Origin of the sequence: Bacillus sp. GB_SG_008, assembly GCF_052038115.1 — a bacterium.
GTDB classification, from domain to species: domain Bacteria; phylum Bacillota; class Bacilli; order Bacillales; family Bacillaceae_G; genus Bacillus_A; species Bacillus_A rhizoplanae.
The window spans coordinates 57,672-168,294 of sequence record NZ_JBPZSK010000008.1 but is presented as its reverse complement, the minus strand read 5'-3'; the positions used below and the strand labels follow the sequence as shown (position 1 = coordinate 168,294).

Sequence of the window (110,623 nt, the reverse complement as noted above, 5' to 3'; positions counted from 1 at the left end):
AAGGCTCGGTAGCTCAGTCGGTAGAGCAGAGGACTGAAAATCCTCGTGTCGGCGGTTCGATTCCGTCCCGAGCCACCATTTTAGATATAATGCCGGCTTAGCTCAATTGGTAGAGCAACTGACTTGTAATCAGTAGGTTGGGGGTTCAAGTCCTCTAGCCGGCACCATGTAAGTCGGAGGGGTAGCGAAGTGGCTAAACGCGGCGGACTGTAAATCCGCTCCTTCGGGTTCGGCAGTTCGAATCTGCCCCCCTCCACCATTTACATTTTATATAGGGGCATAGTTTAACGGTAGAACAGAGGTCTCCAAAACCTCCGGCGTGGGTTCGATTCCTACTGCCCCTGCCAACACAGCATGGCGGCTGTGGCGAAGTGGTTAACGCATCGGATTGTGGCTCCGACACTCGTGGGTTCGATTCCCATCAGTCGCCCCATTTTTAAATATTACTTTACAAATTAAATTAGTTATGATAATATACTAAATGTCGAGTTTGGATATTTAAAGTAATAAAAATGATAATAAATCATATAATGTATTAATAATTCGATGGGCTATAGCCAAGCGGTAAGGCAACGGACTTTGACTCCGTCATGCGCTGGTTCGAATCCAGCTAGCCCAGCCATTTTTGCGGAAGTAGTTCAGTGGTAGAATACAACCTTGCCAAGGTTGGGGTCGCGGGTTCGAATCCCGTCTTCCGCTCCAAATTTAATATGGCGGCATAGCCAAGTGGTAAGGCAGAGGTCTGCAAAACCTTTACCACCGGTTCGAATCCGGTTGCCGCCTCCATATTATGCCGATGTGGCGGAATTGGCAGACGCGCACGACTCAAAATCGTGTTCCGTAAGGAGTGTCGGTTCGACCCCGACCATCGGTACTGTTTAGACGAGGATAACTCGTTTTTTTTGTGTTTCTAGACGTATAATAGGCGTGGATAATTTGATTATATCAAGCGTTTTCTACCGCAGTAGAAAACGTTTTTTTTCTTTCATTTAAATTACAACTTTGTAAGGAAGTTGTAAGAGAAATCGATTGGATATTTTTAAAAAGCAAGGTATTCTTAAATTAAGAACAATGAATATTGGAAGGAACGGGGGGTGTCTGTTGTGAAAGAACGAACAGTACATCGTACTGCTTTTGATCATCATATTACTTTAACTCCGATAACAAAAATTTTTTATAGAGCTCTTATATTATTATTATTACTAGGCTGTGCATTATTATTTGCTGGAAATAAAATGATTGAAAACAAAGATATAAGTAAATTGAAAGTACCTGTTCATTTTGAGGTGCCAGAACAATTAGGTAATGCATTTATTGCAACTGAAGATAAGCGCTTCTATCATCATAATGGATTAGACTATATTGCAATTGTCAGAGCGACAGTAGAAAATATAAAGGCTGGTCATGTTGTACAAGGTGGTAGTACAATAACTCAGCAACTTGCAAAAAATGTTTTTTTAACAAATGAACGAACATTTTCTCGTAAATGGGATGAAGTTTTCTATACAAAAAAAATAGAACGAACATTTACGAAAGATGAGATTTTAAAATTGTACTTAAGCAATATTTATTATGGAGAAGGAGCATGGGGAGTTGAGGAAGCAGCCAAACTTTATTTCGGTAAAGAGGTAGATCAATTAACATTGAGTGAAAGTGCTATGCTTGCAGCTGTTGTGAAAGCTCCAACTTATTATTCACCAATACAACATTATGATAAAGCTGTAGAAAGACGTAATATTGTGCTAAAGCTTATGGAGCAAGAAGGGCATATTACTCATGCAGAATATGTACAAGCTACAAATGAAAAGCTTGTCATTCGTCAGGATATTCCTAAAAATCAACCAGTACAGCATGTAAAGGCGGTTAGTTAAGAGTAAGTTCAAAATGAACTTACTCTTTTTTGTCCCGCACTAACGGGCAGTAAGACTCCCACCTCAAGATTCTGAGAAAACAAAGAAGATAGGTGGGAGATAACTGCCCGTAAGAGCCCGATTGGTTCAACTAACCATCAGTGAGGGATAAAGAAAACCCCCACTGATGGAAGTTTCACTTTACGTGAATGAATTTAAGAAAAGTGAGACACAATATTGTCACATTTGTTTAATTTTGCTTATTTTATGAGCAACTTCAATGGACTGTTTATATGAGAATTGATATCATGAGTAATGTATATAAGCATCATACAAAGAATAAAAACATTAAAGAGGAATGTGTATGAAATCAAAAAATATTATAATTCTCGGTGTTATTTTTACTGCTGCGGTACTTATTGTAATTGGGACGATTGCATATAGCATTGTGAGTAATAAGACGGAAAAAGGAAAAGATACATTTTCATATGGTACACAACAATCGTTAGGAGAGAAAGATGCTCCAATTCATGTTGTTGAGTTTGGAGATTTTAAATGTCCAGCTTGTCGTACATGGGATGCAACGGTATTACCACGTTTAAAAGAAGATTATATTAACAAAGGGAAAATTCAGCTGCATTTTATTAATTTTCCATTCATTGGGAAAGATTCTGATTTAGGAGCAGCTGCTGGGGAAGCGATTTATAAGCAAGATCCAAAAGCTTTTTGGACATTTTATGATGAAATATATCAAAAGCAACAGAATGAACAAGAAGAGTGGATTACAGAGGATTTATTAGTAGATATAGTAAAGCAAAAGCTTCCTAGTATTGATATAACGAAGTTTAAAAAGGATTTAAATAGTAAGGAAATAAAAGATAAAGTACAGAAGGATCTTGACCTTGCTGAGAAATTAAAAGTACAAGGTGCACCATCCATATACGTAAATGGTAAGCTTGTTAATCCGGACTACGATAGTATTAAAGCTGCAATTGATAAAGAGTCGAAAAAGTGATGAGTGATTCATCACTTTTTCGACTTTTTTCGATAAAATTCTTGCAACACCTTATATTCCATGCTATACTTCTTAACATAAGTTAACAAAAAATTAATATTTTCTTTATATTTGCGGGTGTAGTTTAGTGGTAAAACAAGAGCCTTCCAAGCTCTGGTCGAGAGTTCGATTCTCTTCACCCGCTCCAGATATCATTCCAAATTTCTATAATAATTGTGATCAACGCAGTGTTTCGTTTCTCAGATAAACGAGGTATTGCGTTTTTTTATGTTTGGAATGCATGAATATGCGTGAAAATAGTAATGTGGAATTTCCTATGATATATGTTGTTATAATAAAGTGAAATGTTTATCAGTGAATATATTAAGAAATAGTGAATCGTTTGTAAATATAAATGAAACATAATTAATGAGGACATTAAAGTGTGAACAACAACCTCTATATGGATTGTATCCCGCTATTCGTGGGCAGTAAGACCCCACCTCAAGATTGAGAGAGCAGCGAGGAAGATAGGTGGGGATAACTGCCCGTAAAAGCCCCATTGGGTGGGCTTTCCATCAGTGGGGGATCAAAAAACCCCACTGATGGAAGTTTCACTTTATAAAAAGAAAGGTGGTAAAACTGTTACTGAAAAGAGGCGGAACCTCAATAAGCAGAATATGTTGTATGAATTTAATCAACCAACATATATATACCGATGGCTGGGCAAAAAATTAGGCCTATGGGGAACGATACAAACCAAGGTGACGAGATTGGGTTTGTAGAAGCTGGAAAACTCTAAATGGGTATGTTTGTACACATTTTCAGTAGCAGAGTAAGTGTGAACTTCGAACAATTAAAGCAAGATGTGATAGCTTATAGTAAAACAATTGGAATTGATAAAATAGGCTTTACAAGTGCTTCGCCATTTGAAGAGTTAAAGCAACGACTTATGCAGCAGCAACAATTGGGATATCAATCTGGATTTGAAGAATCGGATATAGAGAAAAGAACGAATCCGCAATTATTATTACCGGGTGCAAAATCAATTATTGCTATTGCATTGGCTTATCCTTCAAAACTAAAAAATGCACCGCTAAGCAAACGCGGTGAGCGACGAGGTATTTTTTGCCGTGCTTCTTGGGGACAAGATTATCATCTTGTTTTGCGTGATCGTTTAGAGAAACTGGAGGCATATTTAATCGATCGCTTACCAAATATAGAAGTTAAATCGATGGTAGATACAGGGGAATTAAGCGACCGTGCTGTTTCAGAGCGAGCAGGCATTGGGTGGAGCGGAAAGAATTGTTCTATTATTACACCGGAATTTGGTTCGTACGTTTATTTGGGCGAGATGATTACAAATATTCCTTTTCCACCAGATACTCCAATTGAAGATCAATGCGGGAGCTGTACGAAGTGTATTGATGTTTGTCCGACAGGAGCGCTTGTCCAAGGAGGACAATTAAATTCTCAAAAATGTATTGCGTTTTTAACGCAAACGAAAGGATTTCTTCCGGAAGAATATCGGGATAAGATTGGAAATCGCATTTACGGATGCGATACGTGTCAAACTGTTTGTCCAAAAAATAAAGGGATCGATTTTCATAATCATCCAGAAATGGAACCTGATCCTGAACTTGTAAAACCGCTATTAAAGCCTCTTCTGACCATTAGCAATCGTGAGTTTAAAGAAAAGTATGGGATTATGTCTGGATCGTGGCGCGGGAAAAAGCCGTTGCAGCGAAATGCAATCTTGGCACTGGCTCATTTTAAAGATGAAACGGCCATTCCGGATTTAATTGCTGTAATGAAAGAAGATCCTCGTCCTGTTATTCGCGGCACAGCAGCATGGGCACTAGGTAAAATTGGCGGAGAAGGTGTGCAAGAGGCGATTGAAAAAGCGAAAGAGCGAGAAAAAGATGAAGAAGTTCTTTATGAGATGAATCGCGGTCTTGAACTGTTAGCTGAGAAAAAATAGCAGATTATCCCTCGGTCCCTCATATTGTAATAAGGGGAGGGGAGACTCTATGTCTATAAAACAGCATCTTCAACAGTGTCTGCAAGGGCAATTGGATTATATAACAAATAAACGTATGAATGAAGCAGAAATTCCAGATGATATTGTAGACATGTTGCACCGTAAAAAGAAGCTCTTTACAAGGCGTAATGCGGAGATTGTAAAAAGCAATGCTAACGTATCTTTTCTTAGACAGTTAAAAGGTGTGAACTATGATGAAGTAGATTATCAAATTCATTTTCAGTATTTTATTCGTCATCATCATTTATTTTATGTAGAGGAAGAACAAATGGAGAGGCGTTTACGATTAGAAGATGGATGTATCAAGCAAGATATAGCAATTGGAACGCCGATAGATGAACAGAAAGTTGGAACGTTAGAACGTGAAGTAACAAAGGGAAAAGGACAATATATTCCATACAGTTATAATCGCTTAGAGGCAGTGAAATATGCAGAGCGGTGGTGGGATGATCGGAATCCAGCTTATCAGAATTTCCAAGATAATTGTACAAATTTTATTTCTCAATGTCTGCATGCTGGTGAAACACCAATGAGTGGATATCCGAATATTCGCAGTGGATGGTGGCAGCAAAATCGCCAATGGAGCTGGAGCTGGGCGGTAGCTCATTCTTTTCATTGGTACTTATCAAGTGATTCTCTAGGACTTCGAGCAAAGCAAGTTGAGAAGCCACAGGATCTAATGCTTGGAGATATCATTGTATATGATTTTGAAAATGATGGCAGATGGAATCATACGACAATTGTCGTGGCAAAAGATGCGAATGGTATGCCTCTTGTAAATGCACATTCTGCCAATAGTCGCAGACGTTATTGGGATTATGAAGATTCAAGTAAGTATACACCGCAAATGAAATATAAGTTTTTTCATATTCTTGATAATGACTAGAGATTTTTTATCCAAGTGGTATAATACGTAGTAGAAAAAGATTGAGGTGAACATTGTGGGAATACATGTTGTTTTATATCAACCAGAAATTCCAGCGAATACAGGTAATATTGCGCGTAGTTGTGCAGCAACAGGTGCAGAATTACACTTAATTAGACCGCTTGGATTTTCTACTGACGATAAAGCGTTAAAGCGTGCTGGATTAGATTATTGGGAGCACGTAAAAATTACGTATTATGACTCTATTGAGGAATTTTATGAGAAAAATGAAAATGGTGAGTTTTTCTACTTAACAAAGTATGGAGAGAAAGCACACACAACATTTGATTATAGCAATGTGGAGCAAGATTACTATTTCGTATTTGGAAGAGAAACAAATGGTCTTCCAGCAAATGTGATTGAACATAATTTTGATCATTGCTTACGCATTCCAATGACTGATAAAGTCCGTTCTTTAAACTTATCTAATACTGCAGCAATTTTAATTTATGAGGCATTGCGCCAGCAAAATTATCCAGGATTAGATGTAGAAATTGTTTATTAAAAACCGTCATATGACGGTTTTTTTTTGAAGAAAACTAATATTTTTTAATAAAGCTTGCATCTGTTTGAAAAAACGACAAATTTCATTAGGGTTGAATATCATTGCCGAAGGAGTAGAGGAGGAAGAACAAATTCAATTTTTGAAAGAAAAAAATGCGATCTTAGCCCAAGGTTATTATTTTATGACAGATAAAAAGTGATGAGCATCAAGCTCATCACTTTTTTTATTTTGTTCCTGGTTTATCATTGTATCCTGATGTGAAAATAGCAGTGAGAAATGTGAGCATAACACCTAAAATTAATAAAAGTTTCATGAGAATTTAGCCCCCCATTCATATTCATTCCCTATTACTTGTATTATATCGAATTTTCTTTCAATTTTGGTAATAAAATTTATAAAGTTTGTGTGCGATTTCATTTGGATTCGTACGAATGTTTAAGGACATCCTCGCATACTTTTATAATAATCCGCTTGAACAAGGAGATGGGGGAGGAGCTATAATGGATATTTTAAAGAAAATTGAACAGCACCGGGAAACAGAAGAACGTTTAAAGTGGGAAGGGACATTTGCTGATTATTTAGAACTTCTTAAAGAAAGACCATGGGTGGCACAAACAGCACATTCTCGTATTTATAATATGATTAAGGATGCTGGAATTGAAGAAGTAGACGGCCTGAGAAAATATAATTTCTTTAGTAATCAATTATTTGGATTAGAAGAAGCATTAGAGCGTCTTGTAGAAGAATATTTTCATCCATCTGCAAAACGTTTAGATGTAAGAAAACGGATTTTATTATTAATGGGACCAGTTAGTGGTGGGAAATCTACATTGGTTACGATGTTAAAGCGTGGATTAGAGGCATATTCACATACAGATCGCGGTTCAGTTTTTGCAATAAAAGGATGCCCAATGCACGAAGATCCGCTTCATCTTATTCCGCATCATTTACGTGATGATTTTTATGCAGAGTATGGCGTGCGAATTGAAGGGAATTTGTCACCATTAAACTTAATGCGCCTAGAAAAAGAGTATGGAGGCAGAATTGAAGATGTAATTGTGGAGCGTATTTTCTTCTCAGAAGATCGCAGAACAGGGATTGGAACATTTAGTCCATCTGATCCAAAATCACAAGATATTGCGGATTTAACAGGTAGTATTGATTTTTCTACTATTGCTGAATTTGGTTCAGAATCAGATCCACGTGCTTACCGCTTTGATGGAGAATTAAATAAAGCGAACCGTGGGATGATGGAATTTCAAGAGATGTTAAAATGTGACGAAAAGTTTCTATGGCATTTATTATCGTTAACGCAAGAAGGGAATTTTAAAGCAGGCCGATTTGCCCTGATCTCCGCAGATGAATTAATTGTTGCACATACGAACGAAACAGAATATCGTTCTTTTATTTCTAATAAGAAAAATGAAGCACTTCATTCGCGGATTATTGTAATGCCAATTCCATATAACTTACGGGTAAGTGAGGAAGAGCATATTTATGAGAAAATGATTCATGAAAGTGATGTTTCTAATGTTCATATTGCACCGCATACACTTCGCGTTGCAGCAATGTTTACAATCTTAACACGCTTAAAAGATCCGAAGCGGCCAGACATCGATTTAATTAAGAAAATGCGTTTATATGATGGTGAAATGGTAGAAGGGTACAATTCTATTGATGTAGAGGAACTGCAGCGCGAATATCAAGATGAAGGTATGAGTGGAATTGATCCGCGTTATGTTATCAATCGTATTTCTTCTACAATTATTCGTAAAGAAGTAGCATCAATTAATGCTTTAGATGTATTACGTTCTTTAAAGGATGGATTAGATCAACATCCATCTATTAGCAATGAAGATCGTGAGCGCTATATGAATTTCATTTCATTAGCACGTAAAGAGTATGATGAAATTGCGAAGAAAGAAGTACAAAAAGCATTTGTATATTCATATGAAGAATCTGCGAAGACACTTATGGATAATTATTTAGATAACGTAGAAGCATACTGCAATAAATCGAAACTACGCGATCCATTAACTGGAGAAGAAATGAGCCCGGATGAAAAACTTATGCGCTCTATTGAAGAACAAATTGGCATTTCTGAAAATGCGAAGAAAGCGTTCCGTGAAGAGATTTTAATTCGTATCTCTGCATATGCTCGCAAAGGTAAGCGGTTTGATTATAATTCGCATGAACGTCTTCGTGAAGCAATTCAGAAGAAATTATTTGCTGATTTGAAAGATGTTGTGAAGATTACGACTTCAACAAAAACACCGGATGAAAATCAGTTGAAGAAAATTAATGACGTTGTAGCACGATTAATTGATGAACATGGCTATAATTCCACATCTGCAAATGAATTATTGCGTTATGTAGGTAGCTTGTTAAATCGATAATAATCATAGTTGTAGAAAAAGAAAAGCTGTCTCTTGGAAAGGGGCAGTTTTTTTTATATTTTATTTTCGACTATAAGAGGTGCTTGTCCACTATGAGTAAATTTAAATGCAATCTTATGAATTTATTTGTCAATTATTTTCACAATGAGCATATGATAGAGTAACCAACCATTCATAAAGAAAAAGGTCAACACAATACAATATGTTGTGCAGCTGTAAAGTGTGCAACAATGCATTGTGTTTCTTTCTTAATTGCGAAAGTGTATCAGTTTTTTATTCATGTAAAAGTAAATTTCTCTTAGTAGGATTTTCATGTTTTAATCTGTGTTTAAGTGAAAGTATAAAAAATTAGGTAAGGAGGGAAAGGAATGGCAGAAGAAAATCAATATAATTATACGGTTTCACAGGAAAATTGGTCCCTCCATCGTAAAGGGCATGATGATCAACAACGTCATCAAGAAAAAGTGCAAGAGGCAATAAAAAATAATTTACCAGACCTTGTTACAGAAGAAAGTATTGTCATGTCCAATGGTAGGGATGTTGTAAAAATACCAATTCGTTCACTAGATGAATATAAAATTCGTTATAACTATGATAAAAATAAACATGTCGGTCAAGGAACAGGGGATAGTAAAGTCGGTGATGTTGTAGCGAGAGATGGATCGAGCGGCCAAAAGCAAAAAGGACCAGGAAAAGGGCAAGGAGCAGGAGACTCTGCAGGAGAAGATTATTACGAGGCGGAAGTATCGATTTTAGAGCTTGAGCAAGCATTTTTTAAAGAACTAGAGCTTCCTAATTTACAGCGTAAAGAACTGGATGAAAATCGTATTGAACACATTGAATTTAACGACATTCGTAAAACAGGACTTTGGGGAAACATTGATAAAAAACGGACAATGATATCTGCTTATAAACGAAATGCAATGAATGGCAATCCAGCTTTTCATCCAATTAAGCGAGAAGATTTAAAATTCCGTACGTGGAACGAAGTCTTGAAGCCAGAATCAAAAGCTGTTGTGTTAGCAATGATGGATACGAGCGGTTCGATGGGGCTTTGGGAAAAATATATGGCTCGTAGCTTTTTCTTCTGGATGGCCCGTTTTTTACGTACGAAATATGAAACAGTAGATATTGAATTTATCGCACACCATACAGAAGCAAAAGTTGTTACAGAAGAAGAATTTTTCTCAAAAGGTGAAAGCGGGGGAACAATTTGTTCATCGGCATACAGAAAAGCATTAGAACTGATTGAAACAAAATATTCTCCGGAACGCTATAACATATACCCGTTCCACTTCTCAGATGGAGATAATTTAACATCTGATAATGCCCGCTGTGTAAAACTTGTGCAAGAATTAATGAAAGTATCTAATATGTTTGGGTATGGAGAAGTGAATCAGTATAATCGTCATAGTACACTCATGTCAGCCTATAAAAATGTGAAAGATGAGAAGTTTCGCTATTATATTTTAAAACAAAAAGCTGACGTATTTCATGCGATGAAGAGCTTTTTCCGAGAAGAATCAAAAGAAAAGATGGCTTAAACCCCTAAGTGAAGGGGTTTTTGTTTTTAAGTGAAACCAAAAAGATTGAGTAGGAAAAACTACTCAATCTTTTTTATACGATCAAATAATAAACCATCTGTCGTACCATTTTCTCCTATTACAAAATCTTTCATATAATATGAAAGATAATCACCATACTTCGAATCTGTATTTAAAAGAAGTTCATCTACAAAATAACAACCAAGTGGTAAATTATCGAGTAAGAGGCTAGCAAGTGCCCCGTAAACGCCGCATGCCACTTGAAAATAAGTTGCGTTTGTTCCGTATTGTGTGTACACATGCTGGGTGGCAGTAGTGTTATACATATATACCTCTTTGTCTTTATACACAAGTAAGATACCGATTAAATCTTCACCGATGAGTTGTCCATTTTCTGGATTTAATACGTGATGATCCCAGCTCCATAGTTCATCAATATTATGTTGATTGTCATGAATTAATTGTGTCATATAATCATTGATACGATATAAAAAACCTACCTCCATGTCATATAATTTTCCGAGATTAATTACTTCTTCATGTCCCATTAAACAACCGAAAAACTGTTTATCTCCTAACGTTACTTTAAATTCTTGTTCATAAGCGGTGTTACATAAGAGAATGGGAGTTTGATGTTTCATGAAAAGAGGATAGTTTAAAATGCCTTCTTCTAAAAAACCTGCTGGAGACCATGTCGAGTATACTGTTTTTTCTTTAATAAGAGTTGGATCATGATAGAAGGTTGTATCGTGTTCGACGATGAAACAAGCGAGGGGGATTTCCGTAGGATTTTGCTTCATTAATTTAATTGCCATCCATTGGACGACACCGGGATTCATACCGGAACAAATAATGCCTGTCATTTTTGTGAAGGTAGGTTTATGTTCTTCAAAGAAATTTTGTCTTTCTAGTAAACTGAATCGCTTTATATGTTCATTCGCATCAATTACTGGTGATTGCAATGCTGTATTAATATAATGTACTCCAAATTCATTACAGCATGTCAACATTTCTACTGCATCTGCTAAGGAAGCATCAACAACCAGGGTTGTCCCCGTTTTTTGTAGATGGTTTCGAAATAATGCGTTATCGCTTAGATCGAACATATGAAATGTAAAACTCTCGTATAATGCAGGATACATTTCTTTAAAATAGGATTGCGGTTTTTGCTTTATATCAATTAAATGAATCGAACAGTTTTGCAATTGAGAGTATAAAGGATTATGACTATCTTTTACGGCATGATTTAATAAAGATAAAAATGCACGAGCAGCGCCGCCGCTGCTTCCAAGTATAGTAAGAATGAGTTGTTCTTTTTTCATGTTTTCCCTCCTATATGATTAAGATATTCTCTACACATAAGAAAGGCTTATTTGTTTGTCCATAAATGCATAAAAATCCGCTGTCTATTTATAATACAAATTTTTGCTCCATGTTTATCATTTCTAGCGATTCATCCCCCAACTCAAGCACGAAGCAGTAGGTGGGGGTAGTTCAATATTTCTGTTTTCTGGATAAAGCCCCATCGCCATCAAGCTAAATTTTAATTCCTCAAAATACGAAGATTGTATCTTTTTAAAGTTAACCATGGGTTATCAACCACACAGCCCTATTAAGTTAAGGTCAATTTTTCTCCAAAAAGAGTAGCGTTCTTTTCATTATTTAGATACCAAATTACCTTAGCTTGATAGGCATGGGGTACGGCCAACATTCGTTAAAATGTGCGTGCTACCCTTTGCTGATAATTAGAGATTATACAAATCTAGAAAATAAATTTATTAGTTTGAGTGTTTTTTATTAATAAAAACTATGTTATATACCGAAAACAATACAACTACATATTAAAATTAGAAATACAATTAATAAACTTTTAGGGAAATTTTCCATAGGACAAGACTCCTTATTTATAGGATACTTAAGAGATTTTATCATAAATTGAATTAGAGAATAATAATAATAAAAGACATTGTTTCCACAATGTTTTAAAGTTTAAAGTTTAAAGTAATATTTAATTCAATTTCAAATAAAATGTCCAACTTGTCAGAATTATGTGTTTTTTTTGTTCGTTTTTTTTTTTGAACTTTTTATTTACAGAGTTTTGAATGTATATTTTTGTTGTGCAAACACAATGTACAAGTTCAAAGGAGTGAAGTTTTGTTTTTCCTGCGATAAAGTCTATTGAATCAAAAATAGCCATGGGTGATACTAAACTTGCTACAGAAGCAGTATTTTGTTTGGATAATTCGAGTTGATTCGCTGTATTTTTTATAAAATATATATAATTTTTAAAATGTAACATTATAATTTATGATGTATTCATAATGAATACATCAATAAAATATAGATAGTATAGGGATAAAATTGAGTCATAAAGAAAACACCAATATATATAAAACTTTACTTTTTATGTAAAAAAATGTATCCTATAAATATATAATATAGCGATTTATTTTCAGGAGGAGGCTGTCACTATAGCTTTCTCCTGTTCTTTTTTGGAGTCTGTAGTATAAGGCTCTTTTTTCAAAGGTTTAAATGATTGAATATTAAGATATTTAAAGGGGAGGAGGAATACATATTAGGAAAAGAGCTGTGATATCAATATTTCAAAACTCAGCAAAAAGAGAAGAGGGTTAAATTAGATTCACTAATTAAAGTTTCACTTATGTTGAAAGGGGTGAAGCAGTATGTTATTTAATTTTCCAATTGAAACAATTTATTTATATGGACTGATTATAACTGCAGCTATTGCCATTCTTTATTTGCTTTTTGGAGATATTTTAGAATCTCTTTTTAGTATATCAAGCGGGGCTACTTCGCCTTTTACACTGTTATTTAGTTTTCTAGCTATGCTATGTGGATTTGGCTACATATTAGAATATATATTTCCTTGGAGTAGTATTTCTATTTTTGTTATTTCTTTTTTTCTTGCACTTGCTGGTGTTATTACAATGAAAATGCTTATTTTAGCACCAATTTCTAGGGCAGAGCAAAATACAATGCACCGTATGGAAGAGTTTATTGGGTGTAAGGGAGAAGTGATTATAACAATTCCGAAAGAAGGACTAGGTGAAGTTTTGCTAGTTTCTAAATTTGGCAGTAATGCAATGCCAGCTAAAACGATAGGGAAGAAAGATATTTTACAAGGATCTTATGTCATTGTTGAAGCTGTGCAAGACGGTATTCTACTTGTGCAAAATTTAGCGGTTTCTTTAAAGAAACCAAAATGATAAGGAGGATTTATTATGGTTCCATTAATTATTGGCGGTGTTTTATTAGCAATATTAGCTATCCTTATTTTAGTCTTTATTACAAAATATCGTACTGTCGGTCCAGATGAAGCCTTGATTGTAACGGGGAGCGGACTAGGCAGTGGGAAAAATGTTGTTACAACAGATGATGGTAAGAAGATTAAGATTATTCGCGGGGGAGGTACATTTGTTGTGCCAATTATGCAGCAAGCAGAACCTCTTAGCTTATTAAACTATAAGTTAGAAGTGGGAACACGTGATACATATACAAAACAAGGTGTTCCTGTAACAGTGAATGGTGTTTCTATTATTAAAGTGGGCTCTACAATTGAAGAAGTATCAACAGCAGCAGAGCAATATTTAGGAAAAGAAACAGAAGAATTGAAAATAGAAGCAAAGGAAGTGTTAGAAGGGCATTTACGCGCCATTTTATCTTCTATGACAGTTGAAGATGCTTATAGTAATAGAGAACAATTTGCACAAAAAGTACATGAAGTGGCTTCCACTGATTTGAAGAAGATGGGACTTCGCATTGTATCATTTACTATTAAGGAAATTAGTGATAAAAATGGATATTTAGATGCACTTGGACAGCCGCAAATTGCAACAGTAAAACGTGATGCAACAATTGCAAATGCAGAGAGAGAAAAAGAAGCACGGATTGAAAAGGCACGTGCTGAAAAAGAGGCAAAAGAGGCCGAGTACCAACGAGATGCACAAATTGCTGAAGCAGAGAAACATAAAGAATTAAAGGTGCAAGCATATAAAAGAGAGCAAGAACAAGCACGTGCTGATGCAGACCTTTCATATGAGCTACAACAGGCGAAAGCACAACAAGGTGTAACAGAAGAGCAAATGCGTGTAAAAATTATTGAGCGTGAAAAACAAATCGAATTAGAAGAAAAAGAAATTGCTCGTCGTGAAAAGCAATACGACGCAGAAGTGAAGAAAAAAGCAGACGCTGATCGTTATGCAGTTGAGCAGGCTGCTGAAGCAGAAAAAGTGAAACAAATAAAAAGAGCAGATGCTGAGCAGTATAAAATTGAAGCGGAAGCAAGAGCGCGCGCAGAAGAAGTGCGTGTTGAAGGTTTAGCAAAAGCAGAAGTACAAAAAGCCCAAGGTACAGCAGAAGCGGACGTTATTAAACTAAAAGGTCTTGCAGAAGCAGAAGCAAAACAAAAAATTGCTGAAGCATTTGAACTATACGGTCAAGCAGCGATTATGGATATGGTACTGAAAATGTTACCAAGTTATGCGAAAGAAATTGCAAGCCCGCTTAGTAATATCGACAAAATTACAGTTGTGGATACAGGCGGCGGTGGAAAAAACAGCGGTGCTGGTAAAGTAGCAGGCTATGCAACAGATTTAATGGCAACGATGCAAGAAACATTAAAAGCTTCTTCAGGGATTGATTTGAAAGAATTGCTGGAAAGTTTTGCTGGGAAAGGTGCAGTGCAGCAGACAACGAAGGAAAAGATGGTTGTGCAAGTAGTTGAAGAAAACAAAGATAATAATTAGTTAAAAATAAGAAAACTCTAGAAAAAATTCTAGAGTTTTCTTATTTTTAGTATATCTATAAAAAAGACTAGATATGATTGAATCAAGTGACATAGGGATTACATTGCTATAAGGTTGGTTATAGATTCATAGCTTGTATAGGAAATAGATCTCCTAGTACAATATATATAAGAGGAATGTGTTTCATATAATGTAAAATTAAATTTCTGTATATTCTTAAAATTCAAGTGTGATATCAGTTAGGGGATCTTGTTTTGAAACTGAAAAAACTAAAATTGCAGCCAAGAGTTGCATTATTTATAGGTATTCTTGTTTTGTTCGTTATCGTTCAAATGAGTATTTTATTTTATTATATATTATCTGATAGCATGGAAGATCAAATTGGGAAGAGAGCTTTACAGGTAGCTAAGACAGTGGCTTCTATACCAGAAATTCATAAGGCATTTCACACAAATCATCCATCTGAAGTGATTCAGCCGATTGCAGAACAAATTCGAGCTGAAACGGGCGCAGAATTTATTGTAGTCGGTAATAAGGAAGGGATTCGGTACGCGCATCCTGTGCCGGATAGAATTGGTGAAAAAATGGTTGGTGGAGATAACGAAGGTGTGCTAAAAGAGGGAAGGTCTTACGTATCAAAGGCGACTGGAACTTTAGGGCTTTCTGTACGTGGAAAAGTTCCAATTCGTGATGAAACGAATAAGGTTATAGGAGTTGTGTCCGTGGGATTTCTTGCGGAGGATATACATGAAGTAATAGAAAAACATAGTGTTCCAATCCTGTGGGTAGCTGTATGTGGACTTGTAGTAGGTATTGTTGGTTCTGTCTATTTGGCACGGGGTATTAAAAAATTAATGTTTGGATTAGAGCCGGAAGAGATTTCTTCTTTGTATGAGGAGCATAGTGCTGTAATTCAATCTGTACGTGAAGGGATTATAGTTATTGATAAACGAGGGTGTATTAGTTTAGTAAATCAGGCAGCCTGCGATATCCTTTCTCTAAGGCAAGAGGAGTCTGTTATTGGGAAGCCTATTTTGCAGATTGTGCCCAATTCTTCCATATTAGAAGTACTTCGGACTGGAGAGGAACAATTGGATCGACAAATGGATTTAAATGGGAAAGTAGTGATTGTAAATCGATTGCCTGTCAAAGTAGAAAATGAAGTAATCGGAGTCGTTTCTAGTTTCCGGCTAAAATCAGAGATTGATCAGTTAACCGAAGAACTCTCACAAGTAAAAACATATACAGAAGCACTTCGTGCGCAGACACATGAATATAAGAATTTTTTATATACATTATCAGGATTAATTCAACTAGAATCTTATGAGGAAGCGATAGAGCTTATTCATAAAGAAACAGCTCTTCAGCAGGATTTTGTGCAATTTATTATGACAAAATTACAAAATCCGTGGTTAGGAGGAATTGTAGTTGGTTTTTATAATCGTGCTAGAGAATTAAAAATTGATTTAATAATAGACCGAGAGAGTTGTTTGAAAGAATTGCCAGCTCATATAGATAGTAACCATGTTGTATCAATTCTCGGCAATTTAATTACGAATGCTTTCGAATCAGTAGAGAGAAAAGAAGAGAATAAGAAAATAGTAAACTTATTTATAACAGATATTGGAGATGAAATTATCATTGAGGTTGAAGATTCTGGATCCGGAATTGATGATAAGATTGTTGCACATATCTTTCATAAAGGTTTTTCTACGAAAGAAGGAGAAAAGCGTGGGTATGGATTGGCTAAAGTGAAAGAATTAGTAGATGAATTGCATGGTAACATTACGATTGAAAAAGGGGACTTAGGGGGAGCTTTATTTATTGTGGCGTTACCAAAGGAAAGAGGGGAATAGCATGTCTCAAACTATTGAGGTGTTAATTGTAGAGGACGATGTTCGCATTGCTGAAATTCATCGCCGTTTTACTGATAAAGTAGAAGGGTTTACTGTAGTGGGTACAGCAATAACAGGGGAGCAAGCAAAGGAATGGATCGAACTTGTAAAGCCGCAGCTTGTATTACTTGATGTTTATTTACCTGATATGAAAGGATCAGATTTAGTAACGTTCATTCGTCATAATGTGCCAGATACAGATGTTATTATGATTACTGCAGCATCTGAAGTTGAGGTTGTTCAGCGTGCACTCCGTGGTGGTGTATTTGATTATATTGTAAAACCGCTTATGTTTGAAAGATTCAAGGAAAGTTTAGAAAACTATCGAAATAAAGTGGAGAAATTAAAGCAATCTCAAAAATTATCACCAGAACAGATTGAAAGTTTATGGAACAGGAGAACGCAGGGGGTGGGTATTCATACAGAACATTCACCTAAGGGGATTGATCCTCTGACTCTAAAAAAAATTTTACAGTGTGTGCTAACAATGGAGTATAACGGAATAACTGCGGAAATGCTTGGTAAAGAATCAGGAGTCAGCCGTTCGACAGCAAGGCGATATCTAGAGTATTTAATTTCGCAGAAGAAAATTTATGCTGAATTGATTTATGGAAATGTGGGACGACCAGAAAGAAGATATTTTCCTATTTCTTCATAAATAAAGTAGAAGAGCAGCCTTCATACAAAGGGGATGCTCTTTTTTGTGGGAGGAGTAGCTCAGAGTAGATGAAAAAAGAAACTCCTTATGGGAAAGGAGTTTCTTGTATAGAATATAAGCGATTCTTGTTTCTATCGTATTAGACTAAAATATGATTATACGTGTTACAAATTATTGTGATGCAGGCTTTTTTATCCCGCATTAACGGACAGTAAGCCCCCCTCCGCTTCAAGATTCGCAGGAGATAAGTGGCGGGAGTTTTCATAAAGAAATTACCCCTGTAAGAATAGCAATGAATAACATAAAGAGTGTCGTTCCAACGGCCCATTTTAATGTGAATCGTTGATGATCTCCAAAATCAACTTTCGCCATTCCTACTAATAAATATGTAGATGCAACGAGTGGACTAAGCATATGAACAGGTTGTCCTAATAAGGAAGCTCTTCCCATTTCAGCAGCACTAACTCCGTAGCTTGCTGCAGCTTTCGTAAGAATAGGTAGCACACCGAAATAGTAAGCATCATTAGACATAAAGAACGTGAATGGCATACTTGTAATTGCTGTAATGATTGGCAGATGCGGGCCAAGAGAATCTGGAATAAGAGCAACTAAACTATGTGCCATCGCATCGACCATTTTCGTTCCTGATAAAATACCCGTGAAAATACCAGCTGCGAATACTAAGGAAACAACTGCTAATACATTTCCAGCATGAGAAGCAATCCGTTCTTTTTGTTGTTCAAGGTTCGGATAGTTAATCATGACAGCGATTGCAAAGGCAATCATAAATAAAACAGGAAGAGGTAAAACTTCCATAATTAAGCATGTCATAAGAGTCACAGTTAATAAGAAATTAATCCATAGTAATTTTGGACGTTTATAATTATATGCTTCTACAGTTGCTGCTTGTTCTGTGAGGGCAGCTTTCTCTGCTGTAGAAAATTGAATATCGACGATTCCTAATCGTTTCCGCTCCTTCTTTCCAAGCATGTAAGCGACAAAAATCACCCATAGTACCCCGCCAATTAATGCTGGAATAAGCGGGGTAAATAATTGAGAAGCATCAAGGCCAAGTGCACTCATTGCTCTCGCGGTAGGACCACCCCATGGAATAATATTTGTTACACCAGCGCCTAACATGACAACCCCAGCTAAAATAAGGGGATTCATACCAAGGCGTTTATAGAGCGGATACATAGCAGATACAGTAATCATATATGTTGTTGTTCCATCACCATCTAAAGAAACAAGTAATGTTAAAATAGCTGTTCCAACAACAATTTTTAATGGATCACCTTTTACAACTTTTAATATTCTCGAAATAGCGGGATCGAATAAACCGCTATCAATCATAATGCCAAAGTATAAAATAGCAAACATTAACATAATACCAGTAGGTGCTAAATTTTTAACCCCTGCTAGCATCATCGGACCTACATTAGCATAAAAACCGCTTATTAAAGCAAATAAAGTAGGTATAAGCATTAAGGCCACTAGTGCGGACATTCGCCTTGTCATAATTAAAAACATGAACACAAATACCATTGCAAATCCCAATATCGCTAACATGAAAACCCCTCCTTAATAAATTGATTACGCTTTCAATAAATGATTTAATTTTCAGATAATGGCGTTATTACGGTCATGATACGTGATAAAGGATACCTGGTAAATAATTAGAGAAATAAATCTATTAAAAGCATAATTTTTATATAGTTCATTTTGTTCACAGGTTTATCAGAAAATGGGCAAGAAACTCCCATCTTCAAAACGCGCAGGGCATAGCTCAGTTTAAGGTGGGGATGAAGCAACCCCGCTGATGGAAGTTTTACTTTACTATATTGGTATAGCTAACTAAAAAATGTAATACAATTCAAATCTTTTAAAATATAAAAGATCTGGAATAACAGTGATAGAATGGGTGAGGAAAATGAGATTTTGAATAGGAAAGTAAGGAGTAGAGCTTGTATGAAAGCAGTTATTGAAAGTGTCTATAGTCCATGTAATGGAGTAGTAGAAGAAGTGTTAATCAATGAAACGTCTCATATATATGAATGGGAAAAGTTACTTATTATTAGAAATAATAAAGGTGTATTAGAAGAAGCAGCGGTTGGGATTAGTGGAAATATAGTATCTGTAGATGTAGTAGTTGGACAGGAAGTAGATACGAATACGGTATTGTGTAAAGTAGAAGATGATTTTTTAATAACGGGATGCGAATAAATTTCATTTTATTAAAATATAAAAAAACAAAAACGAGTATGTGTGTAAGTAATACATGTACTCGTTTTTTGTAATGAAAAATGATATACCGAAGGGTTCTATTCATTGCTATCTATTAATATTTTTAATATGAATGAAAGATTATCCCGCTATTCCCACCTGAAGATTGAGAGAAACGAAGAAGATAGGTGGGGAATAACTGTTGGCATGCTCCCGATTGGTGAGAGCTTTCCATCAGTGGGGATGAAGAAGACCCCCACTGATGGAAGCTTCACTTTATTTTTTATTTATTTTTGTTATCATAATTGATAATATAATCATAAGATATAGAAAAGGAAGTAGGTTTTTATATATGAAAGAAAAAAAGATGGATATATTATTTCATCCAATTCGCTTTCAACTTATTCAAGAGTTTATTGGAGGAGAACGGTTAACAGCAAAGCAGCTTGCTAAAAAATTACCTCATATCCCACAAGCGACGTTATATCGCCATTTAGAAAAATTAACAACAGCACATATTTTACAAGTTGCTCAGGAAACACAAATACGAGGAACGGTTGAAAAATTATATGTGTTAAATATCAGTATGGCCAGCATTTCACAAAAGGATTTGCAAGATGTAACGAAAGAAGAACATATGCAATATTTCATGATGTTTGTTACACAGCTTACAGCAAATTTTAAGGATTACTTGCAGCAAGATCAGATTGATTTTGAGAAAGATGGAGTGGGGTATCGTCAAGCAAGTTTTTATATGAGTGATGAGGAGTTTCAAGAATTTGCACAGGAAATGAGTGGATTGTTTTTAAAAGCAATGGAGCGCAAGCCATCTCCAGAGCGAAAGCGAAGAACAATTTCAACAATTGTAATTCCTGAAAAAAATGGGAAGGGAGAATAAAAAAGATGGGAAAAGAATTGTTCGTGACAATTGAAAGTGCAGTTTCACTTCAAGGGACGTTAACAATTCCAGTATACGAAGCACAAACATACCCAGCTATTTTACTTATTGGCGGAACTGGAAAAGGAGATCGGGATGGAAATGTTCGCGGTTTAAAACTACATTTATATAAAGGTTTAGCAGATTATTTCACTTCATTAGGATTTGCAACACTACGTTACGATAAGCGCGGTACGCACAAAAGTGAAGGCGATTATTACAAAACAGGTGTTGCAGACTTAATTGATGATGGGGTTGCTTGCGTACGTTTTTTAAAGGAGCATCCGCAAATTGATCCAAAGCGAATCGTAATTGTAGGTCATAGTGAAGGAGCTTTACTCGCGCCAGCTATTTATGTAAGAGAATCAGTTGCTAACTTAATTTTACTTAGCGGCGGAGCTGAGCCTTCGAAAACATTACTTCCAAGACAAATGGAAACGGTAGTGAAAGAATTGGAAGTAACACCTGGATTTCGAGGATGGTTATATCGCTTTTTAAAACTTCCACAACGTATTAAGAAACAGAATGAAGCGGTGATGGGAAAAATACAACAATCATCAAAGCCTGTTATGCGAATAAAAGGGGCAAAGGTAAATGCAAAGTGGATACGTGAACAATTTCAATATAATGTCGTAGAGTATTTAGAGAAAGTAACATGTCCCGTTTTGGCGATTACTGGAGATCGAGATATACAAGTGCCGCCAGAACAGGCAAAGGATATTGCTGAATATGTAGCTGGTGAGGCAGAGTGGCATGTCATCCCGAACATGAATCATATTTTACGAGAAGTCGAGAAAAATCATACAATGCTAGGCCTAATGAAGGAATATAAGGGGCTTGTGGATAAGAATATTCAAGAAGAGTTATTGTATGTTATGAAGGATTGGTTAGCAAAATACAATCTTCCATAGGAGATGGGACTGTGCGAAGAAAAAACGTTTCATTTCTCGTGTTACTTGGACTATTGGTGGTAATGACAGCTTGTGGAAAACAGAATCAAACAGAGTTTATGATAGTGAAAAAGGAAGACGTAGATACAAAGAAAGAGAACTGGATGGATAAGCAGTTATTACTTTCAGCACAGCTCGGAGATACAGAAACAGTTGTAAAATTGATAAAAAGCGGAGCAAATTTGAATGTAAGAGGTACACAAGGGGAAACACCGGTTATGGCAGCAACGTATTATAACCATATTGATACTGTGAAAACATTATTAGCAGCCGGAGCAGATGTAAATATTCAAGATAATCACAAAGATAATCCGTTTTTATATGCTGCGGCAGAGGGGACTTTAGAAATTTTAAAGTTAACAATTGAAGCAGGTGCGGATCCAAAGATAATGAATCAATTTGGCGATACAGCATTAATTCCAGCAGCAGAGCGCGGCCATGTTGAAGTTGTAAAGGAACTTCTCGCTTATACAGATATCGATGTCAATCATATTAACAATCTTGGCTGGACTGCATTAATGGAAGCTGTTCTTTTAGGAAGTGGAGGTAAAGAATATCAGCAAATTGTACAGATGTTAATAGAACACAATGCTGATGTAAACATTCCCGATAAAGAAGGGGTTACTCCGCTTCAGCATGCTAAAGAAAGAGGATTTACAAAAATCCAGTCTATACTAGAAAAAGCGGGGGCTTATTGATGGAAACACCTTACACGTTTCATTGTGTGAGGTGTTTTTTTATTATTAAAAGCATTATTTTTTGGTTTGTATCCAAATACCACTTACCATTCTTTTGTATCCATTCTTTTTGTGTGTAGTTATTTTGGTTTTATGATTTATAAGATAGTTGTGCAGCTTGTAAAATTTTTTTATCCCACATTAATGGGCAGTAAGACCCATTACCTCAAGGTTTAGAGTGAATCGAGGAAGATATAGGTGGGGGATGAAAAAACCCCCACTAATGGAAGTTGCACTTTATTACAATCATAGCAAAAAATGCAGAAGAACTGTTCTGATTTTGGTTGTTTTATCTTAAAAAACATAGTGTTAGCAAGGACTTTTAACTGTAGCTATCTCTTGTACAAAATACGTGCAAGAAATAGAAAAGTTAATTATACTAGTGCTACATTTCATTTTTTATTAAAAGAGGGATTCAGATGAATATGAGTAAGAAAATTTTCACACTAATGTTAGCTTTCACTTTGTTTGCCGTACCAACATTTGCACAAGCAAAAACCTATAGTGGTAGTAAATCGTCAGTTTCATCTCATTCTAGTAGCGGAGGATTCAGCACGAAAGGATCGACTTCTGGCAGCTCTCGTTCTTCAGATGGGACATATCATTCTGGCTATAAATCTTCGTCATCAAATGTGCAATCGAAGAAACCAGCTTCTGTAGATCGTACACCACAGTCACAGCCAGCTCCTAAGAAATCTAGCTTTTGGGGTCATGCAGCATCATTTGGGGCAGGAGCTTTACTAGGTAGTATGCTACATCCATTTGGAAATCATGGAGTTGGTGGAGTAGGCGGAAGCTTCTTTTCTAGTGGTTTATTAATAGATATCCTCATTATTTTAGGAATTATTTGGATTATACGTCGTATTTTCGCAAGACGTTAAGAAGGAGGGACGACGATGAAGATTTACTTTATTGAACAAGATATAGTTGATGCGGTTTGTGTACACTCGGCCGCTATACATGCGTATCGTCCGGAGCAAATTGATGTTGATTTGCAGTTTCATCCGAATAGAGGGTTTGGCGCCAGTGCTCGTTTACCGTATCGAACTGTAGAGCTTGGTGAGCAGGAGTTAATTGATGCAATTGCATTTTATCTAAGGGAATATCACAACTTTATTCCAGAAAGTTTGCGTATTGACTTACAATTTCATGAGCAAACAGGGTTTGCAGCGGATGTCGAAGTAGCGTAGATAAGAAACCCTTCCTAAAGTTAAGTTACTTTAGGAAGGGGGATGAAAAATGCTTTTTTACGGAATAAAATAATATAAATGTGAAATCAACCTGATTATAGTATATGAAGTATGTTTTAAAGACTAGTGTCTAAATAGACGCTAGTCTTTTGTTTTAATAATATTTTTAGTTTGAAAATTGAGATATTAACAGAGCCTCTCTATAATATGAATTAACTTTTACAACTAGAAGGAAGGGAATAGATATGAGAAGGATGCTTGTGATAAGTGATATTCATGGTGAATTAGGGAAGTTTGAAAAGTTATTAGAAAAAGTAGAGTACAATCCAAAAAATGATCAATTAATTTTGTTAGGAGATTATGTAGACCGTGGTCCTAATGCTAAAGAGGTAATTGAAAAAGTAATGCAATTAAAAGAAGTTGGCGCGTTCGTCTTAAAAGGTAATCATGAAGATATGATGATAAAAGCCTTAACGACAGAGGAAGAAAAATTCTGGAATCATTGGGTAAAGAGAAACGGAGGAGATCAAACGTTACATAGCTATGGCTTTTCTGAAAGTGATATTGCTGTAAGTGAAGAGGAATTCATAAGACCGCAGTTACAGTCTGAGGTGCTAGAACAACATATAGAATTTATAAAAGAGCTAGACCACTATATTGAAACAGATGATTATATTTTTGCTCACGCGGGTGTACAACCAATGACACCTGTTTCTGAAACGGATGCGTATACATTAATGTGGATTAGAGATGAGTTTCATAATGGATATACTGGCGAGAAAGTGGTTGTATTTGGGCATACAGAAACAAAAGTCCTTCACGGGGATAACGAGAATTTTGGCGTGTATTTTGGTGAAAATCGTATCATTGGTATTGATGGAGGGGCTGTATACGGCGGCCAGCTGAACTGTTTAGAATTGCCAAGTCAAAAAGTATATTCTATAAAATAAGAAAGATTCCCTATACAAACGAGCTAATGTAGGGGAAAAGAGGAGATAAGGGATCAAAACAATGATGAACCCTTATCTCTTTTTATTTTTGTTAAGGGAATTTTAAGGAATAGATTCGATAATAAGTCTTACTTAATGAATAATGAAGCATAGGAAAGGAGAAAGGACTTTGAAAAAGTGGATTAGTATTTTAGGAGTTCTTATCATTGTACTCGGTGCAGGGGCTTGGTATGTATTTAGGGATAAATCGCAACCAGTGACGAATCAAGCAGTAAGTGTGGCAGTTCAAAAAGGGAAACTAGATGTGAAAGTAACAGGTTCTGGTTCTACCCAATCTATGACAAATGAAGATATTACAGCAGGCTCAAATAAAGTAGTTGAGTCAGTATTAGTTTCAGCAAACGATGTAGTGAAACAAGGTCAGGAGTTAATTACATTTACAGATGGAAGTGATTCAATTGTAGCACCAGCTGATGGAACGATTACATCTATATCAGTGCAAGCTGGAGATCGTGTAACGAGTGGGAAGGCTGTTGCTCATATTACAAACTACAGTGATTTAGAAACAGTTATTCAAGTTGATGAATTAGACATTCCAAAAGTGCAGGTTGGACAAAGTGTAACATTAAAAGTGAATTCATTCCCAGATACAACCTATACAGGAAAGGTAACAGATGTAGCGAAGGAAGGAACAGTTTCTAATGGTGTATCTTCCTTTAATGTAACGATTCATATTGATGATCCAAAAGATGTGAAAATTGGAATGACAACAGAAGCTAGTATTTTGACTGATAGTAAAGACAATGTTCTATATGTTCCGGTAGAAGCAGTTCATACAAAAGGAGAGCAAAAATTTGTTTTTGTTCAATCTTCAGCATCTTCTTCTAATGGAAAGGCAAATATGCAGCGAAAAGTTGTTAAAACGGGTATTCATAATGAAGATTCCGTAGAAATTACGGAAGGATTGCAAGAAGGAGAAAATATTCAATTGCCTATGGCTGCACAAGGAAATGGAACGAATAATTACAATAATAAACAAGGAGGCTTTATGATGACACCAGGCGGAGGCATGGGAGGAGGCTTTGGTGGCAGAGGGATGAATAGAAATAAAGCTGAAGGGAGAGGGTGAGAATGAAACCGATTATTGAGATTCAGAATATGACCAAATCATATGAGATGGGCGGAGAGATTGTACGTGCACTCGATGGTGTTTCTCTTACAATCTATGAAGGTGATTTTCTCTCTATTATTGGTCCTTCTGGATCAGGAAAATCTACGTTTATGAATATGGTTGGTTGTTTAGATCGTCCAGATGATGGACAGTATCTATTGGATGGAGAAGTAGTAGATAAACTGAATGATAATCAACTAGCCACGATTCGAAACGAAAAAATTGGTTTTATCTTTCAAAACTTTAATTTGCTAACGAAATTAACAGCAATTGAGAACGTTGAACTTCCGCTTTTATATCGGGGAATAAGTACAAAAGAAAGAACGAATACCGCGTATAGTTGTTTAGAAAAAGTTGGTTTGCAACAGAGAGCTCATCATTTACCTAGCCAATTGTCAGGTGGACAGCAGCAGCGCGTTGCAATTGCACGCGCTTTAGTTGGAAGCCCACCAATCTTATTAGCCGATGAGCCGACAGGAGCATTAGATAGCAAAACAAGTGAAGAAATTATTGGGGTAATGAAAGAGCTGCATGTGCAGGGACATACAATTATTTTAATTACGCACGATTTAGAAGTAGCAAAACAAGCAAACCGAATTGTTCGTATACAAGATGGACAATTGTTTGAAAGTAGAGGTGAGTACATTGGGGCTAATACAATCCATCAAAATGGCAATGCGCAGTATCAAAGGTAATAAACTACGAGCATTTTTAACGATGCTAGGCATTATTATTGGTGTTTCGTCTGTTATTGTACTCGTCTCAATTGGTCAAGGCTCAAGTCAAGCTGTAACAAATCAAATTAATAGTTTAGGTACGAATTTGTTAACGATAAATATGATGGGATCTGACGCGATAAAACTTACTGAACAAGATATTGCAAAGTTTCAAAAGATTGATGGGATAAAGGAAATGTCTCCCGTTGTTTCGGGACGAGTTACTGTAAAGAATGGGACGGTTTCAACACAAGTATCACTTACTGGCACAAATAGTTCTTATGAGCAAGTTCGCGATATGAAAATAAACGAAGGTCGTTTCTTATCAGATATGGATGTAGAATATAGACAAAAAGTCATTGTACTTGGTGCGAATACAGCACAAAATTTATTTGGATTTGAAAATCCAGTTGGAAAAGATGTACAAGTAAATGGTAGCTCTTTTAAAATAGTAGGTGTACTTGCCTCAAAAGGTGGTTCTATGGGGCAAAGCGGTGATGATGTTATTATTATGCCGTTGAGTACAGCACAGCGAATTGTAAAGAACACAAGTATACAGACAGTGTATGTACAAGTGAGCAGTGAGGAAAAACTAAATACTGTCATGGCACAAATTCAAAATAAATTAGCTGTAATGTTCCCGAATAAGCAAGATAACTACAGCGTATTTAATCAAAAAGATTTAGTAGATACGATGAGTTCGGTAACAGGTACAATGACGATGATGCTTGGAGGAATTGCTTGTATTTCCTTATTAGTCGGCGGAATCGGAATTATGAATATTATGCTTGTATCTGTTTCAGAACGAACGAAAGAAATTGGCATTCGTAAAGCAATTGGGGCGAAAAGAAGAGATATTTTACTACAATTTCTGATTGAAGCAGTAGTACTAAGTTCACTTGGAGGATTAATCGGAATGGGAATAGGGCTATTGGTTGCAAAGGTTATTTCCATGGCAGCAGGCATGACAATTGCTTATTCTCTCCCTGTTACATTGCTTGCATTTTTGTTCTCCTTATTAGTAGGAGTTGGATTTGGGGTATTTCCAGCCAATAAAGCATCGAAGTTGCACCCTATTCAAGCACTTCGCTATGAATAGAACATGTTATTGGCAGTAGTTTTGCCTAGAAATTGAAGCGATCGCATATTGCGGCCGCTTTCTTTTGCTAGTATAAAGTGAAACTTCGATCAGTGGAGGTCTTACCCATTAATGTGGGATAAAATGAAATTTCCATCAGCGATTTTTTCATTCCTACTGATGGAAAGCATCATCAATCAGAATTTTACGGACAGTTATCGTCCACCTATCTTCTTTGTTTTTTAGAATTATGAGGTGAAAGTCTTATTGTTCGTGAATAACGGAAGAAAAAATAAGAGGTGAAGAAGTGAGATGCGTTTATTAGTTGTAGAAGATCATCCTCTATTATTGGAGTCAATTACACAAATTTTACGAAATGAATTTGAAGTAGATACGGCAAAAAATGGTGAGGAAGGATTATTTCTAGCATTGCAAAATATTTATGATGCAATTCTTCTAGATGTGATGCTTCCAGAGATGGATGGATTTGAAGTAATTCAGCGGATTCGAAATGAAAACATTCAAACGCCTGTTTTATTCCTTACTGCAAAAGACTCTTTAGAAGATCGGGTAAAAGGGTTGGACTTTGGCGGAGATGATTATTTAGTGAAACCGTTTCAGGCGCCAGAACTTCAAGCGAGGATTCGCGCTTTATTAAGAAGGAGTGGAAGCTTAACGACTAATCAAACAATTCGGTACCGTGGTATTGAGCTGTTTGGAAAAGAGAAAGACATTCAAGTGGATGAGGTACCTATAAAATTAACTTTAAAGCAATATGAACTATTAGAATATCTGATTCAAAATAGTGGGAAGATTTTAATGCGTGAACAAATTTTTGATAGAGTATGGGGATTTAATTCTGATACAACAGTAGCCATTGTAGAGGTATATGTGCATCATTTGCGAAAGAAGCTCGATCCATTTGGCTATCATAAAGATATTCAAACTATACGTGGTATTGGATATATCTTAAAAGAACAATGAGACAACATAGCATGTTTCAAAAGACGCGCATTCAACTTACGATTTTGAATTCATTGGTATTTATTATATTAATTGGTATGTTAGGAAATGTTATTTATTCTTACACACATAAACGACTATATGAAGGAATAGATGATTCAATTGACAGATTCATTAAGAAACAAGAAAAAGAAGACAAGTCTATTCCGGGTCAGTTTGGTTTTAGCAAAGATGTGCATATTGGCGATTCGCGGATTATCGTTTTAAAATGGGATGCAAAGAATCAACTGGTAGATATGGAACCACGATTTATAGATCCAAACTTTTTTGAGAGAAATCAATCTAATTTATTTCCTAAAACATTTGGAGAACGGCAGGATATAGAAGTGGAAGGCGTAAACTTTCGGATGATTGCAGTTCAGGGAGATACAGATTTAGGGAAAGTCACGTTTCAAGTATTGCGGGACATAAACCCTGAAAAGGAAATGCTGCATACACTGCTACTTATTCTTGTAATTGGGTGCAGTATAGGAAGTATATGTGCGGTAGGGATTGGCTTTTTTTTAGCTGGTAGGGCGCTTGTACCAATTAAGAATGCTTGGCATAAACAGCAGCAGTTTGTTTCAGATGCTTCACATGAATTACGAACCCCTTTAGCAGTGATTCAATCTAAAACAGATGTATTGTTTCAATCACCTACCGCAACAATAGAAGATAAGGCGATGGATATTTCAACTATATCAAAGGAATGCCGACGCTTATCCAAACTAGTTGCAAACTTACTAACATTAGCACGTTCTGATTCAGATCAAATTGAAATGGACAAGAAAGCTTTTGCATTAGATAAATTGCTAAGCGAAATTGTAAATCCTTATTCGGAAATTGCTTTGTATGAAGAAAAAACAATTACGTTGGATGCCGTTCCTTCTATTTTATTTATGGGAGATAAAGAGCGTATTCATCAATTAATTGTAATTTTATTAGATAATGCGATGAAGTATACAAATGCAGGTGGAAATATTAAGGTATCTTGCTTTGAAACAACAAATGGGATTGTCATCCAAGTAAAAGATGATGGGATTGGCATCATTGAAGAAGATATCCCGAAAATTTTTGACCGTTTTTATCAAGGTGATAAATCAAGATCAGCATCAAATGGAGCAGGATTAGGTCTTTCTATTGCAAGCTGGATTGTTGAAAAGCATTCCGGAAAAATAAAAGTGCATAGCAAAATTGGAGAAGGTACTTGTTTTGAAATTGTATTTCCAAAGAATCAAAAGTACGAAATATTTCTAAGAAAGAAAAATAGGTAATTAAAAAGACGATCTTGTTTTATACAGGGTCGTCTTTTTTAAGGGAAAGTTAAGGAACCTTTTTCATAATAAATATAGACCTAATGACGAATTACAAATGATAAATGATGAAAAAGGAGAGTGGAAAATGAAAAGAATGAGAAAACTTCATTTTTGGATTGGGTTAATTGCTTCGGTATTTATTTTTATTCAATCTGCAACAGGGATATATATGTATTTTAATGAAAAAGGCCACGGTGGAGGAGCTGCTAATTTTAGAGAACGAGGATTTGGCAGAAATGGTGCTATAGGGAATGGACAAAATGGACAAGGAATGCAACCTGGGAATTCCGATTTTAATCAAAGAGGTGCAGCGACAAATGGACAATTTTTTCAAGATAAAAATAATGGGGGACTCAATTCTCTATCAAAATTAGTTAAGGAACTGCATACAGGAGTAATTGGATTAATCGGTGCGATTGTTATGCTTATTTTAACTGGAACTGGACTATGTATATCTTTTGTCATGTTGCGAGCGAAATGGAGAGTAAAGCGTCAAAAAGACATAACGGCTTAAGGAACAGTTATGATGAAGGGAGGAAGTGAAAGGTGATTAGAAAAAAGACGTTTGGTCTACTAGTTGTTGGAGTATTAAGTCTCAGTGTAATGGGTGGAGCTTCAGCTTGTACAAATAAGGAGATAGATAAAGGAATACAATCGTCTCAACCTAGTAGTGCACAAGTCAATGGTGAGACTATACATGCTGCATATACAGAAGATAAAGCGCAGAATTTAGGAATTGAAACACAAGGAAAAGAGCTACTTACACTTGAGAAGGAAATTCATGAAACGGAAGTAGAGAAAGAAGCAAATCAGCTGGGAATTTCTACAGAAGGAAAAGATGTTGGAACACTTTCTGAAGAAATATATGAAGCGAAGGTCAAAATAGAAGCAGAAAAACTTGGAATACCAGTAGAGGGAAAAGCAATTGTAGATTTAATAGCGGAAATTAATAAAATCAAAATAAAAAGTGAAGCAGAAAAATTAGGGGTTTCCACAAAAGATAAAGAGATTGGTGCGATAGCTGAAGAGCTTTATGGCACAAAAATAAAAAACGAAGCAAAGCAACTTGGTATTTCAGAAAAGGGAAAAAGTATGGAAGCGTTAGCGAAAGAAATATATGAAACGAAAATTCAAACAGAAGCGAAAAACCTTCATATTGATCTGTATGGAAAAGATATTTATCAAGTGCTACAAGAAATTAATGAACAAAAGGCTTTGCAAGTGGCAAAAGAACTTGGGATAGATGTGACGGATAAGGATACACAGAAGCTTACAGAGGAAATTGAAAAACAACAACCAGATCGAGTACAAGAACTTCATTTTTCACCTTGGGTACAAACAGATGCAGAGGCATTTTATTATTATTTAACAAGTGGTTGATGTTTTGAAAAGGGAAAAGAAATGGACAGAAAAAGGAGTTTAATATAGTATGCTGTTCTTTCATAATAAGGGGGAGATAAGGGATCAAAACAATGAAACCTTATCTCTTTTTATGTGATTGTATGGGGGATATTCATTATTTGTTGACCTCCAATGCAATATTTTTACCATTCACTAAAACTAGGACTACCGCTACTACAACTTCCATTATTTTTTTCATCTCTTATCTCTCCTTGTTTTTGGTTCCATTTCTTACTTTTAGTATAGTGAAAAGCTCATTTCGGAACTATTGAATTAGATGACATAAGGATTACAGTGTTGTAAGGAAAATACTATGGTTTATCACCTTCTTCTACATGTACAACAATCTGTCCATACAACTTTTCTCCAATGTATACATTTAATAGCCATAAGCCAGAAGAAGGGAGTAACATACTAGAGGGAATACTTGTGATATCTTTTGTAATCTCTTGCGGTGCTGTCCAAACATTGCCTGTTATCTCATCTTGAAAAAGGACAGGAACTGGTTTCGTTGAGCCTTGTTTTATTGCAATGACGGTTAGTTTTCCAGAGGGTATATTTGAGTGGAGAAAGAACCACATATATTTATTTGGTTGATTAGCAATCCAAGTAGCATCTACAATTGCAACCTTGTCTTGTATACCTTTTACAGATATTTTATCGTGCTGAAATGATGGACTTTCTTCCCAATTGACATCTTTAAGAATGCTAAGGTGAAAGAAAGAGGGAATGTTATTTTGTGGTTGTATCGTTTCAATTATTTTTGGGGAAGTAGATTTCTTTACTGTAGTCGTACAGCCAGTGATGAGACAGGAGAGAAGTAGCACGGTTCCAAGTTTTTTCATTTGGCCACGCTCCTATTCATATTTGTATTTTAATTGTATTGGACAAAAGAAAGAACAATTCCTGTAAAAGAAAAAGAGAGGCTACGCGGATAGCGTTTCCTCTTTTCTTACATGTGTTCTGTTGCTAGATTTTTCTGGCATTGTTAAAAAGACAACTGCGACAATAATGAAAATACCGCCTAATAGTTGATAGGCTCCAAATGATTCATTTAACCAGATGATTGAAACAATAGCTGCTACGAGCGGTTCAATACTTGATAAAATACTTGTTTCCGTTGCAGATAAATATTTTAGACTACCAATATAGAGCAGGAAAGAAAGTGTTCCGCTTATAATTACGAGAATAAGCATAGAAAATGTGCTCATTGTTAATGTATTTGCTACATAACGGAAATGAAATTCTTGATTATATAGAAATAAAGAAATTCCTCCAAGTAACATCCCCCAACCAACAATTACTGATGTCCCCCATTGTTTAATGAGAGAAGCGGGATGGAGTGTGTAAAAAGCAAAGCCGACTGCTGTTAAAATACCAAATAGTATTGCTTGTTTAGAAAGAACAATATTTTCAATTGAACCATTGGTAATAAGGAAATACGTGCCTGTCAGTGCAGCAGAAATTGCTATGACCTGCATAAAGGAAGGAAGTTTTTTATGCTGCATTGTAACATAAATAGTAATAAGAACTGGACCAAGAAATTGAAATAGTGTTGCAGTTACAGCATTACTTATATGCACTGTTTCAATAAATGCGTACTGAGCACCAAGCATGCCAACAACCGCAAAAATTAGTAGTTGAATCCAATGATGTGGATACTTCCAAATTCCAAATATATTTTGTTTTGTAAATAGTAGGGAGCATAAAATAAACATGCCTGCTAATAGTAGACGAATGACTAAAAAGTCACTAGATGATAGTTCAGTATGGTTAAATAGCCACTGAATCATAGGACCAGATAACCCCCATAATGTTGCTCCGCTAATAATCATCATTAGACCGATATGGCGAGGTGATTTCATGATGTATCCTCCTTTGTATGACTTGATTTCTTAAAACAGAAATGATAAGTATGATTATATATAACTTCTGATACCATAAAAAGTGTCAGTTTTCTATAAAATAAAGGGGTCAGTTTGTATGTTAGAATTAACACCGAAACTTGATATTCATAGTAAAGAACCACTATATGTACAACTATATAATTACATGAAAGAGGAAATGAAATCTGGAAATGTCCCGCCTTATACAAAATTACCATCGAAGCGAAAATTAGCTCAATATTTGCAAATTAGCCAAAATACAATTGAAGCCGCTTATGGTCAGCTTGTTGCAGAAGGTTACATAGAGGCGATTCCACGTAAAGGATATTTCGTATGTGAAATGGAACAAACTGTATTGCATGTAAAACAAAAGATGCAACATGTAAAAGAAATACCTTATTATGAACGAGACTACGTATTTGACTTTACGCATACAGGTGTTGATGCTCAGTCATTTCCATTTGCTCTATATCGCAAATTGGCAAATGAAGTGCTGCAGATTGAGAATGAAGAAGTACTACTACTTGGGCATCCGCAAGGTGAATTTGGATTGCGAAAAGAAATTGCAAAATATATGTACGAATCGCGCGGTGTCCATTGTTCACCAAGTCAAATTATTATTGGAGCAGGAACCCAATATTTAATAAGAATGCTATTTCAATTGTTAAAGGAAAGTACATTTGCGGTAGAAAATCCAGGATACCATCGAAGAATGGTTACGTATGAAAAAGGGATAGAGCATGTAGAACAGCTTCCTCTTGATGAAGATGGAATCATGCTTTCATGTTTAGAAGAAAGCGATGCAGATGTTGTGTTTGTTACACCATCCCATCAATTTCCATGCGGGATGATTATGCCAATTTCAAAGCGGATGCAGCTTTTACATTGGGCAGAAAAAGAGGAAGGACGTTATATTGTAGAAGATGATTACGATAGTGAATTTCGTTATTCTGGTAAACCCATTCCAGCTCTCCAAGGATTAGATACAAATGGGAAGGTTATTTATATGAGTACTTTTTCGAAAGCACTACTTCCATCGTTACGTATCAGTTATATGGTGCTCCCAAAAGCGCTAATTGAAGTATATCAACAAGACTATTTCTTTTATACGCAGACTGTATCGCGAATTGATCAAGAAATTGTGAAACGTTTTCTCGAGGGTGGACATTGGGAAAAGCATATTCATAAAATGAGAGTTGTGTATCGAAAGAAGAGAGATACACTGGTTTCAGCAATTTCAACATATTTTCCGAAATATGTTGAAATAATTGGACAAGATTCAGGGCTGCATATATTATTGCGCACAAATAATGGTATGGCAGAACGAGAGCTTATTGAACGAGCGGCAGCATATAGTATAAAGGTACATCCTGTTTCCATGTACTATGATGATGTGAAGGTTGATAATAAAACCGTCTTGCTTGGTTTTGCAATTTTATCTGAGGAAGAAATTGATAAAGCGGTTCAATTGCTGGCAAAAGCATGGTTTGATTGAAGGGATATTACAAGGAGCAAGCAATTTTACTTCATTAACATAGGTTATAAAGAAAAGGGACTTTTAAACAAGTCCCTTTTCTTTATTCGTTTTCTTCATGTAAAAACAATACCATGTGTTCTTCGTCCCAATATTGATCGTTATATTTTAACGAACGTTCTTGTACGCCAAATGTTTTAAAGCCTAATGATTCATAGAGTTTTTTCGCGCCTTCATTGCCAACGACAACATCAAGCATAAGTTGTTCTACTTCTAATTCTTTTGCTTTTTCAATTGCTGCCTGCATAAGTGCTTTACCAGCACCAAGGCCACGCGCTTTTGGAGAGACATAAACAGCACCGATTTTTGCTTTGTGCTCTTGCTTTAAAAATGATTTCGTTTCCAGAGTTGCAACACCGATTAATTCACCATCTTTAAAAGCACCAAGTGTGTAATTTTCATTTTGAGATAATATTTCTGCTTTATATTCAACAGGGTCTTCCTTGTTAATGATATCTTCATAAGAGGAACTGAACGCTTCTGGATTTTGCTTTAATCCTTCAACGCGAAGTGCTAAATAAATTTCTGCATCCTTTTTTGTCAATACACGAATTTCCAATCATATCACCTTCTAAATCTTTGGTAGTTGTACATATACATCTTATATTAAAGTAATAATAATTTCAAAAATATAGTATTTATGGTTAATGTTATTAGTTGAAAATTATTTACTAAAATAATAAAAATGTCTATTGAATTGGTAATTCTATCGTAAATATAGTTCCAATTCCAACTTCACTTGTTACATGTATAGAACCACCATGTAATTCTATGATCTCTTTTGCAACAGCTAAGCCAATACCTTTTCCACCAGTTGCTCGCGTTCGGGATTTATCGACCCGGTAGAAGCGTTCAAAAATATGTGGTAAGTCTTCACTTGGAATTCCCTCTCCTTCATCTTGCACTTGTACAAGAAAAGTATGCGCCTTTTTTAATACTCGTACTGTAATTTGAGAATCTTCGTGAGAATGTTGGTGTGCATTATGTAACAAATTCAGCATGACTTGCTCCATGCGGCGTTCGTCTATGCAGACATATAAATCTTCTGGGCAATATAAAGAGATGCCTATTTTCTTTTTTTGAAGAGATGGCTTTATTTTTTCAACCATACGCTCTACAAATGGTAGCAGTGAAACAGGTTGCTTTTTTATAGCAAATTGGTGTTGTTCAAGTTGTGCAAGTTCAAATAAATCTTGTACGAGTTCGGTAATATTTTCTGTTTCTTCTTCAATAATTTGTAAATATTCTTCCCGTTCTTCTTTAGATAAAGACGTTCTTTTTGCAACTTTTGTATATCCTTTTACATATGTGAGCGGGGTTAATAATTCATGTGCAACACTTGCGAGAAACTCATTTCGTTCCTTTTTCATATAGGTTAGCTCACTAGAAAGCTGTTCAATTGTTTTTGCTAAACTTCCTAATTCATCCTTACTCTTAATACCTAATGTAATCGGTTCATTTTGCTTCATCATTTTTTCGGTTGCTCGCTTCATTTTGATAAGTGGATTTGTAATAACTCTTGAAAATAAAAATACTAAAATTGTTGTGAGAGCTACTGTCAAAGCACCAACGGAAACGAACTGTTTTGTTAGGCGGAAAATCATTTCTTTTATAGAAGTAGTTTCTAAAAACATATGGACATAGCCAACCACTACCCCATATTTTGTAATAGGACTGACTGTTGAAATATATTTTGATTCTTTCCAGCGATCTTCTGTTACCATTCCGTCTCTAGGAATATACTCAATCTTTTGTTCAAGTTGTTTGTGCATGCCTTCTGTAATGGGATCGGAAGAAGATAAAATATTACCTTCTGCATTTGTTATGACGAGTTTCGTATGAGAAGGGGCGTTAGATTCCATCGCCGCGACATGTTCAACGGCTCGTTCGCTATAGCGTTTTTCAATAATGTCACGATACCAATTTCCTTTTGCCAATAAGGACGTAGTTTCTTCATTTACACGCATTTGCGCCAGTGTTGTATGAAAGGATACAAATAATACCGATTCAATGCAAAGAGATAATAATAAAAAGTATGTACCAAGTTTTATAGAAAGTTTATTCATTGTGATTCACAACCTTTTTTCTGTACTAACAGGCAGTAAGACTCCCGCCATAAATTTCTGAAGAAATAATGAAATTCAGTAGAAGAAAAACTGCCGGCATATGCCTGAGTGGTTCCAATAAAGGTTCTTCACTAGTGGAAGTTTCATTTTATCCCGCTATTCGCGGGCAGTAAGACCCCCACCTCAAGATTGAGAGAAAATCGAAGAAGCTAGGTGGGGGATAATTGCTGGCATGCGCTCGATTGGTTCAACTAACCATTAGTGGGGGATGAAGAGAACCCCCACTGATGGAGGTTTCACTTTATCCCGCTCTAACAGTCGGTAAGATGCTTAGCTACGAAGTAATAACAAACCGTCTGTAAGAACCCGATTGGTTCAACTAACCTTTTGGAGAAGAGCGCTCCAAAAGGAAGTTTCACTTTATCTTTACGATTAGTTACCTTTCCATTTGTAGCCGATTTTATAAACGGTTTCCAGGTAATCTTCGATAGGGAATCCTGCTTTTCGAAGCTTTTCGCGTATATTACGAATGTGAGAATCAACGGTACGATATTCAATATCTGTTTGAAATCCCCATATTTTTTCGATAAGTTCATCACGGCTATAAGCACGGTTTATATTTTGTAAAAAGAGTCCAAGTAATGAAAATTCAATTGGCGTAAGAGAGAGTTTTTCATCGTAGACAGTCACCGTATGTCGCGTTTTATCCCAGTCAATTCCGTTAAAGCTTATGAATCCTTCTTTCTTCGTACGACGCAATACAGCTTCAATACGAGCAATTAATACTTGCTCATCAAACGGTTTTGTAATATAGTCGTCAGCGCCTAAGGTGAGACCTTTTACCATGTCATAATTTTGATTACGTGCTGTTAGCATAATTATGGGTACGCTACTTATTTGCCGAATTTGAAAGCAAGTCTCCCAGCCGTCCATTTTTGGCATCATCACGTCTAATAAGATAAGATCAAACTCTTTTTGTTGAACGAGTTCAAGTGCTTCTTGTCCTGAAGTTGCCTTTATGCAAAAATGCCCGCGCGGACTTAAAAATAAATCTAATAAGCGCAGCATGCGTTCTTCATCATCTACTAATAATAGTTTTGCCATAATGATGTACACCTCAAGTTTCCAGTATTTATGTTTATCCCGATATTCGCGGGCAGTAAGACCCTACCTTAAGATTTAGAGAAAAGTGAAGAAGATAGGCGAAGCCAAATCCTCACTGCTAGAAGTTTCCCTTATATATTTTACATGAACTTTTACAAAAAACACTGTTCATATTATGAAGAAAAGGACAATTGCCATAAAAAATGCACTACTTTTGCAAATCTTTCTTTTATAATGAGAATGTAGCAGCACAAAAATACCCTATGTTGCGACATAACGTCATGTCATTTTGTTTTTCAAAATGACAAATTCCATTCTATTGTGTAAGTGAGATAGAGAACATTTTTCGTATTCACCTCGCATCGGATAAGGAAAATTTCTATCTCACCTTTTTTTTGTTAATAAAAAGGATTTAAATAGTGAATAAAAAGAACAATTCCTTGAAAAGTAGGAACACAATGCAGCTATAGTGTGCATTGCATTAATGATGATGACTATCGTTGTTTATGCTAGGAAGTTTTTTTGATTATTATAAAGTAAAATTTTTATCAATGAAGGGTTTCCTTACTGATAATGAACTGAGCCAATTGGGCTCTTATAGATGATTTCGTATTAAACACCCGCCTGTTAGAGCGGGATAAAAATAAGAAGCCTCGCACAATGTGTGCGGGGCTTTTTTTAGCGGTCTTTTATGTGTAAAAGAAGACTAAGCATTTAAAAATAAAACCATATGCTCTTCATCCCAATATTGTCCGTTATATTTTAAACCACGTTCTTGTACGCCGTATGTTTGGAAACCAAGTGATTCGTATAGTTTCTTTGCCGGTTCGTTTCCGACAACAACATCAAGCATGATTTGTTCTATATCTAATCTTGGTGCATTTTCAATGATTGTTTCAATTAATGCTCTTCCAGCACCAAGACCACGTGCCTTCGGAGAAACATACACAGAGCCAATTTTTGCTTTATGCTCTTGTTTAATAAAAGGTTTAATTTCAAGTGTGGCAATGCCAATTAATTCATCGCCTTTAAAAGCGCCTATTGTAAATTTTTCAGGATTATCTAATCGTTTTGCCATCGCAGCAACAGGATTTTCTTGTTTCATAACATCTTCATAAGAGGAACTAAATGCTTCTGGATTTTGAGTTAACCCTTCTACGCCAAGTTGTAAATATATACTTGCATCTTCTTTTGTTAAGACACGAATGTTCATACAAGCAACCTCCTAATGTAATGGTTTTATGTAATAAAATTATATATTAACTTTATTAACTATTCAACTGTTATATATGTTACATTTTTATAACTAAAAAGGTTTCTCATGTGAGAGGCCTTTTTAGCTTTTTATTGGAAGTTTCACTTTATCCCGCTCTAACGGGGAATAAAACTCCCACCTTAAGATCCTGAGAAGTCAAAGAAGAGGTGGGAGATAACTCCCCGTAAGAACCCGATTGGTTCAACTAACCTTTTGGAGAAGAGCGCTCCAAAAGGAAGTTTCACTTTATAAATCCTTCAATTCGTTCTGGATGTGTGTAAATATTGCAAGAATCACCACGAATAAAGCCAACGACAGTAATACCTAAATCATGGGCAAGTTCTAGAGCTAATTTTGTTGGGGCTGATTTTGATAGGACAATTTCACAGCCGATTTTTGCCACCTTGAGTAAAATTTCCGATGATATGCGGCCGCTAAAGGCAATTACTTTTCCATGTATTGAAATGTTATTACGTAAGCAATAACCGTAAATTTTATCTAAAGCGTTATGGCGTCCAATATCCATTCGTGAAATAATAATCTGTGTTGCATCACATAATGCAGTGTTATGTACACCGCCTGTTTCTTTAAAAGTAGTAGAGGATTGCTGTAGATCTTTCATTAAACGAAAGCAATCTTCTGGCTTGAGGGTAATATGAATATCGTGCATCGTTTTTGCTTTTGCAGCATCATTGACAAATACAAAGCCTTGTCTGCTTTTTCCGCAGCAAGATGTAACATAACGTTTGTTATAGCAAGTTTGATATAGTGGATTTGTTTGCGATGTTGTTACATGAGCAAATCCTTTTTCTTTTTGGATCCATAATTGTTCAATATGTTTATAGGAAGGAATAATACCTTCTGATATTAAGAAGCCAACAACCATATCTTCAATATGATCAGGTGTACAGACAATCGTTACATATTCTTCACCATTTAGTTTAATTGTAAGTGGATATTCTGTTACAATTTCGTCATCTTTTTGATGAAATGTACCATTTCGGTACTGAATCATTGGATATGTATCTTGAACAGACTCCATATAAAATTCCCCTTTATCGATTATTCTCCCATTTTTATCATAAAACAATAGAAAAAGAAAAGCATTCGTTTTGCATTTTTATTACATTCCTTGGTGATTATTTGTGTTCTACGATATAATAGAATAGTAGTAATATACATCAATTGTAAGCTTATTTTATACATCAAGAATCTAACTCTAAGAACTGTTTTCTGTTTTGAAAAAGAGCGTATAGCAACATTGTTTTGAAAACGCATTCAAAATGTGGTTAAAACGTGTTGTACGGTTGGTTGTAAGGAGAGGGGAAAGATGTCAGAACACACAATTCGTGTAACTGTTGATGGTACAGAGTATATTTCATCTGGTAAGAAAACGATACTTCAGTTATTAAACGAAAGAGAACTTGAACACCCGCAAATTTGTCACGTACCAGAAGTAGATCCGATTCAGACATGTGATACGTGTATTGTTGAAGTAAATGGGAAATTGATGCGTGCTTGTTCAACAAAACTTGAAGACGGTATGCATATTGAAAGAAAATCAAAGCGGGCGGTTGAGGCCCAAACAGAAGCGATGGATCGGTTACTGGAAAATCATTTATTGTACTGTACTGTTTGTGATAATAATAACGGAAATTGTAAGGTGCATAATACAGTGCATATGATGGGAATTGAAGAACAGAAATATCCATATGAACCAAAAGTGAGCGCTTCAGAAGTGGATATGTCTCATCCGTTTTATCGTTACGATCCAAATCAATGTATTGCATGCGGGCAATGTGTAGAAGTATGTCAAAACTTACAAGTAAACGAAACATTATCAATTGATTGGAATTTAGATCGTCCGCGTGTAATTTGGGATAATGGTGTATCGATTAATGATTCGTCTTGTGTAAGTTGTGGTCAATGTGTAACTGTTTGTCCATGTAATGCCTTAATGGAAAAGTCTATGCTTGGAGAAGCTGGCTTTATGACAGGGCTAAAACAAGATGTATTAAATCCAATGATTGATTTTGTTAAGGATGTAGAACCGGGTTATAGCAGTATTTTAGCTGTTTCGGAAGTTGAGGCGGCAATGCGTAAAACGAAAATAAATAAAACGAAAACCGTTTGTACGTTTTGTGGTGTAGGATGTTCATTTGAAGTATGGACGAAAGATCGTCAAATTTTAAAAGTACAGCCTGTATCAGATGCACCAGTAAACGGGATTTCAACGTGTGTAAAAGGAAAGTTTGGCTGGGATTTTGTAAATAGTGAAGAGCGTATTACAAAGCCGCTTATCCGTCAAGGAGACATGTTTGTTGAAGCAACCTGGGAAGAAGCGATGGAAGTTGTTGCAGCAAATATGAGTCATATTAAAAATCAATACGGCAGCGATGCTTTTGGTTTTATTTCTTCTTCTAAAGTAACAAATGAAGAGAACTATTTAATGCAAAAGCTTGCGCGCCAAGTATATGGAACAAATAACGTGGATAACTGTTCCCGTTACTGTCAATCACCAGCAACAGATGGTCTATTTAAAACTGTAGGCATGGGCGGTGACGCAGGGACAATTAAAGATATCGCAGAGGCTGGACTTGTTATTATTGTTGGGGCAAACCCAACAGAAGGTCATCCAGTTCTTGCAACGCGTGTGAAACGTGCACATAAACTACATGATCAAAAATTAATCGTGGCTGATTTACGTAAACATGAAATGGCAGAGCGTGCCGATTTATTTGTTCACCCGCGTCAAGGTACAGATTATGTTTGGCTTGCAGGTGTAACGAAATATATTATCGATCAAGATTGGCATGATAAAGCATTTTTGACCGAAAACGTAAAGAACTTTGATGAGTATAAAACGATGTTAGAGAAGTATACGCTTGATTATACAGAAAGTATAACGGGGATTTCTAAAGATACATTAAAAGAAATGGCAAAAATGATTCGTGATGCAGATGGAACGTGTGTACTTTGGGGCATGGGTGTTACCCAAAATACAGGTGGAAGTACAACATCTGCTGCTATCTCAAACTTGCTGCTTGTAACAGGTAACTACCGTCGTCCTGGTGCAGGAGCATACCCACTGCGTGGACATAATAACGTACAAGGTGCTTGTGATATGGCAACATTACCAAACTGGTTGCCTGGTTATCAAGCGATATCCGATGATGCACTGCGCGCGAAATTTGAAAGAGCATACGGCGTTTCTATTCCGAAAGAGCCAGGGTTAAATAATATTGCGATGCTGATTGCTGCAGAAGCAGGGGAATTACGTGGTATGTATGTCATGGGAGAAGAAATGGCATTAGTTGATTCTAACGCGAATCATGTGCAGCACATTTTAGAGAATCTTGATTTTCTTATTGTACAAGATATGTTCTTAACAAAAACAGCTCGTTTTGCAGATGTTATTTTACCGGCAGCACCAAGTTTAGAAAAAGAAGGAACATTTACGAATACAGAACGCCGCATTCAACGTTTATACGAAGTAATGCCGCCGCTTGGTGATTCGAAACCAGATTGGTGGATTCTTCAAAAGGTAGCTCGTACGCTAGGGGCAAATTGGAATTATGAACATCCAAGCGAAATTATGGATGAAATTGCATCGCTTGCTCCGTTATATTCACAGGCAACATATGACCGTTTAGAAGGATGGAATAGCTTGTGCTGGGGTAGCCATGATGGAAGTGATACACCATTATTATATGTAGATGGATTTAATTTTCCTGATAAAAAGGCACGTCTATCACTTAATGAATGGATACCGCCAGTCGAGGCGCCGGAAGAATATGATTTATTACTAAATAATGGCCGAATGCTCGAACATTTCCATGAGGGGAATATGACAAAAAAATCGGCAGGTATTTTATCGAAAATGTCAGAGGTATTTGTTGAGATTTCTCCAGAGCTAGCGATGGAGCGAAATGTGAAAGATGGTAGTCTCGTAGAACTTGCATCACCGTTTGGAAAAATAAAAGTGCCGGCGCTTATTACAGATCGTGTGACTGGAAATGAATTATATTTACCGATGCATGCAACAGTAAATGAAGAAGCAATTAATATTTTAACAGGAACGGCGACAGATCTTTATACATGTACACCGGCGTATAAACAAACGCGTGTGAAAATGCGTGTGCTGCGTGAAAAAGGAAATCGTCCGCTTCCAGCTTCCAACCCGCGAAATAAAAAACGTCATCCACAAAATGGTGTAGAAATAGAGAAGAAATGGCAACGAAAACAATATGTATCACTTGTGGATGAAAACTAGGGGGGAGCACTGTGGCAAAAGAAATTACGATGATTCAAAAAACGGTTTTAACAGAGGAACAAACAAAGCAACAACTATCTAAAGAGTTATTACAACAAGTAGAAGAGAATCAAGAGGCAATTGAAGAAACAATTCAATTGTTAGCGCAGCTTCAAAAAGCGGGATTGTTAGATGCTGCAGTGAGCTTGCTGGAAGCGAAAGAAGATGTTTCGAAAATTGCAATTGAACAACTAAACCGTGAACCAGTGAAGAATGCATTAAATAATATAATGGGTGCAGGAGAAGCGTTATCTTCAGTAGACCCAGAAGTGACCAAGCAAGTAACATCTAGTTTAGTTACAGGTTTACAATATGCAACAGATGAATTAAAAAAAGGAAAGAAAACAAGTGTAATGGATTTCTTTAAAGTATTACGAGATCCAGATATAAATCGAGCAATTACATTTGGATTTAACTTTTTGAAAGCATTTGGCCAAGGACTAGAAAAGAAGAAATGATGTGAAAAATAGGCTGCTAGCTAAATACTAGTAGCCTATTTTTTTGTATAAAGAGATCTGTACTAAATTGTTGTCAGTATAAATAGGATGGTAGAAGAGTACAACAAGGGAGGCTCGGAATGGAACGGTATCGTATCATTGGGAAAAGTGTTAAGCGAAAAGAAGGTGCTGATAAGGTAACGGGAAGAGCGAAGTATATTAATGATGAAATAGAGGTTGGTACGCTATATGCGAAACTTCTTACTAGTACATATGCGCATGCTTACATTAAGAGTATAGATATTCGTGAAGCGAAGAAAGTACAGGGCGTACATGCTGTGATAACAGGGGCAGATTATCCTATTCTTGTGGGTTCAAGTATCGTTGATCGCCCTCTGTTGGCCTTTGAGAAAGTAAGGTATTTTGGTGAACCTGTTGCGCTTGTTGTAGCGGATAATGAAGCGATTGCAAGAGAGGCAACGACACGAATCCGTGTGATATATGAAGAGCTTCCGGCTATTCGTTCGCCCTTGCAGGCCTATAACGAATCAAACATATTAGTCCATGAACATGTGGAACAATACAAATTAGAAGATAAAGTATACCCAAAACCAAATACAAATATTGCAAATCGGACGAAAATTCGTAAAGGGGATATTCAAAAAGGATTTGCTAACAGTGATGCGATTGTCGAGGAAACATTTTCTTTTCGGCAATCCGATCATGCAGCGATGGAAACACGGTGTGCTAGGGTAGAAATTAAGCCTAATGGAGACGTTATTGTTCATTCTACCTCACAGGCTCCTTTTGAAATCAAGAGGCTGTTAAGTAAAGCGTTTCAAATTGATGAAGGGAAAGTCATTGTATATGTACCGTTAGTCGGAGGCGCATATGGCGGAAAAACAGCGGTACAACTTGAATATTTAGCATATCTTGCTTCAAAAGCAGTAGGGGGAAGACGAGTTACTCTTCGAAATAGTAGGGAAGAAGATTTTATAACGTCTCCTGTTCATATCGGTTTACAAGCAAAAGTAAAACTTGGATGCACAAAAGATGGAAAGCTGCAAGGAGCCGAAATTTTGTATTTATTTGACGGCGGTGCTTATGCTGATCGGGCAGTAAAAATGAGTCAGGCGGCTGGACTGGACTGCACAGGCCCATATGCTATCGAGAATGTTTGGTGTGATTCTCTTGCTATGTATACAAATCATACATATGCAACGTCGTTTAGAGGTTTTGGACATTCGGAGTATACGTTTGTAATGGAACGAACGATTGATATACTTGCTCAGAAGTTAGGGATGTGTCCGCTTAAGTTTCGCCTGAAAAATGCGATTAGACCAGGAGATACAACACCGACACAAATACCTGTCACATCAAGTAATACGGGAGATATAACAGCGTGTTTACAAAAATTAAAATCGCTTATAAATTGGGAAGAGGGAAATAAAGTTGTTCTATCTAATGGCATGGTACGTACAAAAGGGATTAGCTGCTTCTGGAAAAATTCGACTACACCAAGTGATGCCGGAGCAGGTGCTGTGTTAACCTTTAACGGTGATGGTAGTGTAAATATCAATTGCGGTGCTGTTGAAATTGGGCAAGAAACAAAAACGGTGCTCACACAAATGGTTGCAGAGAAAATGAACATGAATGTTGATGATGTGCATATTATGATGGAAGTCAATACACAAGTTTCTCCAAAACATTGGAAAACAGCAGCAAGTCGAACGACACTCCTTGTTGGAAATGCGGTTGTAATGGCTGCAGAAGATGCAATGAGACAGTTGCGACAAACGGCTTCAAATTTACTTGGATACCCAGTGGAAGAATTAGAGATTGCAGGAAAACAAGTATATGTTAAAACGAATCCAAATATATATGTACCTTTTTCTAAAATTGTGTTTGGGTATGTAGATTCGAATGGAAATGTAAAAGGAACAGAAGTAGTAGGGAAAGGGAGTTACGTACTTGAGGGACTTACAGACATTGATTATGAGACAGGGAAAGGCAGACAAGGACCTGAATGGGGAGTAGGAGCGCAAGCAGTAGAAGTGGAGTTTAATCCTAAAGACTATACATATCGACTATTGAATGCTGTAACAGTTGCAGATGCGGGAACAGTTTTAAATAGAAAGGGAGCAGAGACGCAAATTATGGGAGCCATGAGTATGGGGCTAAGTTTTGCAACGCGAGAAACCTTTCACTATGATGCAAAAGAAAGGAACTTGAATCATCAGTTTCGTTCTTATAAAGTAATCCATTACGGACAACAGCCGAAGTATATAGTGGATTTTGTAGAGGTACCGCATGAGCAAGCTGCATTTGGTTCTAGAGGACTTGGGGAACATGGAATTATTGGCATGCCGGCAGCTTTAGCGAATAGTCTATCAATTGCGGCCGATATTTCACTGCGAAATTTACCGCTTATTCCGGAATTAATTTGGAAAGAAAAGCAAAAAAAGGAGAAGGGATTGTATGATACCATTTGATTTTGAGTATTATCGTCCGGATTCTATTCAAGAAGCTATTCGGTTATTTCAGCAGCTAGATAAAGAGGGAAAGAAGCCGCTCTACTATGGAGGCGGCACAGAAATTATTACGCTGGGGCGTTCGCAGCGGGTTCGAACAAAAGCTGTTATTGATATAAAAGATATTCCGGAATGTAATGTTTGTGAATGGAAGGATGACAAACTTTTCCTTGGTGCAACATTGACGATAACAAATGTTCAAGAAGCGCAGGTTTTTCCGCTCCTTGGTGAAACTGCTGGCCGAGCTGCAGATCGCACAGCAAGAAATAAAATTACGATTGGTGGAAATGTCGCGGGAAGGATTAGATATAAGGAGGCGGTTCTGCCTTTTTTACTAGCTGATAGTACATTTGTCATTGCAGGAACAGAGGGTATGAAATATGTACCTGCTCACCAAGCCTTTGTGGAAAAATTACAATTACAAAAGGGCGAGTTTCTTGTACAAATCATTACAGATCGGCGGTATGTGACAGCGCCGTATTATAGTGTGAAAAAACGTCAACTAGAAAAAATTGATTATCCACTTGTGACGGTTGCAGCGATAAAATATGGAGACGAAATTCGGATGGCATGCAGCGGCTTATGTGCTTTTCCGTTTCGTTCACTTATTATGGAAGCTGCTTTAAATAATAAGCATATTTCATTAGAGAAAAGGATTGAACGCGCTTTAACTTATATTCCTGCTCCTGTGTTAGATGATATAAGAGGCTCACGTGCTTATCGTACATTTGTATTTCAGTATGTACTTCATGATATGCTGATTAAGCTTGAAGGGGTGGAAGAATCATGAGGAATGTCCAGCTTATTTTGCATGTAAATGGAGAAAGGCGAGAAGCAGTTGCCAGAATGGCTGATACGTTACTATATGTATTACGTCATGAACTTGATTTAACAGGAGCGAAGCCTGGCTGTGAAAATGGTGATTGTGGAGCTTGCACAGTTCTTGTTGATGGGACACCCATTAAGTCTTGTATTATGTTAGCCGTTGAAGCTGTTGGAAAGCAAATTACAACGATTGAAGGATTACAAGGAGCACCTATCCAACAAGCCTTTGAAGAGAAATGGGCTTTCCAATGCGGGTACTGTACACCAGGATTTATTATGAATTGCCATGGACTTGTTACACAAAGGCCTGATGCAGATGATCGAACCATTGAAGAATGGTTAAGTTCTAATATTTGCCGATGCACGAGTTATCAAGAAATTGAAGAAGCTGTAAAGTCTGTCTTACAAAAGCAGCGAGGGGATTCATAATGGCTTCCACATATGATGTATTAGAAGCGTTATTATGTTGTGAGAAACGCTGTGCATTAGCGACGATTATTCATGTTGAAGGATCGGCATATAGAAAAGACGGAACGATGATGCTTTTCCGAGAAGATGGTACAAAAGTAGGAATGCTAAGTGCAGGTTGCATAGAAGAAGAACTTTCCTACTATGCTGCAGATGTTATGGAGCATAACACTTGGGCTATTCATACATTTAATACGAAAGCAGAAGATGATTTGTCTTGGGGAGTAGGATGTAATGGTATCATTCATGTATTAGTAGAACATATAGATGATAACTATAAAGCGATTTTACAAGATTTATATATTCGCCTTGCAAATGGTTCCTCCGCTTGGATGGTGAAAAACCTTTCCTTAGAGCAAACTGTACTTATATATAATAATGGTAATACGCGTGGTAATTGGGAAGGACCTATTCCATCGACGACTTACTTGAAAAATGGTTTACAAGATACACATTATAGTCAACATTTTATACCAAAGCCCCGCCTTTTTATTTTTGGCGCAGGAGAAGATGCAAAGCCACTCGTTCGTTTTGCGAAGGAAACGAGCTTCTTTGTAACAGTTTGCGATTGGCGGGAGGCCTTATGTAATACCAATCACTTTCCAAATGCTGATGCATGTGTGGTTGGCTTTCCAGTAGAAATGATACAAAAACTTTCATTACATCCAAGTGATTTTCTTGTAATTATGACGCATCACTTTGAAAAAGATCGACAATTACTATCTCTCTTATTAGAAAAAAATGTTCGTTATATAGGTGTTTTAGGACCACGTCATCGTACAGAGCGCTTATTAGAAGGTAAACCAATCCCTCATCAACTCCATTTTCCTGTTGGAATTTCAATTGGTGCACAAGGTCCAAGTGAAATTTCCATTAGTATCATGGCTGAAATCATCGGGCAGTTGCGGGGGAAGTGAGATGAAGATCATTGGTGTATACTTGGCGGCTGGAAATAGTAGACGAATGGGACCGGGAATACATAAACTTTCTCTTCCTTTACATAATGAACCACTAGGTAATGCAGCCCTCAAAACTGCTTTATCCTCAAATCTCTCCGATATTATTATTGTCACAAATGATGCGAATTGGGTTTCACAATCATTACGATATGAGAACGTGCACATTCTTTCTTGTTCCCACTCTAGTCAAGGACAATCATATTCACTTCGCTGCGGTGTTAAGAAAGCAATGCATATGAAAGCGGATGGAATTGTTGTCTTACTTGCTGATCAACCCTTTATTAAAACAGAGCTAATTAATGAATTAATAGATTGTTATAAACAAAATGAAACGGCCTATTATGTAGCAGCAAAGTATCGTGGAATTGCAAGACCGCCTGTTTTGTTTGCAAAGAAAACATTTCCTTTCTTGCAAACGTTAAAAGGTGACCAAGGAGCTCGTACTATTTTTCAAGAGTCATTTGTAAAGGGCATAACGATATCATATGAAGAAGCGGCCTTTTTTTATGATGTGAATAGTTGGAGTGATTATACGAAAATAATAAAGTGATGAATGTATTTGGTACAAGAAAATAAGCAAAAAATACTCAATGATAAAAAAGCCTTAGAAAAAAATTGAGCAACGAATCGAACAACGTTATATAACAAAAAAACTAGCCTAGTAATGGCTAGTTTTTTATTCATGCACTAGTTGGCATAAAATCTAATTATTGGAAGTCATTCTTCTTGGCACTTATTTTTCTTCCACATATATTTCTTAGATGTTCCCCAATACATTCATTCTTGAGAGGATGATAATATTAGCATATCCAAGTTTGGCAAATTTCTCATACCGGAGCCTTGAATTTCTTTCATTTTATTTGTATCAATAATATGGATTGTTCGATCAGAAAGTTTAATTATTCCATCCTTATTCCATTTTTGGATAATTTTATTTACGGTAATACGAGATGTGCCAATGTAACGGGCAAATGATGTTTGATTAATGGTAAACTTACCATTTTCGTTAACAAGCTTTAGTAAATAGTGTGCCATTTGTTGCTCAACAGGGCTATCAAGAAAAGCAATAATTTCTGCCAATAATCTGAATTTATAAATTAAGGAATTTGTAAATATGGTTGTTGCATTGGGGTGTTTTTTACATATTTTTGTTAATGCTTCATCAGAGAAATGATACAAAACTGAAGGGGATGTTGTGATTGCAGTAGTTAAATAGGATTCTTTATTAATTCCATTCTCCCCAAACAGCATACCTTCTGGAACATAGTTAACGGTACGCTCTTCTCCTTTATCGGATAGAATTGTAATTTTTATTTCTCCTTTGCTTAAGTAATAAAATCCTTTTCCGCCGCTTCCTTGGTGGTAAATAACTGTATTTTCTTTCATCTCCATAAATTTTCCATATTTTAAAAATGGACTCCATGCGTAGCGAAGATTTAACATTCGAACCCCTCTTCTGATAAATAATGTGTTTTTTCTTAAGGCTATGCTTACCTTAGGTAATACAACAGAAATTTTATATTTCAAATAATTCCCCTCTTTTTATCTCTACCGAAGTGGATAATTAGGGAATATACACTAAATGAATGTTAGAGGAAAAAGTTTGTACTATATGCGTTAAGCACAAGTGTCTATGAATTGATAACATAGTTTCTTAACAAATCTGGATTTGTAATTATAAATTTTCGCTTTTGAATGTCTATTATATTTTCTTTCTGCCATTGTTTTAATATTTTGTATACAGTTATTCGTGTTAAGCCTGTACACTTCACGAGATCTTGTTGTGTTAGAAGAACTTCGTAATTTTTAAATTCATAACAAATATTTAGAAGGATTGAGGCAATTTGTTTCTCTGCAGAATGCGTGTTTAAATGAATTTGCTCAGTAAGAATGCGCATTTTTTGGATTACCGTTTTTGCAAAAAGGTTTAATAACGTTGGATGTAAGCTTATGAGTTCCTGGAACCTTTCATAAGAAAAATAATAGAGTATGGAGTCTTTTGCTGTTATAGCCGTTGTAAAGTGAACCTGTCGATCCATTGTTTGGACACCTAATAATTGGCCAGGGACTACGATATTTAACATACGGTCACTTTCCTTTGTTGTAGAGGTAATCACTTTAACTAAGCCCTTATGAACATAGTAAAAGCCATCTCCGATTGTACCCTGTTCATATACCACTGTTTTTTCCTTGAAAAATTGCCTAGTTCCAAATTTTAAATACTCATTCCAAATAATGTGATTATTAAAGAACATAATCATAGTATTCACTCCTAGAATATTTATTTTTGAAAATTAAGAATATTTATTCTGGATCTATCAGAACTGCCCCCGCTTTATAAGGAAATAAAAGTAATCGGTACCATAATATTTAGTTATATTAAATTGGTTTTCAATGAATATTCTTTGATGGGGAATCTACTTCACATATAATTGGTAGCGCTTTCTTTTTAAGGGATTTGATTACCTTTTATAGGATAAGACCCTTTAAATCATTTCTATCATACCTGCGCCGAAAAAAATTAAAAATGTTAAATACTTTACACTAGTTTAAATTTAAATGTATTTAAAATCAATATAACACAGATTATTATCTGAAAAATCAATAAAATGTTAACTAGATTACAGTTGTCCAAATGATTCATCACTATAATATGCCTTAGGTAAGCAATATCAATTGAGATCTGTAAAAAATTTTGAAGGAAGTGGCAAATGAAAGGACATTAAAAGCAGCTTATCGATAATTTACTGAGTCTTCAGTGGAATTATCGAGCGATGATTTAAGTTAATCTTGTTTAAAGAGAATATTATTTGAAATCAAAGAGATGAAAAGATAAAAAACTATAAAACTATAAAACTAGGAGGATTGTTATGGGAATCCGTACAGGTGATCAATATATTAATGCTGTAAAGTCTCGAAAACCAGAGGTATGGCTCGCAGGAAAAAAAGTTGAAAACGTGTTTGATGAGCCAGTATTAAAACAGACGGTGCTAGAAATCGCAAAGCTATATGATATGCAACATAATCCGGAATATCAAGATAAGATTACCCACATCTGTGAAGAAACTGGAGAAAGAGTGAACAATGCGTTTTTGGTTCCAAAAAACTATGAAGATTTAACGAAACGCAGGGCGGCATTTGAAGCTTATGCAAAGGCTACTTTTGGTTTAATGGGAAGATCTCCGGACTTTTTAAACATAGTAATTACCTCAATGTATAGTAATTCTGACTTTTTTGAAGGATACAATAAGCAATGGGCTGAAAATATACGCAAATATTATCGCCATGTTCGCGATAATGATTTGTTTTTAACACATGCCATTATCAATCCTCAAAATGACCGAAGCAAATCTTCTCATGAGCAACAGGATATGTTCACTCATTTAGGAGTCGTTGAAGAGACGTCTGAAGGACTTGTCGTGAGAGGTGCTAAATTTTTAGCTACACTTGCTCCTGTCACAGACGAAGTTATTATCTATACCTTCCCAGGATACAAACCTGGTGATGAACGTTATGCGCTATCATTTGCGCTGCCAATTGATACGCCAGGTCTTCGAATCATTTGCCGTGAACCGATGCAGGATGGAACCCGTCCGTTGTTCGATCATCCATTAGCATCACGCTTTGAAGAAATGGATGCGCTGTTAGTCTTTAAGGATGTTTTAGTTCCTTGGGATCGAGTATTTATTTATAACAATGTGGAAGCCGCAAACCTTCTTTATCCAAAAACAGGAATCGCACAGCAGCCAGCGCATCAGTCTGCAGTGAGAGGGCTCTTAAAACTTCAATTTGCTACAGAAGTAACATGCAGGTTAGCTGATTCAATTGGAGTAGATGGATTTTTACATGTTCAAGAAAGCCTTGGGGAGTTACTCCAAGCTGTGGAATCCATAAGGGCATTATTGCGTGTTGCAGAGTATGAGTATGAGACTAACCCTAAGGGTGAGGCTATGCCAAATTGGGAGCCTCTTGAAACGATTCGTGGTTTATTGCCAAAGATGTATCCGCGTGCCATTGAACTGATGCAAACTATAGGAGCTGGCGGATTATTGTTGTCTCCAACTGGTGCTGATTTTGAAAGTCCGGAATTGAGAGAAGATATGGATCGTTATTATGTTGGAAGAGCGGGCGTATCTGCAACAGAACGTGTAAGCGTATTCAAATTAGCTTGGGATTTGTGCGGCGAAGCTTTCGGTCAACGATTACTTCAATATGAACGTTATTATACAGGTGACCCAATCCGGAAAAAAGCTATATTTTACAATTCAATTAAACGTCAGCGTACATTTGATATGGTTGATGACGCATTACAAGTAAGTAAGTTGAAAGAAATAGTAACAAATAAATAGATATAGAGTTTATCTGTAAATACATGAAATTTGTGTTCACGATTCAACTTGAAACAGCTTTTAATCCCAAGAGGAGGCGGGGGATATGGAAACGCATGTAAATGAAATTTTAAGGTTACCTGGATCGGTGATAGCAATTGGCGCTTTTGATGGAGTTCATCAAGGACACCAAGCTGTGATTAGAGAAGCGGTGAAAAAAGCTAGGATTCTAGGGGTACCAAGTGTGGTATATACTTTTGATCCGCCTCCTCGACATTGTTTCCAAGGTGCACGTATTTTGACACCAGTTCCAAAAAAATTGGTTCGATTGGAACAGTTGGGAATAGATCATGTAATCATTGCAAGGTTCGATGAATTATATGCTAGTCGCCACCCTCTTGATTTTATTAAAAATTTAATGAATCTGAATCCTTTAGAAATCATGGTGGGAGAAGATTTCCGCTTTGGAAAAAACAGGGAAGGGGATATAAATCTTCTGGCACAGCATTTTTGTGTTCAAATTGCTCAACCTGTTTGTTGTTCAGATGGAATCTTGATTTCGTCTACTAGAATACGTCAATTGATTTCCAAAGGAGACATCAAACAATCTTATTCTTTATTAGGATGGCCGCTTGGAAGCTAGGGTTTGAAAGAATTAATATTGTCCATCGTCGTTATGATGAAGGGGAAATTTGGAGGTTAACCTGGATAAATCGATATATTAAGAGTTTTATTCGATAGAGTAGGGTGATGAAGAGTTTTTAGGAGGATAGATTAGGATGAAATTATTGGGTATATCCGGAACGATTATTGGTGCGAAACCGCGCATTGTCGTGGAAAAGGTATTAGAGGAAGCGAAGCGTCTGCATCCTGAAATTGAAGTGGAATTGTTAGATTTGAAGGATTATAATGTCCAGTTTTGTGATGGCCGAGATCCATCCACTTACAATGAGGATACGAAAAAGGTTATAGATATGGTTTCTTCGGCTGATTTTTATATTATTGGTACTCCGATTTTTCAGGGGTCTCTCACAGGAGCTCTAAAAAACCTATTTGACTTGATCCATCCACAAGCTCTTCGCCATAAAGTGATGGGATTTATTGCTACAGGGGGGACTTATCAACATTACCTGGTGATTGAAAATCAATTAAAACCAATCGCTGGTTACTTCCGCGCCTATGTGGCACCGGGCTCTGTTTACGCTCATACCGACCATTTTAATAAGCAGAATGAAATAGTGGATGAGGAAGTATTAAGCAGAATTGCGGATTTGGCTAAAGAAGTAGTATTGATGCAAAAAGGATTAAAGAATAATGCATTAGCTCCGTTGTAATGCGTCTGAATGGTAATTTGGTTTTTAATTTTGTAAACGGGGGATTCCAATGCCTATTGTTGAACTGAAAATTATCGAGGGTCGAGATCAAGAAGTAAAAGAACGTTTGATTGAGAATGTAACACAAACGGTATCCGAAACGTTAGCGGTTTCTCCTGAAAGGGTTAGGGTATTAATTTACGATATTCCATCGACACACTGGGCAATTGGTGGAACAACGGTGGAAAAAAGAAGAGGCTGAAAATAGAAAACATTCATCTTTGTTTTCGCTTCAAAATAAAGTGTCAAGAAATACAGCCAATATTAAATGATATGAGGAGTGTATAAAACGATGAAAATGACGAGCGCATTCAAACCGATTAATTTGTGGAAGTTTATCGAGGAAAATAAAGATCAGCTAAAACCACCAGTAAATAATAAAGTGATTTGGAAAGATTCAGAGTTAATGTTTATGGTACTTGGAGGCCCGAATAAACGACGTGATTTTCACGTAGATCCCTCAGCGGAAATTTTCTATCAACTACAAGGAGATTGTTACGTTGAAATTATTAATGAAGAAGGAAAGCGAGAAGTAATCACTGTAAAAGAAGGAGAAGTATTTTTACTCCCTCCGAATGTTCCACATTCTCCACACAGGGTTGCTGATACAATCGGTATTGTTATAGAACGTAACAGGAATGAAGGTGAATTAGAGGATTTTGTATGGTTCTGCGATGAGTGTGATTCTGAAATGCATCGGATTAGTGTTCAATTAACCAATATTGAAGTTCAAGTAAAAGAAGCCATCAACCAGTTCAATGGCAGCCTGGAATTGCGAACATGCAAACATTGCGGACATGTTATGTCGCCGGAAGCGAGTGAATGGAAATGCGAATAGATTTTCATACACATATTATTCCGGAAAGCTTTCCGGACTTTGCCGAGAAGTATGGAGGGGAACGCTGGCCGGTGCTGCAACGGACGTGTACGTGCGGTGCATCTATTATGGTGGGAGGAAAGAACTTCCGCGATGTAACCGATCAGGTGTGGTGTCCTGAAAAACGTATAGCGGATATGGATCGTGAAGGAGTAGACATTCAAGTATTGTCACCGATTCCTGTTACTTTTTCTTATTGGGCGGAGCCGAAGCATGCGGCGGAAATGGCACGAATTCAAAATGACTTCATTGCCGAAACGGTTGCCAAGTATCCCGATCGCTTCGTTGGATTAGGGACGGTTCCGATGCAGGATGGACCAACCGCTGTAAAAGAGATGGAACGCTGCATGAACGAATTACAGCTGCATGGGATTGAAATCGGTACGAACGTAAACGGCCAAAATTTAGATGATCCTTCCTTCATCGAATTTTTCCAAATGGCTGAGAAGTGGGAAGTGCCTCTTTTTATTCATCCATGGGAAACGTTAGGCCGTGATCGAATGCCGAATCATAATTTCATGTACACAGTAGGGATGCCGAGTGAAACGGCTCTTGCTGCGGCGACGTTAGTATGGAGCGGTATCATGGAGAAGTTTCCAAGATTGAAAGTTTGTTTTGCGCATGGAGGCGGATCCTTCCCATACATACTTCCTCGATTAGATAAAGGGTGGGAAGTATGGCCGCATTTACGGTTGACGACACATCCTCCAAGTCACTATGCAAAGCAGTTTTATTTTGATTCGTTAAATTATGACCCACTAAATATTAAATACATGATTGAGCGTTTCGGACATGAGAAGATTTTCATGGGTTCGGATTATCCGTTTTTGCTTCGTGAAATCGACCCTGGAAAAGTCATCGACGAAACGATTGAATTAACAGAGCAGCAAAAAGCAGATATGCTGGGCGGCAATGCTGCCAAGTTTTTAAATATTGAAAAGAAGAAAAGAGGAGCTGTCTATGCCAACAGTGCAAACGCCGGAGAGTAGATTAAAGGAAATGGGATTAACGCTGTCACCCGTTCGTTCTGCGGTAGGAAATTACGTGAGCTGCGTACGGACAGGAAACTTATTGTTTACAGCTGGACAGGGTGTTGACCAATATCATGGGAAATTGGGAAGAGATTTGACAGTTGAAGAGGGTTATCTGGCCGCCCGTCAATCGATGCTAAATTTATTGAGTGCTGTCAGCCATGAGCTGGGCGGGTTAAGCAAAGTGAAGCGTGTTGTCAAAATTCTTGGATTTGTGAATAGTACGGAAGATTTTACGTCTCAGCCTAAAGTGATGGATGGGGCTTCTGACTTGCTTGTGAAAGTATTCGGCGAAAAAGGGAAGCATGGCCGCTCTGCAGTGGGAATGGCTCAATTGCCGAACAATACAGCCGTTGAAATTGAAATGATTTTAGAGATTGAGGAATAGGAGGAGGGATCGTATGAGCAATATTTTAGAAAATCAAATAAAAATCAAGGACGCAAAGCTATTTATTAATGGCGAATATATAGACTCGATTTCCGGAGAGACATTCGATACGATCGATCCTTCGACCAATCGAAAGTTAGCATCCGTGGCGAATGCAAATGAGCAAGATGTTGAAAAGGCAATTAAAGTGGCTCAGCACACGTTTGAAAGTGGTATTTGGAGTGAAATGCCAGTTGAAGAGAGATCGAAAATTCTTTGCAGAATGTCTGATCTTGTGATGGAAAGAGTCGATGAGTTAGCTATAATCGAAACGCTTGATGTAGGGAAGCCAATTAAAGAGAGCCGGGGTTTTGATATTCCTAGAGCGGCATCCAATCTACGTTTCTTTGCCGAAATGGCCAAATATATCAATCACGAACATTATGATCAATCTAAGCACATGAGCTATTCGAAATATGCACCAGCAGGTGTAACGAGCTTGATCATTCCATGGAATCTTCCTTTTATGCAAATGACTTGGAAGGCATCCGCAGCATTAGCTGCCGGGAATACCGTGATCGTGAAGCCAGCTTCTTATACTCCTCTCAGTGCTGTGATGTTAGGGGAGATTGCTAATGAAGCAGGTCTTCCTCCGGGTGTATTGAATATTATTACAGGTCCAGGTGGAACGGTTGGTACAGCAATGACGACTCACCCTCATGTTCGACGTATTTCTTTTGTTGGGGAAACTACTACTGGAAAAACGGTTATGAAGAATGCAGCTTCCCAGTTAATTCCTGTATCACTTGAATTAGGTGGAAAGTCAGCTAACATTGTTTTTGAAGATGCAGACCTGGATGAGGCAGTAAAAGGTTCAATTGAGGCCATTTTTAGGAATCAAGGAGAAATATGCTTAGCTGGATCCCGCTTATTGGTACAAGAAAGTGTGTATGATAAATTCCTAGAAAAGTTTGTTGAGGCTGTGAGGAAGATTAAAGTTGGAAATCCATTGGATGAAGATACAGATATGGGTGCTCTTGTTTCCAGTGGTCATTTGGAAACAGTGGATAATTATGTACAAATCGGGATTTCTGAAGGTGCGAAGCTTGCTATTGGCGGTAAGCGGGTTGAAGGATTGACTGAAGGGAATTTCTACGAGCCGACTGTTTTCTACGATGTAGATAATAAGATGAGGATAGCGCAAGAAGAAATTTTTGGTCCTGTACTAGTTGTGATTCCGTTCAAAACAGAAGAACAAGCGATCCAAATTGCAAATGACTCTATTTATGGTCTTGCGGGTGTCGTTTGGACAAATGATTTACGACGTGCTAATCGTGTAGCATCTCGAGTGAATTCAGGATTGCTATGGATCAATTGTTGGTACCATAGGGATTTAAGAACACCTTTCGGAGGATCGAAGGCGAGCGGAATTGGCAGAGAAGGCGGACGCCATAGCTTTGAATTCTACACTGAAGCGAAAACTATAACAATGAAGTTATAAATTTCAAAACATAAAAGGTGGCCTATAAGCCACTTTTTATGTATCTAAGCAAACAAGGAAGGAGCAAATATATGAAACTATTAATTGAAGAACTTGCGAATGAATTGATAGAAGCGGAGCAAAGCAAACATCCGATTGCCCCTCTTACGCAGCGGTATTCCGAATTAAATACTACGGACGCTTACCAAATTCAGCTGGCAGTCATGGAGAAAAAGAAAAAAGAAGGGCGTCAAATTATTGGTAAAAAAGTAGGGCTGACCAGTATAGCTATGCAGGAAATGCTTGGGGTCGATGAACCTGATTATGGTCATTTATTTGATGATATGCAGGTATCTGATGGTGAGGTCGTAAAAATAAGCGATTTGGTTAGTCCGAAAGTAGAGGCGGAAATTGGTTTCATTCTCGGTCAAGACTTGACAGGCCCGAATGTCAACTATCTTGATGTATTGATGGCTACTAAGTATGTAGTACCAACAATTGAGATTATTGATAGCCGCATTGAGGATTGGAAGATTCAATTAGTAGATACCGTCGCCGACAATGGTTCTTCAGCCAAAGTAGTTGTAGGAAACAAGCTGAGTACGGTCGATGGTTTGGATTTGCGAAGTGTAGGGATGGTTCTTTATAACAATGAGGAACTGGTAGCAACGGGTGCAGGAGCTGCAGCCCTTGGACATCCGGCACAGGCGGTCGCATGGTTAGCGAATAAATTGTACGAGTTTGGTATTGGACTTAAAGCGGGAGAATTGATACTTCCTGGAGCTCTTTCCGGCGCACTGACCGTTAAGCAAGGGGATACCATTTCAGCCCACTTCGGTCCTCTTGGTTCTGTTTCTGTAACATTTGAGTAAAGGGAGGTTGTTATTGTGAGTAAAATTAAAGCGGCTATTATCGGTTCGGGCAATATCGGTACGGACCTTATGTATAAGCTCGAAAGAAGTGAAGTAATCGAATTGACCACCATGATTGGTATCGATCCTGAATCCGATGGATTGAAACGAGCAAAAGATCGAGGTTACCACGTGTTAGTGAACGGAATTCAAGGCTTAGTGGATAATCCTGATTTGGCACATATTGTGTTTGATGCGACATCAGCCAAGACCCATGTCAGACATGCGAAAATCCTTAAAGAATTGGGGAAACTTGCAATTGATCTTACTCCTGCTGCCAGAGGACCATTTGTGAGTCCAGCTGTCAATTTGGGTACCAGCCTGCATGCCGAGAATGTCAATATGATTACATGCGGTGGACAGGCGACAATTCCAATTGTACACGCTGTTAATCGTGTAGCTGATGTATCATATGCTGAAATTGTCGCTACCATTTCAAGCAAAAGCGCGGGACCGGGAACGCGTGCTAATATTGATGAGTTTACGATTACGACACGCCGAGGAATTGAAGAAGTAGGAGGTGCCGATCGAGGAAAGGCAATCATCATCCTAAACCCGGCAGAGCCTCCAATTCTCATGCGCGACACAGTCTACTGTGAAGTAAAGAATATGGATAAAGAAGCGATTCGCAAGTCTATTTATGACATGGTGGAGACTGTGCAGCAGTATGTGCCGGGGTATCGGCTCAAACAGGAACCTTTATTTGATGAAGGTCGAGTGACGGTTTTCCTTGAGGTAGAAGGAGCAGGGGACTACTTCCCGAAATATGCGGGGAATTTGGATATTATGACTGCTGCAGCGACACGCGTAGCCGAGGATTTTGCACGTAATATTTTGAATAAGAAAACCGTTGGAATTGCTGCAAGTGAAGAATAGTCAGAAAGGAAGAGGTGATCACCGATGAATCGTAAAAGCGATAAACCTATAAAAATTACGGAAGTATGTTTACGCGACGGAAGCCATGTCATGGCACATCAATATACGGAGGAACAGGTTCGTAAAGTTACTCGTGCACTGGATGATGCAGGCATGCACTATATTGAGGTTAGTCATGGTGATGGATTAGGAGGTTCGACACTTCAATACGGCCGTTCTCTTGTTGATGAAATGAAATTGATTGAAGCTGCTGTAGAAGAGTGTAAGCAGGCGAAGGTTGCGGTCCTGTTGCTGCCGGGAATCGGTACTGTTCATGATCTGAAGCAGGCAAGGGAACTCGGAGCAGGGTTGGTTAGAGTTGCGACGCATGTAACAGAAGCAGATGTATCAGCTCAGCATATTGGTAAGGCACGTGAGTTGGGAATGGAAACATTAGGATTTCTTATGATGGCTCATATGGCTCCTGTAGAGAAGTTAGTGGAACAAGCCAAACTGATGGAAAGTTATGGTGCTCAAGCAGTGTATGTGACCGATTCGGCCGGTGCTCTTTTGCCTGATCAAGTTCGTGAACGAATCAGCGCCCTTCGTAATTCCCTAGACATTGAGATTGGTTTTCACGGACACAATAATTTATCTGTTGCCGTTGCCAATACCCTTGTGGCCATTGAAGAGGGTGCAACGCGAATTGATGGCAGTATTCGCTGTTTAGGAGCGGGTGCGGGAAATACACAGACGGAAGTCTTATTAGCTGTATTGGATCGAATGGGAATCGATGTAGGAATGGATCTTTACAAAATGATGGATGCTGCTGAGAATATTGTGGGACCTTTGCTTCCTCGGCCACAGGAGATTAATAAAGGAAGTTTGGTTCTGGGGTATGCCGGTGTTTACTCCAGCTTCCTCCTTCACGCGGAACGGGCGAGCAAGCGGTTTGGCCTTGATCCAAGGGATATCCTAATTGAACTTGGAAAGAGAAACGTGGTTGGGGGTCAAGAAGACATGATCCTTGATGTGGCAGCCGAATTGGCGAGAGCCCAAAAAGTGGAGGTGTAAAAATGACAATTGTGCAAGGAGCAGATATGGAAATTGTTGATTATCTTTTGTCAGCGGAAAAGGAACGCCGGGAAGTCGTAAAAATCACGGATAAATACCCGAATTTGACTTTTGAGGAAGCGTATGTGTTACAGGAAAAACTGATTCAAAGAAAAGAACAAGAGGGTGCAAGGCGAATTGGATTGAAACTTGGGCTTACAAGTAAAGCTAAGCAGCAGATGATGGGCGTTCACGAGGCCATTTACGGATATTTGACGGATGATATGCTAGCTTTGGAATGGGAACCTATTGATTTCAATCAACTCATCCATCCAAAGGCAGAACCCGAAATTGCCTTCTTCATCAATGAAGATCTTCAGGGAACTAACATTACAGCAGCAGATGTTTTGCGCGTAACCCAATATGTGGCGCCGGCGATTGAAATCATTGATAGCAGGTATTTAAATTTTAAATTTACTCTTGCAGATGTTATTGCCGATAATTGTTCTTCGTCCCGCTTTATAGTAGGAAACAAGTGGCTGTCACCTGCTGGGCTGGACTTGGCTAATTTGGGAATGGTTATGTCTAAAAATGGAGAAGTGGCTACGGTAGGAGCAAGTGCTGCTGTCTTAGGCCATCCTGCTACCTCTGTTGCCTGGGCGGTTAATAAGCTTGGAGAAATCGGAAAGGGCTTAAAGAAAGGTGATATCGTGCTAAGTGGCGCTATATCGGAAGCTATCTCCTTCCAACCGGGTGATTCAATTTTTGCCCAATTTGCAGAACTAGGGAGCGTTTCATTTACTTGCAAATAGGACGACAAAGTTTAATTTTGTATAAAAATGGTTGGTGCTTAGTATTTTCCGCTAAGCACCAACCATTTGTTATATTATATAAAAACAATTTATGAGTTTGATATGAATTTCGTCCATCGCCGGCTTTCGAGAAAGCTGGCGATGGATGAAATTCAACTTCATGTTGAAAATTCATTTAGGATATATAGAGATTTACGGTCATAATTTTATAATTATAAAGTCATGAATTGAGTGGGGTGACTTCTGTTCCACGAAATATTTAGCAAAGCAAGGAAACGGACGAGCCGTCAATGAGTTGTTTGATATAAAGGAAAAACAGGATAAGGAAATCTTTATATAGAAGCTTCTGAGCATGAAGGGGCGCATAATGAAAAACATTTGAGGTGGAACGGAGGATGTTAGTTGGCTATTATCTTAACGATGTTTGTGCTAGGGGCACTGCTTGGATTTGTCGGTGCGGGCGGGGCTGGCTTCATTATAGCTATTTTAACGTTAGTTTTTAAGGTACCCATCTATAAAGCATTGGGGACCTCTCTTGTGGCCATGATTTTTACTAGTTTATCAGGTGCTTATAGCCATTTTAGGGAAGGAAATGTTGTATGCAAGATCGGTTTCATCACAGGAGGGTTTGGGGCTTTAGGCTCTTTTATGGGCTCCAAAATCGCTTTTATCTTTCCAAGTTACATTTTACCGTGGTTGACGGCAGGGATGTTATTCCTATCGTCCTTCTTGCTTTTGGTTCGTTTATTCATGATGAAGAACACGAAGGAGAATCCAGAGAAAAGCCCTTCTTTTTTGTTGGGAAGAGCGGCCGTATTAGGGGGGATTTTTGGAACAGTATCCGGAACGGTTGGAATTGGTTCTGCTCCTTTTATTCAAATTGGTTTATACACGCTGCTGGGTCTATCGATTCGTCAATCAATAGGAACTACAATGCTAGTGATTGTTCCAATCGCAATAGGCGGGGGAATCGGGTACAGTACGGAAGGGTATTTGGATTTTATCTTATTGTTTCAAGTTTTAGTAGGAACTATGCTTGGAGCCTACGGAGGAGCAAAGTTGACAAACTTCGCACCAAAATTATTTTTGAAAGTGGCAATGGTCACAACACCCGCACTAGCGGGCTTCCTCCTGTTAATTTAGTACTGATGCCAAATAGATGAGAAGGCCAATCCAATCTAGTATAAGAGGCATGACGACGATTCCTAGAATGGCCCGTCACATCCGAAAACATTTTCAATTAAGGAATAAAGTGAAACTTCCATCAGTGGGGGTTTTTTTCATCCCCCACTGATGGTTAGTTGAACCAATCGGGCTTTTACGGGCAGTTATCCTCCACCTATCTTCTTCGGATTCCTCACAATCTTGAGGTGGAGGGGCTTACTGCCCGTTAATGCGGGATAAATCTATCATAAATTCTCAATATTTGATTGTGAAAGATAAAAAACGGATTTTACCTGCAGTTGCCTATTTAGAAGGAGAAGATGTTTATAGTTTGTGAATTTGGAGGAAGATATGCTACATCGTGACTATCTGTACCATGTATAATGAGACATTCCTTTCAAACTATGGGATTTGTCTTTTGGAATGTTTTAAACGAAAGTATTGGCTAGTTACTACTAGTTACACTATACTTTAAATAAATGAGTAGGATGCACTGAAGAAAGATGATTTTTTAAATACTATTATAGATAGTGTCATTCTAAAGGTATCATTCTAGTCTTTATAAGCATTTTTAGAAATATGTATATTTTTGTAATACAAAGAGGTGTTAATTGGATGAAATCTTATACACAATTTGAGCGAAGAAAATACATACTTGATGAGTTAGAAAAATACAATCGAGTGATGGTAAATGATTTAGCCAAAGTGTTAAATGTTACCACAGAAACAATTCGAAGAGATTTAGATATGATGCATAAGGAAGGTAAACTGACGAAAATACATGGTGGTGCAGTTAAGAAAAAAGATCATACCATTGAATTTTATTTTGACAAACGTCGATCTGAGAATATTGAAGAAAAACGAAAAATTGCTATGGAAGCAAGTAAAGTGGTAGAAGACAACGATATTATTGCAATTGAAATTGGAACGACTACGATGCAAATTTTGGATTTTATACATGATAAAAAGAATTTGACAATCCTAACAAACTCGATACCAGCTGTCAATAAAATTATTGAGCTTAAAGAACAGTATGATTCATTTGATTGTAAATTAATAGTCTTTGGTGGAATATTAAACTCAAATTCATTAGCATTGTCTGGAGAAATGACGTTAAACTATCTTAACCAATTTACTGTTAATAAATTATTTGCTTCATGTGATGGAATTTCCTTAGAGCAGGAACTGACGTGTTCGTATATTGAGGATGCGCAGATTTTTCAGCAATTAAAGAAAAATGCAAAACAAGTTGTGATGATGATAGATGAGTCAAAGTTTAATTTAACAAAGTTTTATAAAAGCGGAAATTTTGAGGATATCGATGCGTTGTATACAAATGCTAAACTCGATGAAAGATGGCAAAATGCTCTATTAAGTAAAGGTATTGAAGTAATAACGGTATAGAAAGAACATAATAAAGTAGACTATTTCTTAATGAGAAATAGTCTTTTTTGTTATGTTTTTTTGTAAATGCATTGTTTTGTTTTGTTTTTATGTTGATTTTACAATTCGTTAACATAATAACAACATTGCATTAATAATGTGCCCGTACAATATGAATTAGGAGGTGGCGAGAGAATGCAAATAAAATTATCAAAAGCTGTGTTCTTTTTATTACCGGTTGGAATACCTCTAATATTATTTTGGATCATTCCGAATTTATTTAGTTTAGGTATTAGTTTTACAGACTGGGATTTCATGACTAGTGACTTTAATTTTGTTGGTTTAGATAACTATATTAATTTGTTTACACAGGATTCTTTTATACAGGCATTGTTAAATACTCTTTATTTTGGAATTGGGACAGTCGTTCCAACGATTGTATTAGGTTTAGGTTTCGCATTGTTCTTCCGAAAGAAGTTCAGAGGCTCTGCAATTTATCAATTAATGATTTTTTCGCCTTGGGTAACACCAACGGTAGCTGTATCCATTGTATGGTCACTTCTATATGAACCTCAATATGGAGCTATCAATAAGGTGCTAGAATTTTTCGGGATTCCGGGTTTGGACTGGCTGAAGAGTAGTGATACAGCAATGATAGCGGTCATTATTGTAACGGTATGGAAACTAGTTGGATGGACGATGCTTTTCTATATCGGTGCACTAGAGAAAGTACCAGATAGCTTGTATGAAGCTGCTAGTATTGATGGAGCAAATTCATGGCAGAAATTTCGAAATGTAACACTACCGATGGTTTCACCAACAACTTTCTTCTTAGTTGTTGTCAATATCATTACTTCGGTACAGGCTTATGATCAAATTAAAATTTTAACACAAGGTGGACCGAGTGGTTCGACACGAACGTTACTTTATTTATTCTTCCAACAAGCGTTTGAACAGTTCGATATGGGATCTGCAACGGCAATCGCATTTATTATATTAATCATTACAATCCTACTATCCGTTATAAACAAGATAATAGGTGACAAGTGGGTGAACTATTAAGATGAATGATAAGAAAAAGACACCATTAATTCTAAAGCATATCTTTTTGGCTTTATCAAGTATCTTGTTTGTCTTTCCATTCATATGGATGGTACTTGGTTCGTTTAAAACATCCAGTGAAGTATTACAAGGAGGTTTTTGGCCTACGCAATTTCACTGGGAGAATTATCGTCAAGTATTAGACACTCTTCCGTTTGGCACGTATATATTTAATAGTTTTTATACCTCTTTCCTTATCACGATATATGTACTTGTTTCGTCTGCACTCTTTGCTTATATGTTGGCATTTTATAAGTTCAAAGGGAAGAACTTGACATTTAGTGTTGTCATGGCAACGTACATGATTCCTGGAGCTGTATCGTATGTTCCGGTATATGTGATGTTAGGAAAAATGGGCTTACTTAATTCGCATTTTGGATACATTATCACTATGGCTGTTAGTGTATTCGGTATTTTCTATTTAAAACAGTCATTCCACAAGGTTGGTTATGAAACAGTAGAAGCAGCCAAAATTGATGGAGCAAGTGATTGGCGTATTCTTTGGAAAATTATTTTTCCAATGACGAAATCATCATTTGTAACACTAGGTTTGGTTACATTTATTGGGAATTACAATAATTATATTTGGCCAGCTCTTATATTGAATGATGGCAACAAAAAATTAATTACTAACGGAATTGCTGATTATTTCATTAATAGTTCCTTAGGCCGAGATTGGTCGCACATTATGGTTGCAAGTACAATCGCTACAGTGCCACTCTTAATCGTATTTTTAGTTTTACAAAAATGGTTCCTCTCAGGTGTTACTGATTCAGGAATAAAAGGCTAACTAAATATTAAAGGAGATATGCGGGATGAGAAAATTATTAATGCTTTTAACGATTTTGTCATTATTTGTTGGTGCGCTTGCAGGCTGTTCAGGTGGAAAAGGAAATACTGTCAAAGTAAGTAAAGAAGGGGATAAGATTGTTGTTCCGTTTATTAATGGCGTAGGTGGTTCACTTGCAGACCAAGTAGATAAGATTGTCGAGGAATACAATAAAAGTCAAGACAAGTATGTAGTGAAAACAACAAAAGCAGGTAACTACGATGAGTCTTATCAAAAGCTTCAAAGTGGATTTGCAGCGAATAACCAAGAGGCAATTGCATTGTTAGGTTCAGACGTCATTCAAGAATATGCTAAGAAAAAGTTAATTGTACCTCTAGATCAATATGTTAAAGATGATAAGCAATTTAACAAAGAAGATTATGGAAAAGGTTTTATGAATCAAGCAACAATTGATGGGAAATTATATGGGATTCCTTTTTACGGTACAACTCAAATTTTTTATTACAATAAAAAAGTGTTAGCGGAAAATGGCTTTACACCCGACGATTTAAAGACGTGGGAAGGTGTAGAAAAAGTAGCGAAAAAAGTAGCAAAACGTGACGCAAGTGGAAATGTCACATACGCAGGTTGGATGCCAATGTGGGGTACGTCAAACTTAATTGACGCGGTTCGCAGTGCTGGCGGAAATGTATTAAGTGAAGATGGAACAAAAGTATTAATCAACGATGACACTTGGGTTACAGTATGGGAAAAATTCCGTACATGGCTTCACGAAGATAAAATTATGAAGATTAATTCAGGTGGAACTGGATGGGAATATTGGGATAAAACAATCATCGATTTAGTTGAAGGTAGAACGTTAGGATATACAGGCTCATCTGGTGACCAAGGATTTGTATTTAAATCGTTAGGTAAAGGAATGACTGAGCAAGAACGCCTTGACACATTTGGAGCAGTACCACAACCAGCTTGGGGTAATAATAAACCAGCGCCAAAATTAGAAAGTTATTTATTCACATTAACGAGAAATGTTGATCCAGAAGTAGCAAAAGGTGCATATGACTTTATGAAATTTGCTACAAGCACTGAGAAAACGGCTGAATGGTCAATGGCAACAGGCTATATCCCTGTTCGTAACCATGTAACAGATTATGCTCCTTATGCTGAATATGTTAAAAAACAACCACAAGCATTAGTTCCATTAGAGCAAGCGAATAAATATGGAGTTGCGCCATTTGTGGATCCAACAGGTGGTAAAATCAATGACGCATTAAATGTAGCTAAGGATAAAGTAGAAATTGAAGGAATCCCTGCAAAACAAGCATTAGATGAAGCGGCTAAAGTTGCGCAGGAAGAATTAGATAAGGTTCTGAAAAAACAGAAATAAAGTTTTCATGTATTACTTTGTAAAGGAACGAGAGGTGCTTTTGAACCAAAGAGGTACCTCTCCTCTATATTTTGTTAAGTAAAAATAGAAAAAAGGTGTGGAAATCATGATTGAAATGAAAGGTGCCATGACTCTTTCTCCATTCGTAAAAAATAAACATTGTTTTCTAATGGATTCAACCGATATTGTCAACTTTACATTAACTATCGATCAAGGGATCGGCCGAAAAATTCCGCTTTTACTAATCTTGAGAGACCCTAATGGGTATGTACGTATACAGTATCAAACGCCAATTGTTGACGAAAAACTGGTTGTTGCAAAAGATCCAAAGTTTTGTTCAGCTGGTTGCGTTGGAGGGGAAATACCGTCTGGTAATTGGGAATTAGAAGTAGTATATACCCCTCATTGTGCAGATAAAGCACTAAAGTTTACCGGAAGAAACATGGACTATAAGGTAAATATATTAGTGAATGACGAGTTAGAACGAGAATATAATCGAGAGCATTTTTGCAAGGAAAATGTCTTTATTGATGAATACAATTTTGAAAAGGTAATGAATGAAGAGCATCGTTGGTACAAAGGAGATTTTCATGTCCACACAGATTTAACAGATGGCGAGATGGATGACGAGCTGGCAATGAGCGTATGTGAAAAACAAGAGTTAGATTTTTTATATGCGACGGAACACAATATTGTTATGCCATCTTATCAAAAAGGAAGCACATTGATAATACCATCGATGGAACTGACAACTCCTTACGGTCATTACAATGTGTTCGGGATGAAAGAATACGTTAACTTCACAGAGTATTTAGATGAATCCCTTAATGCTACAAGCATGGATGAACTATTTTCTTTCATAAAAGAAAAAGGCTATTTAATTAGTGTGAATCATGCATTTATGAAACCTTGGACGAACCAAATTGATATTAATCTAGAAAATATTCATACAATGGAAATCATGTGTGATCCAACTTATAGCAAAAGCAAGCCATCTACTTTAGAAGCTTTAAAGTTCTTCGATCAAATGTGGTTAAATGGTCTTAAAATTTGGGGGATTGGCGGAAGTGATTCTCATTTACATCCATCTAAAACATTCCCAGGATCTAAAGACCCATCAATTTATGGTGATCCAGGAACGTATGTATTATGTAATGGCTTATCGATTAAAAACTTAAAGAATGCTATTCAAAAAGGCAGAATTTATTTTTCTCGATTTAGAAAATTAGAAATAGATATTCAAAATGAAGGTAAAACCATTGATGTCGGCGATGAGGCTCAAGGAAATATTCACTACAACATTCAGACAGATAAACCGTGCGAGTGGAGATTGATTGTGAATGGCCAAATAATTGAAAAAGAATTTGGTAGCCAAGTAACCTTTGACTTTTCTTTAAATGAAGGAGCATATGCTAGAGTTGAAGGTTGGGAAGATGATGAATTAGTAGCGTTTATAAATCCTATTCATAATAACGTTAAGCGTCAGGGTATTAAAACATGGTATGAAGTTTTAGGAGGATCAGAGGGTGAATAAAGGAATTATTTTTGATAAAGATGGAACACTTATACAGCTAGATTCTGTCTGGTACAAAGTTGTTCATCGTGTGCTAGATGATATATTTCAAATGTATCCAAATGAAAAAAGTAAACGAAATGAATTCCTAAAGATTATTGGTATGAGTGATGACGATTTTGAGAGTACGAGTTTACTAGCTTGTCAAACAAATTACTTTATTGCGGCTGCATGGTTTTCATTATTAGAAAATCAAAATGTGGATAAAGAGAGCTTTATTCATGAGGCATGTGTATTATTCAAAAAACACTCTACAGCAGATGATCTCGTATTTACAGAAGTGAAAGGTGCAAAAGAAACATTAAAATATTTAAAAGATCATGAATATGTAATAGGCGTTGTTACAGCAGACGACGTTGATGCAGCTATTCATTCACTTAAAATGACGGGATTATATGATTATGTAGACTTTTTAGGTGCAGATGATGGTGTTAATAAACCAAAGCCTGACAGTGATTTCTATTATATGTTCAAAGAGAAATTTTCATTGAATGAAGAAAATATTTTAATGGTAGGCGATACACTAACAGACATTAAATTTGCAAGAAATAGCAATATTAAAGTAGTGGGCGTCTTATCGGGTGCGAGCAGTAAGGAAGATTTGGAAGGCGAAGCGGATTATATTTTAGACAGTATGAAGGACATTTCTAAAATTTTATAAAGTGAAACTTCCATCAGTGGGGGTTTTCTTCATCCCCCACTGATGGTTAGTTGAACCAATCGGGCTTTTATGGGCAGTTATCCCCCACCTATCTTCTTCGCTTCTCTCAATCGTGGGGGTCTTACTGCCCGTTAATGCGGGATAAAACAATGTATGGTCAATATTGTTAATAACAGTATCTTTAAAAATAGCTAAAATTATAGGAGGCAATTATGGCTCAGCTATCATTCAAAAATATTTATAAGAAATATGATAATGATATGACAATCGTAAAAGATTTTAATCTAGAAGTGAATGATGGAGAATTTATCGTTTTGGTTGGACCTTCAGGATGCGGAAAATCGACGACATTACGTATGATTGCAGGACTTGAGGAGATTTCAGATGGAGACTTTTATATTGATGGAGAGCGTGTAAATGATGTTACACCGAAAGATCGAGATATCGCAATGGTTTTTCAAAACTACGCTCTTTATCCACATATGACAGTTTATGATAATATGGCGTTCGGCTTAAAGCTGCGAAAATATAGTAAAGAGGAAATTGACCAACGTGTGAAACATGCAGCACAAATCCTTGGACTTGAGCAATATTTAGACCGAAAGCCAAAAGCACTTTCAGGTGGACAACGTCAGCGTGTTGCATTAGGTCGAGCGATTGTTCGAAATGCAAAAGTTTTCTTAATGGACGAGCCATTATCGAACTTAGATGCGAAGCTGCGCGTTCAAATGCGTGCTGAGATTACAAAGTTACACCAACAGCTGCAAACAACAACTGTGTATGTTACACATGATCAAATAGAAGCGATGACAATGGCGACACGCTTAGTTGTGCTAAAGGACGGTATCATCCAACAAGTCGGCACCCCTAAAGAAGTTTATGAAAAACCAGAGAATGTATTTGTCGGAGGCTTTATCGGCTCTCCTGGAATGAACTTTTTCAAAGGAACATTAACAGAAAATGCTGTTATGATTGATAAATGGAAAATTGAAGTTCCAGAAGAGAAGATGAAAAGTTTACGAAACAAAGGGTATGTGAATAAAGAAATTATCCTAGGTATACGACCAGAAGATTTTTATTATGGAAAAACACTTGTAGATTTACCTCATAATACAAAGATAACGGTAACGATTGATGTGTCAGAATTAATGGGATCAGAAACATATCTTTATTCTAATATCAATGGTCAATCCTTTGTTGCGCGTGTTAACTCCTCAGTTGATGTGCATAGTCAATCTGAGATGGATCTAGCTTTGAATATGGACAAAGTTCATTATTTTGATTCTGAAACTGAAAAACGAATTGTTTTATAAATTGTCCAACGAACAAGTCATCAACAATTCGACAGTATCATATTTATAAATTCTATCAGGCTTATCCCAAACAGGGATAGGCCTTTGTTGTTGAGTAATTTTTTTCATTTTTAATAAAGTGAAACTTCCATCAGTGGGGGAGTATTCATCCTCAAGTCAGTTACCCGAATTTGGTTGCAGCTTACATTATTTCTGAAGGTGCAGATGAATTGGTGTAAGAAAAAATTATTCGAAATTGTGTAGAAATTTATGTATGATTTAACTTAGCTATATTTGGTGTTCGTTTAAAAACACGGATTGATGTAAAAAGATACAAGGATAATGCTCCGTTTTATAAGTGGTTTCGTTCAATTAAATTTAATGAACATAGTATTTGATTTAACTTCAAAAATTATATTAATAAATCAATATGTATATTATCAAAGGTTTTGTAAAGATGTTAAACAAGAATTTACAGAAATCATTTGTGGAATTTTACCTATATAATCCAACTTTATCTTTCAATGTTTGTACAATATTCATCTGTTTTAAAACATTTTCTAAAAATAATAAAAATAGAATTGTAGAAAAGAGAGTGAGAGTATACATTCTTTTGAAATAAATATAGTTTTTTATATTCTCACTATTCAAAATATAAAAACTTTTATAATTTGAATATGTTAGCGTTTTCATACTTGAAAAGTTATGCTAGAATAAATTCATAAGTTATTAATTATTATAAAAAGAAAAAAGAATTCCTTTTTTCTGTTAATTATAAGGGGGCATTTTATTATGCGTATTGGGGTACCAACAGAAATTAAAAACAACGAAAACCGTGTAGCTATGACACCAGCTGGTGTTGTACATTTAATTCGTAACAATCACGAAGTATTCATTGAAAAGGGTGCAGGATTAGGATCAGGTTTTACTGATGAGCAATATGTAGAAGCAGGAGCAAAAATCGTAGAAACAGCTGAAGAAGCTTGGGCTATGGAAATGGTAATGAAAGTTAAAGAACCAATTGCGAGCGAATACAAATATTTCCGTGAAGGTTTAGTGTTATTCACTTACTTACACTTAGCTCCAGAACCAGAATTAACAAAAGCATTAATTGAAAATAAAGTAGTAGCAATCGCTTACGAAACAGTTCAATTAGAAAACCGTTCTTTACCATTACTAGCACCTATGAGTGAAGTAGCAGGTCGTATGGCTGCACAACTTGGTGCACAATTCCTTGAGAAAAATAAAGGCGGAAAAGGTATTTTACTTGCAGGTGTTCCAGGGGTAAAACGCGGTAAAGTAACAATTATCGGTGGTGGACAAGCTGGTACAAATGCAGCGAAAATCGCTGTTGGTCTAGGTGCTGAAGTAACAATTATCGACTTAAGCGCAGAGCGTCTTCGTCAATTAGATGATATTTTCGGCAACCAAGTGGCAACTTTAATGTCTAATCCTTACAATATTGCACAAGCTGTAAAAGAGTCTGATCTTGTAATCGGTGCAGTATTAATTCCAGGAGCAAAAGCACCAAAACTTGTAACAGAAGAAATGATCAAGTCTATGGAGCCAGGTTCTGTTGTTGTTGATATCGCAATCGATCAAGGCGGTATTTTTGAAACAACTGACCGCATTACAACACATGACAACCCAACTTATGAAAAACACGGCGTAGTTCACTATGCAGTTGCAAACATGCCTGGTGCGGTTCCACGTACATCTACACTTGCATTAACAAACGTTACAGTACCATATGCAGTACAAATCGCAAACAAAGGCTACAAAAAAGCTTGTCTAGAAAACACTGCATTATTAAAAGGTCTTAACGCGTTAGATGGCTATGTAACATTCGAAGCGGTTGCAGAAGCTCACGGTGTAGAATATAAAGCAGCAAAAGAATTGTTAGAAACAGAAGCAGTATCTTGCTAATTTAAATATCGAACAATATTTTCATACATCAGGATAAGAGCTAAGAGAAGTGCCTCTTAGCTCTTCTTATCTAGAAGGGGGCAAGAATCGTGGCCAACTTATTCAAAAAGAAATCTGTGACAAAATTGTTAGATCAAAGTCAAAGTAAGACTTTGACAAAATCATTAGGGGCATTTGATTTAACAATGTTAGGAATTGGAGCGATTATCGGTACAGGCGTTCTTGTATTAACTGGAATAGTAGCAGCAAGAGATGCTGGTCCAGCTGTTATTTTCTCATTTATGATTGCAGCAATTGTTTGCGGCTTTGCGGCATTATGTTATGCAGAGGTTGCTACAGCATTACCTGTATCAGGAAGTGTATATACGTATTCATATGCAACAATTGGAGAATTTGTTGCTCATTTAATGGGATGGACATTATTGTCAGTATATGTTCTAACAACAGCAGCGGTAGCTGGTGGTTGGACTGGTTACTTTAATAATTTAGTGAGTGGATTGGGATTAGAAATTCCGAAACAATTATTAACGATTCCAGCTCAAGGTGGAATTGTAAACCTTCCAGCGGTTATAATTACGTTAGTATTAACATGGTTACTATCTCGTGGTACGAAAGAAAGTAAACGTGTAAATAATGCAATGGTATTAATTAAAATTAGTATTGTTGTATTGTTTATTGTAGTTGGTGTGTTCTATGTAAAACCAACAAACTGGATACCATTTGCACCGTATGGCGTAAGTGGGGTTTTTGCCGGAGCAGCCGCAGTATTCTTTGCTTTCTTAGGATTTGATGCGTTAGCAACTTCAGCTGAAGAAGTAAAAAATCCACAGCGTGATTTACCGATTGGTATTATTGCATCACTTGCTGTTTGTACAGTTATTTATGTTGCAGTTTGTCTTGTTATGACAGGGATGGTGTCATACAAAGAATTAAATGTACCAGAAGCGATGTCTTATGTATTAGAAGTTGTTGGACAGGATAAAGTAGCAGGTGTTATTTCAATTGGTGCAGTAATTGGTATCATGGCCGTAATTTTTGCTTACATTTTTGCAACAACACGTGTATTCTTTGCGATGAGCCGTGACGGTTTACTTCCGAAATCATTTGCAAAAATTAACAAGAAAACAGAAGCGCCGGTATTTTCAACATGGTTAACAGGTATCGTAAGTGCTTTAATTGCCGGATTTGTCGATTTAAAAGAATTGTCAAACTTAGCGAATATTGGAGCATTACTAACATTTGCAATGGTAGCTGTTTCTGTACTGATTCTTCGTAAAACACATCCAAAGTTACAACGTGGCTTTATGGTGCCGCTTGTACCAGCACTACCAATCATTTCGATTGCATGTTGTTTATTCTTAATGGTTAACTTACCGCTGACAACATGGTTATACTTCGGTGCGTGGCTTGCGTTAGGGGTTATTGTATACTTCGTGTATTCTAAGAAACATAGCCATTTAAAAGAAGATGAAAGTTCGCAAGAGCATTTAAAACAAGCAAATTAAAGGGGGAAAGCCTTGTGCGTTGGGGAGCGTACAAGGCTTTTTTATGTGTAAAAAGGAAATTGGAAAATATTGTAGAAATTTGTATATTGAAAGATGTAAAAGGGGGAGAAATAATGGCTGTAAAAGAAGAATTAAAAGTTGTAGTTGGAGCAGAAGGATATAACAATAACCCAGGCTGGCTGCATACACAAGAAGATGAACTGAATTTATTAAAAAGGGCAGATTGGACGAAAAAGTTTGCTCCAAACTCTATAGCAGCAATCTTGGCAGAGCATGTGTGGGAGCATTTAACATATGAAGAGGGAATAGAAGCTGCAAAAGTTTGTTATGAATTTTTACAACCAGGCGGCTATATTCGCTGTGCAGTACCAGATGCGTTTTTTCCAGGTGAAGATTATCAAGCTGGGGTACAAGTTGGGGGACCTGGACCACTAGATCATCCAGCTGCAAGTCATAAAATTGTTCATAACTATAAAACGATGGCTTCGATGTTTGAAGAAGCTGGTTTTGAGGTGAACTTACTAGAGTATTGTGATGAAAAAGGGGAATTTCATTATAACGACTGGAATGAAAAAGAAGGTTTTATTTATCGGTCGAAACGCTTCGATCATCGCAATCAAGATGGGAAACTTGGGTTTGTCTCATTGATTGTGGATGCAGTTAAGCCTGAATAAAAGAAAAAAGAACTGGTGAGCAAAGCTCATTCAGTTCTTTTTTTCATATTTTAAAAGCACAATGCGGTAATTACCATGAAAAATAGATGACTCTTCGTATTGGATGGTGAGTGGCAACGTTCCTATAATATTACTCAACTTACGATTAATGTTTGTTCCGAGTCGCTCGGTAATAAAGTTCATTAATTTCCGTGGTGTATGTAGTTGTTTTTCTTCAGAAAGAAATTTATCCAAGATTACAATAGTCCCTTCTTCTTTCATTACGCGCAGCGCTTCTGAAAGCGCGGCATTAGGATGTTCTACAACGCTTAAAATGAGATTTAAAATAACGACATCAAATGAATTATTTGGAAATGTAAGCTCTTCGGCATTCATTTGTTGATATGTAACATGAGAATAAGGATACTTTCTTTTGGCTTGCTTTAGCATATGTTCTGAGAGGTCAATTCCAGTGATGAGGGTATCTTTCGGAAGAAGAGGAATATCTTGTCCTGTACCAACTCCAACTAATAATATTTTCTGATTTTCTGTAAAAGGTATAAGCGAAAGTGCTCGTTTTCTTGCTTCGATAAAGAAACGGTTTTGCATGAACAAATCATAAAAGCTAGATAATATTTTATAAATTTTTTGATTTTGCTTATTTTTCATGACATTCCCTCCAATTTTTTACTTTTACACACAATGTTCAAAAAATAAAAACGGAAATTATTGACACATATGAGCGATCATTCATATAATAAAAGCATAACATATATGAATGATTGTTCATATGTTCAAATAAAGAGGTGAGCTATTGTGACTGAACAAAAAGTAGAAACAACCGAAGAAACGTGTTTACAAAATGTCATTCATCAAGAAATTGTAGAACAAGTACAACAAACAATTCCAAAAGATGATAGCTTAAGTCAAGTAGCAGAGTTATTTAAAGTATTAGGAGATCGTACACGCACACGTATTTTACATGCTTTATTTGAAGCAGAACTGTGCGTATGTGATTTAGCATATTTACTCGGAATGACGCAATCGTCTATTTCTCATCAGTTACGTGTATTAAAGCAAGCAAAGCTTGTGAAAAATCGTAAAGAAGGAAAAGTAGTGTACTATTCACTTGCTGACGATCATGTCATTCGCATTTTCGAACAGGCATTTGAGCATGTAAACGAAGAAAAGCAATAGAGACACAAGGAGGGAGACATATGGGGGAAGCATTGGTAAAACGAAAACTTGTGTTAGAAGGCTTGGATTGTGCGAACTGCGCGATGAAAATTGAAAAAGGTGTTGGAGATTTAGAAGGGGTATCTTCTTGTTCTGTTAACTTTGTAACGAAAACAATGACGGTAGAAACAGCGAAACAAAAAGAAGAACATGTTGTAATGGAAGCAAAGCGACTTGTAAATAAATTAGAACCGCATATTCATGTGAAAGAAGAACAAAAAACGAGAACTGCAAAAGAAACATTTATACTAGAAGGTTTGGATTGTGCAAACTGCGCGATGAAAATAGAAACAAAAGTAGGCGAAATGCCTGCAGTTACATCCGCATCTGTTGATTTTGTTTCTAAAAAATTAAGAGTAGAAGTAGCAAACAAACAAGAATTAGAGACAACTATTGCGAACATAAAAGAAGTCGTACAGAAATTAGAACCAGAAGTAAACGTAGTGCGTGAGAAAGAGAAAACAGAACATAATCATAGTCATGATCACGGAGAAGCGAATACGAAAAAAATGATTTGGCGGTTATCGATTGGGGCGATTTTAACTGCTATTGCTGCACTAGTTTCATTACCGCAAATCATCACAATTCCACTTTTCGTGATTGCTTATATTATTATAGGCGGCGATATAGTTTTACGTGCTGCAAAGAATATTGTACGCGGGCAAGTGTTTGATGAAAATTTCTTAATGGCAATTGCAACACTTGGTGCTTTTGGGACTCAAAACTATTCAGAAGCGGTCGCGGTTATGCTCTTTTATCAAGTAGGCGAACTGTTCCAAAGTATGGCAGTGAATCGTTCACGTAAATCTATTAGTTCATTAATGGATATTAGACCCGACTATGCAAACTTAAAGCTAGGGAATGAAACGAAACAAGTATCACCAGAGGATGTACAAATCGGTGACTTCATTATCGTCAAACCAGGTGAAAAAGTACCATTAGACGGTAAAGTAATAGAAGGGGCATCGATGGTAGATACATCAGCGTTAACAGGAGAATCTGTACCGCGTGAAGTAGAAGTTGGCAGCGACGTATTAAGTGGTTTCGTTAACCAAAATGGTGTATTAATAATTGAAGTGACGAAAGAATACGGTGAATCCACTGTTTCAAAAATTCTTGATTTGGTGCAAAATGCAAGTAGTCGTAAAGCACCGACAGAAAACTTTATTACGAAATTTGCTCGTTACTATACACCGGCTGTCGTAATTACAGCTGCAGCATTAGCCTTTGTTCCACCACTTATTATAGAGGGGGCAACGTTCTCAGATTGGATTTATAGAGCATTAGTCTTTCTTGTTATTTCTTGCCCTTGTGCATTGGTTGTTTCTATTCCACTTAGTTTCTTCGGTGGTATTGGCGCAGCATCTAAGAACGGAATTTTAATAAAGGGCAGTAACTATTTAGAAGCATTAAATGATGTAAAACATATCGTATTTGATAAAACAGGTACGTTAACAAAAGGTGTATTTAAAGTAACAAATATGCAACCAAGCGAATTTGTGACGAAAGAAGAATTGTTAGAGTATGCAGCATTTGCAGAAGTATATTCAAATCACCCAATCGCACAGTCAATTCGAGCTGCATATGGAAAAGTAATCAATGAACATATTATTGAAGATTATAATGAAATTTCTGGTCATGGTACAGTTGTGAAAGTTAGTGGAAAAGAAATTTTTGCTGGAAATGCAAAGTTAATGAGTAAAGAAAATATTACATTCCAGCAACCGCAAACTGTTGGAACACTCGTACACGTAGCCGTAGATGGTGTGTATGCCGGATACATTGTCATTTCTGATGAAATCAAAGAGGATGCTAAGCAAGCCATTCAATTATTAAAACAACTTGGTGTGAAAAGAACCGCTATGTTAACTGGCGATGCAAAATTAGTCGGAGAAGCAGTTGGGAAACAACTTGGTGTTGACGAAGTACATGCAGAACTGTTGCCACAGCAAAAAGTAGAAGAGATTGAAAAAATTGATGCGACAAAACATCCGAAAGAAAAAATAGCATTCGTTGGGGATGGCATTAACGATACACCAGTATTAGCTAGAGCAGATGTCGGTATTGCAATGGGCGGTTTAGGATCAGATGCAGCAATTGAAGCAGCTGACATTGTAATTATGACAGATGAACCTTCGAAGATTGCAACGGCTATTCAAATTTCAAAACGTACTCGCAGTATCGTATGGCAAAATATCATTTTTGCTTTAGGGATAAAAGGTGTTGTTCTTTTATTAGGGGCATTTGGCATTGCGACAATGTGGGAAGCAGTCTTCTCAGATGTTGGTGTCACTTTGCTAGCTGTGTTAAATGCGATGCGTGTGTTACGAGTAAAAGCCTAATAGAAGTTTCAATTTATAAAAGCAAAAGGAGAGAAGCGAGATGCTTCTCTCCTTATTTTTTTGTAGAATTTGCAATTTGTTCTCGCACTGTTTGGATATAGTTCATTTTATGGTCCCAGCACGCTTGACTTAAATCGACTGGATATTCTTCTGGATTCAGTGTCCGTTTATATTCTTCCCACAAGGATGCTAAACTGTGTTGTGTGTGGCGTTGAATATCAAGTATGTCTGGCAATTCGTATGTGCGCTGTCCGTTTACGAAAATATCATGATGCAGTTCTTTTGCTTCAAAGTTCGTGACAAACTTACTAATATACGTATGAACAGGGTGGAACATTTTTAAGCGCTCTTCTTGCTGTGGTTCTTCTGTCTCTAATGCAATATAATCACCTTCTGCATGATGATTGGTACGATTGATAATACGATAGAGACGCTTTAATCCTGGTGTTGTAATTTTTTCAGGATTGGAAGAAATTTTAATCGTGTCGTTTAGTACGCCATTTTCGTCTTCAATACAAACTAGTTTATAAACGGCGCCTAATGCTGGTTGTTCAAATGATGTAATTAATTTTGTTCCAACACCCCATACGTCAATTTTTGCCCCTTGTGATTTTAAATGTAAGATGGTGTATTCATCTAAGTCGCTTGAAGCGATAATTTTTGTATTCGTAAAACCAGCATTATCTAGCATTTTGCGTGCTTCTTTTGATAAGTATGCCATATCTCCGCTATCAAGACGGATGCCATAAAAATCAATGCGGTCCCCGAATTCCTTTGCTACGCGGATGGCATTTGGTACACCAGATTTTAATGTGTCATACGTATCAACAAGAAAAACGCATTTTTTATGTGTTTCTGCATATTTCTTGAATGCTACATATTCATCACGATACGCTTGTACAAAAGAATGAGCATGTGTGCCGGCAACAGGGATACCAAAACGTTTTCCTGCCCGAACATTACTTGTTGAGGAAAACCCACCGATGAATGCTGCGCGTGTTCCCCAAAGTGCTGCATCAAACTCATGAGCGCGGCGGGTTCCGAATTCAAGGAGCTCATCATCACCAGCTGCATGCTTCATCCGTGCAGCTTTTGTTGCGATTAATGTTTGGTAGTTCACAATATTTAAGAGGGCCGTTTCAATAATTTGTGCTTCTCCAAGTGGTGCTTCTATACGTAAAAGCGGTTCATTATGAAAGACAACTTCGCCTTCCTGCATGCTGCGAATGGATCCGCTAAACTTCATATTTTGTAAGTAGTGTAAAAAATCTTCCTCAAATTGAAGTTCCTTTAGATAGGCAATATCACTATCTGTAAATCCAAAGCTCTCCACATACTCTATAATCTTTTCAAGCCCTGCAAAAATAGCATAACCGTTTTCAAAAGGTAGCTTGCGAAAGTATAAATCAAATACTGCACGGCGGTTATGAATATTATCTTTCCAATATGTATAAGCCATATTAATTTGATATAAGTCTGTGTGTAAGGCGTAACTATCGTCTTTATAATGCGTCATAACGTAAACACCTCCATATATTGGTTATAGTATACCTCTTTTTTTATTTTTTTGCTAAATACCATAAATGTTATAAAGTGAAAATAAATAAAAAAATCATTCAGAATATTTTTATTTATCAATTTATCTTTCGTTTAATTTTATGTATTATTAAGGTAATAGGGTATAAAGTAGAATGGAGGAGGGACGTATGCGGCAAAATTTAGAAAAAATGGGTAAGCAAATTTTTTACAAGCGACTCCAACAAAAAATGACACAAGAAGAGCTTTGTCAAGGCATTTGTTCCGTCTCATATTTAAGTAAAATTGAAAATGGGCGAATTGAAGCTTCTGAGGAAATATTGCAGTTGTTATGCGCAAGATTAGAGATTGCGGTTTCGGATTTAAGAGATATTGAAGCGGAAGTGAAAGAGAAGTTGGAGGAGTGGTTAAGGGCTCTAGTTCACTTAGATAAGCATAGAGTTGAAAATTTATATAGAGAACTAGAAAGCGAAATGAAGCAAATTGTAGATTTTGAAATTGTAAATTACTATAAATTGTTATATACACGGTATTTAATTATGAAGAGAAATATACCAGCCCTTAAAGAAGAGTTGGAGAAACTTAAGAAAGTTTATAAAAAATACTCCCCATTTCAGCAACTGTTATATAAGTATAGTCAAGCTTTATGCTATTGCCTACAACATAAGTGGCAAGAGGGATTACAGTTTTTAGTTCAGACAGAACTAATGGCAAAAGAGCAAAATTATTATGAAACCGGAATTTATTATAATTTAGCACTTGCATATAGTCATTTAGAAATTCCACATATGGCACTTCATTTTGCTAATATTGCTATGGAAGGATTTCGAAATGAATATAAGTTCCGAAATGTGATTAATTGTCAAATTGTCGTTGCGTTAAGCTATGTTGAAAAAGGGCAGTATGATGAAGCATTAAAAATTTATGAAAGTATACTGCGTGAAGCGGATTCTTTTTCAGGAAAAGATGTATTGATGTCAATCGTATTAGGTAACATTGGCAATATATATTATAGAAAGCAAAAGTATGAAGAAGCTAAAAAATATTATGTAGAAAGTTTACAATATCAAAAAGAAGAAGATGTGAACTACGTCGATACGTTATATGAGATGGCTATTCAATGTATTCATCTTGAACAATTAGAAGAAACAAAAGAGTGGATTGATAAGGCAATAATTTCTGCTAAGAAAGATGAAAGGTGTAATACGAAGTTGTACTTACTCCTTATGCTTCGTTATAAGTATTTTACAGAACCAAGTGTATATAAAGTATTCTTAGAAACAGAAGCGATACCTTTTTTTAAAAGTGCAGGAAGTATAAAAGAATTAAAGAAAGTATATATTGAGCTCGCTGAATACTTCTCTAATTCTTTTCAGTTTAAAGAAAGTAATGATTATTATAAATTAGCAATTGAAGCGCTCGAAATGATACGGGAGGGATAAGGATGAAAAAAGTAGTAATAGGTATCATTTTAACAGTAGTGTCAGTAGTTGTATTAGCTGATACGCAATATACTCAAAAACCAGATATTTTTGGACAAGAAGCTAATGAAACTGAAGTTGTAAATATATAATTCAATTAAAAAGTTTCTATCTATTTGAACTGTCCTCTATAAAAGGATAGTTTAATAGAGTAAAATTTCCATCAGTGCGGGATAAAAAGATCTTTAGAAAATCAAGAACTTAAAAGGTGGTTTCGGTATTGTACCGAGGCCATCTTTTTTTATGTTCACTTGAGCACTGGTGAGTGTAATCTTGTATATAATTATTTATCTGTCTTAGAGAGACTTTTTCAAAAAGTGTTCGCCCAAATTTCACAAAACTTGAGAAATAAAACATGGAGATATCTAAATAATAAGTTGTTTATTGTATTTGAATCCACTCAACACGAGTACTTAAATAGTATAGCGTAGAAGAGAAAATCCCTTTCCTGATGGAAAGGAGTTTTTCAAAAATTGCTCGTCAAAATTCTACAAAACTTGAGAAAGAAATTATTTCAATTTTCAGTATTTTAATAGTGAAAACTTAATGCTACTATAAAGCTACTCTTTTAAAAAAACTTTTGCTAGGGGGAAGAGAATATGAAGAAAAAGAGTTTAGCGTTTGTGTTAGCAGCTGGAATGGCAGTAACAACATTTGGGGGGACAAGCTCTGCCTTTGCAGAATCAAAGAATGTACTTTCCACAAAGAAATACAATGAGACAGTACAGTCTCCTGAGTTTGTATCGGGCAATCTAACTGGTGCATCAGGAAAGAAGGCAGAATCTGTTGTATTTGATTATTTAAATGCTTCTAAAAAGGATTATAAACTAGGCGCAAAAAGTGCAGAAGAATCTTTTAAAGTACAACAAGTTACAAAAGACTCTGTTGGCGATGCAACAGTTGTCCGTTTACAACAAGTATATGAAGGTGTACCAGTATGGGGATCTACCCAAGTGGCTCATGTTGGAAAAGATGGTGCATTAAAAGTTGTATCAGGAACAGTTGCGCCTGAGTTAGACAAGAAAGAGAAATTGAAAAACAAAAATAAAATTGAAGGAAAAAAAGCAATTGCAATTGCACAACAAGACTTAGGGTTCACTCCAAAGTATGAAGTAGAGCCATCTGCGGATTTATATGTATATCAAAATGGTCAAGAAACAACATATGCATATGTTGTGAAATTAAACTTCTTAGATCCAGAGCCAGGAAACTATTATTATTTCATTGAAGCTGATAGCGGTAAAGTTTTAAACAAATATAATACAATTGATAATGTAACAAATGAAAATAAGTCACCAATTAAACCTGCAGTTGGATCTACTACTAAGCCTGTAACAGGAACAAATAAAGTAGGAACAGGTAAAGGTGTACTAGGTGACACAAAGTCTATTAATACAACATTATCTGGATCTAGCTATTATTTACAAGATAATACACGCGGTGCAACAATTTACACATACAATGGGAATAATCGTACTACTCTTCCAGGAACGTTATGGGCGGATGCAGATAATATCTTTAATGCTAGTAATGATGCAGCAGCAGTGGATGCTCATTATTATGCAGGTGTAACGTATGATTACTATAAAAATACGTTTAACCGCAATTCTTATGACAATGCCGGTGCAGCGTTAAAATCTACGGTTCACTATAGCAGAAGCTATAACAATGCCTTCTGGAATGGGTCACAAATGGTGTATGGGGATGGAGATGGATACACATTCGCTCCATTATCTGGTGGTTTAGATGTAATTGGACATGAATTAACACATGCTGTGACAGAAAGAAGTTCTAATCTTATTTATCAAAATGAATCTGGTGCATTAAATGAGGCAATTTCTGATATTTTTGGAACGTTAGTAGAATACTATGATAATCGTAATCCAGATTGGGAAATTGGGGAAGATATTTATACACCTGGTACGGCTGGGGATGCTCTTCGTTCTATGAGTGATCCAACAAAGTATGGTGACCCAGATCATTATTCTAAACGTTATACAGGAACGAGTGATAATGGCGGCGTTCATACAAATAGTAGTATTGTCAATAAAGCTGCTTACTTATTAGCAAATGGCGGTACGCATTATGGTGTAACTGTAAATGGCATTGGTAAAGATAAAGTAGGTGCAATCTACTATCGTGCAAATACAGTATACTTAACTCAATCTGCAACTTTCAGTCAAGCTCGTGCTGCCTTAGTACAAGCAGCAGCTGACTTATACGGCGCAAGCTCTGCAGAAGTGACGGCTGTGAAGCAATCATATGATGCAGTTGGTGTGAACTAAGTTCCACTTCCCTTTATATAATGAAAAAAGGAGCATATGCTCCTTTTTTTCATTGTTTCTTCCATGTTTTCCATACATAAAACAAGCCGATACAACCAGCAATAGCAATAATCCACTTTGCTTCATTTGTTCCGTTCATAACGTGATAGGTGGAATACACTTCAATAAGTAATGCTGGTATTTTACCAAGTGTACTAGCGACGCTAAAAGTTAGAATGGACATCGTTCCAAGAGATGCAAACAATGTAACAATGCCAGAAGGGATAAAGGGAACGAGGCGAAATGATAAAACGAGAAAGAAAGCTTCTTTTCCTTGTACATAAAGAAGTCTTTGTACCTTTGGGTATTTATCTATATTTTTTTGAGCAGTTTTTTGAAAACCAAGACGATATAAATAAAAAGAGATGATAGCTCCTAATGCTTCCCCCGTAATGGATATGAGTGTTCCTTCTGTTACTCCAAATAGTGTGATGTTAATAGCAGTTAAAAAAATACTAGGAATAAAGGCTGCTAAGCTAATAAGAATATTGAGTAAAATGCTAAGTGGGATTGCAACTGTTTGATGTGCTGTGAGAAAAGAATGAATCGTTTCTTCCATATGAATTAAATTTCCTTTACCTTTTTAAGCATTACACCATATTTTTCATATGGAGACAATAGAATAGTTAAATAAAAAATCTTATTTATATGCTCTATATTGGTATTGTTAGGGGAGAAAGGGGTATCTGTTGTACGTGATAGTTTCTCTAAGAGCTAAAATTGACTTTTTCTAAAGATAATACAATAATCATGGAAGAGGTGATACGATGAAACGATTACGGAATGTTGTTATAAGCGTAATGCTTATGATGATAATTGTATTAAGTGGATGTTCAGGACAGCAACAAAAACAAACTACATCGAAAGAAAATAGTGCAGCAGTTGTAAATGTTAGTGACAACATTTTAGATGAAATGGAAGGACCACCGAAAAATGGTCATACATTAGAGCGTCACGTTGGCAAAACAGAAGAGCAGTTAAAAGAACGATTGCGTACAGATAAAGTATCGGCTGCAAGTACATATTACGATAAAGAAACGGCAACAAAGGCGGTAAAAGATAGTTTAAAGCAGCATGAAAAAGAAATTAATACATGGCTGAAAGAATCGAAGGAAAACCGTCTTGTATTAAATACAAAGCATGCATTTCCAGTTGGAAAAACAGTATTAAAAAAAGATATGCGTGTAAAAGATGGACTTCGTAATACAGTGACTGTGTTGCAGAAAGATAAAGGGAGTGAGCTAGGCTTTAAAATTATTACTTCTTATCCTTCTGAATAAATAAGAAAGGAGAGAGATTTATGTATTCGACATTTCAATATTTCCTTAAGGCATATTGTACACTAAGTATATATGAAGAAGAAATGACTGATCTTATGCAACAATTTAAAGAACAGGAAGAACAAGAAACGAAGAAGAAATTATTACATGAATTTGTTCAAATGCAAAAAATAGAAGATTGGAAGAAAGTGTGTCAAGAAGCTGAGCGGTATGGGAATCGTATATGGACAATAGAAGAAACAAAAGCACATATTAGTAATTTTGTTTCTATATTACAAAACAAAAAGGCGTGAATCATCACGCCTTTTTGTATGTGCTTTTTGAAATTTGACCGTTGGAGAGTACTTGCCCGTTTTGTGTTACTTTTTTATATGTTACAGCCACAATGTTTTTATCTGTTTCACTTATAACTTTCGAAGAAACTTCTACATTTTTTCCTGTATCTGTACCGAAAATACGAGCAGTTACACTGCTGCCATCCGTGAATGATTGAATGTAAATATACTTACCAGTATTATTTGTAAATTTCAAATCAGGACCATAGTCAGCAACAGCTGCATCTTGACCAAGTGGTAAGTAATGGACTGGTAAAGAATGATTACTCCGGGCTACAACTCCTAAGTCAGCACGCAATACAGCACCATATAATGTGCTGCTTACTTGGCAAACACCACCGCCGGCACTTTGTTCTACTTTTCCATTTACATATACAGCCGCTGATTTATAGCCATGTGCTGCATCTGTAATGCCAACGCGGTTGTTAAAGCTAAATGTTTCACCGGGTGCAACAAGTACTCCTGTTAATGTGTTGGTAGCACGTTGTACGTTAAATGTTTGATTCGCATTTCGGCCAGCCAACGGAGTAGAATATTCAGCAATTACTCCTTGAATCCCCATGTTTTTCACATCTTCTGTTGAGTGTTCTGGTTTCACTGCTGTAATTGGAACTTGGATATCCTGTTTATTTGTAGCAATTGCTTCTGTTGTTAAGGATTTTAATTTTTCTTTATCAACTTTCTCGCCATCTTTACTTTCGTTAATATTAACCGTTGTTCCAGAAACAGATAACTCTGCATTGACAGGCTCTACTAGGAGGTCATTGTATTTCTCTTTTATAAATGCATCGTATTTTGCTGTGTTTATAGAAGGATCTAGCTTATAGTCACGCTTTAGTTCACCTTTTTCAGCTTGTTTACGCATTTTATAACGATTAGAAATATTGCTCTGTTGTTCTTTGAAAATTTCATCCGCAACATTTGTACCCTTATATTCAACGCCTAGTTCTTGCCAAGTATATGTCTGTGTGTTGTCTTGGAAGGTGTAGTTCACGGATTTTTTATTTAATTCATCAACTTTTTGTTGAACAATTTGTTGAACGTCTGCTTTCGTTTTGCCATCTAAGGAAATACCTTCAAATGTTGTGTGGGGTAAAACGTATGTATCTAACTGATTATTCAATTTGGATACATATTGATAAGCGCTAACACCGCCAGCACAAAGAATGATTCCACCGGCAATCACAGAACCAATAATCCAATTACGTAATTTCATTTATTTCCCCCCCAAAATAAAATTTTTAGGTTATGTATGATATGTATTATTTTTAACGTATAAAATGATAAAAAAGTATTAATTACACACTAGTATACTATTAATTTTATTGTCTGTGTAATATTTTTGTAAAAAAACGTTACATTTTTGTAATATAATTACCTTAAATTAGAATTTTATGAGGGGGAGGCAAAGAAATTCATGTTTGTATTGCAGTATGAAATGTATGTAGGTGTATATAAGAAAAAAACAGCTGTTGTATACACAACAGCTGTTTTTTTCTTATAGTTTCTTATGATCTGATTTACTTGTAACACCAAGGTGATTTTGTAGTTCTTCAGAAATAGCTTGAACACTTTCTTCTTCAGGAACGTAATAATATATACCATCAATATATTCGTCTTTTCCTTTTATTTGCAATTTATCCATTTTTAGGTCAGAACTCATCATGTTTTTAGTAATTGCCATCATATCATCGAAAGTCAAGTTTGTTTTGATATCGTTATCTACCGCATCTAGTAAACCACCAAGTTTGTCAATCGAATTTACAGATAATGCTTTTTCAGCGATTGCTTCTAAAACAAGTTGTTGACGTTGGCCGCGCATATAGTCAGTATCAATATGGCGTGTTCTCGCTAGCGCAAGTGCTTCTTCGCCATTTAAGTGCTGACGACCTTTTTCAAGGTGAATAGCATCAGGATTGTCTTTACTATCTTGTTCAGTAAATGTAACTGGTACATCTACATCAATGCCGCCAAGAGAATCAACAATTTCTATAAATGATTCAAAGTTAAATTTCACGTAATAATCAACAGGAACATCTAAAAAACGTTCTACTGTATCAATTGTACTATCAACACCACCGAATGCATGTGCATGGTTAATTTTATCTTCTTTTTTTCGTGATGGAATATATACTCGAGAATCACGAGGAATGCTTAATAGTTTTACAGATTTATCGTTTTTATTAATTGTTGCAAGTAATAATGCATCTGTACGAGTTGCAGTTCCGTACTCTTTTTCTCGGGTCTTACTTTCATCTACACCCATGATTAAGATGGAAACATTATCTGTCATCGGCTTCACTGCTTTTTCGCGCTTTGCCGATTTATCTCCTCGTCCTAATTCTGAGAATGCACCGTTTGCAACAGCTTGTGCTTTGTTATATATGTGGAAGAAATAGCTGCCTCCTCCAATAATCACAAGGAATAAAGGAATGAGAACAAACCATAGTATACGCTTTTTCTTAGAACGCTTTTTTGCCGCTCTATCTGTCGTTTCTAAATCAGGCTTCATTAATCTTTCTCCTTTTAAACAATCAATTAAAATATTTTCTTATAATTTTTAAAAAAGGCACACTTTCTATTGTACATAAATATAAGGGGTTTTCACTATAAATTTTTAATTGACACGAAAATGAAATATATGAAACATATCGTTCTATATAGATATCTTATAATTCTCAGTGTATGAAAAGTTGCTATACAAAAAGCAGATGCCTTACAGTAATGAAGGCATCTGCTTAAATATTATTGTATATAAAAAATAAAGAAAAAAAAAGATTAAAATTTTACCTATTTAAATCATAATACTCACAATAATTGCAGATAGAATACTTACTAAAGTTGCTCCGTATAGGAGCTTTAAGCCAAATCTGGCAACAACATTTCCTTGTTCTTCATGTAAGCTTCTTACTGCTCCTGAAAGAATTCCAATAGAAGAGAAATTTGCAAAAGATACTAGAAAGACAGAAATAATACCTATCGTACGAGGAGAGAGTGTATTTGCAAGTTTATTTAAATCCATCATGGCCACAAATTCATTTGTAATAAGCTTTGTCGCCATAATACTGCCTGCTTGTACAATTTCTGCAGCAGGTACGCCAATAATAAAAGCAATTGGAGAAAATGCATACCCAAGTAATTGTTGAAATGTAATACCAAAAATGATTGCAAATAAACCATTAATAGCGCTTATAAGAGCAACGAAACCGATCAACATTGCTCCAACAACAACTGCGACACGAAATCCATCTAAAATGTACTCTCCCAGCATTTCGAAGAAAGTTTGTTTTTCTTCCTTGACTTCTAAAATATCTTCTTCGTCTTTCACATCGTATGGATTAATGATTAATACGATAATAAATCCACTAAATAAGTTTAAGACGAGAGCAGTTACAACATACTTTGGTTCAATCATCGTCATATAGGCACCGACAATGGACATGGATACTGTAGACATTGCTGAAGCACATAGTGTATATAGACGATGTTTTGGAATTTGTCCGAGCTGTTTTTTTACAGTAATAAACACTTCTGATTGTCCGACAATAGCAGAGGCAACTGCGTTATAGGACTCTAATTTACCGAGGCCATTTATTTTACTAAGGAAAAAACCAATCCATCGAATAACAAATGGTAGAATTTTGAAGTGTTGTAAGATTCCAATTAAGACAGAGATAAATACAATTGGAAGTAAAACGTTTAAAAAGAAAGACATTTCGCCTTTGTTTAATAAACCGCCAAATACAAAGTTTACACCTGCCGCAGCATATTTTAATAACTCATTAAATAAATTTGAAATTGCTGTTACAAAGATAAGTCCCATTTGTGTATTTAATAATAGGAACGTTAGGATTAATTGTATAATAAGCATGATAAGAATCGGCTTGAACTTAATATGTTTTCTATTGTTACTTGCTATAAAAGCAAGAAAAAAAACAACAATGAGTCCGAGCACAAATGTGAAAAATTTCATAGTAACCCTCCTGTATGAATAGTTTTCTCTTGCCTTACTGTCCGTAAAAACCTGATTGGTGAGAGCTTTCCATCAGTGGAGATGAAAAAACATACTGATGGAAGTTTCACTTTATATATAGGTTTTTCATTTCATAGAAGAATATACAAGAAAGGAAAAGATACGATGAATATTACTCATGTTCACCACATCGCAATTATTTGTTCAAATTATGGAGTATCAAAAAAATTCTATACAGAAGTACTCGGTTTTCAAGTTCTACGTGAAGTATATCGAGAAGAAAGAGAGTCATATAAGCTTGATTTATGTGTTGGAGATACATATCAAATTGAATTATTTTCATTTCCTAATCCTCCAAGGCGAAAAAGTTTTCCGGAGGCAGCGGGATTGAGACATTTAGCGTTTGCTGTTGAATGTATAGAAGAAGCTGTTTCATATTTACAGCAGCATGGTATACAAACTGAAGCAATTCGAATCGATGAAATTACTGGAAAACGTTTTGTATTTTTCCAAGATCCAGATGGTTTACCACTTGAATTATATGAGAAATAAAAATTGGTGAAATTTATACAGTTTTTCTTATGAGGGAAAGAGAGAAAATAAAGAAAGTTAAACTTATCTTTGCAGGAGGTGTAACCTTAGTTGTCTGCAGCTAAGGGAGATACTTGGAAATAGGGAATTTAATACTGGTTGCAGTTTTAATTGCGTTAACGGGTTTTTTTGTTGCAATTGAATTTGCGATTGTCAAAGTACGCACTAGTCGTATTGATCAACTCGTAGGAGAAAAAAGGCGAGGAGCAATAGCAGCAAAAAAAGTTATTTCTAATTTAGATGAATATTTGTCAGCCTGTCAGTTTGGAATTACAATTACGGCACTTGGACTTGGATGGTTAGGTGAACCAACTGTAAAACATGTATTAGAGCCTATATTGATTAAATTTCAAATCTCTCCTTCAATTGCTAGTACTGTATCTTTTGTTATTGCATTTGCTGTTATTACATTTTTACATGTTGTAATTGGTGAATTAGCACCAAAAACATTTGCAATTCAAAAGGCAGAACACATTAGTCTAATGTTTTCAAAGCCATTAATTTATTTTTATCGCATTATGTATCCATTTATTTGGACATTAAATCATGCCGCTCGTTTTGTGACAAGTTTATTTGGACTAAAACCTGCTTCTGAACATGAAGTTGCACACTCAGAAGAAGAGCTCCGTCTCATCTTATCAGAGAGTTATGAAAGCGGGGAAATTAATCAAGCGGAATTTAAATACGTAAACAATATTTTTGAATTTGACAATCGTCTTGCGAAAGAAATTATGGTACCGCGAACGGAAATTGTTGGATTATATGCTGAAGATTTATTTGAAACACATATTGAAATTATTCGACAAGAAAAATATACAAGATATCCAGTATTCGGTGAAGACAAAGATGAAGTTATGGGAATGGTGAATGTGAAAGATTTCTTCATCCGTTATATAGATGGGGAAAAACGAGAAGCAAAATCAATCATGACATATACAAGACCAGTTATTGAAGTAATGGAAAACATTCCAATACATGACTTATTGTTGAATATGCAAAAAAAACGTATTCCACTCGCAATTTTATATGACGAATACGGTGGAACTGCAGGGCTGGTTACACTTGAGGATATTCTAGAAGAGATTGTGGGAGAAATTCGAGATGAATATGATGAGGATGAACACCCACCTATTCAAGATGTTAGTGAAAATTGCAAAGTAGTGGATGGGAAAGTGTTAGTAAGTGAAATTAATGATTTATTTGGCTTACATTTGGACGAACATGATGTCGACACAATTGGTGGTTGGTTAATGATGCAAGGACAACCGATTGCAGAAGGAGATGCTATTGTTGTTGGTGAGTGGACATTTACTATTCTTGAAAAAGATACTCATCAAATTAAGCGAATAGAGATAAAAAAATTGGAAACAGAAGAAAAAACAGTAGCTTTATAAAGTGAGACTTCCATCAGTGGGAAGGGGGTCATCCCTCACTGATGGAAAGCCCGCCCAATCGGGCTTTTACGGGCAGTTATCCCCACCTATCGTCTTCGATTCTCTCTACATCTTGAGGTGGGGGTCTTACTGCCCGTTAATGCGGGATAAATAGCTGTTTTTTCTTATTAATAGGGCATTATAGTAAATGAAGAAAGACGATGTGCGTTTTTTGTATTGGAAAAAATAAGAAAATATTAGGATCATGGGGAATTTTAGCAGGAGAAGAGGTTAAGAAAAATCATTTTGCATTTGGAGTAACGTTAGAACCAATTGTCCATGTTTAGATGCTAGATGCTTGTAATAGCTTAGAGTTGAGGATCCATTAGGGAGCATGAAGTATTATATTTTAAGTGAATAAATAAAGCAAAAGGCTGATGAACGAGTCATCAGCCTTTTATATTAGAAAATATGGAACACAGCGTTCAGTTGAAGTAAGCTAATAATTAATAAGAAGATTAAGCTGTATTTCATTGTCATTTTAAATAGCTCTGATTCTTTACCAACTATTCCAACTGCCGCGCAAGCTACAGCAACTGATTGTGGTGATACCATTTTTGCCATTGTACCGCCTACTACGTTTAAGGCAACAAGAGTAGAAGGGTTGATATCTAATTGAGCGGCTGTAACAGCTTGAAGAGGTGCAAATAGAGAGCCGCTAGATACTACAGAACCTGTTATGAATACGCCAATCCAACCTAAGATTGGAGAAAATATTGGAAAGATTTTTCCAGTAGATGAAAAGGCTAATCCAAGAGTTGAAGACATACCAGAATAGTTTGTTACATATGCTAATGCAATTACACTACAGATTGTATAAATTGGTGCTTTTAACTCTTTTAATGTTTCAACAGTTAATTCTTTTATTAACTTACCACTTACACGGAATACAAGTAAAGATACGATAATTGCAAGTACAATTGCAGTAGTTGTTGATGAGAATACATCTAACTTAAAGATTGCTGGAAACGGTGTATTTGCTTTAACGATTGGCGCTGTTTTAATCACATGATTGTGCAGGCCAGGTACTTGAATATTCCATATTAAGTTACTTAATGCACCATCTGGAGCGAATAAGGCTTTTACTGGTTTTAAGTTGAAAATTGTTACAAATACAGTTAAGAATACAAATGGTGACCAAGCATATAAAATTTGTTTCATAGTATAACTATGTTTTTCTGTCTGTTTTTGTTTTGTTTTACTTTTTTCTGAAGATTTCGGCTGCCATACACGTAAGAATAATGCTAATGCAATCATGCTGACAACAGCTGCGAAAATATCAGTAAGTTCTGCACCAAGGAAATATGTTACAACGAATTGAGTAAGAGCGAAAGAACCGCCGCTTACAAGAATACCTTGCCAAGTTTCTTTAATTCCTTTAAAACCATCAACGATTGCAACAAGTAAGAATGGTAATACAAAGCTAATGAAAGGTAATAATGTTACAGCTTGACGACCAACAATTAATGGATCTAGTTGTGTTAATTGAGCAGGTACTGTAACTGGAATACCCATTGCTCCCATCGCACCACCAGCAATATTGGCAACTAAACAAATACCAGCTGCTTTTAATGGGTTAAAGCCCATACCTACAAGTAATGCTGCTGTAATAGCGACTGGTACACCGAAACCTGCTGCACCTTCTAAGAAAGCACCGAAAGAATAAGCGATTAATAACACTTGAAGACGAGGATCGCTTGTAATGCTAGAAATGCTATCACGAATGACGTTAAATTGCTCAGTTTTTACAGTTAGTTTGTAAAGGAAAATTGCTGCGATAACAATTGTACAAATTGGATAAAACCCGGCTGCTACACCAAAGGCAGCGGATGATACAGCCATAGTTGCTGGCATCTTATAGACAAATATAGAAAGAATAATAGCTAAAATAACGCTATAGAGTCCAGATAAGTATCCTTTAATTTTAAACACTGTTAAACATAGTATAAAAAATAAAATTGGTAGAGCGGCTACAAGTGCTGATAGCCAAATGTTGTGTAATGGGTCGTAAACCTGTGTCCATGTACTCATAATTGTGACATCTCCTATATATAATTTGTGAAGCTATTCACATTATTTGTGAAACCATTCACAATCAACTTACATTGTTAGTATAGTCTCCCTCAGCACTATTGTCAACGTGGAAAAGTATAATTATTCCATAGAACACTTAACTGTAAAAATTCTGCTACATTTTATGAATAAATTGGAAAGAACTAAAAGAATTGGTATACAGGAAAGAGTGTACATAGATAGGATACGTTATATGTTGTTTATCTATTCTTTCATAATTTTTATTATTATTATTGATTTTATCCCGCTATTTGCGGGCAGTAATATTCCCACCTCGAAATTCGGTGAAAGCAAAGAAGTCAGGTAGGAGATAAACTGCTCGTAAAAGCCCGATTGGTTCAACTAATAATCAGTGGGGGATGAAGAAAACCTCCACTGATTAAAGTTTCACTTTATATGTTTTATCCTGAACAAACGGACAGTAAGACCTCTGCCTTAGGAACAAAGAAAATGGATAGAGGATATGACCTGTAAAAAATATAACAAAAATGTTGAGAAAATTACTTTGGAAGGCAATGAACGTCATTAGAGATACTTTGCTTTTTTTCTGAGCCATATAGTATAATATTCAAACATCAAAAGAGAGTTTTCTCTTTAATATAAAGGGGGAAGGTAATTTTTATTGTTGTAAATTATTCAGTATAAAATGTAATAATAGGAAGAAATATAAAAATAAACATGTACAAATAGAAAAATAAAAAGAAAAAATGAGGGGAAAGTATGTACCAAAATCAATTTGAGTGTCGTATTTCAGAAGAGGATGTACAAATGTTGCGAGCGCTAGCTCATCCGCTTCGTCTGCGTCTTGTAATGGAGCTTATGCAGCGTGGAACTTGTAACGTAACACAGCTACAGAAAGTATTAGAAATTCCGCAATCTACAGTATCACAACATTTAACGAAGTTAAAGCAAAATAAAGTCGTACGTTTTGAAAGACGTGGTTTGGAAGTATATTATCAAGTGTACAGCGATAAAGTAAGTGAAGTTGTAAAAACATTATTTTCTTAAAATTTGGATATTATGGAAAAAAGGTATGTATTGGTACATACCTTTTTTTTGTGAATTGAACAAAAATTTAAAGTGAGACTGTGACTTTAGGTCATAGTAGTGAAGGAGGATAAATGGGATAAAATTCATCCAGACATGGCAATATAAAAAAGAATGTAATAAAGAATAAGGAGGGACCAATAGTGGATATAAAGCGAGCAAAACAAATTTTATCATCATCAAGTAGAATTGACGTTACATATCATGGTGTGCCTGTCTGGATTGAAAGCTGTGATGAGGCAAGTGGACTTGCTAATGTACACGATATAAAAACACCAAATGAAACAGTACAAGTAGATATTACTGCATTAGAAGAGCATTAAAAAAAGCGGAGAAATTTCTCCGCTTTTTACATTTATTCCATCATATGTGCAATTTTTTTAGAGAACATAAGAAGTACGAAGCCTAATACAATAACGATAATACCGATGCTTGAGAATACTTCTAAATAACCTAAAGATTGTGTGTAAGCTGCTAATTTACCAGCTAGCCAGTTTGCGCATCCAGTACCAGCCATCCATACACCCATTAATAAAGAAGCTAACTTTACAGGAGCAATTGCACTTACCATAGATAAACCGATAGGTGATAAGAATAGCTCACCAATTGTATGGAATACATATGTGATAACAATAAACAGTAAGTTTGCTTTTACAGCAATATGAGCTTCATCGCTACCTGTTTTTAGAACTGCTAATGTTAATACAAGGTAACCGATTCCTAACAGAATCATACCAAATGCCATTTTTGTTGGGATTTTTAAATCGCCATTTTTTGTTTTAGAAAGTTTTACCCATAATGCAGAAACAACTGGTGCTAATAAAACGATAAACAATGGGTTAACAGATTGGAACCAAGAAGTTGGAACTTCCCATCCGAAAATAGTACGATCAACGAATTTATCTGTATAAAGAGTTAAAGAACTACCTGCTTGTTCGAAGCCCGCCCAGAAGAAGACAACGAAGCAAGTTAAAATGATAATTGCCCAAGTACGGTTTTTCTCTTGTTTTGTTAAAGGTTTTTTCTCGATAACTTTTGCAGCGCTATCTGCTGCTTTTTTACCAACAACTGTTGTTCCGATATCACCAAGATAACGTTTAGCTAGTAAGTTAAAGAGAACTTGACCAACAATCATACCAATACAAGCAGCTAAGAAGCCGTATTTGTATCCTTTTACCATAACGCCGTTAACAGTTGATGCAAAGAAATCTTCTGCCAAGAAACCACAAAGCAATGGTGCTATTAAAGCGCCTAAGTTAATACCCATGTAGAAGATTGTGAAAGCAGAGTCACGGCGTTTATCGTTATCACCGTAAAGTGAACCTACAAGAGTTGAAATGTTTGGTTTGAAGAATCCATTACCGATAATTAATAATCCTAATCCTAAATAAAGTCCAGTTGTTGTATTCATTGAGAAAAGAACAAAGTTACCAGCTGCCATAATAATACCGCCAATAGTAATCGCGTGGCGTTTTGTTATAAAGTGGTCAGTTAACCAACCACCAATAATTGGTGTGAAATATACGAGCATTGTAAATGTACCATAAAGTTGTACAGCGGCTGCTTTGTCAAATCCTAGCCCCCCGCTAACAACTGCAGTTGTTAAATAAAGAACTAAAAGACTACGCATTCCGTAGTAGCTAAATCTTTCCCACATTTCTGTAAAGAACAACAAGTATAATCCCGGAGGATGTTTCTTTGGTGATTGTTGTTCTTCAGCTTTGTTTAACTTTAAAGCTGCATCCATATTTCTTCCTCCTAATCCTGTCCTGTATAACGGATATTTATGTAATCATTTTAATTTACAAAATATTTAGAAGTCAATAGAATTATATGGAAATATAATAAAAAAATTTCGCCAATTCTATAAAAACGTCTTTGCTTTTTGTATTTTCTCCCGAAAACCTTAAAATAAGCGTTTTCAAGTGTATTCTTTTTCATCTAAAAGAACGAAAAAGAAACACTAATCAGAAAATTTAGATTAAAATAATTTTTCTGATATACAGAATACTTTTTTGGTATACTTTTGAAATATAACATATTTTGAATAAGAATACAAAATAAAAAATAACTCCTGTGTATAGGAGTTATTTTTTACGAGATATTTTACTTTACAAAGCGTTTTTCAATGTCATCTAGCATTAAATTAGCAGCTATTACACCACCAGCTGTATTCCAAATGACATCGTCAACTTTATATGCTTTACCGTTTTTCACTGCATTTAAGTTTTGGAATAGAGGGTCGCTCGTATATTCTTTTTCTAATTCAGAACCTTTGTTTTCATTTCCTTTATTGTATGTGAAGTAGAATAATATATCGCCATCCATTGCAGGGATTCGCTCTTTTGATACGTTACGTTCTGCAAAATCATTTTTATTTTGATCACCAGGACGTTTGAAACCAAGTTCTTTTAAGATAACCCCAGAGAATGTATCTTGGTGATAAATACGAACATCACCAGGCATAAAGCGTACCATAGAAATTTCCTGATTTACTTGATCACCAAGTTTTCCTTGTAGGTCTTTTATGCGCTTGTCATAATCAGCTAGGACTTTTTGACCTTCTTTTTCTTTATTCACTGCTTTTGCATAAAATTTAAAGTTATCTTTCCACTCACCGCGCAGTGTTTCTGAGAAAACAGTAGGAGCAATGCTATTTAGCTGCTCGTACACTTTCTCCTGACGCATTTTGTTACCGATAATTAAGTCGGGTTTTAAAGCAGCGATTGCTTCGAGATTGACTTGGAGTTCGTCACCGACAGGTTTTGTATTTTTCAATTTATCTTTCGTATGTGGATACCATGGGTCACCGGTTGGTGGTTGTGCAGCTCCCACTGGTGTTACACCAAGAGAAAGTAAAGCTTCCGCTCCCTCGTTTGTTAAAACAACAACACGTTTCGGATTTGCAGGAACTTCAGTTTTTCCCATTGCGTGTTCAATTGTAATCGTATCTTGTTTATCTTCTTTTTTAGACTCAGCTTTGTCATTGGTTTTACCACATGCCCCTAAAAGAAGTGAGAACGATAGTATAAGTGCAAATAATGCAAATGATTTTTGTTTGATGAAATTCATTATGTATCCCCCTTGTATTTATTGAGAATCTTTTTCAATAACAAGGTTGATATTAAAGTGTTCTGAATAGATTGTCAATAGTAATTGAAAATAATTATTATTATCATTGACAAGGTGAATTCAGCTACAATACACTAAAAATGTATTAGTATGCATTAAAGGAGAAACGCTGCATGTTATTAAAAACAAATCAAGCAAAATGGATTGGGCTATTTGTTGGAATCGTTGCAGTTATTACTTGTATTTGGGGGAGTATTATTTTGGGATATACAAATACAAGTTCGAAACTAGCACTGGATGCTTTTTTCCATTTTAATGGTTCAAATGAACATATTATTATTCAAAACGTACGTCTTCCTCGTGCGCTTATCGCAGCTAGTGTTGGTGTTAGTTTAGCTATCGCTGGTTGCCTTATGCAAACTTTAACCAAAAATCCGCTTGCTGCTCCAGACTTTATCGGATTAAACTCAGGTGCTTCTTTTTTTATTGTGGTAGCGACCGTTGTTTTTTCCGTGACATCTTTATCAGCGTTTACGTGGATTGCCTTTTTAGGAGCGGCAGTTGCCGCGGCATTCGTATTTGCTTCTAGTTCTTTAGGAAAAGAAGGAGCAACTCCGCTTAAGTTAACATTAGCCGGGGTAGCAATCAGTGCTTTATTTTCTTCTTTAACACAAGGATTGCTTGTGTTAAATGAAAGTGCACTAGAAGAAGTTTTATTTTGGCTTGCTGGTTCTGTACAAGGTAGGAAGTTAGAAGTATTGCAATCTGTATTTCCATATTTATTAGTTGGATGGCTTGCTGCTCTTCTAATGGCTGGGAAAGTGAATACACTCATGATGGGAGAAGATGTAGCGAAAGGATTGGGACAACGAACGGTACTCATGAAATCGTTAGTATTCTTGATTATTGTACTACTATCAGGTGGCTCCGTTGCAGTTGCAGGTCCAATTGGATTTGTTGGGATTATTATACCTCATTTCGCAAGAGCACTTGTTGGTGTAGACCATCGTTGGATCGTGCCCTATAGTGGGCTATTAGGCGCAATATTATTGTTACTTGCAGATATTGCTGCAAGATATATTATTATGCCGCAAGAAGTTCCAGTTGGAGTCATGACAGCATTTATTGGGGCACCATTCTTTATTTATATTGCACGTAAGAGAGGGCTTAGCAAATGAAGAAGTATATTCCGTTTCGTGTAGGAAAAGACGGCCTCTCGTTTTTAATGTATAAACGAGCTTGTCTCGTCTTATTGGGTTTATTAGTTGTTTTAATTGGGCTATTCTTTGCAAGCGCTGGTATGGGAGAGATGAAAGTAGCTCCATATGATGTATGGCAAGCAATTACCGGAAATGGCGATGCGATGTCAAATATGGTTGTAAACCAATTTCGGATGCCACGTATTTTAATTGCAATTCTCGTAGGGATAGCTCTTGCTGTAGCGGGCTGTATTTTACAGGGCCTCGTTCGAAATCCCCTTGCTTCTCCTGATATTATTGGAATTACGGGTGGTGCAAGTGTAGCAGTTGTACTATTCCTTGCTTTATTTAGTGATAAAAATAATGCATTAACAGTAAGTATTCAGTATATGCCGCTGGCGGCCTTTATTGGAGCGACCGTTGTTGCGTTTTTTGTATATTTATTTGCATGGAGAAATAATGGATTATCAGCGATTAGCCTTGTTTTAATTGGCGTTGGATTTTGGGCGTTAACGAAAGCAGCGACAACTTTATTTATGCTGTTAGCCCCTATATATCAAACGAGTCAAGCAAATATTTGGATTACTGGTACTGTTTACGGATCTTCATGGGAAAATGTTGCGATATTAGCACCTTGGGTTCTTATTTTAACAGCGGTAGCATTTGTAGCTGCCAGACATTTAAATGTACAAGAACTTGGTGATGATATTGCTACCGGACTTGGAATCCCCTTAACCAAATCACGTTTTTTCCTGCTACTCCTTAGTACGGCGTTAATTGGAGGAGCAGTTGCTTTTGCGGGTGGAATTGGATTTGTTGGTTTAATGGCGCCGCATATTTCAAGAAGATTAGTTGGTTCTTTATACGGTGCATTACTTCCAGTAGCAGCTGTTGTCGGGGCGATTTTAGTACTTGCTGCAGATTTAATTGGACGCACAGTCTTTGCTCCGCTTGAAGTTCCAGCAGGTGTATTTACATCAGCAATCGGTGCTCCGTATTTTATTTATTTACTTTATAAAAGTCGAAATTCATAAAGGTAAAGAAAAAATACATAGATGATTTACTATCTATTAAAAAACGGAGTAAAGGAAGAGAAACATGCAAAAAGCATTAGAGACTAAATCGTTAACATTGTCTTATGGTGAAACAATTATTATTGATGAATTAGATTTAGAAATTCCAAAAGGAAAAATTTCGATTTTTATAGGTTCAAATGGCTGTGGGAAATCTACTTTATTACGTTCCCTTGCCCGTTTATTAAAACCTACATCCGGGGATATTTTATTAGGGGATCAAGTTATTCAAAATATGCAAACGAAGCAAATTGCCCGCCAGCTTGCGATTTTACCACAAGGTCCACAAGCACCAGAAGGAGTAACTGTTCTTCAGCTTGTTAAACAAGGGCGTTATCCATACCAAACATGGCTAAAGCAATGGTCGGAGCAGGATGAAGAAATGGTGTGGAAAGCACTAGCTGCAACGGGAATGACCGAATTTGCAGAACGAGATGTTTACGCCCTTTCTGGTGGACAACGTCAGCGTGCATGGATTGCAATGACGCTTGCACAGGATACAGATATCATTTTATTAGATGAGCCAACAACATATTTAGATATGACACATCAAATTGAAGTGCTTGATTTATTATTTGAGTTAAATGAGAATGAGCAACGGACAATCGTAATGGTGCTGCATGATTTAAATTTAGCTTGTCGTTATGCAGATCATATTGTAGCAATTCGTGATAAACAAATTTATGCACAAGGCAAACCAGAAGATATTATTAATGATAAGCTTGTACGTGATGTTTTTCGTATGAATTGTGAAATTATAAGAGATCCGTTATTTGGTACACCGCTTTGTATCCCGCAAGGAAAGGGAAGACGCATACTCCCGCAAGCGGTTAATTAAAAGAGAAAAAACATAAAGTGAAACTTCCCTCAGTGGGAGGGCTTCATCACCCACCGAGGGTTAGTTGAACCAATCGGGCTTTTATGGGCAGTTATCCCCCCGCCTATCTTCTTCGATTTTCTTTCAATCTTGAGGTGGGGGGCTTACTGCCCGTTAATGCGGGATAAGAAAGGGCGATGAATCATCATCGCCTTTTTACTTTGTACATGAAAATAATAAAAACAAAGGGATACGCAGTCTACGTTCATATTCTTCTTCACTTTGAAAATGCTGAGCTTCTGGTGTTGCTTCGCGTAAACTATTAATTGTAAAACCAGCTTTTTGTAAGGAGAGAAAGTATTGCTCAATTGTACGATGATATTTAACAACTTGCTCATTAATCCATGGCTCGACGCGTTTGCCAGTTTTAAAATAATCATCAACAAGCCAGCTAGTTCGTTTTCCACTTAGTTGTAAGCTTTCAAATGCGGAAGTAATAATCGGGTGTTGAACACTAAAGGCGAAAGTGCCTCCAGTTTTTAACGTTTGAAAAATCTGTCTGAAAGTATCATCAATATGTTCAATATAGTGAAAGACAAGTCTAGATGTAACGATATCAAAAGTAGAATTGGGATATGTATAGTCTTTGAGGTTTAGAAGATGGACAACTCCATTTGTATTCTTTAATTGTTTTTGAGCTTCTTCGTACATACGATGAGAGCCTTCGATTCCGGTATAAGATTGGCAGCCTTTTTGTAGTAACTCTAGTCCCAATTGTGCATCACCGCAGCCAAGGTCAAGTATACTTTTATCTTTTATATGACCAAGTAACTGTAAGAGAGCAGGTTTTTCAATTGTGTCGTTTGGGTTATCGGTTCGATGTCTACGTTTCATATATTGTTCAAAAAATAAGTTCTCATTGTAAACGTCAGATTCTGTATATGACATTCAATCATCTCCTTGAAAACATTTTTTCTATTCTAGAAAAATCCAAATAATAATAATAGATTTCTTTAATTATATAGGATATAATCGTTAGTTGTAAGCGTTTACTTTTAGCTATTTTCCTATAATAATTTTTTGAAACGTGTTAAGCTATTAAAGGGAGTATTGTCTATATTATGATAATGCTTTCTTTATATGAATGATAGGGAGGTTTCACGATGTCTAGCAAAACACTTGACAAATTTTTAGTAGAAAACCTAGATGATTTGAAATCAAAGGGACTTTATAATGTTATTGATCCGCTTGAAAGTTCTAATGGACCAGTTATTACAATTGGCGGAAAAGAATATATTAATTTATCTTCAAACAACTACCTTGGTTTAGCAACGGATGAGCGTTTAAAAGAAGCAGCAATTGGCGCAATTCATAAATATGGCGTTGGTGCAGGTGCTGTTCGTACAATTAACGGTACGCTTGATTTACACGTGAAATTAGAAGAAACAATTGCAAAGTTTAAACACACAGAAGCAGCAATCGCATATCAATCTGGTTTCAATTGTAATATGGCAGCGATTTCAGCTGTTATGGATAAAAATGACGCAATTCTTTCTGATGAATTAAATCATGCATCTATTATTGATGGTAGCCGTTTATCAAGAGCAAAAATTATTGTATATAAACATTCCGATATGGAAGATTTACGTAAAAAAGCAATCGAAGCAAAAGAATCTGGCTTATACAATAAATTAATGGTTATTACAGACGGTGTATTCTCAATGGATGGCGATGTAGCAAAACTACCAGAAATCGTTGAAATTGCAGAAGAACTAGATTTAATGACTTATGTTGACGATGCACACGGTTCTGGCGTACTTGGAAAAGGTGCTGGTACGGTTAAACATTTTGGACTATCTGATAAAGTAGATTTCCAAATCGGTACATTATCTAAAGCAATTGGTGTAATTGGTGGATATGTTGCTGGTAAGAAAAACTTAATCGATTGGTTAAAAGTGCGTTCACGTCCGTTCTTATTCTCAACAGCGTTAACACCAGCTGATGCAGCAGCGTGTATGAGATCAATTGAAATTTTAATGGAAAGCACAGAGCTACATGACCGTTTATGGGAAAATGGTCGTTATTTAAAACAAGGCTTAAAAGAGCTTGGTTTTAACATTGGGGAAAGTGAAACACCAATCACACCTTGTATTATTGGTGATGAAGTATTAACACAACAATTTAGTAAACGTCTAAATGAAGAGGGCGTATATGCAAAATCAATTGTGTTCCCAACTGTAGCAAAAGGAACAGGCCGTGTTCGTAATATGCCAACAGCAGCACATACGAAAGAAATGCTTGATGAAGCAATTCGTACGTATGAAAAAGTTGGGAAAGAAATGGGAATTATTTAACACATTCGCATCTATGAAAGCTTGCAAATGAGGAGTGGGGAAAATGGAAAAAATTCTAGTAACCGGTTCTTTAGGTCAAATTGGTTCTGAACTTGTAACGAAACTTCGTGATGTATATGGTGCATCAAACGTTATCGCAACAGATATTCGTGAAACAGATAGTGAAGTTGTAAAGTCTGGTCCATTTGAAATACTAGATGTAACAGATGGCCAAAAATTACATGAGATTGCAAAGCGTAATGAAGTTGATACAATCATTCATTTAGCAGCACTGCTTTCAGCAACAGCAGAAAAAAATCCATTATTTGCTTGGAATTTAAATATGGGCGGTCTTGTAAATGCGTTAGAAGCAGCTCGTGAATTAAACTGTAAGTTCTTCACACCAAGCTCAATCGGCGCATTTGGTCCGACAACACCGAAAGATAATACACCACAAGACACTATCCAGCGTCCAACTACGATGTATGGAGTAAACAAAGTGGCTGGAGAGCTTTTATGTGATTATTACTATCAAAAATTTGGTGTAGATACGCGCGGCGTACGCTTCCCTGGTTTAATTTCTTACGTTGCTCCTCCTGGAGGAGGAACAACTGACTATGCAGTTGAAATTTATTATGAAGCAATTAAAAAGGGTACGTACACTTCTTATATTGCAGAAGGAACATACATGGATATGATGTATATGCCAGATGCACTGCAAGCGATTATTTCTTTAATGGAAGCAGATCCAAGTAAGCTAAAACATCGCAATGCATTTAACATTACAGCAATGAGCTTCGAGCCAGAACAAATTGCAGCATCTATTCGTAAGCACATCCCAACATTCACGATGGATTACGCAGTTGATCCAGCTCGTCAAAAGATTGCAGATAGCTGGCCAAACTCAATTGATGCAACAGCAGCGAAAGAAGAGTGGGGCTTTAAAGCAGACTATGATTTAGACAAAATGACAGCTGATATGCTTGCGAAATTAAAAAAAAAATTAGAAGCTGAGTTAGTACTTGGCTAATTGAAAGAAAGCCGATTCAATATATTGAATCGGCTTTTTTGTCTGCGTGTCCAGGTAGGTTGAGGGCTACTTGCTGGTGGAAGTTCAATTTAGGTAAGAAACAAGTCGCTTAGTAGCGATTAAAGGCGTTATCCCGCTCTGATGGGAGTCTCACTTTATCTAGACTTTTGTTCATGCGTGTCTATATTTTCCGCTTCTGGGTATTGGTATTCCGTTTCTTCGTATTGTTTTTCATATTCGTAGCTAAATGCTTTATGTGTTTTTTGATCCTCATCCCAAGGTGTCGATTTTCCTAACTTTCTGTTAGTCGGAGAACCGTAAGGACCTTCAGGAAGTTCCTCAGGAATGACATATTGATGTCGAGCTTCAGCAGCTGTAACATCCGTATATTGCTTATCTTTTTTGGGGGACAAATGAAACACCCTTTCAAATATAGTTGATAGTAGACTTCTTTCTTAATATACCCAAAAAGTTTTCTATGGATTTTGAATTCCTTTTATCGGCGAAAATTAAAATATATCGGTGGTTCGACATGGAATAAAGACTGGACGATAAAAAACGAATAAAAAACAGGAGCTGCACCCAGCTCCTGTTTTTTATTCAATCGTCTTCAGTAATAACTTTTTCAATAATGGTTTAATCTTCAAGCGTAAATCTTCAGCATGGTTCGCCACTAAGAAGTGGTGGTTATAAATATTTTTCATTAACTGATAGGTCGCTTCTTTTGCTTCGCCTTCTTCGATAAAGATTCCGATGACTTCTATGCCGCTTTTACGAGCAAGTTTTACAGCTTCGTGTGTATCTAAAATACCATCTTGTTGATAGTCTAATGCAGACGGTTCGCCATCTGTAAAGACGAGTAGGAATTTATGTTTTTCCGGACGTTTTGCAAGTTTTTCCGACACGATACGAATAATGTATCCATCACGGTTATCTTCTTCTTCACGAAGTTGCATGACTTCCGGACCAATGCTTGGAAGCGTTGAGTTTTGATATGTTACGACTTCATGAATGACGTTTGGTTTGTTTTCGGGTGTGGCGCTAGAAGCATCTTCCCAAAATCCGCTAATGGCGTGTGGAATTTTTAACGATTTTAAAGCCTCATGGAAAAGAACAACGCTTTTTTTCGTTTCTTCCATTTTGTTATACATCGACCCAGAGCAGTCGACTAACAGGTGAAACACAACGTCAAGTTCTTGTGATTCTTGTCCTTTTTTATAAAACATACGTGGTTGTTTTTCTGTATAAATACGTAAGAACTTTTTACGAAGTCTTCCGTAGTATTTATCAGCATTTGCGTTTGTTTTATTTTCAATTGTTTTTTCAATGATTTTCTTTAGTTCTTTTACATCTTTATTTACGACAGATTTTATAGCTTGATAGTCTTTCTTTTCATCATGGTTTGGTTTGCGAGCTTCTTTAAAAGTATGTGATGCACCGGCGTTATACTTACCGTACACACCTTCATTCTGGCTAGAAGCATGAGACGCTCTCGTATCCTCGGCATCCGCTCCGTCGAAATTCGACTGTGTACTTTTTTGTGAAGTACCTTGCACAGAAGCGAGCGCTTGATCGCTATTATCAGATTCTCGGGCGGTATCACCCATCATGTTCGTTTTTGTGCCGCTTTCTAATTCAAAGCGTAAGAAGTTTTCGTTTTCATTGTTTTTATTTTCACGATGCCACGTTGAAAAACTTTCGTTTATTTTACTTTTATTATCGTCATCGTCAACAATTTGAACATCATCATTTGCTAGTTCATCTACTCGTTCCTCTATCTTGTCAAAAACGACAGAAGTATTGAGCGGTGCAAGTCCAAAGTAGTTATTAATCATATCATTTTCTAATAGTTCTTCTAAACGATAGCGAATTTTTTCTACAACATACATCGTATCTTCTGTAGTACGCGTTTGAAATGTTTCGTGTAAGATTGCTTCAATGTGCTCAAAGTAGTCGTTGTTAAACATTTCGTATTTATCGCTTGTTAATGTTAAGTAACATAAACAAATGAGCATATCAGCATGATAGTTACGAATACGGTTAATTTCGTATTGTGAGCTGAAATAGCTCCGATACATTTCTTTTCGGCGTGCAAATATTGGTTTTGTACCAGGACGCTCTCGTTTAACAATTTCTTCAACTCGTAAATCTTCTAATAGAACAAATAATTGCGTTAAAAAATTTTTAAGTGGTGATTGCTGCAATTCTTTTGCATAGTTACGAATAAGCTGCATATCGGAATGATGTTTGTAGCCGAGAGCTTTTAAATATACTTCACTTTTTAAACCAACGACTTTATCAGTTTCGCTTCGATCATCCCAAAAATGACTGATGACAATTTTATTTTCGATTTCGTCATAATATGCTTTATATCCATATTCTAAATATGCATTTTCTTCTTTTAGAAGGGCATACATTAAATTTTCCATTTGCAGAAACAGAGACGCATCGATTTTTTTGTCACTAAAAATTTGTCTCATGAATTATCCCTCAAAGAAATAACTTTCTGCTAATTCACGCACCGTCATTTGTTCTGTTTCATCGCTTAATTTTGCGATAATGCTTCGTTCAATCGCACGCATCACTGGAATATACACACTTAAATCACATGCATCAATAATACCGCGAATACTTGCAGCTTCTTCACTTACACGGCCATCACGAGCAAGTGGCATCAGGTCACTTGCGAATGCCACAAACTTTTCGATTGTTGCTGTTTCCTTTAATTTCGACTCCGCTAATAAGAGTTCTTTTAATGTTTCACCTTGAATATAAGGAACTTCGATAATAACAAAGCGATTTTTTAATGCTTCATTTAGTTCGCTCGTTCCAACATAGCCTTCGTTAATCGCCGCAATTACACGATATTCATCGCTACCGTACACAACTTCTTGTGTGAATGGATTTGTAATCATTTTACGATAGTCTAGTGCACCGTGAAGAAGAGGAAGTGTTTCTGGTTTTGCCATGTTAATTTCGTCGATATAAAGGAAGTGACCACTTTTCATTGCTTTCATTAATGGGCCATCAACGAAAGTAACTTCAGATGCACCGTCTGTTGTTGTTAATGTGTTGTATCCTAAAATACCTTCTACATCTAAATCAACAGAACAGTTAATGCTATGCATTGGCTTTTGGAATAAATAAGACAGCGTTTCAGCAAGAACGGTTTTCCCGCTTCCAGTAGGCCCTTTTAATAGAACGTTTTTTCCAAGAAGTAATGCAGTAATTGCATCTTCAATAATACTGTTATCTGATGCTTTATACATTTTTGTTCCAATTAAAGTAGCGGCATTGCCAGCTGCATGTTTATTTGTTTCGTGAATATTTTCAAGTTGTTGTTTTAATCCTTCATGTATATGAAATTGCTCTAACATTTATTTCCCACCTAACATTATTTTCATAAAGTAAACAATCCTTCTTATGATAACGCGTTTTTATAGGTGAAGCAAAGAAAAAACATCTTCCAATTTGGAAGATGTTCCCTTATCCCGCATTAACGGGCAGTAAGCCCCCTACCTTAAGATTCAGAGAAAAACAAAGAAGATAGGTGGGGGATAACTGCCCGTAAAAGCCCGATTGGTTCAACTAACCATCAGTGGGGGAAGAACACCCCACTGATGGAAGTTTCACTTTATAAAAGTGGTGAAATAAGACGCATCAGTGATTCAAGCGTTCTTTTTCGAATGCTTCTCTTTTTAAAGACTTCCCAGCGAAGTTCTGTAGAATCCTTAAAATCTTGTTCGAAATCATGTTTAATGTCAAGGACAGTCGGAGAGTCATATAAGATAGCGATTAATTCATAATTCAGTTCAAAGCTACGAATGTCCATATTCGCTGTTCCAATTGTTGCAATTTCATCATCAATTAATACAATTTTCGCATGCATAAATCCATCTTTATAACGATAAATAGAAACACCTGCTTCTAATAATGGCGCAAAGTAAGACTGAGAAGCTTGATCGCTTATGATGCTATCGCTTATGCCAGGATATAAAATACGTACATCAATTCCAGCAAGTGCACTTAAACGTAGTAATGTTAATGTTTCTGGATCTGGAATGAAGTATGGCGTCGCAATCCAAATGGAGCGTTTTGCTGATGTCATGGCCGCTAATAAGGCATTTCGAATCGTTTTGTCACTTGCACTCGGGCCACTTGCGACAATTTGGACAGCACCGTCTGTATCAACAGTCCACATCGGAAAATACTCTTTATTCATGAAAGGTTCCCAAGAGTAGTTATTTAATCCACTACATGCGTATAACCAATCTTCTAGAAAGATAGCTTGTAGTTTATATAGTGCTTTCCCTTCAATTTTTAAATGGCTATCTCGCCAAATTGGAAATTTCTTAGAACGGCCAAGATATTCATCTCCAACATTTAATCCGCCTGTAAATCCAATTTTTCCGTCAATAATAATGATTTTACGATGATTACGATAGTTAACGGTTTCTATTAGCCATGGGGAAAGAGCAGGATCAAATTCTACTACTTCAATTCCTGCGTCCTTCATCGGTTGCAAAAAGGTGCTTCGCAACGTATAACTTCCAAGTCCATCAAATAAAAAACGGACAGTTACACCAGCTTTTGCTTTTTCAATTAAAGCATCACGGAGCTTTGTCCCAATTTCATCAGGTCGATAAATGTAATATTGAATATGAATGTGATGTTTTGCCTCTTGAATAGAGGAAAAAATTTCTGTAAATGTTTCCTCTCCGTTTGTTAATAATTTTGTTGCAGTTTCATTAGCAATGGGCCCTCCGCCAAACTTGTGAACGACAGTAGCCAAATGGGCAGAGCGTTCATCTAGAGATGGTGGTATTTCTTGTTTCAATTGTCTTCCTTCTAAAATTTCACGGAACAACTTTCTTTGCTCTTCAGCACGATGTAAATGTTTATTTCGGCGCCATCTGCTGCGGCCAAATAGTACATAAAAGAATACGCCAATAACAGGAAGAACTGCTAATACCCAAAACCAAGCTAACGTACTTTGGGGGGAGCGATTTTCAATAAAGATGATGAAAGCAATGCCAATAGCTGTAATAAGAAATAGCGATCCAACAAAGGTATTCAATGTTATGGGAGAATTGTTTAGTACTTTTAGTACAAAGACTGTAATTGCACTAACGAATAATAATTGCAGAACACGATTTTTCATTGGTATGAATGTCACCTTTTTCCGATTAATTATATCCTTATTATAAGATATTTTATATTTACTAAACCAACATGAAATATTATAGCTCACGCCTCTTAAGTTTGTCCTGTGTATATTTTAATTATCGAAACTTTTCGCTTTGAAAAGGAGGGAAGTTGATGAATGATGTAAGGCGTCCAATAAAAAAACGATCTCATAAAAACGCATGAGACCGTTTTTTTTATATCAGGATCTGCAGCTTAAATTGATAAAAATTAGTCTTTCTTTATGAAAATATCCGATATAATCGGTCTATGATCTGACGCCAAAGTGTCGAGTGTACGGGAAGATTGAACATTAACGCCAGAAGTTGTTAATATATAGTCGATTTTTCTGTCAGGCTGTTTTGCAGGGAAGGTATAGCTAGTGCCATCACGCTCTTCGTTCCAAGAATCTTGATATGATTTAAGCAAAGGTTGTAACTCTGGGGCTGTCGGTACTGCATTCATATCACCAAATAAGATTTTTTCCCTATGGCTTTCGGACATAATATTTAACATATCGTGAACTTGCATGCTCCGTACAGTTGGATCTGTCCGGTAATCCAAGTGAGTAGCGTATACATTTAATTTTATTCCTTTTACATTAATCAGCGTTTCGGCAAATCCAGGAGACAATTCGGGTTTTGGGTTAGGTACTTGTGTAGAAAGTCTAGTTATTTCACGATTTTCAGCTTTAAGAATGGGATATTTACTTAAAATCGCCACACCGAACTGACGGTTAGGCTGCCCTGCTTGTAATGGTGAAAGATTATAAATAGGGGCAAAGAAATAGTGCATATTAAGTGATTGCGCAATCTTTTCTATTTCATTGTCAAAATTGCTGCGATCTCCCCAATGTACATCCACTTCCTGTAGACCAATAATATCTGCTCCTGAATCCTTTATAACATTGGTAATAGATTCAATGTCATATTGATTGTAGAAGTTGTTACCATAATGGATGTTGTAACTCATGACACGTAAGTGTACGCCTTTTTCCTTTTGTTCATCGCTGTCTGCGAATGAGAGCGACTGGAAGCATGAAAAAACTAACAAAAATGCAGTAATCATCATACAGACTTTTTTCAACATCATTTTTCCCCCTGAAGTTAGATATTATCTA

The 110,623-nt window shown here is 36.4% G+C and carries 101 protein-coding genes and 10 tRNA genes; 85 read left to right on the top strand and 26 right to left on the bottom strand.

What is annotated here, in order from left to right:
- The first annotated feature begins 2 nt into the window (after positions 1 to 2).
- The 18 genes from ACTDJC_RS19230 (at position 3) to yhbH (ending at position 10,255) form a co-directional block, all read left to right on the top strand.
- Positions 3 to 78: transfer RNA gene (locus ACTDJC_RS19230), tRNA-Phe, on the top strand.
- A 13-nt stretch (positions 79 to 91) separates the two neighbouring features.
- Positions 92 to 167: transfer RNA gene (locus ACTDJC_RS19225), tRNA-Thr, on the top strand.
- Positions 168 to 175: 8 nt separating this feature from the next.
- Positions 176 to 259 (top strand) — tRNA-Tyr (locus ACTDJC_RS19220).
- Positions 260 to 273: 14 nt separating this feature from the next.
- A tRNA-Trp gene (locus ACTDJC_RS19215) sits at positions 274 to 347 on the top strand.
- Between the two features lie 10 nt (positions 348 to 357).
- Positions 358 to 433: transfer RNA gene (locus tag ACTDJC_RS19210), tRNA-His, on the top strand.
- Between the two features lie 114 nt (positions 434 to 547).
- Positions 548 to 622, top strand: a tRNA-Gln gene (locus tag ACTDJC_RS19205).
- A gap of 5 nt (positions 623 to 627) precedes the next feature.
- Positions 628 to 702, top strand: a tRNA-Gly gene (locus ACTDJC_RS19200).
- Positions 703 to 712: 10 nt separating this feature from the next.
- Positions 713 to 786 (top strand) — tRNA-Cys (locus tag ACTDJC_RS19195).
- A gap of 6 nt (positions 787 to 792) precedes the next feature.
- Positions 793 to 874, top strand: a tRNA-Leu gene (locus tag ACTDJC_RS19190).
- 229 nt (positions 875 to 1,103) lie between these two features.
- On the top strand, positions 1,104 to 1,871 hold the full coding sequence (locus tag ACTDJC_RS19185) for a transglycosylase domain-containing protein (protein ID WP_440604378.1): 768 nt from the start codon (positions 1,104 to 1,106) through the stop codon (positions 1,869 to 1,871).
- Between the two features lie 343 nt (positions 1,872 to 2,214).
- On the top strand, positions 2,215 to 2,865 hold the full coding sequence (locus ACTDJC_RS19180; protein WP_440604377.1) for a DsbA family protein: 651 nt from the start codon (positions 2,215 to 2,217) through the stop codon (positions 2,863 to 2,865).
- Between the two features lie 113 nt (positions 2,866 to 2,978).
- Positions 2,979 to 3,052: transfer RNA gene (locus tag ACTDJC_RS19175), tRNA-Gly, on the top strand.
- Positions 3,053 to 3,685: 633 nt separating this feature from the next.
- The gene (gene queG, locus ACTDJC_RS19170) at positions 3,686 to 4,825 is read left to right on the top strand and encodes a tRNA epoxyqueuosine(34) reductase QueG (RefSeq protein WP_098309097.1); all 1,140 of its coding nucleotides are present in this window, start codon (positions 3,686 to 3,688) and stop codon (positions 4,823 to 4,825) included.
- A gap of 49 nt (positions 4,826 to 4,874) precedes the next feature.
- Positions 4,875 to 5,771 (top strand): amidase domain-containing protein, encoded by an 897-nt coding sequence (locus tag ACTDJC_RS19165; protein ID WP_098308957.1) that lies wholly within the window; start codon positions 4,875 to 4,877, stop codon positions 5,769 to 5,771.
- Positions 5,772 to 5,826: 55 nt separating this feature from the next.
- Positions 5,827 to 6,315 carry a tRNA (uridine(34)/cytosine(34)/5-carboxymethylaminomethyluridine(34)-2'-O)-methyltransferase TrmL gene (trmL, locus tag ACTDJC_RS19160; RefSeq protein ID WP_098308958.1) on the top strand — a complete coding sequence of 163 codons (489 nt, stop codon included), beginning with the start codon at positions 5,827 to 5,829 and terminating at the stop codon, positions 6,313 to 6,315.
- Positions 6,316 to 6,379: 64 nt separating this feature from the next.
- Entirely contained in the window at positions 6,380 to 6,514 is a 135-nt protein-coding gene (locus tag ACTDJC_RS19155; RefSeq protein ID WP_440604385.1) for a hypothetical protein, read from the top strand.
- 301 nt (positions 6,515 to 6,815) lie between these two features.
- Positions 6,816 to 8,711 (top strand): PrkA family serine protein kinase, encoded by a 1,896-nt coding sequence (locus tag ACTDJC_RS19150; RefSeq protein ID WP_440604376.1) that lies wholly within the window; start codon positions 6,816 to 6,818, stop codon positions 8,709 to 8,711.
- A 368-nt stretch (positions 8,712 to 9,079) separates the two neighbouring features.
- Positions 9,080 to 10,255 carry a sporulation protein YhbH gene (gene yhbH, locus ACTDJC_RS19145; protein ID WP_440604375.1) on the top strand — a complete coding sequence of 392 codons (1,176 nt, stop codon included), beginning with the start codon at positions 9,080 to 9,082 and terminating at the stop codon, positions 10,253 to 10,255.
- 59 nt (positions 10,256 to 10,314) lie between these two features.
- Here yhbH and ACTDJC_RS19140 read toward each other — a convergent pair whose 3' ends face one another.
- Positions 10,315 to 11,577, bottom strand: coding sequence for an S-adenosylmethionine decarboxylase related protein (locus ACTDJC_RS19140; RefSeq protein WP_440604374.1), 1,263 nt, complete (start codon positions 11,575 to 11,577; stop codon positions 10,315 to 10,317).
- A 1,362-nt stretch (positions 11,578 to 12,939) separates the two neighbouring features.
- On the opposite strand from ACTDJC_RS19140, the gene ACTDJC_RS19135 reads away from it, so the two are divergent.
- The 4 genes from ACTDJC_RS19135 (at position 12,940) to ACTDJC_RS19120 (ending at position 17,574) form a co-directional block, all read left to right on the top strand.
- Complete coding sequence (locus ACTDJC_RS19135) at positions 12,940 to 13,482, top strand: phosphate ABC transporter permease (protein ID WP_440604373.1); 543 nt, start codon at positions 12,940 to 12,942, stop codon at positions 13,480 to 13,482.
- A 12-nt stretch (positions 13,483 to 13,494) separates the two neighbouring features.
- On the top strand, positions 13,495 to 15,021 hold the full coding sequence (locus ACTDJC_RS19130) for a flotillin family protein (RefSeq protein ID WP_098308965.1): 1,527 nt from the start codon (positions 13,495 to 13,497) through the stop codon (positions 15,019 to 15,021).
- A gap of 254 nt (positions 15,022 to 15,275) precedes the next feature.
- Positions 15,276 to 16,877, top strand: a complete 1,602-nt coding sequence (locus tag ACTDJC_RS19125; protein WP_440604372.1) for an ATP-binding protein — start codon at positions 15,276 to 15,278, stop codon at positions 16,875 to 16,877.
- Between the two features lies 1 nt (position 16,878).
- Entirely contained in the window at positions 16,879 to 17,574 is a 696-nt protein-coding gene (locus tag ACTDJC_RS19120) for a response regulator (protein WP_440604371.1), read from the top strand.
- Positions 17,575 to 17,835: 261 nt separating this feature from the next.
- Here ACTDJC_RS19120 and ACTDJC_RS19115 read toward each other — a convergent pair whose 3' ends face one another.
- A complete protein-coding gene (locus ACTDJC_RS19115) occupies positions 17,836 to 19,143 on the bottom strand; it encodes a CitMHS family transporter (RefSeq protein WP_440604370.1) in 1,308 nt (435 codons plus the stop codon).
- 399 nt (positions 19,144 to 19,542) lie between these two features.
- On the opposite strand from ACTDJC_RS19115, the gene ACTDJC_RS19110 reads away from it, so the two are divergent.
- From ACTDJC_RS19110 to ACTDJC_RS19045, 14 genes are all read left to right on the top strand, one after another.
- Positions 19,543 to 19,797 carry a hypothetical protein gene (locus tag ACTDJC_RS19110; RefSeq protein ID WP_098308968.1) on the top strand — a complete coding sequence of 85 codons (255 nt, stop codon included), beginning with the start codon at positions 19,543 to 19,545 and terminating at the stop codon, positions 19,795 to 19,797.
- A 352-nt stretch (positions 19,798 to 20,149) separates the two neighbouring features.
- Positions 20,150 to 20,695 (top strand): helix-turn-helix domain-containing protein, encoded by a 546-nt coding sequence (locus ACTDJC_RS19105; protein WP_098309099.1) that lies wholly within the window; start codon positions 20,150 to 20,152, stop codon positions 20,693 to 20,695.
- A 5-nt stretch (positions 20,696 to 20,700) separates the two neighbouring features.
- Entirely contained in the window at positions 20,701 to 21,645 is a 945-nt protein-coding gene (locus tag ACTDJC_RS19100; protein ID WP_098308969.1) for an alpha/beta hydrolase family protein, read from the top strand.
- Between the two features lie 11 nt (positions 21,646 to 21,656).
- On the top strand, positions 21,657 to 22,382 hold the full coding sequence (locus ACTDJC_RS19095) for an ankyrin repeat domain-containing protein (RefSeq protein WP_253628547.1): 726 nt from the start codon (positions 21,657 to 21,659) through the stop codon (positions 22,380 to 22,382).
- 458 nt (positions 22,383 to 22,840) lie between these two features.
- The gene (locus tag ACTDJC_RS19090; protein WP_098308971.1) at positions 22,841 to 23,302 is read left to right on the top strand and encodes a hypothetical protein; all 462 of its coding nucleotides are present in this window, start codon (positions 22,841 to 22,843) and stop codon (positions 23,300 to 23,302) included.
- A gap of 15 nt (positions 23,303 to 23,317) precedes the next feature.
- A complete protein-coding gene (locus tag ACTDJC_RS19085) occupies positions 23,318 to 23,611 on the top strand; it encodes a DUF2653 family protein (protein ID WP_098308972.1) in 294 nt (97 codons plus the stop codon).
- Positions 23,612 to 23,856: 245 nt separating this feature from the next.
- Complete coding sequence (locus ACTDJC_RS19080; protein ID WP_253628549.1) at positions 23,857 to 24,561, top strand: metallophosphoesterase family protein; 705 nt, start codon at positions 23,857 to 23,859, stop codon at positions 24,559 to 24,561.
- Between the two features lie 169 nt (positions 24,562 to 24,730).
- Positions 24,731 to 25,690, top strand: coding sequence for an efflux RND transporter periplasmic adaptor subunit (locus tag ACTDJC_RS19075; RefSeq protein WP_440604369.1), 960 nt, complete (start codon positions 24,731 to 24,733; stop codon positions 25,688 to 25,690).
- 2 nt (positions 25,691 to 25,692) lie between these two features.
- Entirely contained in the window at positions 25,693 to 26,427 is a 735-nt protein-coding gene (locus ACTDJC_RS19070; protein WP_440604368.1) for an ABC transporter ATP-binding protein, read from the top strand.
- Positions 26,378 to 27,547, top strand: coding sequence for an ABC transporter permease (locus ACTDJC_RS19065; RefSeq protein WP_440604367.1), 1,170 nt, complete (start codon positions 26,378 to 26,380; stop codon positions 27,545 to 27,547). The genes ACTDJC_RS19070 and ACTDJC_RS19065 overlap by 50 nt, the downstream gene beginning before the upstream one ends.
- 291 nt (positions 27,548 to 27,838) lie before the next feature.
- Positions 27,839 to 28,510, top strand: a complete 672-nt coding sequence (locus ACTDJC_RS19060; RefSeq protein ID WP_253628552.1) for a response regulator transcription factor — start codon at positions 27,839 to 27,841, stop codon at positions 28,508 to 28,510.
- A complete protein-coding gene (locus ACTDJC_RS19055; protein ID WP_440604366.1) occupies positions 28,507 to 29,802 on the top strand; it encodes a sensor histidine kinase in 1,296 nt (431 codons plus the stop codon). The genes ACTDJC_RS19060 and ACTDJC_RS19055 overlap by 4 nt, the downstream gene beginning before the upstream one ends.
- Positions 29,803 to 29,929: 127 nt before the next feature.
- Entirely contained in the window at positions 29,930 to 30,358 is a 429-nt protein-coding gene (locus ACTDJC_RS19050; protein WP_440604365.1) for a hypothetical protein, read from the top strand.
- Positions 30,359 to 30,393: 35 nt separating this feature from the next.
- Positions 30,394 to 31,224, top strand: a complete 831-nt coding sequence (locus ACTDJC_RS19045) for a transporter (RefSeq protein ID WP_440604384.1) — start codon at positions 30,394 to 30,396, stop codon at positions 31,222 to 31,224.
- Positions 31,225 to 31,556: 332 nt separating this feature from the next.
- Here ACTDJC_RS19045 and ACTDJC_RS19040 read toward each other — a convergent pair whose 3' ends face one another.
- Both ACTDJC_RS19040 and ACTDJC_RS19035 read right to left on the bottom strand, forming a co-directional pair.
- A complete protein-coding gene (locus ACTDJC_RS19040) occupies positions 31,557 to 32,090 on the bottom strand; it encodes a DUF4871 domain-containing protein (RefSeq protein WP_440604364.1) in 534 nt (177 codons plus the stop codon).
- Between the two features lie 81 nt (positions 32,091 to 32,171).
- The gene (locus ACTDJC_RS19035; protein WP_440604363.1) at positions 32,172 to 33,110 is read right to left on the bottom strand and encodes a DMT family transporter; all 939 of its coding nucleotides are present in this window, start codon (positions 33,108 to 33,110) and stop codon (positions 32,172 to 32,174) included.
- Between the two features lie 118 nt (positions 33,111 to 33,228).
- Here ACTDJC_RS19035 and pdxR point away from each other — a divergent pair, with 118 nt between their 5' ends.
- Positions 33,229 to 34,626: a MocR-like pyridoxine biosynthesis transcription factor PdxR gene (gene pdxR / locus ACTDJC_RS19030; RefSeq protein WP_440604362.1), complete on the top strand. Its 1,398-nt coding sequence runs from the start codon at positions 33,229 to 33,231 to the stop codon at positions 34,624 to 34,626.
- A gap of 82 nt (positions 34,627 to 34,708) precedes the next feature.
- On the opposite strand, the gene ACTDJC_RS19025 is transcribed toward pdxR, so the two are convergent.
- The 5 genes from ACTDJC_RS19025 to fdhD form a co-directional block, all read right to left on the bottom strand.
- On the bottom strand, positions 34,709 to 35,224 hold the full coding sequence (locus tag ACTDJC_RS19025; RefSeq protein ID WP_098308983.1) for a GNAT family N-acetyltransferase: 516 nt from the start codon (positions 35,222 to 35,224) through the stop codon (positions 34,709 to 34,711).
- A 130-nt stretch (positions 35,225 to 35,354) separates the two neighbouring features.
- The gene (locus ACTDJC_RS19020) at positions 35,355 to 36,731 is read right to left on the bottom strand and encodes a HAMP domain-containing sensor histidine kinase (protein WP_440604361.1); all 1,377 of its coding nucleotides are present in this window, start codon (positions 36,729 to 36,731) and stop codon (positions 35,355 to 35,357) included.
- 432 nt (positions 36,732 to 37,163) lie between these two features.
- Positions 37,164 to 37,835 carry a response regulator transcription factor gene (locus ACTDJC_RS19015; RefSeq protein WP_230575111.1) on the bottom strand — a complete coding sequence of 224 codons (672 nt, stop codon included), beginning with the start codon at positions 37,833 to 37,835 and terminating at the stop codon, positions 37,164 to 37,166.
- Between the two features lie 706 nt (positions 37,836 to 38,541).
- Positions 38,542 to 39,048 (bottom strand): N-acetyltransferase family protein, encoded by a 507-nt coding sequence (locus ACTDJC_RS19010; protein WP_440604360.1) that lies wholly within the window; start codon positions 39,046 to 39,048, stop codon positions 38,542 to 38,544.
- 283 nt (positions 39,049 to 39,331) lie between these two features.
- The gene (gene fdhD / locus ACTDJC_RS19005; protein ID WP_098308987.1) at positions 39,332 to 40,132 is read right to left on the bottom strand and encodes a formate dehydrogenase accessory sulfurtransferase FdhD; all 801 of its coding nucleotides are present in this window, start codon (positions 40,130 to 40,132) and stop codon (positions 39,332 to 39,334) included.
- Positions 40,133 to 40,420: 288 nt separating this feature from the next.
- Between fdhD and fdhF the strand changes: the two genes are divergently transcribed.
- The 8 genes from fdhF to ACTDJC_RS18965 all read left to right on the top strand — a co-directional run bounded on the left by fdhF (position 40,421) and on the right by ACTDJC_RS18965 (position 49,241).
- On the top strand, positions 40,421 to 43,363 hold the full coding sequence (gene fdhF, locus ACTDJC_RS19000; protein WP_440604359.1) for a formate dehydrogenase subunit alpha: 2,943 nt from the start codon (positions 40,421 to 40,423) through the stop codon (positions 43,361 to 43,363).
- An 11-nt stretch (positions 43,364 to 43,374) separates the two neighbouring features.
- Positions 43,375 to 43,860, top strand: a complete 486-nt coding sequence (locus ACTDJC_RS18995) for a DUF1641 domain-containing protein (protein WP_098308989.1) — start codon at positions 43,375 to 43,377, stop codon at positions 43,858 to 43,860.
- A 119-nt stretch (positions 43,861 to 43,979) separates the two neighbouring features.
- On the top strand, positions 43,980 to 46,331 hold the full coding sequence (locus ACTDJC_RS18990; protein WP_440604358.1) for a xanthine dehydrogenase family protein molybdopterin-binding subunit: 2,352 nt from the start codon (positions 43,980 to 43,982) through the stop codon (positions 46,329 to 46,331).
- A complete protein-coding gene (locus ACTDJC_RS18985; protein ID WP_440604357.1) occupies positions 46,318 to 47,160 on the top strand; it encodes an FAD binding domain-containing protein in 843 nt (280 codons plus the stop codon). The genes ACTDJC_RS18990 and ACTDJC_RS18985 overlap by 14 nt, the downstream gene beginning before the upstream one ends.
- A complete protein-coding gene (locus tag ACTDJC_RS18980; protein ID WP_098308992.1) occupies positions 47,157 to 47,624 on the top strand; it encodes a (2Fe-2S)-binding protein in 468 nt (155 codons plus the stop codon). The genes ACTDJC_RS18985 and ACTDJC_RS18980 overlap by 4 nt, the downstream gene beginning before the upstream one ends.
- The gene (locus ACTDJC_RS18975) at positions 47,624 to 48,580 is read left to right on the top strand and encodes an XdhC family protein (RefSeq protein WP_440604356.1); all 957 of its coding nucleotides are present in this window, start codon (positions 47,624 to 47,626) and stop codon (positions 48,578 to 48,580) included. Before ACTDJC_RS18980 ends, ACTDJC_RS18975 begins: the two co-directional genes overlap by 1 nt.
- 1 nt (position 48,581) lies before the next feature.
- Positions 48,582 to 49,172 (top strand): nucleotidyltransferase family protein, encoded by a 591-nt coding sequence (locus tag ACTDJC_RS18970; protein WP_098308994.1) that lies wholly within the window; start codon positions 48,582 to 48,584, stop codon positions 49,170 to 49,172.
- A 3-nt stretch (positions 49,173 to 49,175) separates the two neighbouring features.
- Positions 49,176 to 49,241 (top strand): FbpB family small basic protein, encoded by a 66-nt coding sequence (locus ACTDJC_RS18965; RefSeq protein ID WP_253631069.1) that lies wholly within the window; start codon positions 49,176 to 49,178, stop codon positions 49,239 to 49,241.
- Positions 49,242 to 49,399: 158 nt separating this feature from the next.
- Here the strand turns inward: ACTDJC_RS18965 and ACTDJC_RS18960 are convergent, their stop codons facing one another.
- Together ACTDJC_RS18960 and ACTDJC_RS18955 are read right to left on the bottom strand one after the other, a co-directional pair.
- On the bottom strand, positions 49,400 to 50,065 hold the full coding sequence (locus ACTDJC_RS18960; RefSeq protein WP_440604383.1) for a Crp/Fnr family transcriptional regulator: 666 nt from the start codon (positions 50,063 to 50,065) through the stop codon (positions 49,400 to 49,402).
- A gap of 188 nt (positions 50,066 to 50,253) precedes the next feature.
- Positions 50,254 to 50,883: a Crp/Fnr family transcriptional regulator gene (locus tag ACTDJC_RS18955; RefSeq protein WP_098308995.1), complete on the bottom strand. Its 630-nt coding sequence runs from the start codon at positions 50,881 to 50,883 to the stop codon at positions 50,254 to 50,256.
- Between the two features lie 609 nt (positions 50,884 to 51,492).
- On the opposite strand from ACTDJC_RS18955, the gene ACTDJC_RS18950 reads away from it, so the two are divergent.
- From ACTDJC_RS18950 to ACTDJC_RS18840, 23 genes are all read left to right on the top strand, one after another.
- The gene (locus tag ACTDJC_RS18950; RefSeq protein WP_098308996.1) at positions 51,493 to 52,971 is read left to right on the top strand and encodes a 4-hydroxyphenylacetate 3-hydroxylase family protein; all 1,479 of its coding nucleotides are present in this window, start codon (positions 51,493 to 51,495) and stop codon (positions 52,969 to 52,971) included.
- An 85-nt stretch (positions 52,972 to 53,056) separates the two neighbouring features.
- Entirely contained in the window at positions 53,057 to 53,593 is a 537-nt protein-coding gene (locus ACTDJC_RS18945; RefSeq protein ID WP_098308997.1) for an FAD synthetase, read from the top strand.
- Positions 53,594 to 53,729: 136 nt separating this feature from the next.
- Positions 53,730 to 54,284, top strand: a complete 555-nt coding sequence (locus tag ACTDJC_RS18940; protein WP_098308998.1) for an NADPH-dependent FMN reductase — start codon at positions 53,730 to 53,732, stop codon at positions 54,282 to 54,284.
- Between the two features lie 49 nt (positions 54,285 to 54,333).
- On the top strand, positions 54,334 to 54,525 hold the full coding sequence (locus ACTDJC_RS18935) for a tautomerase family protein (protein WP_098308999.1): 192 nt from the start codon (positions 54,334 to 54,336) through the stop codon (positions 54,523 to 54,525).
- Between the two features lie 96 nt (positions 54,526 to 54,621).
- Positions 54,622 to 55,161 carry a 3-hydroxyanthranilate 3,4-dioxygenase gene (locus tag ACTDJC_RS18930; RefSeq protein ID WP_098309102.1) on the top strand — a complete coding sequence of 180 codons (540 nt, stop codon included), beginning with the start codon at positions 54,622 to 54,624 and terminating at the stop codon, positions 55,159 to 55,161.
- Entirely contained in the window at positions 55,152 to 56,189 is a 1,038-nt protein-coding gene (locus ACTDJC_RS18925) for an amidohydrolase family protein (protein WP_440604382.1), read from the top strand. The genes ACTDJC_RS18930 and ACTDJC_RS18925 overlap by 10 nt, the downstream gene beginning before the upstream one ends.
- Positions 56,161 to 56,619 (top strand): RidA family protein, encoded by a 459-nt coding sequence (locus ACTDJC_RS18920; RefSeq protein WP_098309001.1) that lies wholly within the window; start codon positions 56,161 to 56,163, stop codon positions 56,617 to 56,619. The genes ACTDJC_RS18925 and ACTDJC_RS18920 overlap by 29 nt, the downstream gene beginning before the upstream one ends.
- 13 nt (positions 56,620 to 56,632) lie before the next feature.
- Positions 56,633 to 58,099 carry an aldehyde dehydrogenase gene (locus ACTDJC_RS18915; protein WP_098309002.1) on the top strand — a complete coding sequence of 489 codons (1,467 nt, stop codon included), beginning with the start codon at positions 56,633 to 56,635 and terminating at the stop codon, positions 58,097 to 58,099.
- A gap of 71 nt (positions 58,100 to 58,170) precedes the next feature.
- Positions 58,171 to 58,950, top strand: a complete 780-nt coding sequence (locus ACTDJC_RS18910) for a 2-keto-4-pentenoate hydratase (RefSeq protein ID WP_098309003.1) — start codon at positions 58,171 to 58,173, stop codon at positions 58,948 to 58,950.
- 15 nt (positions 58,951 to 58,965) lie between these two features.
- Positions 58,966 to 59,865 carry an acetaldehyde dehydrogenase (acetylating) gene (locus ACTDJC_RS18905; protein WP_098309004.1) on the top strand — a complete coding sequence of 300 codons (900 nt, stop codon included), beginning with the start codon at positions 58,966 to 58,968 and terminating at the stop codon, positions 59,863 to 59,865.
- Positions 59,866 to 59,889: 24 nt separating this feature from the next.
- Complete coding sequence (gene dmpG / locus ACTDJC_RS18900; RefSeq protein ID WP_098309005.1) at positions 59,890 to 60,918, top strand: 4-hydroxy-2-oxovalerate aldolase; 1,029 nt, start codon at positions 59,890 to 59,892, stop codon at positions 60,916 to 60,918.
- Positions 60,919 to 60,920: 2 nt separating this feature from the next.
- Positions 60,921 to 61,709: a 2-keto-4-pentenoate hydratase gene (locus ACTDJC_RS18895; protein WP_098309006.1), complete on the top strand. Its 789-nt coding sequence runs from the start codon at positions 60,921 to 60,923 to the stop codon at positions 61,707 to 61,709.
- A 402-nt stretch (positions 61,710 to 62,111) separates the two neighbouring features.
- A complete protein-coding gene (locus ACTDJC_RS18890) occupies positions 62,112 to 62,852 on the top strand; it encodes a sulfite exporter TauE/SafE family protein (protein ID WP_440604355.1) in 741 nt (246 codons plus the stop codon).
- A 636-nt stretch (positions 62,853 to 63,488) separates the two neighbouring features.
- A complete protein-coding gene (locus tag ACTDJC_RS18885; RefSeq protein ID WP_098309008.1) occupies positions 63,489 to 64,277 on the top strand; it encodes a DeoR/GlpR family DNA-binding transcription regulator in 789 nt (262 codons plus the stop codon).
- 174 nt (positions 64,278 to 64,451) lie between these two features.
- Positions 64,452 to 65,318 carry a carbohydrate ABC transporter permease gene (locus ACTDJC_RS18880; RefSeq protein ID WP_440604354.1) on the top strand — a complete coding sequence of 289 codons (867 nt, stop codon included), beginning with the start codon at positions 64,452 to 64,454 and terminating at the stop codon, positions 65,316 to 65,318.
- 1 nt (position 65,319) lies between these two features.
- Positions 65,320 to 66,147, top strand: a complete 828-nt coding sequence (locus ACTDJC_RS18875; protein ID WP_440604353.1) for a carbohydrate ABC transporter permease — start codon at positions 65,320 to 65,322, stop codon at positions 66,145 to 66,147.
- A gap of 25 nt (positions 66,148 to 66,172) precedes the next feature.
- Positions 66,173 to 67,534 (top strand): ABC transporter substrate-binding protein, encoded by a 1,362-nt coding sequence (locus ACTDJC_RS18870; protein WP_440604352.1) that lies wholly within the window; start codon positions 66,173 to 66,175, stop codon positions 67,532 to 67,534.
- 115 nt (positions 67,535 to 67,649) lie between these two features.
- Positions 67,650 to 69,068: a CehA/McbA family metallohydrolase gene (locus tag ACTDJC_RS18865; protein WP_440604381.1), complete on the top strand. Its 1,419-nt coding sequence runs from the start codon at positions 67,650 to 67,652 to the stop codon at positions 69,066 to 69,068.
- Entirely contained in the window at positions 69,061 to 69,768 is a 708-nt protein-coding gene (locus ACTDJC_RS18860; RefSeq protein WP_098309013.1) for an HAD family hydrolase, read from the top strand. Before ACTDJC_RS18865 ends, ACTDJC_RS18860 begins: the two co-directional genes overlap by 8 nt.
- A gap of 212 nt (positions 69,769 to 69,980) precedes the next feature.
- Complete coding sequence (locus ACTDJC_RS18855) at positions 69,981 to 71,081, top strand: ABC transporter ATP-binding protein (RefSeq protein ID WP_440604351.1); 1,101 nt, start codon at positions 69,981 to 69,983, stop codon at positions 71,079 to 71,081.
- 771 nt (positions 71,082 to 71,852) lie between these two features.
- The gene (gene ald / locus ACTDJC_RS18850) at positions 71,853 to 72,986 is read left to right on the top strand and encodes an alanine dehydrogenase (RefSeq protein ID WP_098309015.1); all 1,134 of its coding nucleotides are present in this window, start codon (positions 71,853 to 71,855) and stop codon (positions 72,984 to 72,986) included.
- Between the two features lie 89 nt (positions 72,987 to 73,075).
- Positions 73,076 to 74,491, top strand: a complete 1,416-nt coding sequence (locus ACTDJC_RS18845) for an amino acid permease (RefSeq protein ID WP_098309016.1) — start codon at positions 73,076 to 73,078, stop codon at positions 74,489 to 74,491.
- Between the two features lie 113 nt (positions 74,492 to 74,604).
- Positions 74,605 to 75,165: a class I SAM-dependent methyltransferase gene (locus ACTDJC_RS18840; protein WP_440604350.1), complete on the top strand. Its 561-nt coding sequence runs from the start codon at positions 74,605 to 74,607 to the stop codon at positions 75,163 to 75,165.
- A 30-nt stretch (positions 75,166 to 75,195) separates the two neighbouring features.
- On the opposite strand, the gene ACTDJC_RS18835 is transcribed toward ACTDJC_RS18840, so the two are convergent.
- A complete protein-coding gene (locus ACTDJC_RS18835; RefSeq protein WP_098309018.1) occupies positions 75,196 to 75,813 on the bottom strand; it encodes a class I SAM-dependent methyltransferase in 618 nt (205 codons plus the stop codon).
- Between the two features lie 147 nt (positions 75,814 to 75,960).
- On the opposite strand from ACTDJC_RS18835, the gene ACTDJC_RS18830 reads away from it, so the two are divergent.
- Positions 75,961 to 76,341: an ArsR/SmtB family transcription factor gene (locus ACTDJC_RS18830; RefSeq protein ID WP_098309019.1), complete on the top strand. Its 381-nt coding sequence runs from the start codon at positions 75,961 to 75,963 to the stop codon at positions 76,339 to 76,341.
- A gap of 20 nt (positions 76,342 to 76,361) precedes the next feature.
- Positions 76,362 to 78,722, top strand: coding sequence for a heavy metal translocating P-type ATPase (locus tag ACTDJC_RS18825; RefSeq protein WP_440604349.1), 2,361 nt, complete (start codon positions 76,362 to 76,364; stop codon positions 78,720 to 78,722).
- Positions 78,723 to 78,774: 52 nt separating this feature from the next.
- On the opposite strand, the gene ACTDJC_RS18820 is transcribed toward ACTDJC_RS18825, so the two are convergent.
- On the bottom strand, positions 78,775 to 80,238 hold the full coding sequence (locus ACTDJC_RS18820) for a nicotinate phosphoribosyltransferase (RefSeq protein ID WP_253628577.1): 1,464 nt from the start codon (positions 80,236 to 80,238) through the stop codon (positions 78,775 to 78,777).
- Positions 80,239 to 80,428: 190 nt separating this feature from the next.
- Between ACTDJC_RS18820 and ACTDJC_RS18815 the strand changes: the two genes are divergently transcribed.
- The 3 genes from ACTDJC_RS18815 to ACTDJC_RS18805 all read left to right on the top strand — a co-directional run bounded on the left by ACTDJC_RS18815 (position 80,429) and on the right by ACTDJC_RS18805 (position 84,024).
- Complete coding sequence (locus tag ACTDJC_RS18815; protein ID WP_440604348.1) at positions 80,429 to 81,700, top strand: tetratricopeptide repeat protein; 1,272 nt, start codon at positions 80,429 to 80,431, stop codon at positions 81,698 to 81,700.
- Between the two features lie 2 nt (positions 81,701 to 81,702).
- Positions 81,703 to 81,831 carry an NprX family peptide pheromone gene (locus tag ACTDJC_RS18810; protein ID WP_440604347.1) on the top strand — a complete coding sequence of 43 codons (129 nt, stop codon included), beginning with the start codon at positions 81,703 to 81,705 and terminating at the stop codon, positions 81,829 to 81,831.
- 507 nt (positions 81,832 to 82,338) lie between these two features.
- A complete protein-coding gene (locus tag ACTDJC_RS18805) occupies positions 82,339 to 84,024 on the top strand; it encodes a M4 family metallopeptidase (RefSeq protein WP_440604346.1) in 1,686 nt (561 codons plus the stop codon).
- A 49-nt stretch (positions 84,025 to 84,073) separates the two neighbouring features.
- Here the strand turns inward: ACTDJC_RS18805 and ACTDJC_RS18800 are convergent, their stop codons facing one another.
- A complete protein-coding gene (locus tag ACTDJC_RS18800; RefSeq protein ID WP_440604345.1) occupies positions 84,074 to 84,622 on the bottom strand; it encodes a TVP38/TMEM64 family protein in 549 nt (182 codons plus the stop codon).
- A gap of 208 nt (positions 84,623 to 84,830) precedes the next feature.
- On the opposite strand from ACTDJC_RS18800, the gene ACTDJC_RS18795 reads away from it, so the two are divergent.
- Entirely contained in the window at positions 84,831 to 85,343 is a 513-nt protein-coding gene (locus ACTDJC_RS18795; protein ID WP_253628582.1) for an RNase A-like domain-containing lipoprotein, read from the top strand.
- 20 nt (positions 85,344 to 85,363) lie between these two features.
- Positions 85,364 to 85,636 carry a hypothetical protein gene (locus ACTDJC_RS18790; RefSeq protein ID WP_098309026.1) on the top strand — a complete coding sequence of 91 codons (273 nt, stop codon included), beginning with the start codon at positions 85,364 to 85,366 and terminating at the stop codon, positions 85,634 to 85,636.
- 4 nt (positions 85,637 to 85,640) lie between these two features.
- Here ACTDJC_RS18790 and ACTDJC_RS18785 read toward each other — a convergent pair whose 3' ends face one another.
- The 3 genes from ACTDJC_RS18785 to ACTDJC_RS18775 form a co-directional block, all read right to left on the bottom strand.
- Positions 85,641 to 86,894: a VanW family protein gene (locus ACTDJC_RS18785; RefSeq protein WP_098309027.1), complete on the bottom strand. Its 1,254-nt coding sequence runs from the start codon at positions 86,892 to 86,894 to the stop codon at positions 85,641 to 85,643.
- A gap of 282 nt (positions 86,895 to 87,176) precedes the next feature.
- Positions 87,177 to 88,190 (bottom strand): LCP family protein, encoded by a 1,014-nt coding sequence (locus ACTDJC_RS18780; protein ID WP_098309028.1) that lies wholly within the window; start codon positions 88,188 to 88,190, stop codon positions 87,177 to 87,179.
- 282 nt (positions 88,191 to 88,472) lie between these two features.
- Complete coding sequence (locus ACTDJC_RS18775) at positions 88,473 to 89,651, bottom strand: NupC/NupG family nucleoside CNT transporter (protein WP_429717369.1); 1,179 nt, start codon at positions 89,649 to 89,651, stop codon at positions 88,473 to 88,475.
- Positions 89,652 to 89,816: 165 nt separating this feature from the next.
- Between ACTDJC_RS18775 and gloA2 the strand changes: the two genes are divergently transcribed.
- The 3 genes from gloA2 to ACTDJC_RS18760 all read left to right on the top strand — a co-directional run bounded on the left by gloA2 (position 89,817) and on the right by ACTDJC_RS18760 (position 91,962).
- On the top strand, positions 89,817 to 90,203 hold the full coding sequence (gloA2, locus tag ACTDJC_RS18770) for an SMU1112c/YaeR family gloxylase I-like metalloprotein (RefSeq protein ID WP_098309030.1): 387 nt from the start codon (positions 89,817 to 89,819) through the stop codon (positions 90,201 to 90,203).
- 134 nt (positions 90,204 to 90,337) lie between these two features.
- Complete coding sequence (locus tag ACTDJC_RS18765; RefSeq protein ID WP_440604380.1) at positions 90,338 to 91,636, top strand: hemolysin family protein; 1,299 nt, start codon at positions 90,338 to 90,340, stop codon at positions 91,634 to 91,636.
- A gap of 200 nt (positions 91,637 to 91,836) precedes the next feature.
- Entirely contained in the window at positions 91,837 to 91,962 is a 126-nt protein-coding gene (locus ACTDJC_RS18760; RefSeq protein ID WP_301287641.1) for a hypothetical protein, read from the top strand.
- Between the two features lie 115 nt (positions 91,963 to 92,077).
- Here the strand turns inward: ACTDJC_RS18760 and ACTDJC_RS18755 are convergent, their stop codons facing one another.
- Positions 92,078 to 93,706, bottom strand: a complete 1,629-nt coding sequence (locus tag ACTDJC_RS18755; protein WP_440604344.1) for an L-lactate permease — start codon at positions 93,704 to 93,706, stop codon at positions 92,078 to 92,080.
- Between the two features lie 762 nt (positions 93,707 to 94,468).
- On the opposite strand from ACTDJC_RS18755, the gene ACTDJC_RS18750 reads away from it, so the two are divergent.
- Together ACTDJC_RS18750 and ACTDJC_RS18745 are read left to right on the top strand one after the other, a co-directional pair.
- Positions 94,469 to 94,756: an ArsR/SmtB family transcription factor gene (locus tag ACTDJC_RS18750; RefSeq protein ID WP_098309033.1), complete on the top strand. Its 288-nt coding sequence runs from the start codon at positions 94,469 to 94,471 to the stop codon at positions 94,754 to 94,756.
- Between the two features lie 182 nt (positions 94,757 to 94,938).
- Entirely contained in the window at positions 94,939 to 95,118 is a 180-nt protein-coding gene (locus ACTDJC_RS18745) for an acid-soluble spore protein H (RefSeq protein WP_098309034.1), read from the top strand.
- Positions 95,119 to 95,150: 32 nt separating this feature from the next.
- Here the strand turns inward: ACTDJC_RS18745 and ACTDJC_RS18740 are convergent, their stop codons facing one another.
- Together ACTDJC_RS18740 and ACTDJC_RS18735 are read right to left on the bottom strand one after the other, a co-directional pair.
- Positions 95,151 to 96,542: a peptide MFS transporter gene (locus tag ACTDJC_RS18740; RefSeq protein ID WP_440604343.1), complete on the bottom strand. Its 1,392-nt coding sequence runs from the start codon at positions 96,540 to 96,542 to the stop codon at positions 95,151 to 95,153.
- Between the two features lie 359 nt (positions 96,543 to 96,901).
- A complete protein-coding gene (locus ACTDJC_RS18735) occupies positions 96,902 to 97,867 on the bottom strand; it encodes an ABC transporter substrate-binding protein (protein WP_098309036.1) in 966 nt (321 codons plus the stop codon).
- A gap of 173 nt (positions 97,868 to 98,040) precedes the next feature.
- Here ACTDJC_RS18735 and ACTDJC_RS18730 point away from each other — a divergent pair, with 173 nt between their 5' ends.
- From ACTDJC_RS18730 to ACTDJC_RS18720, 3 genes are all read left to right on the top strand, one after another.
- On the top strand, positions 98,041 to 99,045 hold the full coding sequence (locus tag ACTDJC_RS18730; RefSeq protein ID WP_440604342.1) for a FecCD family ABC transporter permease: 1,005 nt from the start codon (positions 98,041 to 98,043) through the stop codon (positions 99,043 to 99,045).
- Positions 99,042 to 100,100: a FecCD family ABC transporter permease gene (locus ACTDJC_RS18725; RefSeq protein ID WP_098309038.1), complete on the top strand. Its 1,059-nt coding sequence runs from the start codon at positions 99,042 to 99,044 to the stop codon at positions 100,098 to 100,100. Before ACTDJC_RS18730 ends, ACTDJC_RS18725 begins: the two co-directional genes overlap by 4 nt.
- A 64-nt stretch (positions 100,101 to 100,164) precedes the next feature.
- Positions 100,165 to 100,977 carry an ABC transporter ATP-binding protein gene (locus ACTDJC_RS18720; RefSeq protein ID WP_440604341.1) on the top strand — a complete coding sequence of 271 codons (813 nt, stop codon included), beginning with the start codon at positions 100,165 to 100,167 and terminating at the stop codon, positions 100,975 to 100,977.
- 195 nt (positions 100,978 to 101,172) lie between these two features.
- On the opposite strand, the gene ACTDJC_RS18715 is transcribed toward ACTDJC_RS18720, so the two are convergent.
- The gene (locus ACTDJC_RS18715; RefSeq protein ID WP_440604340.1) at positions 101,173 to 101,904 is read right to left on the bottom strand and encodes a class I SAM-dependent DNA methyltransferase; all 732 of its coding nucleotides are present in this window, start codon (positions 101,902 to 101,904) and stop codon (positions 101,173 to 101,175) included.
- Between the two features lie 215 nt (positions 101,905 to 102,119).
- Here ACTDJC_RS18715 and ACTDJC_RS18710 point away from each other — a divergent pair, with 215 nt between their 5' ends.
- A complete protein-coding gene (locus tag ACTDJC_RS18710; protein WP_098309041.1) occupies positions 102,120 to 103,310 on the top strand; it encodes a glycine C-acetyltransferase in 1,191 nt (396 codons plus the stop codon).
- A 34-nt stretch (positions 103,311 to 103,344) separates the two neighbouring features.
- Complete coding sequence (locus ACTDJC_RS18705) at positions 103,345 to 104,319, top strand: L-threonine 3-dehydrogenase (protein WP_141525026.1); 975 nt, start codon at positions 103,345 to 103,347, stop codon at positions 104,317 to 104,319.
- Positions 104,320 to 104,474: 155 nt separating this feature from the next.
- On the opposite strand, the gene ACTDJC_RS18700 is transcribed toward ACTDJC_RS18705, so the two are convergent.
- The 5 genes from ACTDJC_RS18700 to ACTDJC_RS18680 all read right to left on the bottom strand — a co-directional run bounded on the left by ACTDJC_RS18700 (position 104,475) and on the right by ACTDJC_RS18680 (position 110,592).
- Positions 104,475 to 104,732, bottom strand: coding sequence for a hypothetical protein (locus ACTDJC_RS18700; RefSeq protein ID WP_440604339.1), 258 nt, complete (start codon positions 104,730 to 104,732; stop codon positions 104,475 to 104,477).
- A gap of 183 nt (positions 104,733 to 104,915) precedes the next feature.
- Positions 104,916 to 106,799 carry a vWA domain-containing protein gene (locus ACTDJC_RS18695; protein ID WP_253628594.1) on the bottom strand — a complete coding sequence of 628 codons (1,884 nt, stop codon included), beginning with the start codon at positions 106,797 to 106,799 and terminating at the stop codon, positions 104,916 to 104,918.
- 3 nt (positions 106,800 to 106,802) lie between these two features.
- On the bottom strand, positions 106,803 to 107,696 hold the full coding sequence (locus ACTDJC_RS18690; RefSeq protein ID WP_098309046.1) for an ATP-binding protein: 894 nt from the start codon (positions 107,694 to 107,696) through the stop codon (positions 106,803 to 106,805).
- Between the two features lie 257 nt (positions 107,697 to 107,953).
- On the bottom strand, positions 107,954 to 109,480 hold the full coding sequence (locus tag ACTDJC_RS18685) for a cardiolipin synthase (protein ID WP_440604338.1): 1,527 nt from the start codon (positions 109,478 to 109,480) through the stop codon (positions 107,954 to 107,956).
- Positions 109,481 to 109,734: 254 nt separating this feature from the next.
- Positions 109,735 to 110,592 carry an endonuclease/exonuclease/phosphatase family protein gene (locus ACTDJC_RS18680; protein WP_440604337.1) on the bottom strand — a complete coding sequence of 286 codons (858 nt, stop codon included), beginning with the start codon at positions 110,590 to 110,592 and terminating at the stop codon, positions 109,735 to 109,737.
- Between the last annotated feature and the right edge of the window lie 31 nt (positions 110,593 to 110,623).

Excerpts from the sequence above, each read along its gene's own strand:
- ACTDJC_RS19180 (WP_440604377.1), top strand. The coding sequence starts at position 2,215 with ATGAAATCAAAAAATATTATAATTCTCGGTGTTATTTTTACTGCTGCG.
- ACTDJC_RS19165 (WP_098308957.1), top strand. The coding sequence starts at position 4,875 with ATGTCTATAAAACAGCATCTTCAACAGTGTCTGCAAGGGCAATTGGAT.
- ACTDJC_RS19150 (WP_440604376.1), top strand. The coding sequence starts at position 6,816 with ATGGATATTTTAAAGAAAATTGAACAGCACCGGGAAACAGAAGAACGT.
- yhbH (WP_440604375.1), top strand. The coding sequence starts at position 9,080 with ATGGCAGAAGAAAATCAATATAATTATACGGTTTCACAGGAAAATTGG.
- ACTDJC_RS19140 (WP_440604374.1), bottom strand. The coding sequence starts at position 11,577 with ATGAAAAAAGAACAACTCATTCTTACTATACTTGGAAGCAGCGGCGGC.
- ACTDJC_RS19135 (WP_440604373.1), top strand. The coding sequence starts at position 12,940 with ATGTTATTTAATTTTCCAATTGAAACAATTTATTTATATGGACTGATT.
- ACTDJC_RS19120 (WP_440604371.1), top strand. The coding sequence starts at position 16,879 with ATGTCTCAAACTATTGAGGTGTTAATTGTAGAGGACGATGTTCGCATT.
- ACTDJC_RS19115 (WP_440604370.1), bottom strand. The coding sequence starts at position 19,143 with ATGTTAGCGATATTGGGATTTGCAATGGTATTTGTGTTCATGTTTTTA.
- ACTDJC_RS19110 (WP_098308968.1), top strand. The coding sequence starts at position 19,543 with ATGAAAGCAGTTATTGAAAGTGTCTATAGTCCATGTAATGGAGTAGTA.
- ACTDJC_RS19105 (WP_098309099.1), top strand. The coding sequence starts at position 20,150 with ATGAAAGAAAAAAAGATGGATATATTATTTCATCCAATTCGCTTTCAA.
- ACTDJC_RS19100 (WP_098308969.1), top strand. The coding sequence starts at position 20,701 with ATGGGAAAAGAATTGTTCGTGACAATTGAAAGTGCAGTTTCACTTCAA.
- ACTDJC_RS19090 (WP_098308971.1), top strand. The coding sequence starts at position 22,841 with ATGAATATGAGTAAGAAAATTTTCACACTAATGTTAGCTTTCACTTTG.
- ACTDJC_RS19085 (WP_098308972.1), top strand. The coding sequence starts at position 23,318 with ATGAAGATTTACTTTATTGAACAAGATATAGTTGATGCGGTTTGTGTA.
- ACTDJC_RS19080 (WP_253628549.1), top strand. The coding sequence starts at position 23,857 with ATGAGAAGGATGCTTGTGATAAGTGATATTCATGGTGAATTAGGGAAG.
- ACTDJC_RS19070 (WP_440604368.1), top strand. The coding sequence starts at position 25,693 with ATGAAACCGATTATTGAGATTCAGAATATGACCAAATCATATGAGATG.
- ACTDJC_RS19060 (WP_253628552.1), top strand. The coding sequence starts at position 27,839 with ATGCGTTTATTAGTTGTAGAAGATCATCCTCTATTATTGGAGTCAATT.
- ACTDJC_RS19055 (WP_440604366.1), top strand. The coding sequence starts at position 28,507 with ATGAGACAACATAGCATGTTTCAAAAGACGCGCATTCAACTTACGATT.
- ACTDJC_RS19050 (WP_440604365.1), top strand. The coding sequence starts at position 29,930 with ATGAAAAGAATGAGAAAACTTCATTTTTGGATTGGGTTAATTGCTTCG.
- ACTDJC_RS19040 (WP_440604364.1), bottom strand. The coding sequence starts at position 32,090 with ATGAAAAAACTTGGAACCGTGCTACTTCTCTCCTGTCTCATCACTGGC.
- ACTDJC_RS19035 (WP_440604363.1), bottom strand. The coding sequence starts at position 33,110 with ATGAAATCACCTCGCCATATCGGTCTAATGATGATTATTAGCGGAGCA.
- pdxR (WP_440604362.1), top strand. The coding sequence starts at position 33,229 with ATGTTAGAATTAACACCGAAACTTGATATTCATAGTAAAGAACCACTA.
- ACTDJC_RS19020 (WP_440604361.1), bottom strand. The coding sequence starts at position 36,731 with ATGAATAAACTTTCTATAAAACTTGGTACATACTTTTTATTATTATCT.
- ACTDJC_RS19015 (WP_230575111.1), bottom strand. The coding sequence starts at position 37,835 with ATGGCAAAACTATTATTAGTAGATGATGAAGAACGCATGCTGCGCTTA.
- ACTDJC_RS19010 (WP_440604360.1), bottom strand. The coding sequence starts at position 39,048 with ATGAACATTCGTGTCTTAACAAAAGAAGATGCAAGTATATATTTACAA.
- fdhD (WP_098308987.1), bottom strand. The coding sequence starts at position 40,132 with ATGGAGTCTGTTCAAGATACATATCCAATGATTCAGTACCGAAATGGT.
- fdhF (WP_440604359.1), top strand. The coding sequence starts at position 40,421 with ATGTCAGAACACACAATTCGTGTAACTGTTGATGGTACAGAGTATATT.
- ACTDJC_RS18990 (WP_440604358.1), top strand. The coding sequence starts at position 43,980 with ATGGAACGGTATCGTATCATTGGGAAAAGTGTTAAGCGAAAAGAAGGT.
- ACTDJC_RS18985 (WP_440604357.1), top strand. The coding sequence starts at position 46,318 with ATGATACCATTTGATTTTGAGTATTATCGTCCGGATTCTATTCAAGAA.
- ACTDJC_RS18980 (WP_098308992.1), top strand. The coding sequence starts at position 47,157 with ATGAGGAATGTCCAGCTTATTTTGCATGTAAATGGAGAAAGGCGAGAA.
- ACTDJC_RS18975 (WP_440604356.1), top strand. The coding sequence starts at position 47,624 with ATGGCTTCCACATATGATGTATTAGAAGCGTTATTATGTTGTGAGAAA.
- ACTDJC_RS18970 (WP_098308994.1), top strand. The coding sequence starts at position 48,582 with ATGAAGATCATTGGTGTATACTTGGCGGCTGGAAATAGTAGACGAATG.
- ACTDJC_RS18960 (WP_440604383.1), bottom strand. The coding sequence starts at position 50,065 with ATGTTAAATCTTCGCTACGCATGGAGTCCATTTTTAAAATATGGAAAA.
- ACTDJC_RS18955 (WP_098308995.1), bottom strand. The coding sequence starts at position 50,883 with ATGATTATGTTCTTTAATAATCACATTATTTGGAATGAGTATTTAAAA.
- ACTDJC_RS18950 (WP_098308996.1), top strand. The coding sequence starts at position 51,493 with ATGGGAATCCGTACAGGTGATCAATATATTAATGCTGTAAAGTCTCGA.
- ACTDJC_RS18945 (WP_098308997.1), top strand. The coding sequence starts at position 53,057 with ATGGAAACGCATGTAAATGAAATTTTAAGGTTACCTGGATCGGTGATA.
- ACTDJC_RS18940 (WP_098308998.1), top strand. The coding sequence starts at position 53,730 with ATGAAATTATTGGGTATATCCGGAACGATTATTGGTGCGAAACCGCGC.
- ACTDJC_RS18935 (WP_098308999.1), top strand. The coding sequence starts at position 54,334 with ATGCCTATTGTTGAACTGAAAATTATCGAGGGTCGAGATCAAGAAGTA.
- ACTDJC_RS18930 (WP_098309102.1), top strand. The coding sequence starts at position 54,622 with ATGACGAGCGCATTCAAACCGATTAATTTGTGGAAGTTTATCGAGGAA.
- ACTDJC_RS18925 (WP_440604382.1), top strand. The coding sequence starts at position 55,152 with ATGCGAATAGATTTTCATACACATATTATTCCGGAAAGCTTTCCGGAC.
- ACTDJC_RS18920 (WP_098309001.1), top strand. The coding sequence starts at position 56,161 with ATGCCAACAGTGCAAACGCCGGAGAGTAGATTAAAGGAAATGGGATTA.
- ACTDJC_RS18915 (WP_098309002.1), top strand. The coding sequence starts at position 56,633 with ATGAGCAATATTTTAGAAAATCAAATAAAAATCAAGGACGCAAAGCTA.
- ACTDJC_RS18910 (WP_098309003.1), top strand. The coding sequence starts at position 58,171 with ATGAAACTATTAATTGAAGAACTTGCGAATGAATTGATAGAAGCGGAG.
- dmpG (WP_098309005.1), top strand. The coding sequence starts at position 59,890 with ATGAATCGTAAAAGCGATAAACCTATAAAAATTACGGAAGTATGTTTA.
- ACTDJC_RS18895 (WP_098309006.1), top strand. The coding sequence starts at position 60,921 with ATGACAATTGTGCAAGGAGCAGATATGGAAATTGTTGATTATCTTTTG.
- ACTDJC_RS18885 (WP_098309008.1), top strand. The coding sequence starts at position 63,489 with ATGAAATCTTATACACAATTTGAGCGAAGAAAATACATACTTGATGAG.
- ACTDJC_RS18880 (WP_440604354.1), top strand. The coding sequence starts at position 64,452 with ATGCAAATAAAATTATCAAAAGCTGTGTTCTTTTTATTACCGGTTGGA.
- ACTDJC_RS18875 (WP_440604353.1), top strand. The coding sequence starts at position 65,320 with ATGAATGATAAGAAAAAGACACCATTAATTCTAAAGCATATCTTTTTG.
- ACTDJC_RS18870 (WP_440604352.1), top strand. The coding sequence starts at position 66,173 with ATGAGAAAATTATTAATGCTTTTAACGATTTTGTCATTATTTGTTGGT.
- ACTDJC_RS18865 (WP_440604381.1), top strand. The coding sequence starts at position 67,650 with ATGAAAGGTGCCATGACTCTTTCTCCATTCGTAAAAAATAAACATTGT.
- ACTDJC_RS18855 (WP_440604351.1), top strand. The coding sequence starts at position 69,981 with ATGGCTCAGCTATCATTCAAAAATATTTATAAGAAATATGATAATGAT.
- ald (WP_098309015.1), top strand. The coding sequence starts at position 71,853 with ATGCGTATTGGGGTACCAACAGAAATTAAAAACAACGAAAACCGTGTA.
- ACTDJC_RS18840 (WP_440604350.1), top strand. The coding sequence starts at position 74,605 with ATGGCTGTAAAAGAAGAATTAAAAGTTGTAGTTGGAGCAGAAGGATAT.
- ACTDJC_RS18835 (WP_098309018.1), bottom strand. The coding sequence starts at position 75,813 with ATGAAAAATAAGCAAAATCAAAAAATTTATAAAATATTATCTAGCTTT.
- ACTDJC_RS18825 (WP_440604349.1), top strand. The coding sequence starts at position 76,362 with ATGGGGGAAGCATTGGTAAAACGAAAACTTGTGTTAGAAGGCTTGGAT.
- ACTDJC_RS18820 (WP_253628577.1), bottom strand. The coding sequence starts at position 80,238 with ATGACGCATTATAAAGACGATAGTTACGCCTTACACACAGACTTATAT.
- ACTDJC_RS18815 (WP_440604348.1), top strand. The coding sequence starts at position 80,429 with ATGCGGCAAAATTTAGAAAAAATGGGTAAGCAAATTTTTTACAAGCGA.
- ACTDJC_RS18810 (WP_440604347.1), top strand. The coding sequence starts at position 81,703 with ATGAAAAAAGTAGTAATAGGTATCATTTTAACAGTAGTGTCAGTAGTT.
- ACTDJC_RS18805 (WP_440604346.1), top strand. The coding sequence starts at position 82,339 with ATGAAGAAAAAGAGTTTAGCGTTTGTGTTAGCAGCTGGAATGGCAGTA.
- ACTDJC_RS18800 (WP_440604345.1), bottom strand. The coding sequence starts at position 84,622 with ATGGAAGAAACGATTCATTCTTTTCTCACAGCACATCAAACAGTTGCA.
- ACTDJC_RS18795 (WP_253628582.1), top strand. The coding sequence starts at position 84,831 with ATGAAACGATTACGGAATGTTGTTATAAGCGTAATGCTTATGATGATA.
- ACTDJC_RS18790 (WP_098309026.1), top strand. The coding sequence starts at position 85,364 with ATGTATTCGACATTTCAATATTTCCTTAAGGCATATTGTACACTAAGT.
- ACTDJC_RS18785 (WP_098309027.1), bottom strand. The coding sequence starts at position 86,894 with ATGAAATTACGTAATTGGATTATTGGTTCTGTGATTGCCGGTGGAATC.
- ACTDJC_RS18780 (WP_098309028.1), bottom strand. The coding sequence starts at position 88,190 with ATGAAGCCTGATTTAGAAACGACAGATAGAGCGGCAAAAAAGCGTTCT.
- ACTDJC_RS18775 (WP_429717369.1), bottom strand. The coding sequence starts at position 89,651 with ATGAAATTTTTCACATTTGTGCTCGGACTCATTGTTGTTTTTTTTCTT.
- gloA2 (WP_098309030.1), top strand. The coding sequence starts at position 89,817 with ATGAATATTACTCATGTTCACCACATCGCAATTATTTGTTCAAATTAT.
- ACTDJC_RS18760 (WP_301287641.1), top strand. The coding sequence starts at position 91,837 with ATGTGCGTTTTTTGTATTGGAAAAAATAAGAAAATATTAGGATCATGG.
- ACTDJC_RS18755 (WP_440604344.1), bottom strand. The coding sequence starts at position 93,706 with ATGAGTACATGGACACAGGTTTACGACCCATTACACAACATTTGGCTA.
- ACTDJC_RS18750 (WP_098309033.1), top strand. The coding sequence starts at position 94,469 with ATGTACCAAAATCAATTTGAGTGTCGTATTTCAGAAGAGGATGTACAA.
- ACTDJC_RS18740 (WP_440604343.1), bottom strand. The coding sequence starts at position 96,542 with ATGGATGCAGCTTTAAAGTTAAACAAAGCTGAAGAACAACAATCACCA.
- ACTDJC_RS18735 (WP_098309036.1), bottom strand. The coding sequence starts at position 97,867 with ATGAATTTCATCAAACAAAAATCATTTGCATTATTTGCACTTATACTA.
- ACTDJC_RS18730 (WP_440604342.1), top strand. The coding sequence starts at position 98,041 with ATGTTATTAAAAACAAATCAAGCAAAATGGATTGGGCTATTTGTTGGA.
- ACTDJC_RS18725 (WP_098309038.1), top strand. The coding sequence starts at position 99,042 with ATGAAGAAGTATATTCCGTTTCGTGTAGGAAAAGACGGCCTCTCGTTT.
- ACTDJC_RS18720 (WP_440604341.1), top strand. The coding sequence starts at position 100,165 with ATGCAAAAAGCATTAGAGACTAAATCGTTAACATTGTCTTATGGTGAA.
- ACTDJC_RS18715 (WP_440604340.1), bottom strand. The coding sequence starts at position 101,904 with ATGTCATATACAGAATCTGACGTTTACAATGAGAACTTATTTTTTGAA.
- ACTDJC_RS18710 (WP_098309041.1), top strand. The coding sequence starts at position 102,120 with ATGTCTAGCAAAACACTTGACAAATTTTTAGTAGAAAACCTAGATGAT.
- ACTDJC_RS18695 (WP_253628594.1), bottom strand. The coding sequence starts at position 106,799 with ATGAGACAAATTTTTAGTGACAAAAAAATCGATGCGTCTCTGTTTCTG.
- ACTDJC_RS18690 (WP_098309046.1), bottom strand. The coding sequence starts at position 107,696 with ATGTTAGAGCAATTTCATATACATGAAGGATTAAAACAACAACTTGAA.
- ACTDJC_RS18685 (WP_440604338.1), bottom strand. The coding sequence starts at position 109,480 with ATGAAAAATCGTGTTCTGCAATTATTATTCGTTAGTGCAATTACAGTC.
- ACTDJC_RS18680 (WP_440604337.1), bottom strand. The coding sequence starts at position 110,592 with ATGTTGAAAAAAGTCTGTATGATGATTACTGCATTTTTGTTAGTTTTT.